Source organism: Pseudomonas sp. FBCC-B1667 (assembly GCF_059133255.1).
The window spans coordinates 6,214,165-6,329,507 of record NZ_CP101437.1 but is presented as its reverse complement, the minus strand read 5'-3'; the positions used below and the strand labels follow the sequence as shown (position 1 = coordinate 6,329,507).

Sequence of the window (115,343 nt, the reverse complement as noted above, 5' to 3'; positions counted from 1 at the left end):
GCCGGCAACATGGACTCGATGATCAACCGTTACACCGCCGACAAGAAAATCCGTTCCGATGACGCCTACACCCCCGGTGGCCTGGCGGGCAAACGGCCGGACCGTGCGAGCCTGGTTTACAGCCAGCGCTGCAAGGAAGCCTACAATCACGTGCCGATCGTGCTTGGTGGCATCGAAGCTTCCCTGCGCCGTATCGCTCACTATGATTACTGGCAGGACCGGGTGCGCAACTCGATCCTGATCGACGCCTGCGCCGACATCCTGCTCTACGGCAATGCCGAGCGTGCGATTGTCGAAGTCGCCCAGCGTCTGTCCTACGGTCACAAGATCGAAGACATCACCGACGTGCGCGGCACCGCATTCATCCGTCGTGACACGCCGAAAGACTGGTACGAAGTCGATTCCACGCGCATCGACCGTCCGGGCAAGGTCGACAAGATCATCAACCCGTACGTGAACACCCAGGACACCCAGGCCTGCGCCATCGAGCAGGAAAAAGGTCCGGTTGAAGATCCGGAAGAAGCCAAGGTCGTACAAATCCTCGCCAGCCCGAAGATGACTCGCGACAAAACCGTGATTCGTCTGCCGTCGGTTGAAAAGGTTCGGGGCGACGCTGTTCTTTACGCTCACGCCAACCGCGTGCTTCACCTTGAAACCAACCCGGGCAACGCCCGCGCCCTGGTGCAGAAGCACGGCGAAGTCGACGTCTGGTTCAACCCGCCGCCGATTCCGATGACCACTGAAGAAATGGACTACGTGTTCGGCATGCCGTATGCGCGCATTCCGCACCCGGCGTATGGCAAGGAAAAAATCCCGGCCTACGACATGATCCGTTTCTCGGTGAATATCATGCGTGGCTGCTTCGGCGGCTGCACCTTCTGTTCGATCACCGAGCACGAAGGCCGGATCATCCAGAACCGTTCCGAAGAGTCGATCATTCGCGAGATCGAAGAGATCCGCGACAAGGTCCCTGGCTTCACCGGCGTCATTTCCGACCTCGGCGGCCCGACCGCGAACATGTACCGCATCGCCTGCAAGAGCCCGGAAATCGAATCCGCGTGCCGCAAGCCTTCGTGCGTATTCCCCGGTATCTGCCCGAATCTGAACACCGACCATTCGTCGTTGATTCAGCTGTACCGCAGTGCTCGTGCCTTGCCGGGCGTGAAGAAGATTCTGATTGCTTCCGGCCTGCGCTATGACCTCGCGGTAGAGTCGCCGGAATACGTCAAGGAGCTGGTGACCCACCACGTCGGTGGTTACCTGAAGATCGCCCCGGAACACACCGAGGAAGGTCCGCTCAACCAGATGATGAAACCGGGCATCGGCAGCTATGACAAGTTCAAGCGCATGTTCGAGAAGTACTCCAAGGAAGCCGGGAAAGAGCAGTACCTGATTCCGTACTTCATCGCCGCCCACCCGGGCACCACCGACGAAGACATGATGAACCTGGCCCTGTGGCTCAAGGGCAACGGCTTCCGCGCCGATCAGGTGCAGGCGTTCTACCCGTCGCCGATGGCCACCGCCACCGCGATGTACCACTCGGGCAAAAACCCGCTGCGTAAGGTCACTTACAAGAGCGATGCCGTGACCATCGTCAAGAGCGAAGAGCAGCGTCGCCTGCACAAAGCGTTCTTGCGCTATCACGACCCGAAAGGCTGGCCGATGCTGCGTGAAGCGTTGACCCGCATGGGCCGCGCCGACCTGATCGGGCCGGGCAAGAACCAGTTGATCCCACTGCATCAGCCGGCGACTGACAGCTACCAAAGCGCCCGTCGCAAGAACTCGACACCGGCCGGCAGTCACAAGGTTGCAGGGGAAAAGACCACCAAGATCCTGACCCAGCACACCGGCCTGCCGCCGCGTGCCAGCGATGGCGGTAACCCGTGGGACAAGCGCGAACAGGCCAAGGCGGCGGCGTTCGCCCGCAACCAGCAGGCGGCCAAGGAACGTAAGGACGCGGCCAAAGGCAAAGGCCCTAAGCCTGCGCGCAAGCCGGTTGTACCGCGCTAAGCCTCGCTTGAGCTGAACAGAACGCCAACCTTCGGGTTGGCGTTTTGCGTTTCTGAGCCGGTGATCATGGGTGGCGAGGGAGCTTGCTCCCGTTCGGCTGCGCGTCAGTCGTCTGCTTTGAGGGCCGCTTCGCGCCCCAACGGGAGCAAGCTCCCTCGCCACAAAGACTGCGTACATCCGCTTCCTCGCAACATTTGCGTGCAACTGCCCCCAACCAATTTCCCGCATCGCCCGATTTTGGTGCTGTACTGCGTCAAGCAAATGGAGAAAGCGCCAGCGGTGCCGTGATGGCATAAGTCTTGCGCGCTTTCGAGAACGCTTAGGGCTCGCAGGAGGCACGCCGTGTCGATTCATGTCGCATTGCACCACGTCACGCATTACCGCTACGACCGCGCCGTCGAGCTCGGTCCGCAGATCGTTCGCCTGCGCCCGGCCGCCCACAGTCGCACGCGGATACTCTCCTATGCGCTGAAAGTCTCGCCCGAGCAGCATTTCATCAACTGGCAGCAGGACCCCCAGGGCAATTACCTGGCGCGGCTGGTGTTCCCGGAGAAAACCGATGAGCTGCGGATCGAGGTCGATCTGCTCGCGGAAATGGCCGTCTTCAATCCCTTCGACTTCTTCCTCGAGCCCTACGCGGAAAAAATCCCGTTTGCCTACGCCGCCGACGAGCGCAAAGAGTTGGCGCCGTACCTGGAAACCCTGCCCCTGACGCCGAAGTTCAAGGCCTATCTGGACGGCATCGACCGCACGCCGCTGCCCAGCGTGGATTTCCTCGTCGCGCTCAACCAGCGCTTGAGCGAAGACATCGGTTACCTGATCCGCATGGAACCGGGCGTGCAGACGCCCGAGCACACCCTCGAACACGCCTCCGGTTCCTGTCGCGACTCGGCCTGGTTGCTGGTGCAACTGCTGCGCAACCTCGGACTGGCCGCGCGCTTCGTCTCCGGTTACCTGATCCAGTTGACCGCCGACGTCAAAAGCCTCGACGGTCCATCCGGCACTGACGTGGATTTCACCGACCTGCATGCCTGGTGCGAAGTCTATTTGCCCGGTGCCGGCTGGATAGGCCTGGACGCGACCTCAGGGCTGTTTGCTGGCGAGGGCCACATTCCGTTGGCGTGCAGCCCCGATCCGGGCTCAGCGGCGCCGATCAGCGGCCTGGTGGAACCTTGCGAGTGCGAGTTCACCCACGAAATGTCCGTGGAACGGATTTGGGAGGCGCCTCGCGTCACCAAGCCCTACACCGACGATCAGTGGCAGGCGATCCAGGCGCTGGGCCGGCAGATCGATGCCGACCTGCTGGAAGAAGATGTGCGCCTGACCATGGGCGGCGAGCCGACTTTTGTTTCCATCGATGACCCGGACGGTGCCGAATGGAATACCGCAGCGCTTGGCCCGGACAAGCGTCGACTGTCCGCCGAGCTGTTCCAGCGTATGCGCAAACACTACGCGCCCAAGGGGCTGGTGCATTTCGGCCAGGGCAAGTGGTACCCCGGCGAGCAACTGCCGCGTTGGTCATTGAATTGCTACTGGCGTCGCGATGGCGTGCCGATCTGGCACAACAGCGCGCTGATCGCCGATGAGCAGGAAGCTTACGGCGCCGACGGCGCACTGGCTGGGCGTTTTCTGTCGAGTGTCGCCGAACGGCTGAAGATTCCCACACGCTTCGTGTTCCCGGCCTACGAAGACAATTTCTATTACCTCTGGCGCGAAGGCACATTGCCGCAAAACGTCAGCGCCGAAGACTCACGTCTGGAAGAACCGCTGGAGCGTGCGCGCCTGCGTAAAGTCTTCAGCCAGGGGCTGGATAAAGTCATCGGCCAGGTCCTGCCGCTGGCGCGCACCGCCAAGGGGGATCAATGGCAAAGCGGTCGCTGGTACCTGCGTGACGAGCATTGCCGGCTGGTGCCGGGGGATTCGCCGCTGGGTTATCGCCTGCCGCTCGGCTCGCAGCCTTGGGTGAAAGCGGCCGAGTATCCGTTCATTCATCCCAACGATCCGAATCAGGAATACCCCGCGCTTCCCGACACCATGGCGTTGAACAGTCCGGGCGTGCCGGCGGAAGCGGTTGAGCGCGAACCAAAAATCGACGAGTCTGCCGACTGGCTGACGCGTACCGCGTTCTGCGCCGAAGCCCGGGAAGGGCGGTTGTACCTGTTCATGCCGCCGCTGGAGCGGGTCGAGGACTATCTGGAACTGGTCACCGCCATCGAAGCCACTGCCGAAGAACTGCATTGCCCGGTGTTGCTGGAAGGCTATGAACCGCCTAGCGATCCACGCCTGAGCAACTTCCGAATTACCCCGGATCCAGGCGTAATCGAGGTTAACGTGCAACCGTCTGCGACGTGGGACGAGTTGGTCGAACGCACCGAGTTCCTGTACGAAGAAGCGCGCCAGACCCGACTGACCACCGAAAAATTCATGATCGACGGCCGGCACACCGGAACGGGCGGCGGAAACCATTTCGTGCTCGGTGGCGCGACCCCGGCCGACTCGCCGTTTCTGCGCCGTCCCGACCTGCTGCGCAGCCTGATCAGCTACTGGCATAACCACCCGTCGCTGTCCTACCTGTTTTCCGGATTGTTCATCGGCCCGACGTCCCAGGCGCCGCGAGTCGACGAAGCGCGCAATGATGCGTTGTATGAACTGGAAATCGCCTTCGCCCAAATGCCTGAACCGGGTGAGGAATGCGCGCCATGGCTGGTGGACCGGCTGCTGCGCAACTTGCTGATCGACGTGACCGGCAACACCCACCGCGCCGAATTCTGCATCGACAAACTGTATTCCCCTGACGGCGCTACCGGCCGCCTGGGCCTGCTCGAATTGCGTGCTTTTGAAATGCCACCCCATGCGCGCATGAGCCTGGCCCAGCAATTGTTGCTGCGGGCGCTGGTCGCGCGGTTCTGGCGCGAGCCTTATGCACCGCCGAAGCTGGCGCGATGGGGCACGGAGTTGCATGACCGCTTCCTGTTGCCGCACTTCATCGAGCAGGACTTCGCTGACGTCATTGTCGATCTCAACGCGGCCGGTTATCCGGTGCGGGCCGAGTGGTTCGCTGCGCATCTGGAGTTCCGTTTTCCCAAGGTCGGCGATTACGCGGTCAGCGGCATCGAGCTGCAATTGCGTCAGGCGCTGGAGCCGTGGCATGTGCTGGGCGAGGAGGGCGCGGTCGGCGGCACGGTGCGGTATGTGGATTCGTCGCTGGAGCGCTTGCAAGTCAAGCTCACGGGCCTGCCACCACAACGTTATCTGCTGACTTGCAATGGCATTCCGGTGCCGTTGCAACCCACCGGGCGGGTTGGCGAGTTTGTCGCTGGCGTGCGTTTTCGCGCCTGGCAACCGGCCAATTGTTTGCAACCGACCATCCCGGTCCACGCGCCGTTGGTGTTCGACCTGCTCGACACCTGGATGCAACGTTCGCTGGGAGGCTGCCAATACCACGTCGCCCATCCGGGTGGCCGCAACTACGACAGTTTGCCGGTGAACGCCAATGAGGCCGAGAGCCGGCGAATGGCGCGTTTTTTCCGCATCGGACACACGCCGGGAAAACTGCCTGTACCGGCTCTGGAAATCAACGACGAGCTGCCGATGACGCTCGATTTACGACGTTTCTAAGTCGTACGCGACGCTCGGATCTTTCGTCTATCCGGGCGTCATGAGCGTGCGTTAGTCTGACCGTTCTTTGCTGTCTGCCGAGCTTTCCATGCCTGACCTGCTTGACCGCTACCCGCTGACGGCGGGCACTTATCACGAACTGCTCGACGACAGCGGCGCCGTACGCCCGCACTGGCGCCGGCTGATCGACCAATTGCAACGCAGCACGCCTTCGCAATTGGTGCAGCGTCAGGCCTTGCTGACCCGGCAGATCCAGGAAAACGGCGTGACCTACAACGTCTACGCCGACCCCAAGGGCGCGGATCGGCCATGGGAACTGGACTTGTTGCCGCATGTGATTGCTGCGGATGAGTGGGCGCAGTTGTCAGCGGGGATCGCTCAACGGGCGCGCCTGTTGAATGCGGTGCTGGCGGACCTGTACGGCCCGCAACGCTTGATCGCCGAAGGCCTGCTGCCGGCAGAGCTGGTGTTCGGTCACAACAACTTCCTCTGGCCCTGTCAGGGCATTGCGCCGCCCGAAGGGGCTTTTCTGCATCTGTACGCCGTCGATCTGGCGCGCACGCCCGATGGCCGCTGGTGGGTCACCGCAGACCGGACTCAGGCGCCCTCCGGCGCCGGTTATGCCCTGGAAAACCGCACCATCGTCTCGCGAGCGTTTCCCGAGTTGTATCGCGATTTGAGGGTGCAGCATCTGGCCGGGTTCTTCCGCACGCTTCAGGAAACCCTGGCTCGGCAAGCCCCCCGCGATGACGAAGCGCCGCTGATCGTTTTGCTGACGCCCGGACGCTTCAACGAAAGCTATTTCGAACACCTGTATCTGGCGCGACAGCTCGGTTACCCGCTGGTGGAGGGCGGCGACCTCACGGTGCGCGATGCCACGGTCTACCTGAAAACCCTGAGCGGCTTGCGTCGGGTTCACGCGATCATGCGCCGGCTCGATGATGACTTCTGCGATCCGCTGGAACTGCGCACCGATTCCGCATTGGGTGTGCCGGGGTTGCTCGAAGCCGTGCGACAAGGGCGGGTGCTGGTGGCCAATGCTCTCGGCAGCGGCGTGCTTGAGTCGCCGGGGCTGCTGGGCTTTCTGCCGAAGATCAATCAGTTTCTGTTCGGCGAAGAACTTATCCTGCCGTCCATCGCGACCTGGTGGTGCGGCGAGGCGCCGGTGTTGGCTCAAGCGCTGGAAAAATTGCCGGAGTTGCTAATCAAACCGGCCTTCCCGTCGCAAAGCTTCGCGCCGGTGTTCGGTCGTGATCTGAGTGAAAAACAGCGTCAGGCCCTGTCCGAGCGCATGCAGGCGCGACCTTACGCCTATGTTGCGCAAGAAATGGCTCAGTTGTCGCAAGCGCCAATCTGGCAGGCCGAGGACGGTCAACTGCAACCGCGTGCCATCGGCATGCGCGTCTACGCCGTGGCCAGCCATGATGGCTACCGGGTTTTACCGGGCGGCCTGACTCGCGTTGCGGCCGAGGCAGACGCCGAAGTGGTGTCGATGCAGCGCGGCGGTGCAAGCAAGGACACATGGGTACTGGGGGATCGTCCGCCCAGTGGCGAGCAATGGAAAACCCAGCGCACGATCGGTGTGCATGACCTGGTTCGGCGCGACCCTTATTTGCCCTCGCGTGTGGTGGAAAACCTGTTCTGGTTCGGCCGCTATTGCGAGCGTTGTGATGACAGCGCACGACTGCTGCGAATCGTGCTGGCGCGCTACGTGGATGGCGATGATCCGCAAGCCTTGCAGGCGGCCGTCAACCTCGGGGAACGTCTGAACCTGTTACCTGATGAAGGCGAGTTGCCAGAGCGCTTGTTGGCCGCGTTACTCGGTGACGACTGGCCATTTAGCCTGCGTTCCAATCTGCAACGCTTGCAGTGGGCGGCCTCGCAAGTGCGCGGCAAGCTTTCGCGGGAAAACTGGCAGGCGCTGGTGGAGTTGCAGCGCGAAGCCATGGAACTGGAAACTGAAGAACCGGATTTCGGTGAGTTGCTGGATTTTCTCAACCGCCTGGTGATGTCGCTGGCGGCGTTGTCAGGTTTCGCCCTCGACGACATGACTCGCGACGAAGGCTGGCGTTTTCTGATGATCGGCCGACGGATCGAGCGCCTGCAATTTCTCAGCGCCAGCCTGGCGGCGTTTTTACGCGGGGCCGGGGCTTTCGATCAGGCCGGGCTGGAATGGCTGCTGGAATTGGGCAACAGCAGCATCACCTACCGCTCGCGGTATCTGGCGGTGGCGCAATTGCTGCCGGTGCTCGACTTGTTGCTGCTCGATGAGCAAAACCCCCACGCCGTGCTCTTCCAGTTGAAGCTGGTGACGCGAACGCTGAAGCGTTTGAATGATGACTTTGGCGTGCCACGGGAAGCCGGTTTGCCGCTGTTGGTGGAACGGCTGGCGCAGTTTGATCTGGGCTGCCTGGAAAACGCCTTGTTCGGTGAAGCCAGCGTTCGCGCAGCACTCGTTGGGCTGGCCGATTTGCTGCAAGAGATTGCCGACGCCAGTGGCCAAGTGTCGGATCGCCTGGCCCTGCGCCATTTCGCCCATGTCGATGATGTCAGCCAGCGTACGGTGTCCGTCTGATGAGTGCTCACTACCAGATTTTCCACGACACCCATTATCACTATGACAGCCCGGTGTCTTTGGCCCAGCAGCTCGCTCATCTCTGGCCGCGGCCCTGCGCCTGGCAACGCTGCACCGATCGACAATTGCAGATCAGTCCCGACCCGACCACGCGCCGGGATGAGCTGGATGTGTTTGGCAATCCGCTCACGCGCCTGGCCTTCGAGCGCCCGCACGATGAATTGCTGGTCAATGCCAGCCTGACCGTCGAGGTCCTGCCCCGGCCCGCGCTGGATTTCAATCACTCGCCGCCCTGGGAGGCCACCCGCAATGCGTTGACCTACAGCAGCCAGCCGCTGTCCCCGGACATTCTGGAAGCCTGTCGATATCGGTTCGAATCGCCTTACGTGCATTTGAAACGCAATTTTGTGCAGTTTTCCGAGAGCTGCTTTCCAGCGGGGCGACCGTTGTTGTGGGGCGTTCAGGCACTGATGGAGAAAATTTTCAGCGAATTCACTTTTGACGCCGAAGCGACCCAAGTGGCGACGCCGTTGGTGGAAGTGCTGGAGCGCCGACGCGGGGTCTGCCAGGACTTCGCCCACCTGATGCTCGCATGCGTACGTTCCCGTGGTCTGGCCGCGCGCTACATCAGCGGTTACCTGCTGACTCAGCCGCCGCCGGGCCAGCCGCGATTGATCGGCGCTGACGCTTCCCACGCCTGGGTCTCGGTGTTTTGCCCGGTGCTGGGCTGGGTCGATTTCGACCCGACCAACAACGTTCAGCCGGCACTCGAACACATCACCCTGGCCTGGGGCCGGGATTTCTCCGATGTCTCGCCGTTGCGTGGGGTGATTCTGGGGGGCGGCAATCACGACCCGGAGGTCCGCGTCACCGTGATGCCACTGGAGTAACGCAGATCCCCTGTAGGCGTGAGCCTGCTCGCGATAGCGGTGGCACATTCAACATTTATTTATCTGACACACCGCAATCGCGAGCAGGCTCACGCCTACACGGGACTGTGTGTGTTCTTTGGATTGGGGTATTTCAGAGGCGGGCTGTGAGGGTCAGCAAAAGAAACTGCTGACCCTGGACACAGATCCGGTGGGCCTGATCAGATCATCCGGCCCTGAGGGTCTCAGGCGTCGGGCGCCTGATCTTTCGGTGCTTCCGTTTCGTCTGTAGCCACTTCGCCTTCGGCATCCGGGTTCAGTGCTGCTGCTTCTTCTTCAGCTGTAGCTTTCTTGCGCTGAAGCTTTTCCTCTTTCTTCTGCTCCTTGGCCAAGTCTCTCTGACGTTTGGCGAAGGAATAATTAGGTTTAGCCATGGGCGATCCTCTGGGGTCGAAGGTGAGGTTGAGCGGCGCATATTCTGCCCTGTATCGGTGCCGAGCCGTTAGCTGGGTTTTTGATCGGTCCATTTTGGCAGGACCGACGGTTGCCAGGCGTCCAGGGCATCGAGCAGGGTTTGCGGTGATTCGCTCACTTGCAGCATGTCACGGTGCGGTGCGCGAACGAAGCCTTCGCCGACGATATGATCAAGAAAACCGGTCAATTTGCTGTAGAAACCGTTCACTTCCAGCAGGCCGAGCGGCTTGTGGTGATAGCCGAGCTGGCCCCAGGTCCAGACTTCGAACAGTTCTTCCAGCGTGCCGAGTCCACCGGGCAGCGCGATAAACGCGTCGCTGAGTTCGGCCATCCGCGCCTTGCGCGCATGCATGCCGTCGACCACTTCCAGGCGCGTCAGGCCGCTGTGGCCGATTTCCTTGTCCTTGAGGCTTTGCGGGATGATCCCGATCACTACACCGCCGGCCGCCAGTGCAGCATCAGCAACAACCCCCATCAGGCCGACGGCGCCACCGCCATAGACCAGGGTCAAGTTGCGTTTAGCCAAGGCTCGTCCCAAGGCAACCGCTGCTTCACGGTAGGCTGGGTGGGTGCCGGTGCTGGCGCCGCAAAAAACACAAACAGACTTCAAAGACATGCCTTGCTCCAGGGTCAGGATGACCACAGAGTAAAGGCAGCTCAGCTACGCTCCAAGGGTTAAACCTCGCGCTGAGGTGTTTCATAAGTGCCGCTGGCGCCACAGGCGTAAGCGGCAAGCAAACTGCACAACAGGCTATTCAAGGACATGACAGGCGCTCCCGGTAGAAGATGATGGCCCGATGATAGGGGCGTGCCAGACGCTTGGCTGGTAGATTGTTTCGATAGGTGTCATAGCGCTAAAGTTGTATACAATTTTTGATTCAGGTCATAGGAACTTGCTACGTTTTCAGGCAGTCTTCTGTCCATTCGCACTTTTCGTTAACCCTGCCTTGGAGATTCACCATGTTTGCCAAACTTGTTGCGGTATCCCTGCTGACGCTGGCCAGCAGTCAATTGATGGCTGCAGAGTGCAAGGTCACCGTCGACTCCACTGACCAGATGTCCTTCGACACCAAGGACATCACGATCGACAAGAGCTGCAAGACCTTCACCGTGGATCTGAAGCACTCCGGCAGCTTGCCGAAGAACGTCATGGGCCATAACTGGGTGCTCAGTAAAACAGCTGACATGCAGCCGATCGCCACCGACGGCATGGCGGCCGGCATTGAAAAGAACTATCTGAAAGAAGGTGATGCACGCATCATCGCTCACACCAAAGTCATCGGCGCTGGCGAAACGGATTCGGTGACCTTCGATGTGTCGAAGCTGGCGGCTGGCGAAAGCTACGGTTTCTTTTGCTCGTTCCCGGGCCACATCTCGATGATGAAAGGCACGGTTACCCTGAAGTAATCGAATCGAGCTCATAAAAAAAGCGTCCACTTGGGACGCTTTTTTTGTGCCTGACGTTTGATCGAGTCATCGTTCATCGCGGGCAAGCCACGCTCCCACAGGATTTGCGTCTTGCCCCTTACCGGCGTCCGACGTGAACCCTGTGGGAGCCTGGCTTGCCAGCGATGGCGTCCGTAAGAACGCCACGTGAATCAAGGCGCAAACGGCATCACCCGCTTGTGATGAGTTTTCTTGTAAGTCTCACAAATGATCTTGAACGCTTCCTCACGCACCGGCTCACCGTGCAGGAACGCATCAATCTCGGCATAGGTCACGCCGTGGGACGCTTCGTCCGGCTTACCCGGCGACAGGTCTTCCAGGTCGGCCGTCGGGATTTTCTCTACCAGAGATTCCGGCGCCCCGAAGCTGCGGGCAATGTTGCGAACCTGATTCTTCACCAGACCGCTCAACGGTGCCAGGTCGCAGGCGCCGTCACCGAACTTGGTGAAGAAACCCATCACCGCTTCCGCCGCGTGGTCAGTGCCGATCACCAGGCCCTGGGCCGCGCCAGCGATGGTGTACTGAGCGACCATGCGCATGCGCGCCTTGGTGTTGCCGAGAACGAAATCCACCGACACCGCGTGCTTGCCTTCAAAGGCAGCGACTTCATTGGCCAGGGATTTGACCGCCGGACCGATATTCACGGTGTGGCGCTCGTCCGGGGCGATGAAGTCCACCGAAGCCTGGGCGTCGTGTTCATCGAACTGAGTCTCGTACGGCAAACGCACCGCGATGAATTTGTAACTCTTGTCGCCGGTGCGCTGACGCAGTTCGCGCATCGCGCGTTGGGCCAGCAGGCCAGCGGTCAGGGAGTCGACGCCACCGCTGATGCCCAGCACCAGGGTCTTGAGCCCGGAATTGACCAGGCAATCCTGAATGAAACTCACCCGCCGGACGACTTCTGCCTCAAGGGCGGCCTCGTCGGCAAACGGTGGTTGAACCTTGAGCTGCTCAGCAATCTCACGCTGTACGGCTTGCATGAATTCACTCCTTGCTAGATGTGCTTGAAAGGGCGGCAGGTACTTGGAAAACGTGTCGCAAATAGGCGACGAAGTTCGGGTCTTTGCAGTGAGTCTTGCCAGGCTCATCAGAAATCTTTGCCACGGGCTGGCCGTCGCAGGCCGTCATTTTAAGCACGATGCTCATCGGTTCGACACCCGGAATATCACAGGTCAGGTGAGTGCCGATGCCAAAGCTGACATTGATCCGACCCCGCAGCGCGCGGAATATCTCCAGCGACTTGGGCAGGGTCAGGCTATCGGAGAATGTCAGCGTCTTGCTCATCGGGTCGATGCCGAGCTTGTGATAGTGGGCGATGGCTTTTTCCGCCCATACCACCGGATCACCCGAATCGTGGCGCAGACCGTCGAAAAGTTTGGCGAAAAACAGGTCGAAATCACCGAGGAAAGCATCCATGGTGATGCAGTCAGTCAGGGCGATCCCCAGCAGGCCACGGTACTCGCGCACCCAGCAGTCGAGCGCGGCGATTTGACTGTCGATCAGCCGCGGCCCCAGTTGCTGGTGGGCCATGATCCATTCGTGGGCCATGGTGCCCAATGGTTTCATGTCCAGCTCCCGGGACAGGTGCACATTGCTGGTGCCAACGAAGCGCCCGGGAAAGTCGTGCTTGAGCACGTTCACCACTTCTTCCTGCACACGGTATGAAAAGCGACGCCGCGTGCCGAAATCGGCGACCTGCAACTCGGACAATTCGTCGCTGCTGGCGTTGGCGGTCAGCCAGTCGAACTTGCGGTACAGCTGTTCGCGCGCCTGTTCCAGGACGATTTCCCGGTAGCGATAGCGGTTGCGCACTTCACTGACAATCGCCAGCAGTGGTACTTCGAACAGAATCACATGCAGCCACGGCCCGCGCAGACGGATGAACAGCTCGCCGTTTTCGATGCCGGTGTGGATGTAACGCAGGTTGAAGCGAAACAGTCCTAGAAATCGCAGGAAGTCCGGCTTCAGAAAACTGATGCGCTCCAGAAAACTCAACTGATCAGCGCTCAGGCTCAGCTCCGCCAGACGCTCGATCTGGAAACGGATCTCCGCCAGGTACGGGCGTAAATCCTCACTGTTGCGGCAACGAAACTCCCATTCGACTTCGACGTTAGGGTAGTTATGCAGCACCGCCTGCATCATCGTCAGTTTGTAGAAGTCGGTGTCGAGCAGGTTCTGCACGATGCGATCGCCAAACACGCTCTCGCTCATAACGGGGTTCTCCGCATTGAATGGGGATAGTGGCGCATATCACCGGTAAAGATTGCCAGTGATTTTTTGGACAACGCAGATCCCTGTAGGGGTGAGGTTTTAGATTTTCGGTGCATCCGGGCTATCTATCTGCTCCAGCATCCATTTCACAAAATCCCGCACCTTGGGCACTTCCGCCGAATGTTCGGGATACGCCAGGTAATAGGCATCCGTGCTCGGCATCGCGTGTTTCCAGGGGATGACCAGTTTGCCGTCGGCCAATTCCTCTTCCACCAAAAATCTGGGCAACAGCGCCACGCCGCAGCCGACCTGGGCGGCTCGGATGCACATGTAGAAGGTCTCAAAGCGTGGGCCGTGGTAGCTGTGCTCGGTATGGTAGCCCTGACTGTCGAACCAGTCGTGCCAGGCCTGCGGGCGGGATGCGTTTTGCAGCAGGACCAGATCGGTGAGTTGCGTCGGGTCGGTGAACGGCTTGTCGGGAAGGCTGCCCGGTGCGCAAACCGGCACCAGTTCCTCGCCAAACAGCTTCAGGCATTCGGTGCCGGGCCGTGAGCCCTGGCCGAAGTAGAACGCCAGGTCGCTGCGACCTTGCAATAAATCATCGGCTTCCTGCTCGCTGCACAGGTCCAGATGGATCGACGGATGGCGCAGGCGCCAGCCTTTCAGACGGGGTACGAGCCAGCGTGCGCCAAAAGTCGGGGGCGTCGAGACGCGCAAGACTTCGGTTTCACCGCCGTAGGAGCGCAAGTAATGGGTCGACATCTCGACCTGGGTGAGGATTTTTCTGACTTCGACCAGGTACAAATCACCGGCCGGGGTCATTTGCAGGCGTCGGCGCACGCGGCGGAACAACAAGTGCTGCAACAATTCTTCCAGTTGCGCGACCTGTTTACTGACCGCGCTCTGGGTCAGGTTCAGCTCTTCGGCGGCCCGGGTGAAGCTCAAATGCCGGGTCACGGCCTCGAAACACTGCAGTGCTGTGATCGATGGCAGGTAACGTTTATTCAGCATGGGTAGTCCTTTTTCTTGTTTCTTTCTTACCAGCAATTCGCAGCATGAATAAACGGAATGATATCTCTCTTAAAGGTCGTTTGTTGGGTAACCTCCGGGGAGCTAAAACTACAGGTCTGATCAGCCGTGATTTTTCCGGCTGCACCCTTTGTGTTTTTCGCTTGAGGAGTCACCCATGGTTGCCGCATTGCTTGATCGTCTTGGTGTAAACCCGGCCCTGTACCAGAACGGCAAAGTGCCGGTGCATTCGCCGATCGATGGCAGCCAGATTGCTGCCGTGAACTGGGAAGGCGCTGCTGAAGTCGAGCAGCACATCAGTCGTGCCGATCATGCGTTCGAATTGTGGCGCAAGGTCCCGGCGCCGCGCCGTGGCGAACTGGTGCGCCAACTGGGCGACATCCTGCGCGAATACAAGGCCGACCTCGGCGAGCTGGTCTCCTGGGAAGCCGGCAAGATTACTCAGGAAGGCCTGGGCGAAGTTCAGGAAATGATCGACATCTGCGATTTCGCCGTCGGCCTGTCCCGTCAGCTGTACGGTTTGACCATCGCTTCCGAGCGTCCTGGCCACCACATGCGCGAAACCTGGCACCCGCTGGGCGTTGTCGGCGTCATCAGTGCGTTCAACTTCCCGGTTGCGGTCTGGGCCTGGAACACCACGCTGGCGCTGGTTTGCGGCAACCCGGTGATCTGGAAACCGTCCGAGAAAACCCCGCTGACCGCGCTGGCCTGCCAGGCGCTGTTCGATCGAGTGCTGAAAAACTTCAGCGATGCACCGCCGCACCTGAGCCAAGTGATCATCGGCGGCCGCGACGCCGGCGAAGCACTGGTCGATGACCCGCGTGTCGCACTGATCAGCGCCACCGGCAGCACCCGCATGGGCCGCGAAGTGGCTCCGAAAATCGCCGCGCGTTTCGCTCGCAGCATTCTCGAACTGGGCGGCAATAACGCGATGATCCTCGGCCCAAGCGCCGACCTGGACATGGCCGTTCGCGCCATCCTGTTCAGCGCCGTCGGCACTGCCGGCCAGCGTTGCACCACCCTGCGTCGTCTGATTGCGCACGAATCGGTGAAGGAAGAAATCGTCACCCGCCTGAAAGCTGCGTACTCCAAAGTGCGCATCGGCCATCCGCTGGAAGGCAATCTGATCGGTCCACTGATCGACAAACAAAGTTTCGACAACATGCAGGACGCGCTGGAGCAGGCCTTGAGCGAAGGCGGCCGTGTATTCGGCGGCAAGCGCCAACTGGAAGACAAATTCCCTAACGCTTACTACGTCGCCCCGGCCATTGTTGAAATGCCGGAGCAAAGCGATGTGGTGTGCCACGAAACCTTCGCGCCGATTTTGTACGTAATCGGTTACAAGGATTTCGACGAAGCCCTGCGCCTGAACAACGCCGTGCCACAAGGCCTGTCGTCGTGCATCTTCACCACCGACGTGCGTGAAGCCGAGCAATTCATGTCGGCGGTCGGCAGCGACTGCGGCATCGCCAACGTCAACATTGGCCCGAGCGGTGCCGAAATCGGTGGCGCGTTTGGGGGCGAAAAAGAAACCGGCGGAGGTCGTGAATCGGGCTCCGATGCATGGCGCGGCTACATGCGTCGCCAGACCAACACCGTGAACTACTCGCTGGAATTGCCGTTGGCTCAAGGGATCACGTTCGATTAAACACAGTTCTTGAACCCAGGAGATCTAATGTGGGAGCGGGCTTGCTCGCGAAGGCGATCTTCCAGTGACATAGATGCTGGAAGTGCCGACGCCTTCGCGAGCAAGCCCGCTCCCACACTTGAATGGTGTGTTGGTTAGGTTTCTGTTGGAGTCTGGCAATGCCGTTACGCGAAGAGTGTCTGTGGGAAAAACTGACGCCGCAAAGGCCCGACAACGCGGCGCTCAAGGGTGAAGTGACAGTCGATGTCTGCGTCATCGGTGCCGGGTTCACCGGTTTGTCGGCGGCTGTTCATCTGCTGGAACAAGGTAAGTCGGTGTGTGTGCTGGAAGCTCATCGCGCGGGCCATGGCGGTTCGGGGCGCAATGTCGGCCTGGTCAACGCCGGCATGTGGATTCCACCGGACGACATCGAAGCCGGATTCGGCGAAGCGGTAGGCAGCCAGCTCAACCGCATGCTTGGCGCGGCACCGTCCCTGGTGTTCAGCCTTGTGGACAAATACAACATCGATTGCCAGTTACGCCGCGAAGGCACGCTGCACATGGCGCACAACGCCCGTGGCGAGGCGGATTTGCGCAGTCGTGAAGAACAGTGGAAACGTCGCGGCGCTCCGGTCGAGCTGTTGACCGGCCAGGCCTGCGAGGAAGCGACGGGCACCAGGAAAATCGCCGCTGCGTTGCTTGATCGTCGTGCCGGGACCCTCAATCCGATGGCCTATACCACCGGGCTGGCCAAAGCGGCCATCAGCCTCGGCGGTCAGCTGTTCGATCATTCCCCGGTTACCCGGCTCGAACGTCAGGGCCAGCGCTGGTCTGTGCAAACCGCTCAGGGCTCGGTCATGGCTGAGAAAGTCGTCATCGCCTCCAACGCTTACACCGAAGGCGACTGGACTGAGCTGCGGAAGAACTTCTTCCCCGGTTACTACTATCAGGTCGCTTCAGTCCCGCTGACCGAAGCCGCCGCGCAACAGATTTTGCCTGGCGGACAGGGTTCGTGGGACACCCGGCAGGTGCTCAGCAGTATTCGTCGCGACAAGGATGGGCGTCTGCTGCTAGGCAGTCTCGGTAATGGCAATCAGAAGCCGGCCTGGTTCCTGAAAGCATGGGCTGACCGTGTTCAACAGCATTATTTCCCCTACCTCAAACCGGTGGAGTGGGAATGCACCTGGACCGGGTGCATTGCGTTTACACCCGATCATTTGATGCGTCTGTTCGAGCCAGCGCCTGGGCTAGTGGCAGTGACTGGTTACAACGGCCGGGGCGTAACCACGGGGACAGTCGTCGGCAAAGCCTTTGCCGATTATTTGTGTAACGGAAATCCTCAAGCATTGCCGATTCCGTTCGCACCGATGCAGCCCCTGGCGGGAGTAGGGTTGCGCAGTCGCCTGTATGAAGCTGGTTTCTCGCTGTATCACGCAGGCCAGTGCTTGCGGATCGTTATCTGATGGTTGAAATTTGTTGCTGGAAGCGGCGCTTTTCAGCGCAGCGACTAGCCTGTAATGGTGCGGGTTGTAGCAGTCCCGCACCAGCAGTGTGCACTTCGGTGACGCACGTTGTTACAGGCTGGTTGCACGTCGTTTGATGCCGCGGTTGCAATGATGGCGCATGAGGGTTGCGCCTTTAAAAATAAACGGTTTCACCTTCCGCGGTTTAGACGGTTGCACGCCCAATGAAAATGGGATCGAAACAGTCGAAAAACAATAAGGCAGCGACTTTTTTCAGAATAAAAAACCGATGGCACGGCACTTGCTCTGAGCATTCAGAGAAGTCGAAGTGCCAACTAAAAAAAACCTTGGAGCACCACCTCATGTCCCAGACGTTTTACAAGAAAGGCTTTCTGGCCCTCGCAGTGGCTACTGCGTTGGGTGTTTCTGCGTTTGCTCAAGCTGATGTGAAAATCGGTGTAGCGGGTCCAATGACGGGCGCCAACGCGGCATTTGGCGAGCAGTACATGAAGGGTGCACAGGCTGCAGCCGACGCAATCAACGCATCGGGCGGCGTTAACGGGGAAAAAATCGTACTGGTGAAGGGCGATGACGCCTGCGAACCGAAACAGGCTGTGACGGTCGCCAAGGACCTGACCAACCAGAAAGTGGCTGGCGTGGTCGGTCACTTCTGCTCCTCGTCGACCATCCCGGCCTCCGAGATCTACGACGAAGCAGGCATTATCGTAATGACTCCAGGTTCCACCAACCCGGCCGTTACCGAGCGCGGTCTGAGCGCCATGTTCCGTATGTGCGGGCGTGACGACCAGCAAGGCATCGTGGCTGGCGACTACATCGTCGACGTGCTCAAGGGCAAGAAAGTTGCGGTCATCCACGACAAGGACACCTACGGCCAAGGCCTGGCTGACGCCACCAAGGCTCAGTTGATCAAGCGTGGCGTGACTCCGGTCATTTACGAAGGCCTGACCCGTGGCGAAAAAGACTTCAGCGCCCTGGTCACCAAAATTCGCGCTGCTGGCGCCGACGTCGTTTACTTCGGCGGTCTGCACCCGGAAGCCGGTCCATTGGTCAAACAACTGCGTACCGAAGGCCTGAAAGACGTGAAATTCATGTCTGATGACGGCATCGTGACCGACGAACTGGTGACCACCGCCGGTGGCGCACAATACGTTGACGGCGTGCTGATGACCTTTGGCGCCGACCCGCGCCTGCTGCCTGACAGCAAGACCGTGGTAGACGCTTTCCGCAAGGCCGGTACCGAGCCTGAAGGTTACACCCTCTACGCTTACGCAACAGTCCAGGCATTGGCTGCTGGCTTCAATGGCGCCAAGTCCAACAAGGGTGAAGAAGCCGCCAAATGGCTGAAAGCACACCCGGTCAAAACCGTAATGGGCGAGAAGACCTGGGACGCCAAGGGCGACCTGAAAGTCTCCGACTACGTGGTTTACGAGTGGGACAAGGACGGCAAATACCACCAACTGGAAAAACAGAAGTGATATGAATTGCTGATCTGCCCGGTGCCTGGTGCACCGGACAGATCAATCAACATGTCCGTGCAGTACCTGTCTTTTCTCGTAGAGCTGCACACAACCGTGTTGCGCCGGCGGCTGAACCCCGGTCCGTTGCAACCCGCTTCTGTGCAGTCTCTCAAATGCGTGAGATTGCGTTATGGATGGTATTTTCCTGCAGCAACTGGTCAACGGCCTGACCCTCGGGTCGGTCTATGGCCTGATCGCCATCGGCTACACAATGGTCTATGGCATCATCGGCATGATCAACTTCGCCCACGGCGAGGTTTACATGATTTCTGCTTACCTGGCGGCAATCAGTCTGGCTCTGCTGGCTTACTTCGGTATTGAATCCTTCCCTCTGCTGATGCTCGGCACACTGGTCTTCACCATCGTCGTCACGGCGGTGTATGGCTGGGTCATCGAGCGCGTTGCCTATAAACCGCTACGCAACTCCACTCGATTGGCACCGTTGATCAGTGCCATCGGTATTTCCCTGATTCTGCAAAACTATGCACAGATCGCCCAGGGTGCCCGTCAACAGGGCGTTCCGACGCTTTTGACCGGTGCATGGCGCGTTGAAGTCGGCAGCGGCTTCGTCCAGCTGACTTACACCAAGATATTCATTCTGGTCGCCGCGTTTGTCGGGATGGGCCTGCTGACCTATGTCATCAAGTACACCAAGCTCGGCCGCATGTGCCGCGCGACCCAGCAAGACCGAAAAATGGCCTCGATCCTGGGGATCAACACCGATCGGGTGATTTCCTACGTCTTCATCATCGGTGCAGCGATGGCGGCCCTGGCCGGCGTACTGATCACCATGAACTACGGCACGTTCGACTTCTACGCAGGTTTCGTCATCGGCATCAAAGCGTTCACTGCAGCGGTACTTGGCGGGATCGGCTCGCTGCCTGGCGCGATGCTCGGCGGGATCATTCTCGGGATCTCGGAGTCGCTGTTCTCTGGTCTGGTGAACTCGGACTACAAAGACGTTTTCAGCTTCTCGCTGCTCGTTCTCGTTCTGGTCTTTCGGCCTCAAGGCTTGCTCGGCCGTCCTCTTGTGTCGAAGGTGTAAGCGATGTCTTCAACCACTAAAAAAACCATTGATCTCAAAAGAAGCCTGGTTGACGCAATTCTTGCCGGCCTTGTCGCCCTGATTGTGTTCGGCCCGATTGTTGGCGTGGTCCTTGACGGCTATGGCTTCAATCTGGAACCGACCCGTGTGGCGTGGATTGTCGCCGTCGTCATGGCGGGCCGCTTTGCTTTGAGCCTGTTCCTGCAAACACCCAAGGGTTTGAAAATTCTCGAAGGGTTTGAAACCACCGGCTCCGGGGTTCATGTACTGCCGCCCGATTACAAATCCCGGTTGCGCTGGATCATCCCGCTGATGATCGTCATTGCCGTGGTGTTTCCGTTTTTCTCCAACTCCTACCTGCTGGGCGTGGTCATCCTTGGATTGATCTACGTGCTGCTCGGTCTGGGGCTGAACATCGTGGTCGGCCTGGCCGGCCTGCTCGACCTGGGTTACGTGGCGTTCTACGCCATCGGCGCCTATGGCCTGGCGCTCGGTTACCAGTACCTCGGCCTGGGTTTCTGGACAGTGCTGCCGCTGGCGGCAATCACTGCAGGGCTCGCCGGGTGCATCCTCGGCTTCCCGGTGTTGCGTCTGCACGGTGACTACCTGGCCATCGTGACCTTGGGTTTTGGCGAAATCATCCGTTTGATACTCAATAACTGGCTGTCGCTGACCGGTGGTCCGAACGGCATGCCGGCACCGCTTCCAACGTTCTTCGGCCTGGAGTTCGGCAAGCGGGCGAAAGACGGCGGCATACCGTTCCACGAGTTCTTCGGCATCGCCTACAACCCCGACGTTAAGTACTACTTCATTTACGCGGTGTTGTTCATGGTTGTGCTGGCGGTGTTGTACATCAAGCACCGCTTGACCCGTATGCCGGTCGGCCGCGCCTGGGAAGCCTTGCGTGAAGATGAAATCGCCTGCCGCTCCATGGGTTTGAACCACGTGCTGGTGAAGCTCTCTGCCTTCACCATCGGTGCGTCGACGGCCGGTTTGGCAGGCGTGTTCTTCGCCACCTATCAAGGCTTCGTCAACCCGACCTCGTTTACCTTCTTTGAATCGGCCCTGATCCTCGCCATCGTGGTACTTGGCGGCATGGGCTCGACCATCGGCGTGGTGATTGCAGCCTTCGTGCTGACTGTCGCCCCGGAGCTGCTGCGTGGCTTCGCGGAATACCGCGTGCTGCTGTTCGGCATCCTGATGGTGTTGATGATGATCTGGCGACCGCGCGGCCTGATTCGGATCAGCCGTACCGGTGTGACCCCGCGTAAAGGAGTAGCGCCATGAGCGAAGTCGTACTCTCGGTCGAGAAGCTGATGATGCACTTTGGCGGCATCAAGGCGTTGAATGATGTCAGCCTGCAGGTCAAGCGCAACTCGATCTTCGCCCTGATCGGCCCCAACGGCGCCGGCAAGACCACGGTGTTCAACTGCCTGACCGGGTTCTACAAGGCCTCCGGCGGCAAGATCGAACTCAACGTGCGTGGCGAGAAAACCAACGTCATCAAGCTGTTGGGCGAATCGTTCAAACCGACCGATTTTGTCTCGCCTAAATCCTTCGGCAGTCGGCTTTTCTACAAAGCGTTCGGCGGCACCCACTTGGTGAACCGTGCCGGCCTGGCGCGAACCTTCCAGAACATTCGCCTGTTCAAGGAAATGTCGGTGCTGGAAAACCTGCTGGTGGCCCAACACATGTGGGTCAACCGCAGCATGCTGGCCGGCATCTTTAATACCAAGGGCTACCGCAAGGCTGAAAGCGACGCGCTGGACCACGCCTTCTACTGGCTGGAAGTGGTGGACCTGGTGGATTGCGCCAACCGCCTCGCCGGCGAATTGTCCTACGGCCAACAACGCCGTCTGGAAATCGCCCGGGCCATGTGCACCCGTCCGCAGATCATCTGCCTCGACGAACCGGCTGCCGGCCTCAACCCGCAGGAAACCGAAGCGCTGAGCGCGATGATCCGGCTGCTGCGCGACGAGCACGATCTGACCGTGGTACTGATCGAACACGACATGGGCATGGTGATGAGTATTTCCGACCACATCGTTGTGCTGGACCACGGCATCGTCATCGCCGAGGGAGGCCCCGACGCGATCCGCAACGACCCGAAAGTGATTGCGGCCTACCTGGGCGCTGATGAAGAGGAAGTGGCGTTATGAGTCAACCGATCCTCGAACTCAAGGACCTGGATGTGTTCTACGGGCCGATTCAGGCTCTGAAGAAAGTCTCGTTACACATCAATGAAGGCGAAACGGTCAGCCTGATCGGCTCCAACGGTGCCGGCAAGTCGACCCTGTTGATGTCGATCTTCGGCCAGCCGCGTGCGGCGGATGGGCAGATCCTCTATCAGGGCGTGGACATCACTCACAAGTCGTCTCACTACATCGCCTCCAACGGCATCGCGCAATCGCCGGAAGGTCGGCGGGTGTTCCCCGACATGACCGTCGAGGAAAACCTGCTGATGGGCACCATCCCGATCGGTGACAAGTACGCCAAGGAGGACATGCAACGCATGTTCGAGCTGTTCCCGCGTCTTGAAGAGCGGCGCAATCAGCGGGCGATGACCATGTCCGGCGGCGAGCAGCAAATGCTCGCCATCGCCCGTGCGTTGATGAGCCGGCCGAAACTGCTGTTGCTCGACGAGCCGAGCCTCGGGCTGGCGCCGATTGTGGTGAAACAGATCTTCTCGACATTGCGGGAACTGGCGAAAACCGGCATGACCATCTTCCTGGTCGAGCAGAACGCCAACCACGCCCTGAAGCTGTCGGACCGTGCGTACGTAATGGTCAACGGCGAGATCCGCCTCACGGGCACCGGCAAGGAGCTGCTGGTGAACGAAGAAGTGCGTAACGCTTATCTCGGCGGTCATTGATTCTGCGTTGTTAACATAAGCCCCGGTGCGCAAGCTCCGGGGCTTTTTTATGGTGGAAAGATAAGTATTGATTGAGTTTAAAGTGCTCAGGCACTGGCCTGCGCCTATTTTATATCAGACGGTTAAATATAAATTGGCGTTGATTTAATGTTAAAAGTTCAATGTTGATTGCAGGGGCTATTGGTTGTTTGGGTGTCTATTGTCATGTTTTAAAAATAGACATTGACTCTGTGGGAAAGCGTCTATACTTACCCGGCGTGTGCTTGTAATACCGCTAAACTTAAGTTCTGTTTTTAGCGCAAATCAATGCATGATATGACCTCTTATCGATAGAGGTGTTATCCAAGTCTGTGGAGAAGCTTAAAATGACTTATAAGGTTTTGTGCAAATTGGCCCTGGCTAGCTTGATGCTCTCCTCCGTCAGCGGTGTTTATGCCGCGTCGGCTACACCCGATGATATGACGTGCAAGGAGTTCCTTGTAACGCCTCCGCTAACCCAGGCCACAATCGCACTTTGGTATTCAGTCGACGAGAATATCAATTCAAATGGGGGGTCTTTCACCAAGGAAAAACTCAAAGCAGAAATTCTTCCTGAATATGTAAAACGGTGCACGAAGAACCCAGAGAAAAAAGTTTCCAGTTTTGCAGAGGAAATGAAGAAGCTGTTCTGAATGTTGTCGTCATGAACCTGAGGCGCTTGTCGGAGTTTAAATGCCGGCGAGCGTTTATTAGTGCGTTGTGAGTCCCATTAGTTTGACGGACAGAGTGGCTTTAACTTTTCTGCTGGCCTGGTTCTCAAGAACCGATCGCTGGCCAACGAATATCCCCCCACAAGCCTTTGTCATCCCGGATGTAATCAGGATGGCGGATGTCAATCAGCTCCTGATCGATTCCCGATTCATCACCACTCCCTGTGGGCTCAAACCGACTCGCTCAGGGGGGGCGCCAAGTGCTTGCTCGAAATTGTGGAAAACAATATTCACAAGCTCTGAAAGCGCGACATAAAGCCGCTGCAAACAGTTGTTTTGTCACGCTTTTGACTTGTCCCCGTTTGCTGTGGAACTGGCTGTGAATAACATGGGAGTAGCTGGCTGAGCGCCTTTAAATCCGCGGGTTGTAGCGCTATGGTTGTTTTTTGATCGGGCATTTTTGCGAAGGCGAGAGCCGCACTTGTCAACCTTTTTATTGGAGGCAAAAGCGCGTTGAAACGGGCAGGGCGAGCCTGTGGATAAGTCTGTGATTAAACTCTGGAAAGACGCGGCTGAGGGCCGTAGTTACTGGCTTGGCGCCATCGCTGCTTTTCAGGATCAATCGTGCAAAATGCCCTGCGCTACACCGCGAGCATTCGAGGGTCAAGCTAAAAACTTTCAAAACGCCCCGCAAAGCCTTGTACGCAGCGGCTTTCAGCTTTTCCACTTGCCCCCGGAAACTGTGGACCGGCCTGTGGATAACGTGCGCGTACATGGCTGCAAGCCACGGTGCGTAAGGCGCTCACCGGTTTGGTCGTTTTTCGTACAGCGTTTGCGGTGGTTGCCGCTGTGAGCAAGGCCGGGCATGCTGCCAGCTGATTTTCTATTCCAAGGGCTGTCCGTCAGCCGAAGCAAGGAGAACACGATGTCCAACACCCTGTTTATTACCGGCGCGACCTCCGGTTTTGGTGAAGCCTGTGCCCGCCGTTTTGCCGAGGCTGGCTGGAAACTGGTGCTGACAGGCCGTCGTGAAGAGCGCCTGAATGCCCTGTGCGCCGAGCTGTCGAAGCAGACCGAGGTGCATGGCCTTGTGCTCGACGTGCGTGATCGCAAAGCCATGGAGGAAGCGATTGCCAACCTGCCGCCATCCTTCGCCAAACTGCGAGGGCTGATCAACAACGCCGGGCTGGCGCTTGGTGTGGACCCTGCACCCAAGTGCGATCTTGACGATTGGGACACCATGGTCGACACCAACATTAAAGGCTTGATGTACAGCACCCGGTTGCTGCTGCCGCGTCTGATTGCCCATGGTCGTGGTGCCGGCATCGTCAATCTTGGCTCCATCGCCGGCAACTATCCGTATCCGGGCAGCCACGTGTATGGCGCGAGCAAAGCGTTCGTCAAGCAGTTCTCGCTGAACCTGCGTTGCGACTTGCAAGGTACCGGTGTTCGGGTCAGCAACATTGAGCCGGGTCTGTGTGAGAGCGAGTTCTCGCTGGTGCGATTCGCCGGTGATCAGGAACGTTACAACGCAACGTACGCGGGTGCCGAGCCGATCCAGCCGCAGGATATTGCCGAGACTATTTTCTGGGTGATGAATGCGCCGGCGCACATCAACATCAATAGCCTGGAGCTGATGCCGGTGAGTCAGACTTGGGCTGGTTTCTCGATTGAGCGTAATGCCAAGGCTTAAGACCGAGTAACGGCCATCGCGGGCAAGCCACGCTCCCACAGGTACCGTGTGATCCCTGTGGGCGCGTGGCTTGCCCGCGATAGCGATCCGTCAGTCAGCGCAGATAGTCGACCAACCCGCGATAGCAGGTCGCCAAGTGATAAGGCGTCGTCGACGGCATGTCCTTGCGGCTCACTTCGCCTTGTTCATCGCGACACTCATACCAGCCGCCCGCATGCAGAAAACGCTGTTGCAGCGCCTGCAATTGGCGCTGCACCGAGGCCTCGCTGTTTGGCCGCAAGGTCAGGGCGCGCAGGTATTCAGCCTGGGCCCAGATGCGCTGGGTGGCATCCTTTGCAGAGCCCTGCAGATCGAGCATCGCCACCACGGCGCCCGTATGGGGATCAACACCCATCTGTTCGGTCACCGTGAATGCACGATCAAGCGAAGCGTGTAATGCGCAGCCCCGCAGCAACGGCGAAGACTCCAACAGGAAGTACCATTCGAACTGATGCCCCGGCTCAAACCAGTTATCCACAGCGCCCAGCGGTTGCTCCATCAACACGCTCTGTTGCGGGTCGATGAAGCGCTTCTGCATGCCTGTGCATAAGTCCACAAGCGCACGCTGTACAGCGGCGTCTTCGCGCACCGACAGGGTGGCGAGGAACGCTTCGGCCAAGTGCATCAGGGGATTTTGCAGCGGCCCGGCATTCAGCGAGGACCAGTCACGGTCGAGGCTGGCTTCGTACAAACCGTCGACTGTCGCGAAACGCTGAGCGATCACTTCCAGCGCTGCATTGAGTACCGACTCCACCAGCGGCTCGCGAACCTTGTCCCAGTAATGGGCGCAGGCGAACAGGATAAACGCGTGGGTGTAGAGGTCTTTGCGCTGGTCGAGTGGGGCGCCGTGCGGGCCGATGCTGTAGAACCAGCCGCCGTGTTCGGCATCGTGGAAGTGCTGCTGCAGGGAACGAAACAGCGCGGCGGAACGTTCTTCGGCGCCCGGCACCTGGCCGATCAGGCTGGAAAACAGATACAACTGCCGTGCGCAGGCCATGGCCCGGTAGCGTCGAGGCGGCAGTGGCTGATGCTGCGCATCCAGTGCTTCATACGGCAGCGCCATGTCGGCATTCCAGCCAGGGCCTTGCCAGAGCGGCACAATCACGTCCTGGAAGTGCTGTTGCACCGAGGTGAACAGCGCGGTCAATTCAGGCTGGGAGGCGGAGCGGGAAACAGGCGGCATTGGCTGGCGTCGTCACGGCAGGGTTGATTGCGCGACATGTTAGCAGGCCTGAGAGGTGCGGTGTCTGTCAGGCCGCCTTCGCGAGCAAGCCCGCTCCCACACTGGAACTGTGTACACAGAACAAATGTGGGAGCGGGCTTGCTCGCGAAGAGGCCGTTACTGGCGATAAAGAAATCAGTTCGCCAACAACCAGACCCCAGTCGCTGCAGACGCCGCGCCCGCCACTCGAACCAGCGGAGCCGCCGCTTGCGGCAACACGCGAACGAGCGCATAACCCGCTGCATGCAACGCCGCCGTCGCCACCGCAAATCCGGCCGCATACGCCCAAGGGCTCGACATCTGCGGCAACTCCAGCCCGTGCGCCACACCATGGAACAGCGCAAACAACGCCGTCGCCGCCACCGCTACGCTCAATGGTGGACGCACCGCCAATGCCACCGCCAGACCCAGCGCCAGCACCGACGCCGCAATCCCGCCTTCCAGTGCTGGCAGGTTCAGCCCTTCAATCCCCAACAACCCGCCAATCAGCATCGTGCCAACAAACGTACACGGCAGCGCCCAGCGTGCCGCGCCTTTTTGCTGAGCCGCCCACAAGCCTACGGCAACCATTGCCAGCAAGTGGTCGAGGCCGCCAATCGGGTGGCTGATGCCGGCGATCAAGCCGTTGTCACCATGTCCCGGATGGGCGAAGGCGATGGCCGGTGTCAGCAGCAGGGCCACGGCGCCCAGAATACGTTTCAGTGTCATGGATAAGCTTCCTTGTTGATAACTCGTGATCAGGCTGCAGTCAGCAGGCCTTGGCGTTCGATGAAGGCGATGATCTCTTCAAGGCCCAGACCGGTTTTCTGGTTGCTGAACACAAACGGTTTGCCGTTGCGCATGCGTTTGGTGTCGCTGTCCATCATTTCCAGCGATGCACCCACCAACGGCGCGAGGTCGACTTTGTTGATCACCAGCAGATCGGATTTGCAGATGCCGGGGCCGCCCTTGCGCGGCAACTTGTCACCGGCCGAAACGTCGATCACGTAGAGGGTCAGGTCGGACAGTTCGGGGCTGAACGTCGCAGACAGATTGTCGCCACCGGACTCCACCAGAATCAGGTCCAGTCCCGGAAAGCGGCGGTTCAGTTGGTCCACGGCTTCGAGGTTGATCGAGGCGTCTTCGCGGATCGCCGTGTGCGGGCAGCCGCCGGTTTCCACACCGATGATGCGCTCCGGCGCCAGGGCTTCGTTGCGCACCAGAAAGTCGGCGTCTTCGCGGGTGTAGATGTCATTGGTGACGACGGCGAGGTTGTAGCGCTCGCGCAGCGCCAGGCACAGGGCCAGGGTCAGGGCGGTTTTGCCGGAGCCGACGGGGCCGCCGATGCCGACGCGCAGGGGTTGTGTGTTCATGTGGTTCTCCAAGTTAAAAGGCCCTAGGAACGGAACAGGCGGCTGTACTGGCGCTCATGCGCCATGCAGGACAGGGACAGGCCAAACGCGGCGCTGCCAGAGTGTTCGGGGTCGATTTGGGTGGCGTCCTGCTGGGCTTGTTGCAGCATTGGCAACAGTTCACTGGTCAGGCGCTGCGCGGCTTGTTGGCCCAGCGGCAAGGTTTTCATCAGTACCGCCAATTGGTTTTCAAGCCAGCTCCAGAGCCACGCGGCCAGCGCATCCTGCGCACTGATGCCCCAAGCCCGGGCGGCCAGCGCCCAGCCGAGGGCCAGATGCGGCTCGGGGCGTTGTTCGAGAAAGGCGCGGGCAGGCGTGTCGAGTTCCGGCAAACCGGCGAGCAGTTGTTGCAAGGAATAGCCCATCTGCCGGCTCTCTTGATGCAATTCACGGGTTTCCCGACTGGCCCGGTGTTCTTCACAGCGCAGCAGCAATTCTGGCCAGTTATCCTCGGCCGCTGCCGTGCAATGAGCGAGCAGCAGCGGCGCTTCGAACCGTGCGAGGTTCAGCAGCAACTGATCGCTGATCCAGCGCCGCGCGCCGTCTGCATCGCTCACCCGACCGTTATCCACCGCCATTTCCAGACCTTGGGAATAGCTGTAGCCGCCAATCGGCAACTGCGGACTGGCCAGGCGCAGCAGCGCCCAGGCCGGGTTCATAAACGGACGCCGAACTGGTGCAGTTTTGGCGGGTAGTTGAAGTCTTCGTCGCCGTGTCGGGAGTGGTGATGACCGCCACCATAAGCCCCGTGTTCCGGCTGGAACGGGGCCTCGATATTTTCGACCTGGGCCTCCAGTTGTTCGAGCATGGCTTTAAGCACGTAATCGTCGAGCAGGCGCAGCCAGCCATCACCGATCTGCAGGGCGACATGGCGGTTGCCGAGGTGATAGGCGGCGCGGGTCAATTCGAAGGCATTGGCGCAGGTGACGTGCAGCAAGTGTTCGGGACGGGCGCAGACACGCACGATGCGCCCGTCTTCGGCTTGCAGGCACTCGCCGTCATTCAGGGGCGGCTGACCACGCTCCAAAAACAACCCGACGTCTTCACCTTCGGCACTGAAACAGCGCAAACGGCTTTTGCTCCGGGCTTCGAAAGTCAGGTGCAACTCTGCGGCCCAGACGGGTTGGGGGTCGATTCTGCGATGGATCACCAGCATCGGTAGGCTTCCGGCAATGGGCAATACTCAGGCTAGAGCAAGGGGCTTGCCAATCGGGCGATATGTAGGAAATACCTGTCGGAGTGGAGTGGGTGTTTCAGTATGTTGCAGAAAGTTGATTGAAATTGGTGCAGGAACGGGGTGTGGCGCACCAATTTGCAGCAATGCAATTCCCCTGTGGAGCCTGCTCGCGAAGGCGTCGGCACTGTCAGCACTTGAGGTGACTGACATTCCGCGTTCGCGAGCCGGCTCGCTCCCTCAGGGGCAGGGGAATTATTCGGTGCTGCCAAGGCCTTGCCAGTGTTTCAGGCCGATGAAGATGAAGCGCAGTTGCTGCGTGATCTTCGCTTGCGGCGTCAGGTGCTCGGGCAGTGCTTCGGCTGGTGGATCAATAATGTCGGGCAGTGTCGCGAACACGCTTTTTACAATCAGGTCCGCCATCACGCTCAACCCGTCAATGTCCAAATGCTGCAGTTTCGGCATCAACGACAAGTCAGCCGCCAGATCCGAGCTGATGTCTTCGCGCAACCGCCCGATCGCCAACCGCACGGGCAGCGATCCGCCGTATTGCTCACGGGCAAGAAACAGAAATTGCGAACGATTGGCGCTCACCACGTCTAGAAATATCCTGACCGAGGCATCAATGATGCCGCCCATGACGAATTCGTTATGGCGCACCAGGCGAATGGTTTCGCGAAAGGTCTGGCCGACTTCGCTGACCAGCACCAGGCCCAGTTCATCCATGTCGGCGAAATGCCGGTAAAAACCGGTGGGCACAATGCCGGCGGTTTTCGCCACTTCGCGCAAGCTGAGGCTGCCGAATCCTCGGCCACATTCCATCAGGTGACGAGCAGCGCCCATCAGGGCATTGCGGGTTTGTTGTTTCTGTTCGGCGCGGGGCAGCATCACAAGGGTGTTTTCTGGACAGGACAGCGGCGCACTCTAGCAAATCGGCTTCGCTGACGTCGAACGACTATCGGAGGGGGCAAGCGGGAAAGCGCGGCTTCTCTATAAGTCAAAAGCCCAATCCGGGGATTGGGCTTTTTTTCAGGGCGGCCATGAGGCTTAGCTCAGGGCGCTGTTGCGTTCGATTACACGGTCACCACCACCTTCAGCCAGGGTTTGACCTTGTGGGGTACGGTCGGAACCGCCTTCAGCGAGGGTTTGGCCTTGTGGAGTGCGCTCGGAACCGTCAGCAGCCAAGGTTTGGCCTTGTGGAGTGCGCTCGGAACCGTCGGCAGCCAAGGTTTGACCTTGTGGAGTGCGCTCGGAACCGTCGGCAGCCAGGGTCTGGCCTTGTGGGGTGCGATCCGAACCATCTTGAGTGATCAAGCCTTTTTCTTTCAGGCGATCGTTACCGCCTTCAGCCAGGGTCTGGCCTTGTGGAGTGCGGTCGGAACCATCAGCGGCGACGGTTTGGCTGAACACCGAGTGGCTGGCTTTGACTTGTGGAGTGGCCTGATCAGCGGCTGGCAGAGCGAAAGCAGTGCTGGCTAGCATCGAGAGGGTCAGGCTAAGCAGTAATTGGCGTTTCATGATGGGTTGCTCCTTGGGAGGGCGATAAAGTGGGTACGAGGGCAATGCTACTCTCGATAAGTCGATATGAAAGTTCATAAACGCAATGGTAATAATCAACAGAATTGATTGTTCTGCTGGAGCGCTCTAGAACGGGCCTTTCCGTCAGGTGTTTTTGCACTGGAGTGGGAAGTTTTGACTCACTCGTGCCGCACAAGAGTGCGGGTGGCGGTAACACCGTTTGGAGCGCGCAGAGTGATCGCGGCCGATTATTTGAACGTTAATAGGTTTTTCGGTTAAACCTGCGCGGCTTTTCCCAGTCCTAGCTGTCATGGCAGGCCGGTTCTGGCCTAACGTTTCACACGTGCGTCGTTGTCAGGGCGTGCAGTCGTATTCAGGAGTTTTGTGCAATGACGCGCACCCCCAAAATATTTGCCTGGGTCTTTGCCAGCCTGGTTGTTCTGCTGGCGATACTCGTGCTGATCATCGTGTTCTTCGATTGGAACCGGATCAAACCCACGATCAACACCAAAGTCTCCGAAGAGCTTCACCGAGCGTTTGCTATTAATGGCAACCTCGCGGTGGTCTGGCAGCGCGAGCCTGACGAGGATGGCTGGCGGGCCTGGGTGCCGTGGCCGCATGTGGTGGCGGAAGACCTCAGCCTAGGCAATCCGGACTGGTCGAAACAGCCGCAGATGGTCACCCTCAGGCGCGTTGAATTACGTATTTCGCCACTGGCTCTGCTGGCGCAGCGGGTGGTCATCCCGCGCATCGACCTGACCGAACCGAACGCCCAGCTCCAGCGATTGGCCGATGGCCGCGCTAACTGGACCTTCAACTTCGACCCGAAAGACCCCAGCGCCGAACCATCGAATTGGGTGGTTGACATCGGCGCCATCGGTTTCGACAAAGGCCATGTCACCCTTGATGACCAGAACCTGAAGACGCAGCTTGATGTGCTCATCGATCCGCTGGGCAAGCCAATCCCGTTCAGCGACATCGTCGGTGACAAAGCCGCGAAAACCGCGCTTGAGAAGGGGGCTTCGCCACAGGATTACGCCTTCGCCCTCAAGGTCAAAGGCCAATACCACGCGCAGAAACTCGAAGGCTCCGGCAAGATTGGCGGCTTGTTGGCCCTGCAGGATGCGGCCAAGCCGTTCCCGCTGCAGGCCCAAGTGAAGATTGCCGATACCAGCGTCGAACTGGCCGGCACCTTGACCGATCCCCTGAACCTCGGCGCGCTGAACTTGCGGCTGAAACTGGCCGGCACCAGCCTCGGCAATCTCTATCCGCTGACTGGCGTGACGCTACCGGACACGCCGCCATACGCCACCGACGGGCACTTGATCGCCAAGCTGCATGAGCCGGGTGGTGCGGTGTTCCGCTATGAAGAATTCAACGGCAAGATCGGCGAGAGTGACATTCATGGCAGCCTGGCGTACGTCGCCAGTCAGCCAAGGCCCAAACTCAGTGGCTCACTGCTTTCCAATCAACTGCTGTTCGCAGACTTGGCACCGCTGATTGGCGCCGATTCCAACGCCAAGCAAAAAGCCCGTGGCGGCGACAGCGAACAGCCGACGGACAAAGTGTTGCCGGTCGAAGCGTTCAAGACCGAACGCTGGCGTGACATGGATGCTGACGTCGAATTCACCGGCAAGCGCATCGTCCACAGTGAAAAACTGCCATTCACCGACCTCTATACACACCTGGTGTTGACCGACGGCCAGCTCAGCCTTGAACCCCTGCGTTTTGGCGTGGCGGGTGGCAATCTGGAAGCGCAGATTCGCTTGAATGGCCGGACTGAACCGCTGGAAGGGCAGGCCAAACTCACCGCGCGCAAGTTCAAGCTCAAGCAACTGTTCCCGACCTTCGAACCGATGAAAACCAGTTTCGGCGAACTCAATGGCGATGCCGACATCTCGGGGCGCGGTAACTCGGTGGCCACGTTGTTGGGCAGCGCCAACGGCAATCTGAAATTGCTGATCAATGACGGCGCGATCAGCCGCGAGCTGATGGAACTGGCCGGGCTCAATGTCGGTAACTACGTGGTTGGCAAAATCTTTGGCGACAAGGAAGTGAAGATCAACTGCGCGGCGGCCGACTTCGACATCAAGACCGGGCTGGCGACCACGCGCCTGTTCGTCTTCGATACCGAGAACGCGATTATCTACATTGATGGCACCGCGAACATGGCGACCGAACAACTGGACCTGACTATCACACCGGAGTCGAAAGGCTGGCGGTTGATTTCGCTGCGCTCGCCGCTGTACGTACGGGGCAAATTCATCAAGCCGGACGCGGGGGTGAAAGCGGTGCCACTGATGCTGCGCGGTGCGGGGATGGTGGCGTTGGGCGTGATTGCTGCGCCGGCTGCAGGATTGTTGGCACTGGTGGCGCCGAGCGGGGGTGAGCCGAACCAGTGTGCGCCGTTGCTGGAGCAGATGAAGGCGGGCAAGGCGCCTGTGACCGTCAAGCCAACAAAGTAATGGGTTGTTCATGATGGCCTCTTCGCGAGCAGGCTCGCTCCCGCAATGGTCCGGCGTTCACAGGTCCAATGTGGGCGCGAGCCTGCTCGCGAAGGCGGTGTAACAGGCGCTACAAATCTTTCAGAATGTCAGCCATGTCATCGGCATGCTCTTCTTCCTGAGCCAGGATGTCCTCAAAGATCCGCCGTGTAGTCGGGTCTTTCTCGCCGATGTACTGAATGATCTCGCGGTAGCTGTCGATGGCGATGCGCTCGGCAACCAGGTCTTCGTAGACCATCTCCTTGAGGTTGTTCCCCGCCACATACTGGGCATGAGAGTTTTTCGACAACAGATCAGGGTTGAATTCCGGTTCACCGCCCAGCTGCACAATGCGCTCGGCCAGGCGGTCGGCGTGTTCGGCTTCCTGGGTCGCGTGTTCGAGAAACTCATCGGCCGCGACATGGGCTTTCAAGCCGTTCGCCATGAAGTAGTGACGCTTATAGCGCAACACGCAGACCAGTTCCGTTGCCAGCGATGCGTTGAGCAGGCGCAGGACCTCTTCAAGGTCGGCGCTGTAGCTTTCAGTGACCGCGCCATTCTCGACATTCTGCCGAGCCCGTTCGCGAAGCGTGGTTACATCAGACAAATGCATGTCACTCATCTCATTCTCCTGGAGGCTAATCCGGTTGGCGTCACCTTCTAAAGAAGTGATCGCTACGAAAGTTGTGAGTCATGCATGCGGCGAAAAGTTTGATGTAATTTTGTAATCGGCGGCATCACGCCAGTGCGTGCCCGGACAGCAACGCCTCCTCGCGCAACCACGCAAAAAATGCCCGGACCGGCGGATGCCGCTCGCGTCCCGGCACGCACAGTGCGCTATACCCGGCGCCATCGACCTGAATCTCGCCGCGATACGCCACCAGCAACCCGCTGGCCACGCTTTCCGACACCAGAATATTGCTCGCCAGCACCAGGCCTTGCCCGGCAATCGCTGCTTGCAGGGCGTAATGCTCTTCGTCGTATTCACGGACAGCGGGGTTGCCGGACAGCCACGACTCGCCCGACTGCTCGCACCAGGCCTCCCAGCCATGGGCGTACAGCTTGGAGTTGTGCCAGTGCACGCTGATCAGTGTCGGCGTGCGAATGGCGGCCAACGCGACCTGCTCGGGCGAGCCGTAGACGCCGAAGGACTCATCGAACAAACACAACCCATAAAGGTTGGGGTAGGTGTCGAGGCTGTAGCGAAGCACCAGATCGACGCTGGCGTCCTGATGCAGATCGATCACTTCACAGTGGGTGCCCAGGCGCAGGCTGATGCCCGGATGGCGCGCATAAAAGCGCCCAAGGCGCGGCACCAGCCACAGGGCTGCGAAGGCTGCCGTGGTGGAGACCGTCAAGCTCGCGCCGTTGCGTTGGGGGCGCAAGGTGTCGACGCTTTGGGCAACATCCAGAAAGGCACCGTGCAGGCTGCGGAACAACCGTTCACCGCCATCGGTCAGGCGCACTTTCCGAGGCAGTCGCTCGAACAGCGGCACGCCGAGCCAGGTTTCCAATGAGCGAATCTGATGGGACACCGCGGTCGGCGTTACCGAGAGTTCTTCGGCGGCAGCCTTGAAACTCAGCAAGCGGGAAGCGGACTCAAAGGCGCGCAGGGCGGTCAGCGGCAACGAGGCAAACATTCAAGGCTCCAAGGATGAAATGGATTCATCCAGACTTATTTCTGCTCATTTGAAGCGGTTCGTTGTGGGCTACAAGCTGCAATCCACACGCCGTTCGAGTGTAATCCCAAGGAGATTCAGATGAGTAAAATTCTTGCTATTCACGCCAGCCCCCGTGGCGACCGATCTCACTCCCGCCGTTTGGCTGAAGTGTTTCTTTCAGCCTGGCAGGCGCGTCATCCGCACGCTCGGTTGACCCGTCGCGAAGTTGGCCGGGCGCTGATTCCACCAGTCAACGAAGCTTTTATAGCCGCCGCGTTTTACCCGGAACCGGCTGCGCGTCCGCTGGCCATGCAGGCTGATCTGGCCTTCAGCGACGAATTGGTGGGCGAACTGCTGGGCCACGATTTGCTGGTGATTTCCACGCCGATGCACAACTTCAGCCTACCCAGCGGCCTCAAGGCCTGGATCGACCAAATTGTTCGACTCGGCCTGACGTTCAACCACACCCTGGACAACGGCGTGGCCCAATACGAGCCGCTGGTACAGGGCAAAAAAGCCTTGATCGTCACCAGTCGCGGCGGCTTCGGTTTCGGTCCGGGCGGTGAGCTGGAAGCGATGAACCACGCTGATCCTTTGCTGCGCACGGCACTGGGGTTCATCGGCATCACCGACATCACCGTGGTCGCCGCCGAGGGCGAAGAGTCCGAAGAGCGCACCTTCCGGACCTCCGCCGCCGAAGCCGAGCAGCGCCTGTTGGCGCTGGCCAGGGAGTTCTAGATGGCCTGGCTGTTTCTGCTGATCGCCGCCGGGTTCGAAGTCACCTTCGCCATGGGCATGAAGTACGCCGAAGGCTTCACCCGGCTCTGGCCGTCGCTGATCACGGTAGTGGCCGCCGTGGGCGGGATTTACTTCCTGACCCTGGCCATGCGCGAATTGCCGGTGAGCATCGCGTATCCGATCTGGACCGCCGTCGGTTCACTGGGCACGGTATTCCTGGGGTTTGCATTGCTGGGTGAAAGCCTGACGGCGATCAAACTGCTGTCGGTCGGGCTCATCGTGGCGGGCGTAGTTGGGTTGAAGTAGCGCTCAAGTGGGGTGGTTGTCATAGACTGGTCGTCGAGTTGTCATCTTCGGTGACGATGCTTGGCTGACGTCTTGCATCGCTCCTTGCTTCATCTCATCGACCACACGGACGTTCGCCCATGTCACAAGGTTCCGCCACGCGTTACCCGTTAGTGCTGGTCCCGGGAATGCTCGGGTTCGTCCGGCTGGTGCTCTACCCCTACTGGTACGGCATCGTCTCGGCGTTGCGCCAGGGTGGGGCAATCGTGTTCGCGGTGCAGGTCTCGCCGCTCCATTCCAGTGAAGTGCGCGGTGAGCAACTGCTGGTGCGAATCGAGGAAATCCTGCGCGAGACCGGGGCCGGGAAGGTCAACCTGTTGGGTCACAGCCAGGGTTCGCTGACGGCCCGATACGCGGCGGCCAAACGCCCGGACCTCGTGGCATCGGTGACGTCGGTGGCCGGACCGAATCACGGTTCGGAACTGGCTGATTACCTGCACAAACACTACCCGCATGACAGCGCCAAGGGCCGGTTGCTGAGCTTGCTGTTACGGGTGATCGGCGCGTTGATGAGCCTGCTCGAAACCGGTTATCGCGGGCCGAAGCTGCCGGTGGACATCCATGCCTCCCATCACTCGCTCACGACCGCTGGCGTGGCGTTGTTCAATCAGCGTTATCCACAGGGCCTGCCCGAAACCTGGGGCGGGCACGGGCCGGAGGAGGTCAATGGCGTGCGTTATTACTCGTGGTCCGGGACGTTGCAGCCTGGCATTACAGATCGCGGGCGCAATCTGTTGGACGGGACTAATCGCAGTTGCCGGTTGTTTGCCAAAACCTTTGTGAACGAGGCCGGGCATTGCGACGGGATGGTCGGGCGTTACAGCTCGCACCTGGGGACGGTGATTGGCAACGAATATCCGCTGGATCACTTCGACATCGTCAATCAGTCGCTGGGGTTGGTGGGGAAGGGGGCCGAGCCGATTCGGTTGTTCGTCGAGCATGCCGCCCGACTTAAAGCGGCAGGCGTTTAGACCTGTGGCGAGGGGGCAAGCCCCCTCGCCACAGGGGATTATGTCCGGCCGATAACTGTGGTCCAGCGCTCCGAAAGCACCACCCCGCCCAGCGTCAACAATCCCCCCACCAAGTGATACAGCGCCAACTGCTCATGCAGCACCACCGCTGCAATCAACGCGGTAATCACCGGCAGCAAATTGAAAAACAGCGTGGTCCGGCTCGGTCCCAACCGCACCACCGCCTGCATCCACGCCAGCGGTGCCACCATCGAAGCCAGCAGGCAGGCGTATAGCACCAGCGGAATATTCTGCAGCGTCGGCCCGACCTTCGGTGAAATCACAAACAGTGGAAACAGCACCACCACCGCCACCCATACCTGCAAATACAACAACACCAGCGGTGGCAAGCGCAGCTGCCATTTTTTCAGCAAGGTGCTGTAGATCGCGTAGGCCAGCGTGGCGATCAACATCATCGCGTCGCCCAGGTTCACCCCGTGTTCCAGCAGCGCGCCGAGGCTGCCGGACGACACCACCACCAACACACCGGCAAACGACAGCACTGCACCGGCCAATGCGCCGACGGTCAGGCGTTGGCCGAGGCTGATAATTGCCATGGCCAGCGATATCAGCGGCATCAGCGACAGGATGATCCCCATGTTGGTGGCCGAGGTCAGCGCCGCGGCGAAGTAGGCCAGGCTCTGATAGACCGCCATGCCCAGCACACCGAGGACGAAAATCTTGCCCAGGTTCGGACGAATCTTCGGCCAATGCGCGATCACCGGTTTGAGCATGAACGGCGTGAACAGCATTCCGGCCAGCAGCCAGCGGTAGAAACCGATCTCGGCAGGGAAGATGGCCCCGGCCGACATTTTAGTGATCACGGTGTTGCCAGCCCAAATGAAAATGGCCAGCAGGGGATAAGCGTATTGCATCGGAAAAAACCAGAACGTTAATGAGGGGCAATTATCTGCCTGTCTGGATCAAAGCCTATACTTCGATCCAGACAATCGGCCCTTGATGACGGACAGCATGACCAGTAAACACATCGACCTTCTGGATTTTGCCGAACTGCCGGCCCCGATCTACTTCCGCTACGCCGACTTCAACACCCACGAATACGCCTCGGCTCACCGCCACCCTTGGGGCACGCTCGAGTATTCGGCCAATGGCGTGTTGCACATGGAAATCGGCGACAACCGCTTCATGTCGCCGCCGCAATACGCCGTGTGGGTACCGCCCGAGATCGAGCACAGCTTCTATAGCAATCAGCCGATCAACTATCGCGCGGTGTGCCTGGCGCCTTCGCTGTGCCGCGAGTTGCCGCAACAGGCCTGCACGCTGGCAATCAGCGACATTCTCAAAGCGATCCTCAAGGATTTCGCGGCGCGGGATGTGAAGATTCCCGAGCACGAGGCAGACATTCGTCTAGGCCAGGTGTTGGTGGATCAACTGCAACTGGCGCCAATGCATGAATGCTATCTGCCCTACGCCAGCAGTCCGGGGTTGCTCGGGATACTGGAAGCCTTGCACGCCGAACCGGGCGAAAACCGGCCCCTGGCCGATTGGGCTGCACAAATCCACGTCAGCGAACGCACACTCGCAAGGCAGTTCGTTCGCGAGCTGGGCATGAGTTTCGGCGAGTGGCGCCAACGCCTGCGCTTCCTCGCGGCGATCGAGGCGCTGGACGGCCAGCGCAGTGTTCAGGACATCGCCTTCGATATGGGTTACAGCACCGGCTCGGCTTTTATCGCGATGTTTCAACGCCAGGCCGGGTGTACGCCGGAGCAGTATCGACGCAGTCACTTGGAGAACAGGAAGGTGTAACAGGGGTTGTCTACACTCCAGCATGAGGCCGTGCCCCTCGGCGCGGCAACAAGGAGAAAACTCCATGAAGATGTTGCGTGCCCCTTTGTTGATGATCGGTTTGCTGCTCTGCTCCCAGGGCTTCGCGGCCACTGCACAGCAGGACAAGATGACGGCCTGCAATGCCGATGCGACGGCCAAAAGTCTCAAGGGCGATGAGCGCAATACGTTCATGAGTACCTGTCTCAAAGCTGCGCCGGCCGCGCCCGCCGCCGCTGACGCGAAAGCGATGACCCCGCAACAAGAGAAAATGAAAACCTGCAACGCCGAAGCCACCACCAAGGCGCTGAAAGGTGATGAGCGCAAAGCGTTCATGAGTAACTGCCTCAAAGCCACGCCGGCCGCCACTGACGTGAAAGCCATGACCCCTCAGCAGGAGAAGATGAAAGCCTGCAACGCCGATGCGGCGACCAAGGCGCTGAAGGGCGATCAGCGCAAGGCGTTCATGAGTGATTGCCTGAAGAAAAAATAAACCGGTTCAGACGATGTGGGGGCTGAGAGGGCTTCTCCGCGAGCAGGCTCGCTCCCACAATGGATTTATGTTCGCAAGACTAATGTGAGCAGCCTGCTCGCGAAGCGGCCAGTCGGGTTACTGCCAATATCCGCCCAAGCCCCGACTAAGGTCGACCTACACAATTCCTAGTGCTGCCACCGGAACGCTGGCAGACTGCCAATCCTTTTTACGCCGTTCGTTTTGAGGCTGTATGCCAACGTTTTCTCAACGCCACGTTTTGCTGCTGATCAGTTGGGTCATCATTTTTGGTGGTTTGCTGCTGGTGATCCCGCTGCGCTTGTTGCCTAGCCTGTTGGCCGGCCTGCTGGTGTTCGAGCTGGTGAATATGCTCACGCCGCAATTACAGCGGCTGATCGAAGGCCGGCGCGCGCGCTGGCTGGCGGTGGCGCTGCTCGGGACTCTGGTGGTGAGTGTGCTGGCGCTGATCTTTGCCGGCGCCTTCAGTTTTCTGCTGCACGAGGCGGAAAACCCCGGCGCATCCCTCGATAAATTCATGCACGTGGTTGAACGCGCGCGCGGGCAATTACCGCCGTTCATCGACGCCTATCTGCCCGCCAGTGCCGGTGAATTCCGCGTGGCCATCGGCGAATGGATCAGCAAGCACTTGAGCGATTTACAACTGGTCGGCAAGGATGCGGCGCACATGTTCGTGACGCTGCTGATCGGTATGGTGCTGGGGGCGATCATTGCCTTGCAGCGCGTGCCGGACCTGACCAAACGCAAGCCGCTGGCCGCTGCGCTGTTTGATCGTCTGCATTTGCTGGTCCAGGCATTTCGTAACATCGTGTTTGCACAGATCAAGATTTCCCTGCTCAACACCTTCTTCACCGGGATCTTCCTGGCGGTGATCCTGCCGATGTTCGGCATCAAGCTGCCGCTGACCAAAACCCTGATCGTGCTGACCTTCCTGCTCGGCTTGCTGCCGGTCATCGGCAACCTGATGTCGAACACGCTGATCACCATTGTCGGTTTGTCACTGTCGATCTGGGTCGCGGTGGCGGCGCTGGGATACCTGATTTTTATCCACAAGCTCGAGTACTTCCTCAACGCGCGGATCGTCGGCGGGCAGATCAGTGCCAAGTCGTGGGAGTTGCTGCTGGCAATGCTGGTGTTCGAAGCCGCGTTCGGCCTGCCTGGGGTGGTGGCGGGGCCGATTTATTACGCGTACCTGAAGAGCGAGTTGAGGCAGGTGGGGATGGTTTGATCCCAGAGATGTGTTGCATGTCCTGACGCCTTCGCGGGCAAGCCACGCTCCCACAGTCGACCGAGATCTAATGTGGGAGCGTGGCTTGCCCGCGATGGGTGCAATTCGGTTTCGGATCAGTCCATCGAGCCGTAACGCTTTGACGCTTCAATCGCCAACCCGCTACCAATGCTGCCGAAGATGTTCCCTTCCACATGCCGCGCCTTGGGCAACATCGCCGAGACACTGTTGCGCAGCGCCGGAATCCCGCTCGAACCGCCTGTGAAGAACACCGTATCCACCTGATCGACCCGCACATTCGCGTCGTTGAGCATCTGCGTCACGCTGTTGCGCACGCGCTCCAGCAACGCTTCGATGGCCGATTCGAACAGGGCGCGGCTCAGTTCCACACTCAGCCCCGGCTCGATCCGGTCCAGCGGCACATGGCGGCTGTCGGCGTGGGTCAGCTGGATCTTGGTTTCTTCCACTTCCATGGCCAGCCAGTGGCCGGCGCGCTGGTCGATCAGCTTGAACAGGCGATCAATGCCGCCGGTGTCTTCGATGTCGTAGCGCATGCTGCCCAGGGCCAGGGTCGACTTTTGCGAGTACACCGAGTTGATGGTGTGCCAGGTCGCCAGGTTCATGTGGTGGCTGGTCGGCATGTAGGCGCCGCTCTTCATGCGGCTGCCATAGCCGAACAGCGGCATCAGGCCTTGCAGGCTCAGCTGCTTGTCGAAATCGGTTCCGCCGATGTGTACGCCGCCGGTGGCGAGGATGTCGTCATGACGGTTGTCGTGGTTGCGGCGCTCAGGCGACAGGCGCACCAGCGAGAAGTCGGAGGTACCGCCGCCGATGTCGACGATCAGCACCAACTCTTCTTTTTCGATGGTCGACTCATAGTCGAACGCCGCCGCAATCGGTTCGTACTGGAACGAGACATCCTTGAAACCAATGGCGCGGGCCACGTCGACCAGGGTGTTTTCGGCTTCCTGGTCGGCCATTTCATCGTCATCGACGAAAAACACCGGACGGCCGAGCACCACTTCCTCGAACTCCCGACCAGCGGCAGTCTCGGCGCGCTTCTTCAGCTGGCCGATGAACAGCCCGAGCAGGTCCTTGAACGGCATTGCCGTGCCGAGAACGCTGGTGTCGTGCTTGATCAGCTTGGAGCCCAACAGGCTCTTGAGCGAACGCATCAAGCGGCCTTCGTAGCCTTCCAGATACTCGTGCAGCGCCAGACGGCCGTACACCGGGCGGCGTTCTTCCATGTTGAAGAAGACCACCGAGGGCAGGGTGATCTTGTCGTCCTCCAGCGCGATCAGCGTTTCCATGCCGGGGCGCAGCCAGCCGACGGTGGAGTTGGACGTGCCGAAGTCGATACCACAGGCACGGGCTGGAGATGCGTTTTTCATGTCTTTACAGGTTCCGGTTAAAAAACGGCCGCGCAGTGTATGTCAGTGCGACGAATATTCGAAGGCCGACTATCCGCTAATTCGCCGCCATTAGCGCTTGAAACACTCAGCTTTGCCCCAAACTTGCTGGCATGGGCCTGGTAGCCAACCGGCGGTCGCAAGAACCGCCGCCCGCTGCCGATAAACTTCTGACGCGCCGCCCGGTCACAAAGTTGAGATCGGTCAATCCAAATGCTGCAAACAGGAGCATGCTGTGCGTGGCTGCGCGAATTGATAACGGATGGTGATCCTTAGATGGACTTCAAAGACTATTACAAGATTCTCGGTGTGGAACCGACCGCTGACGACAAGGCAATCAAGGCTGCCTATCGCAAGCTGGCGCGTAAATACCACCCCGATGTCAGCAAAGAAAAGGACGCCGAGGCCAAGTTCAAGGACGCCTCGGAAGCCTATGAAGCGCTGAAAAGCGCCGACAAGCGCGCCGAATACGACGACTTGCGCAAATACGGCCAGCACGGCCAGCCGTTCCAGGGCCCGCCGGGTTGGCAGGGTCGTGGTGCCGGTGGTTTTGGTGGTGGTCAGGACACGGGCGACTTCTCGGACTTCTTCAGTTCGATCTTCGGTAACCGTGGACCTGGTTTTGGCGGTGGAGAGTCGCGTCGCAGTACCGGACGTCGAGGGCAAGACGTGGAAATGGAACTCGGGATTTTCCTGGAAGAAACCCTCTCGAACGAATCGAAGAAGGTCACCTTCCAGGTGCCGCAATACAACGCGGCCGGTCAGCACGTCAGCAACACCAGCAAAAGCCTGAACGTGAAAATACCGGCCGGCGTGACCGACGGAGAGCGCATCCGCCTCAAGGGCCAGGGCGCACCGGGCGTCGGCGGCGGCGCCAATGGCGACTTGTTCCTGATCATTCGCTTCGCGCCGCATCCGAAGTTTGATGTCGAAGGCGAGAACCTGATCATCACGTTGCCACTGGCTCCGTGGGAACTGGCACTGGGCACCGAAGTGGCCGTCCCGACCCTGACCGGCAAGATTAACCTCAAGGTCCCGGCCGGCAGCCAGAACGGCCAGCGCATGCGCGCCAAGGGTCACGGCCTGATGAACAAGGCGGGCGAGCGTGGCTTCCTGTTCGTGCAACTGAAAGCGGTCATGCCAAAAGCGTCGAGCGATGAGGTCAAGGCGTTGTGGCAGGAACTGGCGAAAAAAGCCGAGTTCAACCCAAGAGAAAACTTCTGAGCCAAGAGACGGAGTAGCCCATCATGAGCAACCCCCTGATCGTTCACCTGGACCTGGCAGAATTCTGTGAGGCGACCGACCTGTCGGACGTCTACGTGATCGAAATTGTCGAACACGGCATCCTCGAACCTCAGGGCAAGCAGCCTAAGGATTGGCGTTTCAATGATTACGAGCTGGTCCTGGCCAAGCGCGCCGCCAAGTTGCGGCGCGATCTGGAACTGGAATGGGAAGGCGTCGCCCTCGCACTGGAACTGCTTGAAGAGGTTCAGCAGTTGCGGGCTGAGAACCGGATGTTGAAGCAGCGGTTGGGGCGGTTTGTGGTCGAGTAGACCTTTTGTTGATTCCGGGTTGCCTGTCAGTCCGCTTTCGCGAGCAGGCTCGCTCCCACAGTGATCGCATTCCCCTGTGGGAGCGAGCCAGCTCACGAAGAACGATAACGCGATATCCCTGCCTATCCGTTCCGGGGCAACACCACCGTAAACAGCGTCCCGTCAGTTTCGTTAGAACTGACCTCTATCGTCCCGCCATGGGCACTCACCACTTCCTTGACGATAAACAACCCCAGGCCGAGGCTGGTCGTTGGCTGGCCGAGTTCTTCGTCGGCACTGCGCACCAGCGGGTCGAAGATGGTACCGATGGTCTCCTCGGGAATCGGCACGCCAAAGTTATGAACTGTCAGACGAACTGCGTCCGACTCGCCGCTCACGGTGACGTTGACATCCCGTTTGTTCAAGCCGTGCTGCAACGCATTGCCAATCAGGTTTTGTAGCAACTGATCAATTCGCCCGGCATCCCAGACGCCTCGGGTATCGCCCACCACGCTCACCGTGGGATCGCACTCCGGGTTGCCGGCGCAGGCTACGGCAATCGCCGCGTGCGCCGCGTCCGCCAAATCCATGGGCGCAGGCTCGATGGGCAGGTTCTTGCCCAAACGACTGCGCACCAGCTCCAGCAAATCGCTGACCATCACCGCCATGTGCCGGGCGCCTCGCTTTATGTTGTTGGCACAGGCAAGTGCGTCGCCCTCCAGCGTCACTTTTCGCATCAGCAACTCAGTGGACATGCTCACCGCCTGCAAGGGCGCGCGCAGGTCATGCCCGAGAATCGCCAGAAAGATGTCCCGTGAGTGATTGACCTGTTCGGCATAGGCGGCAGTGGACTCGGCGAGGGCTTCGTCGATGGCTTCGTTGAAGCGGATCATGTCCTGGAAGTAATTCAGGTCCGGTGATTCGAGGGTGTCGACCCACAAACGGATCACACAGGCGCGCAGATGGCGGAACTCCGAGGTCATCTGCACCAGGTCAAATCCCACGGTATGCCGCAGTTCGCCATGGCTGGCGCCGGCCTCGTCCAGGCTCGGGCTCTTCTCCGGGCCTTCACCCTTGGCCTTGGCGCGTTGTTCGCTGGCGGTTTGCGCTGTGGTCATGTCTCGCGCTGCCGCTAACAGGATCTCCCTGGCGTGATCGCGCAAGGCGACGCGATCCATGTTTTCGGCCGCGGGCGTGATGGTTTTGGCGAACTGCTCCCATTCATCGACGATACGGTCCACGTGTTGCCTGATGAATTCGGGTAAGCGCATGGCGGGTTTCCTGGCAGAATATCCGGGCAGCTTAGTCTTTTTCCAGGCCGCCCAATACTACCGTTCACGCGCGGGTTCAGATGATGCGTCGGCCAGGAGGGGCATGTCGTCGTTAAAACAGGAAATAGCGCTGCGCCATCGGCAACACCTCCGCCGGTTCACACCACAGCAACACACCGTCGGCCTTGACCTGATAGGTCTGCGGATCGACGTCGATGTTCGGCAGGTAGTCGTTGTGGATCAGGTCGGTTTTCTGCACTTCGCGGCATCCTTTCACGACGGCAATTTTTTTCTTCAAGCCCAGCGCTTCGGGTAGGCCCTCCTCCTGCGCCGCCTGGCTGATAAAGGTCAGGCTGGTGGCGTGCAGCGAACCGCCGTAGCTGGCGAACATAGGGCGGTAGTGAACCGGTTGCGGCGTCGGGATCGACGCATTGGCATCGCCCATCAGGCTCGCCGCAATGGCGCCGCCCTTGAGGATCAGCGTTGGCTTGACCCCGAAAAACGCCGGGCGCCACAGTACCAGATCGGCCCATTTACCCACTTCAATCGAACCGACTTCATGGCTGATGCCGTGGGTGATCGCCGGGTTGATCGTGTACTTGGCGATGTAGCGTTTGGCGCGGAAGTTGTCGTTGCCTTCGCCGTCACCGGGCAACGGACCGCGTTGTTTTTTCATCTTGTCGGCGGTTTGCCAGGTGCGCGTAATGACTTCGCCGACGCGGCCCATGGCCTGGCTGTCGGAGCTGATCATCGAGAACGCGCCGAGGTCGTGGAGGATGTCTTCGGCGGCAATCGTCTCGCGGCGGATGCGGCTTTCGGCGAAGGCCACGTCTTCGGCAATGCTCGGGTCCAGATGGTGGCAGACCATCAGCATGTCGAGGTGTTCGTCGATGGTGTTGCGGGTGAATGGGCGGGTCGGGTTGGTCGAGCTCGGCAGCACGTTGGCAAAGCCGCAGGCCTTGATGATGTCCGGGGCATGACCGCCGCCCGCGCCTTCGGTGTGGTAAGTGTGGATGGTGCGGCCCTTGAACGCGGCGAGGGTGGTTTCAACGAAACCGGACTCGTTGAGCGTGTCGGTGTGGATCGCCACCTGCACGTCGTACTGGTCAGCGACGCTCAGGCAGTTGTCGATACTCGCCGGCGTGGTGCCCCAGTCTTCGTGCAGCTTGAGGCCGATGGCGCCGGCCTTGACCTGCTCGATCAAAGGCTCCGGAAGGCTGGCGTTGCCCTTGCCGGTGAGGCCGATGTTCATCGGGAACGCGTCGGCGGCCTGAAGCATGCGCGCCAGGTGCCACGGCCCGGAAGTGCAGGTCGTCGCGTTGGTGCCCGTCGCCGGGCCGGTGCCGCCGCCGATCATGGTGGTGACGCCGCTCATCAGCGCTTCTTCGATCTGTTGCGGGCAGATGAAGTGGATGTGGGTGTCAATACCGCCGGCCGTGAGGATCATGCCTTCACCGGCGATGACTTCGGTGCTGGCGCCGATGGCGATGGTCACGTTCGGCTGCACGTCCGGATTGCCGGCCTTGCCGATGCCCGCGACGCGGCCGTCCTTGAGGCCGACATCCGCTTTGACGATGCCCCAGTGGTCGATGATCAGTGCGTTGGTAATCACGGTGTCGACGACTTCCGCGGCCAACAGTTGGCTCTGGCCCTGGCCGTCGCGGATAACTTTGCCGCCGCCGAATTTCACTTCTTCGCCGTAGGTGGTGAAGTCTTTTTCGACTTCGATCCACAGCTTGGTGTCGGCCAGGCGAACCTTGTCGCCGACGGTGGGGCCGAACATGTCGGCGTAGGCCTGACGGGAGATCTTCATGTGTACGCCTTGAGATTCAATTGAGTTTGAGACTGTTCGCTTCGCTCGCGAAGGGGCCAGTGCAGACACCGCATTAGTTACAGATCACCCATGATCCGCCCGGCAAACCCGAACACCCGGCGATGCCCGGCCAGATCGACCAGTTCGACCTCGCGACTTTGTCCCGGCTCAAAACGCACCGCGGTGCCCGCCGGGATGTTCAGGCGCATACCGCGGCTGGCGGCGCGGTCGAAGCTCAGGGCATCGTTGGTTTCGAAAAAGTGGTAATGCGAGCCGACCTGGATCGGCCGGTCGCCGCTGTTGGCCACTTTCAGGCTGACGGTGCGGCGGCCAACGTTGAGTTCGATATCGCCGGGCTGGATCTGGTATTCACCGGGAATCATCAATGGGCTCCTTGCAGAATCTTGTAGTAGAGCGCGGTCGGTTTGTAGCGCCCGCTCGGATCGCAGGCGTAGTCGGGGATTTCGCCTGCCCGGGTGTAACCCAGCGCCTTATAGAAGTCCTCGGCGGGCGAGCCGGCTTCGGTGTCGAGGTAGAGCATGCCGCGCTTGTGCTGGAGCGCGGCCTGTTCCAGCGCGCTCATCAACTGTTGGCCCAGACCGCGGCGACGGGCGTGTTCACGCACCAGCAGTTTTTGCACTTCGGCGCGGTTCAGGCCATTGGCTTTCTGGCACAGGGTCAGTTGCACACTGGCCTCCACCTGTTCGTCGCGAACCACCACCCACAGCAGCACGTTGCCCTTATTCAGGTTCTCCTGAACCTCATCGAAATAGGCGCGAGCCTGGGTCGCGTCCAGATTGGCCATGAAGCCGACGCTGGCGCCATAACCCACGGCGTCGAGTAGCAGGTCAATCAAACCCTGACGATAGTGCGCAAAGCTTTCAACATTGACGCGTCGCAGTTGGGCGGCGTTCATCGGGCGTTACTCCTTGCTGGCGACAGGCGGCTCCGCGCCGGGATTGAGGGTCAGTTGCATGAAGGTCAGGTCCAGCCAGCGGCCGAACTTGGTGCCCACCTGCGGCATTTGCCCGGTGGTGATGAAACCGGCACGTTCATGCAGGCGAATGGAAGCGGCATTGCCGCTTTCGATGGCGGCGACCATCACGTGCTTGTCGCAACCTTTGGCGCGTTCGATCAGCACCGTCATCAGTTGCGGGCCGAGGCCATTGCCGCGCTGGTCGCTGCGCACGTACACCGAGTGCTCGACGGTGTGGCGGAAACCGTCAAACGGCCGCCAGTCACCAAATGAAGCGTAGCCCAGCACGCTGTTGTCACCGTCGACGATCACCAGAATCGGATAACCCTGAGCTTGCCGGGCACTGAACCAGGCCTGGCGATTACCGAGATCGACGGCCTGTTCATTCCAGATCGCCGTGGTATTGAGCACCGCGTCGTTGTAGATGTCGCGGATCGCTGGCAGGTCGGCGTGCACTGCATCACGAATGTGATAAGTCATGGCGGCTCCTCAGGCGATAGGCTGGTGGACGGTGACCAGTTTGGTGCCGTCTGGGAACGTTGCTTCAACCTGGATCTCCGGGATCATTTCCGGGATGCCTTCCATGACTTGTTCGCGGGTCAGCAGCGTGGTGCCGAAGTGCATCAAGTCGGCCACGGTCTGGCCATCGCGTGCGCCTTCGAGCAGGGCGGCGGAGATGTAGGCCATGGCTTCCGGGTAATTGAGTTTCACGCCGCGCGCCAAACGCCGTTCGGCCACGAGGCCGGCGGTGAAGATCAGCAGCTTGTCTTTTTCGCGTGGTGTCAGGTCCATCGTTTGGAATCCATCTGGGCAGATAAAAAGTATTCGGATCTGTAAACACAAACCCCTTGTGGGAGCGGGCTTGCTCGCTCCCACATTTGAATCGTGTTTCAGGTGCTCCATATTCTTGGGGGGACCGCTTCCCGGCCAAGCAAGGCAGGCCTGAGCAATCGCCACAGATCAATCAGCCAGCCACGCGCCAGCAGCGCTTCACTGGCCAGGCACCGAGCCACCAACAGCCCTGGCAACTGGGTCAAATCCCCGCGTACGGCATTGGGCAACGACCGACAGGTTTCCAGCAACGCACTGTCGATCTCGCCGGTGACCAGCAACGTCGCAAAAACCGGTTGGCCGTCCAGCCCAATGGGTGAATCCAGCAACCCGTCATTCCCGACAATGCGCTGGCGTTCGTGCCAGAGCAACTGGCCGTCGCGGCGAATGTCCAGCCGTGCCTGAAAATGCCCGAGGTCAAAGCGCTCGCCACTGGCTGGCCGGCCCAGCGCCACAACGTCCCAGTAGAACAACCGCGCATCGCCTTCCAGCTCAATCAAGGTCCTCAGTTCAGCCTGCGCGTCGCTGAAGATAATCGTCTCTTGCGGCAACCATTCCAGCGTTCCGCCAGCCGCCACTTTCAAATCCAGTGTCTGATAGGCCGGGCCCGCCGCGCGATACCACTTGGCCGCGCCGGGGCTGGTGATTTGCGCCCAGGCACCCGCGCCGACATTGGCCGAAATGTCCAGCCGATCCCCGCCGACAATCCCGCCCGGCGGGTGCACGATGATGTGCTGGCAGACCTCGGGGCCTTCGGCATACAGGTGCTTTTGCACCCGCAGCGGGCCTTTGTGGCGGCGCTGGACCGGGCGGGTGCTGTCGCCGAATCGGGCGTAGCCCAGCTCCAGCTCGGCGTGCCAGCTCGGGGTAAACAGGACAGTTGGGGCAGGTAAATTCATGGTTTCTAATTATCGTTAGGACGCTACAGATTAGATCGTAGCCTTAAATCGTGACTAGCCCGCGCACACCTTCGGCTTCCATATTTTCCCCGCGACCCTGCTGCACGATCTCGCCCCGGGACATCACCAGGTATTGATCGGCCAGTTCGGCGGCGAAATCGTAGAACTGCTCCACCAGCAAAATCGCCATGTCGCCCCGGGCCGCGAGCTTCTTGATCACCGCGCCGATCTCCTTGATCACCGACGGCTGAATGCCTTCGGTGGGTTCATCGAGGATCAGCAGACGAGGACGACTGGCCAGCGCCCGGCCGATTGCCAGTTGCTGCTGTTGGCCGCCCGACAAGTCACCACCGCGCCGCTGCTTCATTTGCAGCAGCACCGGAAACAGCTCGTAGATGAACGCCGGGACTTCCTTGGCTTCGCTGCCGGGGAAACGTGACAGGCCCATCAGCAGGTTTTCTTCGACGGTCAGCCGGCCGAAGATTTCACGACCCTGCGGCACATAAGCGATCCCGGCATGCACGCGCTGGTGCGGCTTGAAGGTTGTAATCGGTTGGCCTTCCCAGTTCACCGCGCCTTCTTTGGCCGGGAGCAAACCCATCAGGCATTTGAGCAGGGTGGTTTTGCCGACGCCGTTGCGCCCGAGCAGGCAGGTGACTTCGCCGACCTTCACGTCAAACGTCAGGCCGCGCAGGATGTGGCTACCGCCGTAATATTGGTGCAGCTTGTCGACTTGCAGCATTTTCAAATTCTCCTCAGTGATCGTTCCCACGCTCTGCGTGGGAACGATCAAGGTGTTTGCAGCGCTAGCGACCGAGATACACCTCAATCACCCGCTCATTCTCTTGCACCTGCTCCAGCGACCCTTCCGCCAGCACGCTGCCCTGGTGCAACACGGTGACGTGGTCGGCAATCGAACCCACAAACCCCATGTCATGTTCCACCACCATCAACGAATGCTTGCCCGCCAGGCTCTTGAACAGTTCAGCGGTAAATTCGGTTTCAGCATCGGTCATGCCCGCCACCGGCTCGTCGAGCAGCAGCAGTTGCGGGTCTTGCATCAGCAGCATGCCGATCTCCAGAAACTGCTTCTGACCGTGGGACAGCAGCCCCGCCGGGCGATTGACCGACGTGGTCAGGCGAATGGTCTCCAGCACCTCAGTGATGCGATCCTTCTGTTCGCCACTCAAGCGCGCCCGCAGGCTGGCCCACACCGACTTGTCGGTTTTCTGCGCCAGTTCCAGGTTTTCAAACACGCTCAACGCTTCGAACACCGTCGGCTTCTGGAACTTGCGACCGATACCGGCCTGGGCGATCTGCACTTCGCTCATCTGCGTCAGGTCCAGGGTTTCACCGAACCAGGCCTTGCCATGACTCGGGCGGGTCTTGCCGGTGATCACGTCCATCAACGTGGTTTTGCCCGCGCCGTTCGGGCCAATGATGCAGCGCAATTCCCCGACGCCGATGTACAGGTTCAGATTGTTCAGCGCCTTGAAACCGTCGAAGCTGACGCTGATGTCTTCCAGGGTCAGGATCGTGCCGTGGCGGGTATCGAGACCGGGGCCGACGCGTTGGCCGTGACTGATGGCGTCGCGGCTGGTGCCGGCGTCCTTGTTTGGCTCTACGGGAAAAAAGGCGGGTTCGAGCATGAATTCCGCCGTGGGTGTGATTCTCATTGTTCGCCCCTTTTCTTCAGCAGACCGATCACGCCCTTCGGCAGATACAAGGTCACCACGATGAACAAGGCGCCGAGGAAAAACAGCCAGTATTCCGGAAACGCCACGGTGAACCAGCTCTTCATGCCGTTGACCACGCCAGCGCCCAGCAGCGGGCCGATCAAGGTACCGCGACCACCCAGAGCCACCCAGACCGCCGCTTCAATCGAGTTGGTCGGCGACATTTCACTCGGGTTGATGATCCCGACCTGCGGCACGTACAACGCGCCCGCCAAGCCGCACAACACCGCGCTCAACACCCAGACAAACAACTTGAAACCGCGCGGGTCGTAGCCGCAGAACATCAGGCGGTTTTCCGCATCGCGAAGGGCGGTCAGCACTCGACCGAACTTGCTCTGTGCCAGTCGCCAGCCGATGAACAAGCTGGCCACCAGCAACACCACCGTGGCGAAAAACAGCACGGCGCGGGTGCCGGGTTCGGTGATGCCGAAACCGAGAATGGTGCGGAAGTTGGTGAAGCCGTTGTTGCCGCCAAACCCGGTCTCGTTGCGGAAAAACAGCAGCATCCCGGCGAAGGTCAGGGCCTGGGTCATGATCGAGAAATACACGCCCTTGATCCGCGAACGGAAGGCGAAGAAACCGAACACCAACGCGAGCAACCCAGGTGCTAATACAACAAGACACATGGCCCAGAGGAAGCTGCTGGTGCCGGTCCAGTACCACGGCAATTCGGTCCACGACAGGAAGGTCATGAACGCCGGCAAGCCATCGCCCGAGGCCTGGCGCATCAAGTACATGCCCATCGCGTAACCGCCGAGGGCGAAGAACAGGCCGTGGCCGAGGGACAGTAAACCTGCATATCCCCAGACCAGATCCAGCGCGAGGGCGACGATGGCGTAGCAAAGAATCTTGCCCACCAGCGTCAGGGTGTAGGCCGAAACGTGAAACACACTGATCGGCGATAACAGCGACATCAGCGGCATCGCCAGCAGCAAAACAAGAATCACCGCGCCGACCGCGATGGTGACTTTGGGGCCGGCTTTTTGTGTAGCGGTAACGAGCAGGGGCTGGTTCATCAGTCGATCACCCGTCCTTTCAGTGCGAAGAGGCCTTGCGGACGCTTCTGGATGAACAGAATGATCAGCGCGAGGATCAGGATCTTGCCGAGCACGGCGCCGATCTGCGGTTCGAGAATCTTGTTGGCGATGCCCAGACCGAAGGCAGCGAGTACGCTACCGGCCAACTGGCCGACACCGCCGAGCACCACCACCAGGAACGAGTCGATGATGTAGCTCTGGCCGAGGTCCGGGCCGACGTTGCCGATCTGGCTCAGCGCCACGCCGCCGAGGCCGGCGATGCCCGAGCCGAGGCCGAAGGCGAGCATGTCCACGCGCCCGGTGGGCACGCCGCAGCACGCGGCCATGTTGCGATTCTGGGTGACGGCGCGCACGTTCAAACCCAGGCGCGTCTTGTTCAGCAGCAGCCAGGTCAGCACCACCACAAACAGCGCGAAGGCGATGATCACGATGCGGTTGTACGGCAGCACGAGGTTGGGCAGCACTTGAATCCCGCCCGACAGCCACGCCGGGTTGGCCACCTCAACGTTCTGTGCGCCGAACACCAGGCGCACCAGTTGAATCAACATCAGGCTGATGCCCCAGGTCGCGAGCAAGGTTTCCAATGGGCGGCCGTAGAGGTGACGAATCACCGTGCGCTCCAGCGCCATGCCGATGGCGGCGGTGACGAAAAACGCGACCGGCAACGCGATCAGCGGGTAGAACTCGATGGCTTGCGGGGCGTAGCGCTGGAACATCATCTGCACCACGTACGTCGAGTACGCGCCGAGCATCAGCATCTCGCCGTGGGCCATGTTGATCACGCCGAGCAGGCCGAAGGTGATCGCCAGTCCCAGAGCCGCGAGCAGCAGGATCGAGCCGAGGGACATGCCGCTGAACGCCTGGCCGAGGACCTCGCCGATCAGCAATTTGCGTTTGACTTGAGCCAGGCTGGTTTCGGCCGCGGTGCGCACGGCAACGTCGGCTTCGATGCCCGGCTCCAGCAAGGTTTCGAGGCGGGTGCGGGCCAGCGGGTCGCCGGTTTCACCGAGCAAACGCACCGCGGCGAGGCGTACGGCGGGGTCGGTGTCGACCAGTTGCAAATTGGCCAGGGCGAGGCTGAGGGCGGCGTGGACGCTTTCGTCTTGTTCGCCGGCCAGTTGCTGGTCGAGGAATTTCAGCTGCGCGGGTTTGGCGCTTTTCTGCAGTTGCTGCGCGGCGGCCAGACGGGTTTTCGGGTCGGCGGCGAGCAGTTGATGGCTGGCCAGTGCGGTGTCGATCAGACCGCGCAGGCGATTGTTCAGGCGCAGGGTTTTGGCTTGGCCGTCGACGGTCAGTTCGCCTTGTTGCAGGGCGTTGATCAGTTCGATACGGGCCGGCTCGGGCTGCGCGGCCCAGGCTTCCAGCAGTTTGGCTTGCTGCACGGGGTTCGCGGCGACGAAGTCTTCGGTGTCGCTGGCCTGTACGGCCATCGGCAGTAAAAGCACGAGTGCGAAGATAAAGCGGTAAAGGGCGATGGGCATATGTAAGGCCTTGCGCGGACTAAATGTGGGAGCGGGCTTGCTCGCGAATGCGGTGGGTCAGCCAACATCAATTTTGAATGACACACCGCATTCGCGAGCAAGCCCGCTCCCACAGGAATGGTGTCGGGCCGAAGAGCTATGTTCCGGCCCGACATCCAGTGGCTTAGTTGCTCTTCATCGCGTAATCCGGTTTCTTGTCATTGCCATCGATAAACGGGCTCCATGGCTGGGCGCGGATCGGCCCTTCGGTCTGCCACACCACGTTGAACTGACCATCGGCCTGGATCTCGCCGATCATCACCGGTTTGTGCAGGTGGTGGTTGGTCTTGTCCATGGTCAGGGTGTAGCCCGACGGCGCGGCAAACGTCTGGCCGGCCAGGGCTTCACGGACTTTGTCGACGTCGGTGGACTTGGCTTTTTCAGCCGCTTGCGCCCACATGTGAATGCCGACGTAGGTGGCTTCCATCGGGTCGTTGGTCACCGCTTTGTCGGCGCCCGGCAGGTTGTGTTTCTTGGCGTAGGCTTTCCAGTCCGCGACGAACTTCTTGTTCTGCGGGTTCTCGACCGATTCAAAGTAATTCCACGCCGCGAGGTTGCCCACCAGCGGTTTGGTGTCGATGCCGCGCAGTTCTTCTTCACCGACCGAGAACGCCACGACCGGTACGTCGGTAGCCTTCAGGCCCTGGTTGGCCAGCTCTTTATAGAACGGCACGTTGGAGTCGCCGTTGACGGTCGAGATGACGGCCGTTTTGCCGCCGGCCGAGAATTTTTTGATGTTGGCGACGATGGTCTGGTAATCGGCGTGGCCGAACGGGGTGTAGACCTCTTCGATGTCCTTGTCGGCCACGCCTTTGGAGTGCAGGAACGAGCGCAGAATCTTGTTGGTGGTGCGTGGGTAAACGTAGTCGGTGCCCAGCAGGAAGTAACGCTTGGCGCTGCCGCCTTCTTCGCTCATCAGGTATTCAACGGCGGGGATCGCCTGCTGGTTCGGCGCAGCGCCGGTGTAGAACACGTTCGGCGACATCTCTTCGCCTTCGTATTGCACCGGGTAGAACAGCAAACCGTTGAGTTCTTCGAACACCGGCAACACCGATTTACGCGACACCGAGGTCCAGCAGCCGAACACCACCGCAACCTTGTCCTGAGTCAGCAACTGCCGGCCCTTTTCCGCGAACAGCGGCCAGTTAGAGGCCGGGTCCACCACCACCGGTTCCAGCATCTTGCCGTTCACGCCGCCCTTGGCGTTGATCTCGTCGATGGTCATCAACGCCATGTCTTTGAGCGAGGTTTCGGAGATCGCCATGGTGCCGGACAACGAATGCAGAATACCGACCTTGATGGTCTCGGCGGCCTGGACCGTCCAGGTCATGCCCATCGCGGCAATGCTTGCCGTGAGTGTGAAAGCCTTGATCAAGCTACGACGCTTCATTGTGCGATCTCCATGAACTTATGAATTTTTTTTGGTGGGCAGATGCGGACTACTGAAGGGTGTTTTGCAAGGGCTGTGCCTGTTCTGAAAATGCAGGCAAATATTGAAATAGAGCCTTCGGTGAGCGGGATGACGCACCAGGCTGGGGCTTGATAAGGGCGCGGGTGCACCGGCGTGCGCAGCATTGGTGCTGGCTGTATCGAAAAGAAAAAAACGCAGGGCGATACCTATGTACCACCTGCTGCGCTCCGTGATCTTGATCATCGTGGCTTCTCAATCGAGCGAGCAGCGCATGAACGGCACCTCAATCAGCACACCTTCAACATCCCGAAGGGCGACAACGTTTCCTGCCCTGGGGCCGACATTCATCAGTGCGGACGACGCGGCCTACTGGGTTCACCGGCAGATCGGCGCGCGCCGCGACAAGGCTTACGGCGGTGTAATCGTGCAGCGTGGCGACGGAAAATTTCAGCCCACGTTGCCGGTGGCGGGGAGGGTGGGGCATTTCGATTTCGACTTCCTGCTGTCTACTGAAGCCCCTCGAGAGCTGTTTGCTCCACCGGGCTACAGTGGCGCGGCGTATTACCTGTCCCATTCGGCCAATCACGCTGAAGCCCTGCGTGTTCATCCGGGCTGGACGAGCGAGCAGATCACATTGAGCCTCGGATTTTTTTCCAGAGAACATATCCTGAGTCATATGCAGGACCCGGGTGCCTATGGCCGGCGTCATTATCTGTCGGGCCCGGATGGATCACTGATCAAGTACGAATCCACTCAGCCAGCAGAAGAGAAAAAACTCTTTGAGCAAGGGTTCAAGACTTTCGGGCCGTTCTCAGACGTTGAGCACCTTATACAAAAGGTCGCCCAGACCGGCACGCTCAGCGTACTGGTGGCTAATGCGCCGTGGGGTGGCGTAAGAGGAAACGTGCCGGCGAACTGGACGCTCGGTTCCGCGGCGGTGCGAAGTCCGACCCCGGTACAGCCGTTTTTTTGTGCGGTGTCCGGTCAAGTGGACAAGGCCATCGAAGCCGCCGCCGCGACAGTGACCCTGTCCACCGGCAACGTTTATCTTGGGTTTGTTTTGACCTCTGCCGACAGCTCGGAGTGCATGGCGACCTATCCGGAACTGTCCAGCGAGCCGGGAGCCGAACTGTTCAAGACTTTTCCGATGAAAGCTGATCGCACGCTGGAGCGTCTGCTCGATTTCGACCTGAATGGCGTTTACTTCGTGCCGCAAGGCGATGCAACTCAGAGCGCCAGTGAGCCCTGGCTTTATGAGCGGTTTTTTTCACCGGACGAATTGGCGGAGGGCATCAAATTTTCGCTATGGGATGTTCACCGGCAGGAATACCCGGACTACCTGAAGGTGTACGCCCTGACCCGCGACGGCGCCGTGTTGCAATACCGCCCCTCGGCGTACCTGCGTGAAGTTGCGCTGAAGGACGGCGCGGATTTCAATGTCCGACTGAAGGCAGGCACGCTCACGCCTGAGCAATACATCAGGGAGGTGATCGCCGCCGGCGAGCTGACGGTGTTGAAGGACAGCGCGTTGTGGGATGTGGTCGGGATCGTTGGCCCTGACTGGCAAGCCTACGCCAGGTCGCGGCGTTTGAGTCCGGAGTTTCTCATGGCGGACGATGCCGCACGTTTTGCCCATCAGTACATCGGCAGCCGGCGGGAACAGGGTTTCGTCGGGATGATTTTGCAGGATCGAAACAAACGCTTCGTCGCCACCGAGCCGGTGTTTGCCGAAAAACGGTTTGTACTGGACAGGCTTTGCCCCCTCGACGCTGCCGGCGCGCCGATCGTGCTGGTCGAGGGGCACTCGTTTCATGGGCTCTACGCCTCGCGCTGGCAAGCTGATGCCAGATCCATCGCACGGGCTGATTTGCAAGAGCAACTGACGCACGCACAGATGTTCACCGCTGAAGACATTCACACGATGCTCGAGAAGAGTGCGCTTGTGGTGGATTTCTACCTGTCCGGTTCGGCCGATAGCCTATTGGTTTACAGCGGCGATGCATCGAAAGTGACGGCACGCAACAACCTGCAACAACGCGTTACCGTGCTCGCCGATGGCCAGACTCTGATCGATCGGGAGCTGGCGGCCGGCACACTTGAGCCCAGCGCCGTGGTCGCCGAGTTGACCGGCACGGGCAAATTGCGTGTGGTGGTCGGCAACGACGTGTGGGGACCGCGTGGAGCGGTGCTGGGAGATGAATCAAATAACGAGGCTACCCACACCAACGTTTCCGCTCCGGCGCTGGGGGCGATTTTTTCCAGCGCCGAAGACGCGGTGCTGAACGCCCGTCATCGAGCCAGGCTCGACTACCGCGCAGCGGCGGGGGGGTGGGGGTTCATCCTCAAGCACACAGAGCGCGAGGAGTACGTGGCCACCGAAACGGTTACGACCGTGCGTCTTGGGGCGCTAAACCAGGCGAGTGACTTTGGCGCTCCCCTATTGATCGACGAGTTTCGGACCCTGGGGCTTTACTACGCGGCGAGCTGGATGCCTAAAGGGCCATCAACCACGGAGGCCTGGTTAGCCCGGCATTTTGCGCCCATCAGCGATCTGGCAGCAGCGATCTACGACGATAAGGGCACGCAACGTTTGACGCATTTTCAGGACCTGAGCATTTTCATCGCGACGCTGGACGGGGCATTGTTGCTTTATCAGTACTCGGCCTCCTCAACACAATTGCACAGTAAGAATGTTCACCAACTGACCTCAGAAATGGATAAGGGCGCGCCCCCTTATGCCCGCGTCATTCAGAGGATCGCCAAGGCCGGCGAACTGAAGGTATTGCGCACCAGTGAGCTGTGGGATGAGCCGGGCAGTGTCGGAACTGGCTGGAAACCTTTCGTGCAGCTCCAGCGGCGAGCCCTGAGTCCGGTTTTTCTGTCGCCAGACGATGCCGCGCGCCACGCGCTGACGCAATTGGGCACGCGGCGTGAGCGCGTCTACGGTGGCCTGGTGCTGCGTCGCGCCGATGGCTTGTTTGTCGCAACGTTGCCGGTGGCCGTCGAGGACGAGAATTTCCCTGCCGGCTGGATTCGTCTGGACGAATTGACTGAACAGGGCTTGTTTCTGGCGGGGAGTACGGTCGTTGCCCGATACCATTCCCAAATCCAGGTCGAACCGATTTTCGCGCTGTCGAACCGCGAACGGGACGTGTATCTCAATATGTTTTCCACCGACTTTCTGGCCGACATCCTGACCGGTTCCGGGCGCTCCCCGTCTCTGTCGCCCGGCAAGGAATACCTGCTGGGGCTCGATGGCAGCCTGATCAGCTACACCCTCAGTGCAAGCGCCAGTGAAAAGCAGCTCGCCCGGGCATTGGCGCCACCCAGCCAGTCGCAGCGCCGGCACACCCCGATAGAACTGCAAATGCGCAACGGCACGCTGACCCCAAGCGAATACGTCAATCAGGTTGCGAGGGCCGGCCGTTTGCAAGTGATTCAAGGGAGCCGACTGTGGGGCGAGGCCAGGCTGCTGGCGCACTGGAGTGCTTATCCCGGCATCATCTCGTCGCAAGTGAAGCGATTTGCCATTGCCGAGCCGGCGCTCAGCCCGGTCTTCACGCAGATGGACGATGCCATGCGTCATGTCCATCGCACGGTGGGCACCCGTGCCGACCTGATGTTCGGCTTTGTGCTCAAGGCGCTGAACGGTGAACGGTTCGTGACGACACTGCCGATTGAAGGGGGACAGGGGCGTCTCACGGTCGAACGGGTGTTTCCCGAAGGTTTATTACCGTTAGGTTACCGGGTCGAGGGCCTCTATTTGTGTCCATCGACACGTCCGGGACCCTTGCCCCTTGACGTGGCACACAGCTTCATCTCGCCTCGGGATCTGTCCTACGGGCTGGACGCTGTCGGTGTGCGCACGGCGCAAGGATCCACGTATCTCAACGTCTACTTGTCCTGCGCCGATGGCGCCTTGTTGCGTTACGCCCCCAGAAGCAAGGCCCCGCAATGGACCCTGTTTCATACCACGCAGGCCTACGAGAAAATTGTGCAATCAAGGCAGGAGTCGCTCTTGGAGTATCTGCGCAAAGTCGTCGCCAACGGTGAGTTGCAGGTCGTGGTGCGCAGCGCTTTCTGGTCGCCGCTCAGGGTTGATGTCCGGGGTGTCAAAACCGGCATCGGGTTGGTGAGGTGGGCGTCGGACAACCGCTTTGCTCTCGGCCCCGTATTCGCGCACGCCGATGATGCGGCTCGCTCGGCTCAAGGACAGATTGGCGAATACGTCGGCCAACAGTATCTGGGTGGCGTGCTGATACTGCCGGCGTCATCGTCGTTCGTGGCCGTCGAGCCACTTGAAGACGGCGCTGACAGTGGGGCTGCCAGTTCGCTGTTTTACTCAGGACGGGGTGGGCCCATTGCACAGGCCTCAGTGCCGGGCGCGCAGCCCTTGCCGTTGCCGGTTTTTCCGCAGGACTACAAATGGGCGGCTGTTCATCAGTTCTACAAGCGCTTCAATCTGTTTGTGCAGGACCCCAATACCGATGATCGACTACTGATGGACAACCTGGCTCTGGCCGACCTGTGGTTTTGCAGAGACGTCGTGAAAAAGAGCGGCGTCTCCGGGGGCAGCTGCTATTTCACCGGTCGAAGCGGGGCCTTGTTCAAATTCACCCCCAGCTTCTCGCCGCAGGAAACAGCCTTGTTCAACGAGGAGGCAACGGACGGGGTCGCGGCTTACCTCGCCGCGCTCGCCGGTGTCGGTCGGCTTGAGGTCTTGGACACAGATGCTTACTGGCAACGTCGCGGGCTATTGAAGGCAAACTGGAAACCTGGTGTGCAAGCGGACCCGAAGCCGCATCGTGACGAACTGTAAGGCACAACGTTCAGCGAATCAGAAACACCCGTTGAGCCGGGCGGTGAGGCTGGCCCGGCTCAACAGGCGCGGCATGGCGGCGTACCACGAAGGGACGAGGTCGGGGCGGTGGTGCGAAGGGATGCGTCATTGTGGTGCTGCCGCTTGGCGGCAGCGGTGAGGCAGAGGGGCTCAGTTGGGGCCGGGAAATGAGTCGACGTACTGGATCTTGAAATCGGGGAAGGAATCGACGATCTGGATTTTGTAATCCGGGAAGCTGTCGACGGTTTTCCACTTGCCTGGCGAGTCCGGGAAAGAGTCGACCTGCTGCACCTTCAGATCGGGAAAGGAATCCACCACCTGCACCTTGTAGTCCGGGAAGCTGTCGACAAACTGGATCTTGCCGTAAATCTTCGAGACATCGACGGTGGTATCGGCCCATGCGGGGCTGGCACTGAACACCAGCAACGACAGGAAAACAGATTTCAACATGAGGCTCATCCTGAGGGTCGTGAGATAGGCAGTGTAGGGAATGTTCAGCCCGGGTGGGAGCGAGCACGTTCAATATCGCAGTGACTGACTGACCGCTATCGCGAGCAGGCTCACTCCCACATCTGTCTAGGTGGGGACGACGTTGTCCACGGCGCGGTTCACGGCCAGTTCGGCGAGCATGATGATTTGCTGGATGGCCATCGCCTTGTGGCGCTGCGGGCCGATCAGGTCGGTGGCGAAATCGCTGGCCAGGACACTGACGCACGCCAGGGATTCACAGGCATGAACCAATAGGCTTTCGCTGTCGTTGTCCGGGGCAATCATGAACATGGTGCTGGGGCGGCGGGGTTTTTCGGTGAAGAGCTCCGGGGGATCGAGGTAGTAGTCGAGGGCGCGTTTGATGGCTTCGCGGTCTCGGAGCAGGTCGTCGTTGCGTGATGGTTCGGGTTCGGGAGTGGTGGTGTCGATGGGTGGATCTGGAACGATTTTCTTATTCATCTTGGGCCTACTCAATTGAGGCCACCACTCAATCGTTCTCACACGATGAAGGGGTGGCAGCTATGTGCGGAGTGAGAAACCGGTGACCCCAAATCCGGCCGGACCGAAGTCCGCCCGCACACAGCCGCCATAGACATTGCTGGCAGCGGATAAGCCGGCGGCAATTATGGTGGTACTGATGTTGGATTAACAGGGGCTACCGGGTTCTCACGCCCGATCACTGATGTGCAGTGACAGCCCCAGACTAGACAGCCCACGTCCGACGAACAACCTGAAAAACCCGTGGGAAACGTCCGGCATTTTTGCGTCCGTATAAACACACATAAACAAACCCAGAATCACACCCCTCCCGCGGGAGAAGGCTTTTGCGTCCATGCGTGGCCTTGACCACCCAGTTGCAATGCCCCTGAGCAGTCAATTGCATCGGTGCTGACCAATTGTTTGCATTCGACTTGACCAGCAAACGCCGTAGTGACGACCGGCAGAGAACGACCCGAAGCTGTCGCTCAGATGATTGGCTTCAAACATCCACACACCGCCCTGTGTAGAGGATGGCTGATGAGCCATTTGTTCGTAGTCATCATCACGTCACAACGCTAACACCGCGCAAACCATGGTGTTTCTGACCCATATCAATGATCACGACTGGCCAGCCGCGCAACCCATGGATTGGCACTCAAGCCATGTAATAACACGCTAAGTAAAACAGTACAGACTGCCGTAGCTACCACCGTACGACTTGCTTGTAGAGGGGAGGCCAATATCATCACCGCGAAGACAATGCTGGCCAGACCTCGCGGGCCGAACCAACCGATGAAGAGGCGGGTTTCGAAATCGAAGCGGGTTCCCACTAAGCTGATCAGTACGGGCACTATGCGGATCACCGTCAGGCTGAGCACCGAATAAAGCCAGATGTTCAGGGTGAGACTGCTCCAGGCCCAAGGGATTACCAGTGCGCCAAATATGACCCAGGTAATGACCGATAACAGGCTGGCAAACTCTTCGCTGGCCTTGAGGATCTGGTGCTTTTGCTCGGTAAACAGAAAACTTGCGAGCAACCCACCGACGAACGCGGCGATGAACCCGCTACCACCAAGTGATTGCGCTGTGGCAAAGCACAGAATGGCGAGACCGGGCAGCGTCAACTGTGACCACATCGGCGTTTGCCACTGGTGTTTTCCGGAGTAGCGCTGCAACTGCGAGGCAATGAACGTCAGGGTAATACCGGTGAATGCGCCGATGCCCAGTTCTTCGACCACTAACTCTAATGCCAGTGAGACGGGGGACTGCGTCGTTTGCTCTATCAGCAATGCCAAAAACGTAAGCAACACCGGAACGCAGATTCCATCATTCAACCCGCTTTCAACGTTTAACCCTTCACGCACGGCCGCGGGCACCTTGGGATTGCTCACAACAGCCTTACCGAGCGCTGCGTCGGTGGGCGCAAGCAGGGTTGCCAGTATTGCCATTTCCAATGGTGGGACCTGCGGGAACAGCCAGACGCCGACCAGCCAGCCACCCGCTATGGTCAGTGGTAGCCCGATCATCAGCAAGCGCAGCGGAAGTCCTTCATTGGCCCGCAAGACCTTCAGGTCGGCGTTGGCCGCATCACTGAACAGAACGATCGCCAGCGTCAGCTCAGCCAGGAACCTGAGGTCATCCCTGTCAATCCGGGGTTGCAGAATCCCCAGAAATGCCGGGCCGAGAACTAGACCGGCGAGCATAAACATGAGCGGGCCATTTAGCAGGCGTGACTCGAAGCGCCCCGCAAATATGCTGTAGGTAAGGAGGAAGGCGGCCAGCAACGCTAAGTTTTGATACATCGATGACCTGCCTGTTCAGGGGGGGCAACTGGAACACGCAGCCTAGAGGTAAGTAACTTGAAGGGGGCGGGCTTCCGGTATTGGAGATGACGCCTAATGAGGGTGTGCTAAGCATAGGTGGTGTCCTTTGGATGCGCATCGATCCTGCCTGCTCGATAACAGCCCCATCATGCTGTGTGATCCCCCTCCGGCCCATGAAGAGATTTTGCCGGAGGCCGGTCAGGGGGCTACTTTCTCAAGAGAATCGGCCGATTTCTGCCTGTCGCCACCGGCAACAATGCGCAGTTCTCAGCCGATCATGGTTACTAAGCGTGCTGGTTAAATCCGACGCAATCGAGGCTCAGCTCGAATGCAAATGCCGGGTCAAGTGCAATTCAAGCGAGCGGTCAGTACCGAGGCAATCAGGCAAGCCAGCTCCCACAGGTTCAGGGGTGTTCTTGCGAGCGTCAGCGGCGCCGCATCAGGCCGATGAAAAACAGCCCACCGATGGCCGCAGTGGCGACGCCAATGGGCAGGTCCTCCGGGGCAATCAGTGTGCGGGCGGCGACGTCGACCCAGACGAGGAAGAGACTGCCGAGCAGTACGCACACCGGCAGCAATCGCCGATGCTCTGCACCGACCAACCTCCGCGCAATGTGCGGCACCATCAGCCCGACAAAACCGATGGACCCGCTGATCGACACCAGCACCCCGGTCATCAGCGATGCAATCAAAAACACCCGCAACCGCACGCTGCGCGCATTCAGCCCAAGGGTCACAGCCGTCTGTTCTCCCGCCATCAACGCGTTCAACGGCCGGGCCATGCCCAGCAGCAACACCAGACCCAGCAACACGCTCACCGCTGGCACCGCGAGCAATTCCCAGCGCGCCAACCCAAGCCCGCCGAGCATCCAGAACATCACCGCCGAACTGGCGCGGTGATCGCCAAGAAACAGCAGCAAATTGGCCATCGCCATCATCACGAACGACACCGCCACCCCGCACAGCAGCAGCCGATCACTGTCCAGCCGCCCGTGACGATGGGCGATCGCCAACACGATCAACATGCTGACCAATGCACCGATAAACGCCGCCATCGGCAAGGTCAGCAACCCGACGATTTCACCGAGATGCAGCACTACAATCACTGCGCCCAAAGTTGCGCCGGAAGTGACCCCAAGCAGGTGCGGATCAGCCAACGGATTGCGCGTCACCGCTTGCAGCACCGCGCCGATCAACGCCAGCCCGGCGCCGACCAACGCACCAAGCAGCATGCGCGGCACACGAATCAGCCACACAATGTGTTCCTGCCCGGCGGTCCAGTCCACCTCGCCAAGCCCCAACACCTTGTGCAGCAAAATCCGCCCCACCACGTCCACCGGCACCTGCGCCGGGCCGAAACCCAGCGACACCACGCACGACACCAGCAACAACGCGCCGAGGGCCAGCAGCAAAAAGGCGTAACGATGATTGATCATTCGCCGTGGAAACTTTTGGCCAGGGTTTCAACCGCCAGCACGTTGTCGATGCCGGGCGTAGCCTGCACATACGGAATCACAATGAAGCGCTGGTTCTTGATTGCGTCCACCGATTGCAGTGCTTTGTTGTTCATCAGGAATTGCTCTTTCTGTTCGGCAGTGACTTCGCCGTAGTCGACGATCACGATCACCTGCGGGTTGCGCTCGACCACATTCTCCCAGTTGACCCGGGTCCAGCTCGCGTCGACGTCTTCGAGAATATTGCGCCCGCCTGCCGCATCGATCAGCGCTTGCGGCATGCCGAGGCGGCCGGAAGTCATGGCGCGGTCTTCACCGCTGTCGTAAAGGAACACGCGCGGTTTGTCCGCTGGCAGGTCCTGGCGCACCTTATCGACTTGCGCCTGCATCTGCGCGATCAAGGCGTTTGCACGGTCCTGCACGTCGAAGATTCTGCCGAGGGTGCGCAGGTCGTTGTAGGTGTCTTCGAGGCTGGCGGCTGGGCGCTTCATCACGAACGCGCAAGACTCGGTCAGCTCATAGACGTTGATGCCCAACGGTTGCAGGGTTTGCGGCGTCAGGTCTCCGCCCACGCGCATGCCGTAATCCCAACCGGCGAAGAAGAAATCGACGTTGGCGTCGAGCAGGGTTTCCACCGACGGGTACTTGGCGGCGAGCTCCGGCAAGCCGTCGAGGATGCTCTGCATTTCGGGTGTCACTGACTTCCAGCCGCTCACGCCGCTGTAGCCGGCCATGTTCGATTTGAGGCCGAGGGCGAGCATCATCTGAGTCATGTTGATGTCGTGACTGACCGCGTGTTTCGGCGCGTGCTTGAAGGTCACTTCGCGGTTGCAGCTCTGCACGGTCAGCGGGTAATGGGTGGCCTCGGCGAATGCCTGGGCACTGGCCAGCAGAAGGGCGGCGCACAGCAGGGGACGCAACGTCATGGTTGGGTTATCCAGGTAATTCGTGGGTAGCCGTGCAGGGGATGGTCGTCGATCAAGGCTTCGACGCCGAAAACGTTGTGCAGCAGCGGGGCGGTCAAGACTTCTTTGGGGGTGCCGCTGGCGACGATGCGACCGTGGTTGATCACGTACAGCCGATCACAGAAAGCAGCGGCGAGGTTGAGGTCGTGAATGCTGGCGAGGGTGCCGATCCGCAGGCGTTTCACCCGTTGCAGCAATTCCAGTTGATAGCGCGGGTCGAGGTGATTGGTCGGCTCGTCGAGGATCAGCAATTGCGGCTGTTGCGCCAGGGCGCGGGCGAGGATCACCCGTTGTTTTTCTCCACCGGAGAGGGTGGCGAAAGCATGGTCTTCGAAGCCGTTGAGGCCAACGGATTCCAGCGCTTGGGTCACGAGGTTTCGGTCGTCGACGGTGTCGCCATCGAACAGGCCTTTGTGCGGCGTGCGGCCCATGGCGACCACTTCTTCAACGGTCAGGCCGAAGGCGTCGGGGAATTCCTGCAAGACCACGGCGATGCGTTTTGCGCACCAGCGGGAGGATTGCTTCCAGACGTTGTGGTGATCGAGCTGGACCTCGCCGCTCTTGGGTTTGCTGAAGCGCCAGGCACAACGCAGCAAGCTGGTTTTGCCGCTGCCGTTGGGGCCGATCAACCCGACGAATTCGCCTGCGGCCACGTGCAAGGAGGCATCACGCAGCTGGAACTGGTGATGACAATGGCCGTGGTCCAGGGGTGTCCAGGCGAGGTGTTTGAGGTTCAGCGAGGTCATGCAGTTGCTCGGAGATTTTTGGTGGTGCTGATGGCCCCATCGCGAGCAAGCTCGCTCCCACATTTGATCTGTGTCGGTCACAAAATTTGTGTACCCAACAAAACTACTGTGGGAGCGAGCTTGCTCGCGATGCGGCCTTTGGATCAGAACAGTATTTTATGGTTATACAGTAACACTAATAATGATCGCGAGATAAGTGCGGGAAGTCTACAGGCCTCTCTAACCCGCGCATCTCGCCTGTTTCACGTTGAAGATGAGGCCGATTCAGTTTGTCGGGTGAAACGCGACAACAGCACGCGGTCCAGCACCCAGACCACCACCATCGAGGCCCCCACCAGCGGAAAGATCACGCCCAATGCGAGCATGATGACCGTCGCGGTTTTCCATTTCGGCAGGTCGTGGCGCAGTGGCGGTACACCGAACTTGCCTTGCGGACGACGCTTCCACCAGATCACCACACCACTGACGGAGCTGAGCAGGATCATCAGGCAAATCACCAGGACGATGATCTGGTTGACCCTGCCGAACATCTTGCCTTCATGCAGCATCACGCCGATTTCCGTAGCGCGGGCAACGGTGCCGTAGTGCTCGAAACGCACATCGGCGAGGACGTCGCCGGTGTATTGGTCGACGTGCAGCGTGGCGTCGTTGCGCGGGTCGTCGGCGAACACGGCAATGGTGAACACGCCCGTCGCGGTTTTCGGGAAGGTGATGCTGTAACCCGGCTCGACCTTGCGTTGCACGGCGATGTTCTGCACGTCTTGCAGGCTGATGGTCGGCGCGGCGGGGCCGGCCTGTGCACCGCCGTGGGCCATGTGTTCAGCGTGGTCGCCGCCGGACATCGGCATCGGCGTGTTTTCCATCGCCCAAGGCACGGTCTGTTGAGTGGCGGTGTTGAGGCTGCGCGCCTCGACATCGGACGTGGGCACGTTGTCCCACATGGCGGCCGGGAACACGTTCCAGACGCCGGCGTATTGCTGGCCCCAGAACCCGGTCCAGGTCATGCCGCTGAGCAGCATCACCAGCAGCAACGACGCGCCCCAGAACCCGGTGACCGCGTGCAGGTCACGCCACAACATACGACCGCGACTGCTCAGGCGTGGCCACAAAATGCCCGCCGCCTGGCCGCGCGGCCACCACAGGAACACCCCGGACACCACCAGCACGATGCCCCAACCGGCGGCCATTTCGATCAGTCGATCACCGACGGTGCCGATCATCAGCTCACCGTGAATGGCTCGCGCAATGGCCTGCAGGTTTTTCTTGGCGTCTTGCTCGCCGAGGATGTCGCCGTGGTACGGATCAATGAACACGTTGAGTTCGGTGCCGTCGTTGATCACGACGAACTGCGCGCTGCGTTCGGCGTTGACCGGGGGCAGGTACTGCTTGATCGTGGCTTGCGGATACGCCTCTTTCACCCGTTTGAGCAGGTCGTCGGCGGGGACCGTGTGATGGCCGGCCGGGACGTTCATCAGGCTGCCGTACATCAATGGGTCGAGTTGCGGTTTGAATAGGTAAATCGTGCCGGTCAGGGCCAGCATTACCATGAAAGGGGCCACGAACAGACCGGCATAGAAATGCCAGCGCCAGGCCAGGTTGTAGAAGTTCACTTTGGGCTGTTTCATCACGTGTGCTCCGCTTCGGCTTGGGTCTTTTGTTGTTGTCTGGTGACTGCTATGCAGTCATTCGCGAGCGGGCTCGCTCCCACAGGTTTCACTCTGTCCATGTGGGAGCGGGCTTGCCCGCGAAGCTTTTAGAAGCTCATGTCCACCTTGGTCCAGAGCGTTCGCCCCGGTTCTTTAATGGCCTGCGGGTCATTGGCCGGGTAGCCAAAACCGGCGTTGCCGGCCAGGTTCAAATGCTCGGCGTAGGCTTTGCCGAACAGGTTGTCGACGCCCGTACTGACCCTCCAGTGTTTGTCGATCCGGTAGGCACCGTTGAGTGAGAACACGCCGAACCCCGGGGTCTTGTCGAAGTCTTTGCCGACGACGTTGCCCTTGTTCTGGTCGATGCGATTTTGCGCTGCGACCACCCGCCACAAGGCGCCGGCGCTCCAGTTGTCTTCGCTGTAGGTCAGGCCGAAACGCGCATCCAGTGGCGGCATTTGCGGCAGTGCATTGCCGTCGCTGCTGTTCTTGCCCCAGGTGTAGGCCAGGGTCGCGTCGGCCTGCCAGTTGGAGGTCAGTTTGTAGGCCGCACCGAGCTCGCCGCCCATGATTCGCGCGTCGATGTTTTGTGCCTGCGAGAGGGTGCCCGTCGGGGTCGGGAGGTAGTTGAACAGGATGTAGTCGTGGACTTTGCCGACGTAACCCGAGGCCCAGGCGTCAAGGTCTTCGGTTTTGTATTGCAGGCCGAAGTCGAGCTGGGTGGTTTTTTCAGGCTTGATCGAATCGAAGGCATTCACGGAGCCGACAGGGCCGAGCTTGGGTGAAAACAGCTCCCAGTAATCCGGGAAACGTTCGGTGTGACCGAGGCCTGCGTAGAGGGTGGTCGGGCTGTCGGCCAGGTCATGCTCATAACGGACGAAGCCGCTTGGCAGGGTGTCGGCACGGGTGTCGTCGGCGGTCGGGTTGGGGCGTGTCGTCATCCCCGAACCGAGGGTTTGCCGGTAATCCTTGGCCGAGGCGCGGTCCAGGCGCGCACCGGTAATCAGCCGGTCACGGTCGGCGGCGTACCAGGTCAGCTCACTGAAAACACCGTAATTGTGGAAATCGGCGTCTTCGGTATAGGGCAGGTCTTTGTAGGTGTCGACGCCCATGCCGCCGCGCTGGCGGTGTTCGCTGGTTTGTGCATCGAGGCCGCTGATCAACTGCACATCGGCCCAACGCCAGGTGCCTTTGATCCGCGCACCGAGGGTTCGGCGGTCGACGTTCGAGGCCATCGGGCCAGACATCATCCCGGTGCCGGAGGGCGTGCGCAGGGTGTAGTTGTCCATCACGTGGTCGGCGTAGTTGTAGTAGATCTGCGCCTCGACCTTGTCCAGCACATCGCCGATGTTCGACTTCTCGAATCGCAGGCCCAGGCTTTCGCGCTTGAACTGCGAGCCGTCCATGCCGCGCCCGGCGTAACGCGCTTCGCCATCGCCCTTGCCGGCGGTCAGTTCCAGCAGGGTGTCGGCGTCCGGGGTCCAGCCGAGCATGACGTCGCCGTTCCACTTGTCGTAGCGCGAGGGCACGGTGTCGTTGTTGCCGTCGCGGTAGTCGTCGGAATGCGCGGTGTTGCCGATCACTCGCACGTAACCCAGCGGCCCGCCGGCGGCGGCGTCCAGCACTTTGTCGAAACGGCCGTTGGAGCCGCCCAGGACACTGGCGTTCACCCGCGTGCCGAGTTCGCCGAAGCTTTCCGGTTCACGGTCGAACAGGATGGTCCCGGCAGACGCGCCCGGCCCCCAAAGCACGGTTTGTGGACCTTTGATCACGGTGAGTTTGTCGTAGGTTTCCGGCGAGAGGTACGAGGTCGGCGCGTCCATCCGGCCGGGGCAGGCGCCCAGTAGCTGGCCGCCGTTGGTGAGGATGTTCATCCGCGAGCCAAACATGCCGCGCAGCACCGGGTCGCCGTTGGTGCCGCCGTTGCGCACGAGGGCGAAGCCGGGGATGGTTTTCAAATAGTCGGCACCGTCGCTGGCCGGAACCGGTTGGCGCGGGTCCTTGGGGTTGGTGACGATGGTCAGCGGCGAGCTGGGGGCGATCGCGGTGATCACCGTCGGGCTCAGTTCTTCGACATGGCCAGCGTGTTCATCGGCCAGCGCCATCGGGGTCAGTAAGGCGCCACAAAGGAATGCGGTGGCGTGCCTGAAACGAACACTGGCGTCGTTCAGGGCAAAAGAAGCTTGGGCAGTGCTCAAGCGTGAGTCAGCAGAAAACCTGGACATGACAATTTCCATCGAACGGCATAAACGACACGGCCGACAGCCGAGGCAGAGCCCCTGTGGGAGCGAGCTTTTGTGGTCAACCACAAAAGCCGTCTTCCACAGATTTGCCTGGCTGGCTTCTAAACCGTGTGAGATCAGAGGTGGGTGTTTACGCGACGATGGGCGGGGCGCGGGTTCGGGCGCCGGGGAAGACGGTTAGCCCGGCATGGCCCAGGCGGGGGGACGGGGTGGTGAAGGTGTTGGTGGGCGGGGTATCGAACGCTGTGAACGAAACACCGCCAGTCAGCGCCGGGCAGTTGAACAGCAGGCTGCAATAGCCGCATTTTTCCCAGATCGCATGGTGCGAGGTGGTGGGCGGGCAGTGTTCGGCAGCGGCTTGCGCACCGTGGTCGGCGTGCTCCGTCGCCGACATGTCCATGTTCATGTCCATCGACATGTCCATGGTCATTGCCGAGGCGCGTTGATCCATCGGCATCGACTGAGAAATCAGCGGACCGATAAAGATCATCAGCATGGCGAACAGGCTGATCCAGCTGCCGCGCGTCAGGCTCAAGGACTGACGGCGTGACGCGGATGACCTGGCGCTAGGCGGGCGCATGGCAGCGTCTGCTCAGCCGTTTACTGGGCGTGAGCGTGCATCTGCATGTCTTCTGGCGGCTTCTTCTGCACGGCGACTTCGACCGTCACGTCACCGGCCTTCTCGAAATGCATTGTCAGTGGGAAGCGTTTGCCGTCGCTCAACAGGCTACGGTCTTTCAGGTTGACCAGCATCACGTGGTAGGCCATCGGCGCAAACGTGACGTTGCCGCCCGCCGGAACATCGACGCTCGGCACCTGTTGCATCTTCATCAGATCGCCTTGCATCACGTGTTCGTGCAACTGGGCCTCGCCTGCGATGGGCGAGTCGACACTGACCAGCCGATCAGCGGTTTTGCCGCTGTTGTGAATCATGAAATAGGCGGCAACAGTCGGCGCGTTGGGCGGCAACTCCTGCGACCACGGGTGAGCGATTTCCAGCTCGCCGACGGCGTATTCGTGGGCATTGGCAAAGCAGGCAGGCAGCAGCAATGCGGCCAGAACGATGAGTTTGTTCAACATGGCAGTTCTCCAGAGCGATTCAAAACGCAGGTCAATTGCGAGAAGGAATCACACCAGAGGGGAGGCGCGGGGGTTGAGGCTCGGCCATTGCTGGCGCGGCGTGGGGATATCGAGTGTAGCGGCAGGCAGGCTTCGATTGGCCTCGAACTGCGCGAAGTACAGCTGCGGCTCATGCCCTGGCAGCGCCACGACAGGCGCTGCGCCCGAGCAACACCAGCAATGCTGCATGTTGGAATGATCGTCGCCTTGCGGCGCTTTCTGCCCGAGATCGCCCAGGGAAATCGCCACCATTTTCGTGCCGCTGGACGTGCAGAAACTGCCCCACAACAACTGGTCGGCAGGCGATTTCGCCGACTGCGCCATCGCATTGCTCATCGGCATGGCGAGCATGTTGAACAGCACTGCGAAGCAGGCGATCCAGGCAATTGCAAGCCGATGTCGGGACATGGGGAAATCCGTTTGAGAGGGCGATCAAGCGCGACTATTTAGCCTGATCAGGGCCGATAAGTAAAAAAGCGGCGTGCGGTGTGGTGTCGCAGTGCCATTGAACAGAAGTGTAGCGGCTTCGATTCAAAATGCTGGGGAATTGAGTTCAATTGAACCCTGTGGCGAGGGAGCTTGCTCCCGTTCGGCTGCGCAGCAGCCGTAAATCCTGCCAGCAGGGTGTGGCTGACCCTCGCCACAGGGGTTATTCGTCAACCAGGGCCGTCAAGACTTCGGTTACCGAAACAAACTCACGATCAACCTGTGGCAACACCGGCCGCTTCAACACAATCACCGGCACCCCACGCTCCCGGGCCACTTCCAGCTTCGGTTCCGTCGCAGTGCTGCCGCTGTTCTTGCTGATCAGCACATCAATCTGCCGACGTTCAAACAGCTCGCGTTCATCCTCGATCACAAACGGCCCCCGTGCGCCGATGACTTCGCAGCGGTCGTTGCCGGGGTAAACGTCCAGCGCGCGCAAGGTCCAGAATTGCTCCGGCGGGATTTCGTGCAAGTGCTGCAAGGGTTCGCGGCCGAGGGTGAACAAGGGGCGGTGGAAGGGTTTCAGGGCTTCGATCAGTTCGGCCCAGTTGCCGACTTCGCGCCAGTCGTCCCCGGCCTGAGGTTGCCAGGCTGGACGGCGCAGCGCCCAGCAGGGGATGCCGGTCAATTGCGCGGCCGTCGCGGCGTTGTGGCTGATGTGTGCGGCGTAGGGGTGGGTCGCGTCCAGCAGCAGGTCGATGCCCTCTTCGCGAATGAATTGCGCCAGACCTTCCGCGCCGCCGTAGCCGCCGACGCGCACCTGACAGGTCAGATCCGTTGGCACCCGACCCACCCCGGCCAGGCTGTAAATGTGTTCAGGCCCAAGGGTTCGAGCGATGGCCAGCGCTTCTGTCACGCCACCGAGCAGCAACATGCGCTTCATTGAAAAGCCCCCGCATGGCCGACAATCCCGCCCTGACGATCGATGGCAAACACTTCGACCTGGACCTGCGCCGGCACCACGCTGCGGGCAAACGCCAAGGCGTGCTGACACACCGCATCACCGAGGGCGATGCCCGCAGCGGCAGCCATCGCCAACGCCTGCTGGCTGGTATTGGCTTCGCGAATGGCCTGTTGCAGCGCTTGATCAGCACCGACCGCGGCTGCCCATTCCGCCAGTTGCGGCAAGTCGATGCTTGAATGGCGACTGTGCAAATCCATGTGCCCGGCCGCCAGTTTGCTGATCTTGCCGAAGCCGCCGCACAGGCTGAGTTTATCCACAGGCACTTTGCGCAGGTGTTTGAGCACGGCGCCGACGAAGTCGCCCATTTCGATCAGGGCGATTTCCGGCAAGCCGTAGACCCGGCGCATGGTGTCTTCGCTGGCGTTGCCGGTGCAGGCGGCGATGTGCAGGTAGCCGTTGGTTTTGGCGACGTCGATGCCTTGGTGGATCGAGGCGATATACGCCGCACAGGAGAACGGCCGGACGATGCCGCTGGTGCCGAGGATCGACAAACCGCCGAGAATCCCCAGACGCGGGTTCATGGTCTTCAGCGCCAGGGCCTCACCGCCCTCGACGTTGACGGTGACCTCAAAGCCGCCGCGGTAGCCGAGTTCTTCGGCCAGCAAGGTGAGGTGATCGGTGATCATTTTGCGTGGCACCGGGTTGATTGCGGGTTCGCCGACGGCCAGCACCAATCCGGGGCGCGTCACCGTGCCGACTCCACACCCTGCCTTGAAACGAATACCCGTTTCAGCGCTCAGGCGCACATGCGTGTACAGCAGGGCGCCATGGGTCACGTCTGGGTCGTCGCCCGCATCTTTGATGGTTCCGGCTTCGGCGCCGTCGTCGGTCAGGCGACAAAACTCCAGGCGCATCTGCACCTGCTTGCCCTTGGGCAACACGATCTCAACCGCGTCAGCACGTATGCCGGCCAACAACAGACGCGCTGCGGCCAGACTGGTCGCGGTGGCGCAGCTGCCGGTGGTCAGGCCGCTGCGCAACGGGGCGGGTTGTTCGGCGGTTTCGTCACGCATCGCGGGGCTTCGTCAGGTCCAGCAAGGTAATCGGCAGCGCCTGGCGCCAGGTGTCGAACTCACCCAGCGGCTGTGCCTGGGCAATGTGGATGCGGGTCAGCTCGCCGCCATGCTGTTCGCGCCAGGCCATCAGGGTCATTTCACTTTGCAGCGTGACCGCGTTGGCAATCAATCGACCGCCGGGTTTGAGTTGCGCCCAGCAGGTGTCGAGCACGCCTTCGCGGGTGACACCGCCACCAATGAAAATCGCGTCCGGACGTTCGAGGCCGGCCAAGGCCTGTGGCGCGTTGCCGCGAATCAATTGCAGGCCGGGAACGCCGAGGGCGTCGCGGTTGTGTTCGATCAGCAACTGCCGACCTTCATCGGCTTCAATGGCCAGCGCACGGCACGTCGAGTGGGCGCGCATCCATTCGATGCCGATCGAGCCGCTGCCGGCGCCGACGTCCCACAGCAGTTCACCCGGCACTGGCGCGAGACGAGCAAGGGTGATGGCGCGCACGTCGCGCTTGGTCAGTTGACCATCGTGTTTGAAAGCCGAGTCCGGCAGCCCGGCCAGTCGCGAAAGGCGCGGCGTGTCCGGCTCGGCGATGCATTCGATAGCGATCAGGTTCAGGTCGGCGATCAGCGGATCATTCCAGTCATTGGCCACGCCATCGATGCGCCGTTCGGCTGCACCGCCCAGATGTTCCAGCACGGTGAGGCGGCTCGGACCGAAACCGCGTTCGCGCAGCAGAGCGGCAATCGCAGCCGGGCTTTGACCGTCGTTGCTCAGCACCAGCAAGCGCACGCCGCTGAACACCTGCGCATTGAGGGCGGCGAGCGGCCGGGCAACCACCGAAAGCGTCACCACGTCCTGCAACGGCCAGCCCATTCGCGCAGCTGCCAGCGAGCATGAGGAGGGGACCGGCAGGATCTGCATGTCTTCAGCGGATACCTGGCGTGCAAGGCTGGCGCCGACGCCGAAGAACATCGGATCGCCGCTGGCCAGTACGCACACCGGCTCACCGCGACGGGCCAACAGCGGCTCAAGGGAAAAAGGACTCGGCCACAACTGCCGTTCGCCACGGATGCACACCGGCAGCAAATCCAGTTGTCGCTGACCGCCCATGATCCGCGAAGCGCGCAGCAGGGCATGCCGGGCGTTTCTGCCCAGGCCCTTGAAGCCGTCTTCACCGATTCCCACAACCGTCAGCCAGGGTGACATCTACCGTCCTCAAAAATAGTCCTCAACGGACTGTTCCGACGGGCAGGCTTTTCATGCCGCCCGACAAAGCAGGCATAATACCGCGCCTTCGCCCGCGAAGCGCCTTTCCCACACAGCCGGTCACCCCCTTGAACGAACGTCCGATGTCCACTGCCTTACGCCCCTCGGCCTGCCCGGGGTTGCTGCGTATTGTTCAGGCACTGGATGGCGGCATCTGCCGGATCAAGTTGAATGGCGGTTCGATCAGTGCCGATCAGGCCGACGCGGTGGCGAATGCTGCCGAACGCTATGCCGGGGGCGTGATCGAGGCGACCAACCGTGCCAACCTGCAAATACGCGGGATCGGCAGTGAACACGGTGCGTTGATCGAGAGCTTGCTGGCCGCCGGCCTGGGCCCGAGCAGCGCCGCTGGCGATGACGTGCGCAACCTGATGCTCAGCCCGAGCGCCGGGATCGACCGGCACCTGTTGATCGATACGCGTTCGTTGGCCGGGCAGATTCTTGCCACGCTGCAAAGCGATGCACGCTTGCACGACCTCAGCGCCAAATTTGCCGTGCAGCTGGATGGCGGCGAAGCCTTGGCGATGCTCGAACATCCCCATGACCTGTGGCTTTCTGCGATTGATCGTCACGGCGAACAACGCTGGGCCTTTGGTCTGGCCGGGTGCCCGACAGACGTGCCCGCCAGTTCGGTGGCGCTGGATCAGGGCCATGCGCTGGTCGTTGCGGTGCTGGAGCTGTTTCTGGAAGGGGCGCGTCCCGAGCAGACACGCATGCGCCATCTGCTCGCTGACTGTTCACTCGACGAGTTTCTCGCTCGACTGGCCGAGCGAGTGCCGCTGAAATCCATCGAAAGTTGGCAACGCAACGCAGGTCCTGACTTTTTGCACATCGGCGCTCATGCGCAGCGTGACGTCGAGCGTGTGTACATCGGCGCAGTGCCACCGCTGGGGCGGCTCGATCCCGCGATGCTGCGCGGTGTCGCACAACTGGCACGAGAACACGGCGATGCCAGCCTGCGTTTCACGCCGTGGCAAAGCCTCTTGCTGCCGGGGGTGCCTTTCGATAACGCAGCGCAAGTTATCCACACCCTCGAACAACTCGGCCTGCGCTGCTCGGCCGACGACGCCTTGGCTCAGCTGATCGCCTGCACCGGCTCGAGCGGTTGCGGCAAAGGCCAGGCCGACACCAAGGGCGATGCCCGGCAACTGGCCGCGCTGCTGCAACGTCAAGGGCGGGCGCTGAACGTTCACCTGTCGGGTTGCCCGCGTTCCTGTGCGGCTGCGCACATCGCGCCGATTACCTTGCTGGCGTTATCCGCCGGTCATTACGACCTTTATTTTCGCGATGCAGCACAGCCCGGCTTCGGCGCGCTGCACGCCCGCAATCTTACTATTGAAGCGGTCGCAGCCTTGCTCGACGACCGCTCACGGAGCCCCCTAGATGCTTGATTACATCCGCGACGGTCAGGAGATCTATCGCAACTCGTTCGCGATCATTCGCGCCGAGGCCAACCTCGACCGCATACCGGTCGACCTGGAGAAGCTCGCGGTACGCGTGATCCACGCCTGCGGCATGGTCGATGCCATCGACGGCCTGCAGTTTTCCGAAGGCGCGGGCAAGGCCGGGCGCGAAGCGCTGGCCGCCGGTGCGCCGATCCTGTGCGACGCGCGGATGGTCAGCGAAGGCGTCACACGCACGCGCTTGCCGGCGAACAACCAGGTCATTTGCACACTGCGCGACGACAGCGTTCCTGACCTGGCCCGCGAATTGGGCAACACCCGCTCCGCCGCCGCGCTGGAGCTGTGGCGTCCGCACCTGGCAGGCAGCGTGGTGGTGATCGGCAATGCGCCGACTGCGCTGTTTTACCTGCTGGAAATGCTCGACGCCGGTGCGCCGAAACCGGCCCTGATCCTCGGCTTCCCGGTGGGCTTCGTCGGCGCCGCTGAATCCAAGGCCGCGCTCGCCGCCGACAGTCGCGGTGTACCGTTTGTGATCATGCAAGGCCGACTGGGCGGTAGCGCCATGGCTGCCGCCGCCGTCAACGCCCTCGCCACGGAGATCGAATGATGCAGCAACCTGGACGCTTGATCGGCCTGGGCGTCGGCCCCGGTGATCCGGAACTGATTACCGTCAAAGCCCTGCGCCTGCTGCGCGAATCGCCGGTGGTGGCGTACTTCGTCGCCAAAGGCAAAAAGGGCAACGCCTTCGGCATCATCGAAGCCCATTTGCAGAATGCGCAAACGTTGCTGCCGCTGGTGTACCCGGTGACCACCGAAGCGCTGCCGGCACCGCTGTCGTACGAGCAAGTGATCAGCGATTTCTACGATGCGGCCGGTGAAGAGCTCGCCGCGCATCTGGACGCGGGCCGTGACGTGGCGGTGATCTGCGAGGGTGATCCGTTCTTCTACGGCTCCTACATGTACCTGCACGATCGTCTGGCGGAACGCTATGAAGCCGAAGTGGTGCCGGGCGTGTGCTCAATGCTCGGCGGCGCTTCGGTGCTGGGCGCGCCGTTGGTGTACCGCAATCAGAGTCTGTCGGTGCTGTCCGGCGTGCTACCTCACGACGACCTCAAGCGTCGGCTGGCCGATGCCGATGCGGCGGTGATCATGAAGCTGGGGCGCAATTTCCCCAAAGTCCGTCAGGTGCTCGAAGAACTCGGCCTGGCGGGGCGTGCGTTGTATGTCGAGCGCGCGACCATGGCCAACCAGAAGATCGTCCCGCTGGATCAGGTCGAGCCGATGTCCTCGCCGTACTTCTCGCTGATTATCGTTCCCGGCGAAAGGTGGCAAGGCTGATGGCCCGTCCCGTTCCGGCGATTGTCATTCTGGGCAACGGCAGCCTCGCGACCGCACGCAAGATCCAGCAGGTCTTCCCCGGCGCCTTGATTCATGGCCTGGCCGCACGGGTTGAAGGCGCGGACCGTGTTTATCACGAGTTCGGCGCGACCGTGCGCGAGTTCTATCTGCAGGACACACCGATCATTGCCTTGTGCGCGGCCGGGATTGTGATCCGAACCCTGGCGCCGTTGCTGCTGGAAAAGGGCGCCGAACCGCCAGTGCTGGCCGTGGCCGAAGACGGCAGCACCGTGGTGCCCCTGCTCGGCGGGCTGGGTGGCGTGAACGTCATGGCGCGAGAAATAGCGGCGGGGCTGGAGGTCGCTGCGGCGATTACCACCAGCGGTGAATTGCGCTTTGGCACTTGCCTGCTCAATCCACCCAGCGGTTATGCGCTCGGTGATCTGGAGCTGGGTAAACGCTTTGTCTCGGATTTGCTTGCCGGCCAGAGCGTGCGCATCGAAGGCGCGGCGCCGTGGCTGGCGCAGGCTCAATTACCGGAAAATCCCGAGGCGCAGTTGTCGATCCACGTCGGCAGTGCCGAACGCACACCGGCGACCAACGAATTGCTGATCTACCCGCGCAGCGTGCTGGTGGCGGTGAGCGCCGAGGTGGCGGACCTGCCGAACGCGATTCGTGCGGCGTTGCATGAGGCCAACATCGCCGTGCAATCGCTGGCGTGCCTGTTGGCCAGCGATCTGCACATGGCTAGCCCTGCGTTGCGCGAAGCGGCGCTTGAACTGGGCGTGCCGCTGCGGTTTGCGTCCGTCAACGGCGGCGTCAGCGAACTGGCCCGCCACACCGTGCCGAACGCTACCGTTGTGTCGGCGGATACCGACATCACCATCGCGGTGGCCAACGAGCCGCTGGAGCTTGCACAGATCGGGCGTGCACGTGGTCGTCTGGCCGTGATTGGCCTGGGTCCTGGCGCTGCCGAACTGATGGTGCCGGCGGTCAAGGCCGAACTGGCGCGCGCCGATGACGTGCTGGGGTATGAAACCTACGTGCGCATGGCCGGGCCATTTCGCGAAGATCAAGTGCTGCATTGCACCGACAACCGCGAGGAAATGCAGCGCGCTCGCCACGCCTTTGAACTGGCGGCCCAAGGACGGTCGGTGGTGGTGGTTTCGTCAGGGGATCCGGGCGTCTTCGCCATGGCAGCCGCCGTACTCGAAGCGCTGCACGCGTCGAGCGAGCCGGGCTGGCACAGCGTCGATCTGGAGATTCTTCCCGGCGTCTCCGCCTCCCTGGCAACGGCTGCTCAGGCCGGCGCACCATTGGGGCACGACTTCTGCGTGATGTCCCTGTCAGACAACCTCAAGCCTTGGGCAATCATCGAGAAACGCCTGGACCTGGCGTCTCAGGCCGACCTGGCGCTGGCGTTCTACAATCCGATTTCGCGCTCGCGCCCTTGGCAACTGGGTCGGGCACTGGAGATCGTCGCGCAGCACCGCACCGCTGAAACGCCGGTGGTGTTGGGTCGGGACATTGGTCGTCCGGGCCAGACGTTGCGCGTCACCACGCTGGGTGATCTGACCCCCGATCAGGTCGACATGCGCACCATGGTGCTGGTCGGTTCTTCCACCACCTGCGTGTTCCCGCGTGCCGAAGGTGGCCAGTGGGTGTATACGCCTCGTTGGTACGGCGACAAACCCGCTTCGTGAGTGCCGGCGGTCTCGTTCTGAAGCCGCCTTTATAATGGTCTGCCGTTAATGAACAGGAAGTCATGGCGGCGGGCTGTTCGAGGTTTTGATGTAAGTCGATGTTTTGTTCAAGTGTAAGAGGGCCGTCGACTTTGTTGATGATTGTCCTTTTTCTGGTCTGTTGCCTGTTGTTTTTGAATGCCTGAAGTTTCTGAATGTTGGGTTGGTCATTAATTGTTTGTTTTGTTCTTTGAGGCCAATAATTTGTTCGGTTAGTGTTGTTTTATAACGGGATGGGTTCTCCGTCCTGGTGGCTAAACCGCTTTTATTTTTACAGGGAAGTATCTTTATGGATGAGCAACCCGTTGGTCATGTAAACGGCTACGTCGATTTTATCGATCTATTCAAACTGTCTGATCTTGAACAGGCGTTACAGGAATATAAAGGCACAGATGAATACGACGCGGTATTTCGATATTACTTTGCGTGTCTCCCAGTGCTCGACTTTCCGAGAATGCTTGCGCCGCTGGGGTTGCTGCGCGAGGCCCTTGGGTCTTTTGTCGAGCCCAGGCGCCGACGTCGACGCGGATCAGGCGTGGAACAGCCCACTGCACAGCGGGGCGGCGCAGCGCCGTGGCTGACAGAGATCCGCGACAGGGTTGAAGGCTTCCACTCGCGCTTGTCCAACAGCGTTGAACAGTTGAGTACCGCAGCAACCGAAGTGCCTAAAAATCTGCACTTCGTCTGGCTTGGCGGCGGGTTGGGAATTATCCAGCGTGACTATATTAATGTCTGGCTAAATGTGTTGGCTGGGCAGGGTTATACCGTGAAACTCTGGTACGACAGCGATGCGTTATTGGCCTACGAGACTAACCGGATCATTGTCGAGGCCGCGAAGGCCGACGCGATGGTGAACGGCGGTCATGCCAGCGAATCGTATTATGATCTTGTTGATAAGTATGAGGAGCGGGCCATTGTTTTAAAGCAACAAATGTTTGCACATATCAACAAAGCAGTAGCGCGCGGTGGTAGTGCGGATGATGCGCGAATCGATCTGCTGGTTCGTGGATATGGCCAGGATGAAGCGAACTTGAATGCCTTGCGGGAAAAAAATAACCAGAGTCTCTCGGCCATGGCCGAGGGCGGTGTGGCGCTTCGTAATATGGCAGCGAATGAAACACCGATGCACTTGCAGGCCATTTATCAGAGGGAAATCAGTCTGCGAGGCAACTTTGCCGCAGCCTCCGATGTGGTGCGCATCGAGGCCTTGATGGCTGAAGGCGGAAGTTATGCGGATGTCGATAATCTGCCCCCTCTCCAGGAGATGCTCGGCGATGTGGACATTCGTCAATTCAGAAAGGATGAGTGCCTGGGCGTATTGCAGTTGTTGCTGGATCACAACCCGCAATGGATGCCGGGTCGTGAGGCATCAAGAAGCAAGTACGCAAGCTACTTTGAGCGCATCCCTGAAGAACATCGCCCGGCGCTGGAACGGTTCGCGCAAAGTCGTCCGGCGTTGAACGGCGTTTTTCGCGCGCCCGCAGAACGTCTCGTGCGGCCGGACGGACTGCGAGCGGTTGCCGAAGGGGGCAGCCTGAGTAATGCGTTTCTGATGGCTCATGCCGGGTCGGCGATGGTCAACGCCGTGATCAATCGCTTCAAACTCAACTATGAAGTCGTTGATGCCACAGCCCGCTTGGCCATGGAGAAGCGGGTCTCCAGCGATGTTGAGGCGGTAGGTCGTATTGCGTTGGAGGTCGTCGAAAAACGGTTTGGTACATTGCAAACCCTGCCGGAGGACGTCGAGCTCGCCCTGTATTTTCTGGCAAAAGCAGCAACGTTTTACTACAGCGACGGCATTCGCCCGCAAAGCGAAGAGACGATCTATCTGACCGGCCCCGCTGCGATGCGTGATGCGCTCGGGGATTACGCAAGCAGGCATTTCACCCCTCGCGCAGCGGGCGTCTGGCGAACGGATGTGGCGATTGACCCCACCGCAACGGTTAACCGGGCCACCGAAGAGGAGTTGGACCACTCCTGGAAAGAAAATGAAAGCAACACCGAGGAGTGGTTGAAGAACGAAAAACAACGGTGGGAAACCGGACAATTCAAGGCGCGTTACAAGGGCAAAGTGGACCAGTTACTGAAGAGTCAGACGCTCCCTTTCGACCATGGCTGGCCAGTCATCGAAGGTCGACATGTGTTGTCGACTGAACTGCTGCAATCCCTGGCGGAACAGCTTGGCGAACCGTTTATGCGTGCGATGAGTCAGCGAACCCGCGGTGAGGTAACTTTCGACAAACCATCGCAGCTGAGTTTTGACGAGCGTCAAGCCATCCTTGCGCAGGAGATCACGCCGCCGCCGTTGTTGGTCGGTGAGCCGGCCCCCGCAGAGTTGGCTCTGGATGAATTGCTTCACCGAATTGGCCGAGGGAGCTTGCAGATTGAGCAGCTTGACCCCCGGCAGCGGTTGCTGATCGGTTCGTTGCTGGGCGCGCGGGCCATGGATCAACGCAACTTTGATCTTGTCCGCTCGCGGCTGGAAAACCTTGCTAACAACGTGTCTGAATTGGGTGTGTCACACCGTTACGGGGCCATTGAACGGGAGCTGTTCAAAGAAAATAATCCGGCGTTCGTTGACGGTCTGGCCAGTGCCGCGACACCGCCCGTGGCGTTGTCCGAGACCAGCATTGAGCTGAAGAAACAGGCGTTGGAGCAGTCGCTGACCTTGCTGCAATGGGGGCGTCAGGTCGCTCGGATTCAACAGGTCGCCAAGCTCGAATTCCGTGATCGCATCAGCGAGCGCATGACCGATGTACTGGAAAGCTTCGATCAAGGCACCTTCAAACTGGTACCCCAGGATTTGTTGCTCCAGGGCGCCGGTGACCGGATCGCCGGGCGTTGCTATCCGTTGGCATTGGCCATGGCAGCGGCAATGAGCAAGGGGAGCGAAGCGGCCAACATCCTTCGCGAGCGGTTTTACCTGGCGGTCATTGAACCCGGTACCCGCGATTCGAATGCATTCGTGAGCGTCATCGAAGAGCTTCGGGACCTTGATGTCCATGACCTCGGCGGACCAGTAGCACGCTCCGATCTGGCAGAGGCAATTGCGACGCTTGAAGCAAACACCGGCAGCAGCACGTTGATGCTCAACTCGGATAACCACTCGATGCTGCTGGCCAAGACTATTCAGGGCGAGCGCAGTACTTATCATTTCTACGATCCGAACTTTGGTGTTTTCGAGTTCAATACCGCGCAGGCGCTCAGCGCAGCATTGACCCATTTTTTCGTCGACCAAGAGATGGCCGGGCCTTACGCCGCTTATGGGGAGCCCGGTCGTCCAGCCTTTGATTTGATTGAGCTGGACGCTGGCCGCCTTAATGCAAAGGTGTTGTCGTCGGGTGTCTTGGTGTCGAATCTTTCCGAGTCGGGCAGCCTGCCAGAACAGGCGCCGCGGGTAAGGCAGCGGCTGGCCAGCGTGCGAGGGCAGTCGCTGGTCAGCAATGGGGTGCTGGGCAGTTCGTTGCTGGAACTGGACGCCCACTGGTGGGGTAGTCAGATCGCCCAGGCGACCCGACAGTTGCAGGCGCAGCACGGGCTGTCGTCGGGCGCTGTTGCGTTGTTCGAGACGCTGGAGATCACCCCTGCAGGCGAGTACAAAATCAGTCTGGTCGATGCTGATCCGGCGCAGACCATAGTGCGACTCACCACCGATGATCCGCGATTCCTGAGAATCAAGAACTACCTATCGGACACCTTCCGTACGCTGGCGGCGCAGCCGCACGAGTCGGCCAGCGTGTCTGACCCCACGGAGGCGGGCAGCGTTCATACGCTCAATGCCGGTTTCACCGTGCAAGCCTTGATGAACGCGCTACGTCATCACGAGGGTGCGGCCAGCGGAGGTGACAAAGCACTGACCACCGCCATTCGTTTGCATGCCTATGTCAATTACGCCCAATTAGCCCACGGCAACGTGGTGGATGTGGTTGGCGTTGTGACGCTTGTGCGTCAGGCACTGGACGATGAAAAACTGATCGCCCGCACCAGCGCGCCGTTGGTGCAAAAGGCATTGGGGCATGTGGCCAATGAAGGCGTCGGCACCGTGTTGGGGATGGTGAATGTCGGGTTTGATATTTACCAGTTAAGCCGTGCCACCAATGACATTGAGAAGGCGCAATTCGGCACGCAGCTGGCGTTTGACTCAGCGAGCGCCGTGTTGGGCGCCGCCGGGCTGGGTGCGGCATTGGCCGGAGCGGGTACGGTAGCGGCAGTGCTGGGAGGTGCCGGGGTGATTCTGGGCGGGCTGGCGGTGGGCGTCGCCGCGCTGGCAGAAGGGTTTGCCACCATTGCCGAGGAAGCCAAGGAGGTTGCCCGGTTTTTTGAGGGGCTGGAAAAGGCTTATCGAGAGGGTGGCTATCATCTGGACAAGGCCTCGAATACCTGGATTGCGCACCCGTTGCCGGTATTTGCCGAGCTCGATTTGCACGCATCCTGCGTCCGTTTCGACAGCCCCAGACTGTTCCCGCTGCGGGACCATTTCGGGGTTCCCGATTTCGAAGTGGATTACGACCGCGCCACCGACATCCGCGTGGGCCTTGGGTTGCCCGACTCGGCGCCTTTCGCGCCGCAGCCCGGGCAGGCGATCGTTTTGCCCGGCACCCCCAAAACCTGGTACGGCTATGAGTACACGTTGCTGCCGTTTGTCACGTTTCGACATGCTGGCGGCTTCGATACGGCCCGTCGGCTGGAGAAAAAGAATGCACAGGGACAATGGCAGTTTCTGTTTTCGTTTTACTCGTTTCCCGGTGAGTACGTGGTCAGCCGGCTGAATCCGGTCTACAAGCCCACGGTGTTCAACGTGCGTCTCGACAACATCGAACGTTCGCTGGTGGTGCCAGCCCTGCCAAAAGCGTGGCACGGACTGGTTTCCTACCGGATCGAAGGCGCCGGCGCCCGATGTTCTGTACTGCTCAATCCCGGGGTGAGCCTTGTACTCGACGCGCCCGGTCACACGGCCATGCGCTGGCTGCTGCAGGCTCCCTGGTTGACGGAGGCAGACATCCGGATAGGCGCTGCGAGCAGGCTCGTTTCGGATACGCTGGGTGTGAAGTTCAGTGGCGGCGGCGTTCACGATGTGTTGCTCAAGCTGGCGGGCAACACAATCATGCGCGTTGATCTTGTTGCCCTGAAGTTGGAGGTGGTCGAGGAAGAGGCCGATCCGGCGCTCGGCGAACAAGCGCTGCTGGATCATTTCAAGTCATTGACCCGCGAACATCGACTGGCCATGCCTTACACCCTCGTTCACAACTTCGTGGTGCCGTTCGAAAAACCGGACGAACCGAGAACGGTGGCTGCGTATTACGACTCTGCGCAGGATCGTTTTCTGTATATTCGTGACCCGAATGTCCTGCTGGCCGACGAGGCGGTGCTGGGCGCCGTGGTCGAGGGCTCGGCCTATTTCTATCACCCTGAGAGTTTTGATGTCTGGCAGGTCGACGCGATCACCGGCACGTTGATTCAGCGCTATCGTTTGCTGGTCAAGGATGGCTTGACCCTTGTCCGCTGTGAGGCCGTTGCCAACGGCGGCATTCAGATCGTTCAGCAGTCCGTTCGCAAGGATGGCAAACACGTTGAAATGACCTTCCTGATCCATCGGCAAACGGTGGTACTCGGCTCGATCACCCTGGGTCAGGATCCAGCACTGCAGGCGGTTTTAGAGGCTGACACGCTGACGGACTGGAAGCGGATACTGGGCAATTATGTATTGCCGGGAGAGTCCGTCGATACCGTGGACTGGCGCCCCGGAGCGCTGGTTTCGATCTGTTGGCAGCGCGAAGACAAATCCCGTGATCTGGTCTGGATCCGCGATGTTGACGGGCTGGTCATCCGTGCACCTGCCCGGCGTCACCATGTGCGGGGCTGGGAGGACTCGATCAAGGCCTTGAATAGCCTTTTACTGATTGCCCCCGACGGTGCCGAGGGCGAGGCGTTCGTAACCTACGACAGGGGTATTCAAAGCCTCGTGCGCCAGCAAAGGTCGATGGTCGAGGGGCGTGTGCAATGGTCTTCTACAGAAATTGCCCCCACAGGGCTGAAAAATGTTGTCGCCGTTGAGCAGGGGCATCTCGCCCTGACCGACGCGGGCCTGTTTTTCACTATGACGCCGGACGGCTATCTGCGCTTGGGTGGCTTGAGCGAAACCTGGTTCAAGGATCGAGCCCGGTGGTGGTCCGAACTGCCGGCGATGTCGGCGCGGTATCCGGTGTCGAGTTTCGCCCTCATTGGGTTGAAAAACTTTACGGGGGACGCCGGTGTGTGCGCCTGGTACCTGGACGATCGGCTGTTGCTCGCGGACCTTGGTCACGGCAAAGAAGTGCGGTTGCTGAGTAGTGTTCCGGACAATCAGGCCGCTTGGTTGTTCGATCTTTCAACGGGCAAGATTTTCAGCCAGCGCTTTATCGAAACGACACACTTGAACGCTGCATTTGGCCAGGGAACCCGGCTTTTGCGCGCGCAGGCATTGCCTGCTCCAATGCAGGAATGGGCGCCCTGGATCTTTACCGACGTGAAAGTGGAGGGGGCGGGCCTGAAGGCAACAACGCTTGATGGCCTGGAGGTTGATTTACAGCACAACGAACCGGTCCGGATTACGGGCGTGGGCAGCCGCTGGGTTTCGGCACTGGAAGGGCCATTGAGTGAGGGGCTGGCAGCGTTGGCGAACACCTATCGCTGCGCCGATTTCCTGTCCGTCAAAGACCCCGACAGCCTTCAATGGTATGTGGTCCGCAGCGGACGATTGATCCGAATTCCGAGGGCCGCCGTTAATGCGCATTACACGCTGGTGGGCACCCGGGATCAAACCAGTGTGATGCTGCATGAACGCGAAGACGGTTTGTTGCGCACCTATCCGCAAAGAAGCACGGTCGGGCCACTCGACTATGTCCAGCGTAATGCCGAAGTGTTGGTGGTCGAGGGGCCGAAGACGGCCCATGACCTTCTGCCGTTGATTGCCGATGATGTCAGCATCCTGGTGCTCAAAATGGGTCAGGGAACCACGACAAGCCGACTGACCCGAGCGGCCTGGTTGAAACTTGAATCGGTCATCGTCGATTGTCGTTATCCGCTTGATCGGCCACCCTCGATTCCGGGGGAATTGATTCTGGACCCCTCAATCATGGATCAGTTATGGGTCAGCCTGGTCGATGAGCACTTGGTAATGAACGGCGTGGACAGCGGGCATAGCCTGATTTTTCGCGGTGTTTACTCCGCGGATGTGGCGTTGCGAGGTGACGTGTTCCTTTCGCTCAATGGCTATCGGTCATGTGCGGTTTCGCAAATAGTGACCGAGCTACTGAGGCTAAAAGGCGTTGCCGGCAGCGCCACGTTAGCGGAGCTGATGTCGAGTTCTCAGGTCGAGGTGGTCGCAGAACCGGCAACATCCTTGGCGTAGCGTTACCAGATTACGGCACCAGATAACCCTTCACACCCGTGAAGATAATCTGTGCCGCCAGTGCGCAGACGAACAATCCCATCAATCGGCTGACAATCTGCAAGCCCTGGTCGCCGAGAATGCGTTCGATGCGGTTGGACAAATAAAGCACCACGCCGACCGTGAAACTGGCCAGGGCAATGCTGAGAATGGCCGTGAGTTTGTCGTCCCAGTGCGGCTGGCTCACGCCCATCACCAACAAGGCACCGATGGTGCCGGGGCCGACCGTCAATGGAATCGTCAGCGGGACGATCGTCACGTCCTGCTGCACATTGTCGGTCTGCACCGCCGACTTGCCTTGGGCCATGCCGAGTGCCGAGATAAACAGCACGCTGCCGGCACCGATGCGGAACGCATCCACGGTAATGCCGAAGACACTGAAAATCACCCGTCCGAACAAGTACAGCAAGACGCTGGACACCAGCGTGGCGGTGGCCACTTTCCATGCCAGCCGACGCTGTTCCTTGCGTGAATAACCGCGAGTCAGGCTGATGAAGCAGGACAACACGAAGAACGGGCTGTAGAGCACCAGCATCTTCAGATAAACGCTGAATAACACGTGGAGCATGGTGGTCGCTCTCAGGTCAGGGAAGTCGAGGGGAGTCTATCAGGCGGTACGGGGGGCTGTCGGCTAACAGGCGGGGAGTTGTGAAACGTTTTTTCAATCGCAGGAGAAAATTCCGCGCAGCGTTAAATCAATCAATGGAATGTAAAAAGGAGCATCAAAATGGAATTTTCATCACAAGAAATTACTCGGGCTATTACGCAGCAAAATGGCGCTGCGGTTTTGCACAATAGTTTGCTGGGCTTAAGCGCTCAGCTGTCGAGTCAGGACAAGCAGTTCGTCAAAAACAGCGTTCGATATGCGAAAGCCCGGGCGGACCAAAAATACAACAGTGTCAAACAGGCGGCTGAGTGGTTCGAATACTACTCCGGGGTCATGTGGTCTATCGGCTGGGGACTTGATCAACCCTTGGTGGAGGTGATTGACAAGAAGTTCTCCGGAAGTGTGACGCGAGCATATCTGGACGTCATGGCCAGCAGGGTTGCACGCAGCAAGCTTGCAACGCTTGAAAGTGCCTTAAACATGTTGCAGAGCGATGAGGTGTTGCAAGGAACGTTCGCCGCCAGAGTGAGAGCCTCCGGTGAGTTTGAAATAGTGCCCGCCAACCGCGAGCCGGACGGCACCCTGGGGATATTTTTGAGCCATGTTCGTCTACTGAAACTGGATTGGTCGACGGGCTTTTGGAGCGCGGGACATTCGATGGCGCAGCTGGATATCCGTGTTCGACGATTTACCATTCGGCAGCGGCTCATTGAGCAAAATCGCGAGGAATTGCAGGACGCAATAACCGAGTGGGGGGATAAGGAGTTTATAGATTTACTGTCGCGTGGTTAACGTATGGTCAAACAAGTGAGTTGATCTTTAGTTTGGTTGTTTGTGTGCTGTTTTCTGTTGGTAATTATTTGTATGTGTTCCGGGTTGAGGTGTGATCTGGGGTTGAGGTAGTGTTGTCTCCGAGCTGGATTGGCTCTTATTAACAACAGGAAGTTGAATTGTGAATGAAGTAAAAATGCTAACTGAGTCGGAACACGCTGCGTTTATTTATGATTTGGTTAAAAGTTATCCTGCCTCAGAGGCTAAATTGCGGGTTGCAGGTTTTTATGCACGTTCGGGGTCGAGCATTATCAATCTCGACAATGTTCAAGCAGTTGTCGACGGCCCGAACGTCATCGGTATGTTTGACGGGATGAGTCGTCGTAACAAACGAATCGCACTAAATACTTATCGGTTTGCCGAAATCATGGCCACTAACAAGTACCCCGCCAAGCACCAGATCGAACAACGCTTTCAGTTTCTGATCAGTGTGCTGACAGCGATGAAGTGGACCAAAATCGTTCAAGTGTCCAAGGCGTATGAAAAGAAGACACAAAGTCTGACCATGGCCAATGTAGCGGTCGATATTATTAGTGGCGTCGTGAAGGGCGTCGCTGGAGGGATTGGAATCCCCTCGCTTGTCGCTGACACACTGGGATCACTCAAACAGGATGAAAAGGCGCTTAATCTTTTCAATCGCTCTGTAGAGAAAGATCAGGGGCGCCGCTTTGGTATGGCCTCCTGTGCACAGGATAAGGATGGTTCCGTCAACATGGCTGTCGCAGCAGTCAACTATTCCAAAGAGCCTGGTAAAGATGGCGGAGTGCTGTTCTTTGAGTGGAAAAGCTCCGAGGTGGAAGTTTACCAGGACACAGCATATTTGATCATTCATGAGGAAGACTACCCTGGTACAAGGGAGGCGACGGTGAATGCCTATCTGGATGAGCTTGATGAGCGCGCGTTTCAAGTCATTTTAGCCAGTAAGTAACAACAAGACCGGAGGCATTTGTCTCCGGTTTTTTAGTCCGGAAGTGAATCTTATGCTGGATTTTAATTACGCCGTTTATATTGATGGTGGGAGCGTTTTACTCCTGTCGCATGAGCTCAGTGCGCATGAGTGTACTGATGTGCTGGATTCAACGTTATTCATGCAGCTTACGGCGGCAGCAGAGCAGCCTGGCTTGGTCGAGTATGAGCGGTGGTGGGGGGTTTATCGCTCGCAGCTTAATAAATTTGGTTGGTCGCGTATTCAGGATTTCGAAGGCTCGTTCAGCTTTGATTCAGACCTTTTGTCCCAAACGGTCAGCCAGGTAATGGCATCCAAAGTCCGTCGTTTTCTTTCCGCTGAATATGTCGATGCTGTTGGTCGCGCATTTATCGAAGTGTCCAGACTTTCACCGCATCACTTAAGCCGTACGTTACTGCGATATTATTCGATAGCCGAGAATCCAGTCTCGAAACTGACCACGGTCCGGTTGCAGTTTGGAGTTGTCGTGGCTGGTGCTCGGCTAATCTATCTGACGGTAAGTTTCATTACCCGTGAAGCGCTTTCGAGTTCGATCATCGAGCAAAACTTTCAGACTGATGACATCGTCGGGGAAATCGAGTTTAAAGGGTGTGTCGCTGTGCTGGATTCAGCTGCTTATGACTCGTGGCGTGAACGGATTGCGATGGCTGTAACTCCTTTTCGTGAGGAGCAGCTACGGGCGGTGTCTTCGACAAATACCAAGCGGTAAGGCACGCTTACTGACAACGTTTCGTCGCTTTGGCACTCCTGAACTGTCGGATCAGGGCGTATTAACGGCTGCCCGGTTCTGTTGATCCCGCTGGGCCACCCAATGCTCGACCAAATCGCGCAACTGCGACAGCTCGACCGGTTTTGCCATGTGCCCGTCCATTCCGGCCTGGCGCGCACGCTCTTTGTGCTCGGCGAGAATGTGGGCAGTCAATGCTACCACCGGTGTGCGAGTCCGTTGATTGCCGACTTCCCAAGCGCGTAGTTGCTGAGTGGCAGAGAAGCCATCGAGGATCGGCATTTCGCAATCCATCAGCACCAGGTCGTAGTGTTGGGCTTTCATCGCCTGCAACGCTTCTTCGCCATTGCTGGCAGTGTCCGGTTGCAGGTTGAGCTTGCCGAGCATGCCGCGAATCACCTTGGTCGAGATCGTGTTGTCCTCGGCCACGAGGATGCGGAAGTCACTTGGGACCTTGACCGGAAGCGCCGGACCAGAAGGCAGATGGTGCGAAACGGTCGGGCCTTTGTTGCGCTGATTCAATTCGTCCGCGAGGGTGGTCTTGAGGGTGTAGCCAGCCACGGGTTTGGCGAGGATGCGTTTGACCCCTGAATTGCGTGCAATGATCTTGCTCGGTGCGTTGCTGATGCCCGTCAGCATGATCAGCAGAATGTCGTGATTGAGGCTCGGGTCTTCCTTGATCTTGGCGGCCAGTTGCATACCGGTCATGCCGGGCATGTTCTGGTCCAGCAAGACCACGTCGAAGTAGTCGCGCAAATGCGCCTTGGTACGCAGCAATGCCAGGGCTTCCTTGCCGGAGGGTACTGCACTGACGTTCAAGCCCCAGGCGCTGCACTGTTGCACCAGCACTTTGCGGCAGGTGTCGTTATCGTCCACTACCAGTACGCGCGCACCTTGCAGCGGACCATCGAGGTCTGAGGTCGGGTGTTCGAGCCGGTCCGGGTCCAGTGGCAGCGTCAGCCACAAGGTGCTGCCCTGGTTGGCGCCGGTCTTGATGCCGAACTCACCCTGCATCAGGCGGATCAGCTGACGGGCGATCACCAGCCCCAGATTGCCGCCCAGACTCGTCGCCGAGAGGAAGTGCTTGCTGTGCAGTTCGGCGTGCATCAGGGCATCGCGTTCTTCGGCCTCCATCGGCACACCGCTGTCCTGCACGGCGATGCGCAGCCGTGGTTTGGTATCGCGTTCATCAAGGGCGACGACGATCAGGATCTCGCCTTCTTCGGTTTTCTTCAGCGCGTTTTCCAGCAGGCTCAGCAGGGTCTGGCGCAGGCGTGTCGGGTCACCGCTGATGACGCGCGGCACTTGCGGCTGGATAAAGCTGATCAGTTCGACATTCTGCTGCTCGGCCTTGGCGCGGAAGATACTGAGGCAGTCTTCGATCAAGGCGTTGAGGTCGAACTGAACATCGTCCAGTTCGATCTGCCCTGACTCGAGCTTGGAGATGTCGAGTATCTCGTTAATCAGCGTCAGCAGTTCGTTGCCGGCGCTGTGGATGGTTTGCACATAGTCGCGTTGCTTGACCGACAGTGGTGTGCCCAACAGCAACTCGGTCATGCCCAGCACGCCGTTCATGGGGGTTCGGATTTCGTGGCTGATTTTTGCCAGGAATTCGGCCTTGGCGTTGATCTCTGCGTTGCTGGCCGCCAGGTCGCGACTGACGCTGAAGCGATCTTCAGTGATGCTGCGCTGACGTTCGCTCAGGGCAATGCTCATCAACAGGCCACTGATGCAGATGAACACCAGCAGCGTAGTGATCAGGCCTTGCGGCGCGACCTGAGTCAGTCCCAGCAGTGCGGGCAATATGATCAGGGTGCCAATGTTGAACACCACCATCGCCGCGACGAAAAAGCGCGCCGGCCGATAACCTTTTTGCCAGTGATAGGCGCTGACGAACAACATGCTCAGCCCTGCCAGAGCCACCAGGGCGTAGGTAATGATGTTCAGCGGCAGGGTGTTGACGAACAACAACAGCAGGCCGCAGACGACGATGAACAGAATGTCCGCCAGCAGCAGTTTGTTCAGCGGGTGAGGGCCGAGCGGGGCAAAAAAGCACCAGGCGAGCATCAAGCCGCTCGGCGCCGTCAGCAATAACGCGATGTAGGCGCCCGGCGTCTGGATAGCGTGCCAGTTCGGCAACCAGGGCCCTGCCAGGTTCAGCAGCAACAGCACGCTGAGCATCAACAGGCCTTCACACCAGGCCAGCCAAAGGCTGCTGCGCGAGCGGGTGTAGGCGTAGCGGACAAAGTTGTGCAGGATCAGCATGCCGAGGCAACCGAACAGCAGGCCGTAGATCAGTGTCTGGTTCTGGCTGGCCGCGGTCATGACCGCCGATTGCAGGGTGATATATGGCCGTAGCTGATGGTCGGAAACCAGTCGCAGGTAGACGTCGAGGGGCGTGTCACTTTGCGGCAGCGGCAACATGAACTCGCTGCTGGGCAGGGGGCGGTAAGCCTGGGGCTCCCCGGTGCCGGAGTGCAATTGATCGATCAGCTTGTCGCCGTCGAGGACATACAGTTTGAGCGACGACAGGTCGGGTGCGAACACCCGCAGCAATTGTTCATGCTTGCCGGGGGCCAGCCTGAAACGTAGCCATAACGCGCCATCGGGCTCGGCCGCGTTGAGGCGATCAAGTTCGATGGGGCTGAATTGATTGGTGTAGCGAGCGGATCGAATGTCGCTTAGTTGCAGGTCGCCCTGTTCATCGAGCAATACTGCCCAGCCACTGCCTTGGCCGGCCTGGGCCGGGAGCATGCAGAGCAAGGTCAGCAGAGTGACGGTAAGGCTTATGGCGATCCTGAGCCAGCGCACGGCGAAATCCCTTCGTAGGTTGATGCCAGATTATAACGATGCGCAGTGCCGGAACAGTGGGGCAAGGACCAGCGGCCCTCGCCCGGCCAAATGAATGGCCTTACTCCTGGCTTTCGCCACGTTCACGGGCAATGGCACGGTAGCCAATGTCCTTGCGGTAGAAACAGCCTTCCCAGTCAATCTTCGCCGCCAGTTTGTAAGCCTGCTGTTGCGCTGCATCGACGCTGGCGCCCATGGCAGTGGCGCAGAGCACCCGCCCACCCGCCGTAACCACTTGACCGTCCTTGAGTGCGGTACCGGCGTGGAAGACTTTGCCTTCCAGTACGGCGGCTGCGTCCAGACCGTTGATGGCCATGCCTTTGGTGTAGTCACCCGGATAACCGCCAGCGGCCAACACGATGCCGACGCTCGGACGTGGATCCCATTGTGCTTCGACCTTGTCCAGCGCTTGCGCCAGAGCAGCTTCGACCAGCAAGACCAGGCTCGACTGCAGACGCAGCATCACCGGTTGGGTCTCAGGATCGCCGAAACGGCAGTTGAATTCGATGACTTTTGGGTTACCAGCCTTGTCGATCATCAGGCCGGCGTACAGGAAGCCGGTGTAGACGTTGCCTTCCTCGGCCATGCCGCGAACGGTCGGCCAGATCACCAGGTCCATGACCCGCTGGTGCACTTGGGCTGTCACGACCGGGGCCGGGGAGTACGCGCCCATGCCGCCGGTGTTCGGGCCAGTGTCGCCGTCGCCGACGCGTTTGTGGTCCTGGCTGGTGGCCATCGGCAGCACGTTCTTGCCGTCGACCATGACGATGAAGCTGGCTTCTTCGCCATCAAGGAATTCCTCGATCACCACGCGCGAACCGGCATCGCCAAACGCGTTGCCCGCGAGCATGTCGCGCACGGCGTCTTCGGCTTCGGCCAGGGTCATGGCAACGATCACGCCTTTACCGGCGGCCAGGCCATCGGCCTTGATCACGATCGGTGCGCCTTTCTCACGCAAGTAAGCGAGGGCTGGCTCGATCTCGGTGAAGTTCTGGTAGTCGGCGGTCGGGATCTTGTGACGCGCGAGGAAGTCTTTGGTGAAAGCTTTGGAACCTTCCAGCTGGGCAGCGCCAGCGGTCGGACCGAAGCAGTCCAGGCCACGGGAGCGGAACAGATCGACGACGCCGGCAACCAGTGGCACTTCCGGGCCAACGATAGTCAGGGAAACGTTTTTCTCGGCAAAGTCTGCCAGCTGTTCGAGAGCCAGCACGTCGATGGCGACGTTCTCGCACTTGGCTTCGATGGCGGTGCCGGCGTTGCCAGGGGCCACGAATACTTTATGCACACGCGGATCCTGAGCCACTTTCCAGGCCAGTGCGTGTTCACGGCCACCGCTGCCAATGATCAAAACATTCATTTCAAAAACCTCGGATGACGCTAATTCTGGAGGCAGCACTGGAGCTGCTTTTCTGTGGGAGCGAGCCTGCTCGCGAAAGCAGTGTGTCAGTCACATCATTGCTGAATGTGCCACCGTCTTCGCGAGCAGGCTCGCTCCCACAGTTGATCTGTCGTATTAGTGACGGAAATGGCGCATGCCCGTAAAGACCATGGCGATGCCGGCTTCGTCAGCGGCAGCAATCACTTCGTTGTCACGCATCGAGCCACCTGGCTGGATCACCGCAGTGATGCCGACCTTGGCTGCGTTGTCCAGGCCGTCGCGGAACGGGAAGAACGCATCGGAAGCCATCACCGAACCGGCTACCTGCAAACCAGCGTGTTCAGCCTTGATCGCAGCAATACGGGCAGAGTTCACGCGGCTCATCTGGCCGGCACCGACACCGATGGTCTGGCGGTTCTTGGCGTAGACGATGGCGTTGGACTTGACGTACTTGGCGACTTTCCAAGCGAAGATCAGGTCGTTGATTTCCTGTTCGGTCGGGGCGCGCTTGGTCACGACTTTCAGGTCGTCGGCACCGATCATGCCGATGTCGCGGCTCTGTACCAGCAGGCCACCGTTGACACGTTTGTAATCCCAGGCAGCAGCACGATCAGCCGACCATTCGCCGCAGGCCAGCAGGCGCACGTTGGCTTTGGCAGCCACAATGGCGCGGGCTTCTGCGCTGACGCTTGGGGCGATGATCACTTCGACGAACTGACGCTCGACGATGGCTTTTGCCGTTTCAGCATCCAGCTCGCGGTTGAAGGCGATGATGCCGCCGAACGCCGATTCGGTGTCGGTGGCGTAGGCCAGTTCGTAGGCCTGGCGGATACCGCCTTCGGCGTCCGGGCTCACGGCCACGCCGCATGGGTTGGCGTGCTTGACGATCACGCAGGCTGGCTTGACGAAGCTCTTCACGCATTCCAGCGCGGCGTCGGTGTCGGCCACGTTGTTGTACGACAGCTCTTTGCCTTGCAGTTGGGTCGCGGTGGCGATGCCGACTTCGGCAGGCTTGGCTTCCACGTAGAACGCCGCGCTCTGGTGCGGGTTCTCGCCGTAGCGCATTTCCTGAGCCTTGACGAACTGGCTGTTGAAGGTGCGCGGGAATTCGCTGCGACCTTCGGTGCTGAGGGTGTCAGCGGCCTGGTTCACGGTGCCCATGTAGTTGGCGATCATGCCGTCGTAGGCCGCGGTGTGTTCGAACGCCTTGAGCATCAGGTCGAAACGCTGAGCGTAGGTCAGGCCGCCGGCCTTGAGGCCTTCAAGGACGCTGGCGTAATCGCTGGCATTCACCACGATGGCCACGTCTTTGTGGTTCTTGGCCGCGGAACGGACCATGGTCGGGCCGCCAATGTCGATGTTCTCGATCGCGGTCGGCAGGTCGCAGCCTGGCTTGTTGATGGTGGCTTCGAACGGGTACAGGTTGACCGCAACCAGATCGATCGGCTTGATGCCGTGCTCGTTCATGATCGCGTCGTCGATACCGCGACGACCGAGGATCCCGCCGTGGATTTTCGGGTGCAGGGTTTTCACCCGACCGTCCATCATTTCTGCGAAACCGGTGTAATCCGCGACTTCCACTGCGGCGACGCCGTTGTCACGCAGCAGCTTGAACGTCCCGCCGGTAGAGAGGATCTCGACGCCCAGGGCTTCAAGCTCTTTGGCGAATTCGAGGATCCCGGTCTTGTCGGAAACGCTGATCAAGGCGCGGCGGATCGGCAGGCGGGTAGTCTGGTCGGTCATTTCAATTTCCATCAAAAGCAAAGGAGTCAGCAAAAAAGGCGACCGTTTTTACGCGGGCGCCTTTCTGGTTTGATTGAATGCTTACAGCAAATCGTACTGCTTGAGTTTCTTGCGCAGCGTGCCCCGGTTGAGTCCGAGCAGCTCGCTGGCCTTCGTCTGGTTACCCTTGACGTAGTTCATCACGCACTCGAGCAGGGGAGCCTCGACTTCGGAGAGCACCAGGTTGTACACATCCGTGACGGCAGCGCCCTCAAGGTGGGCGAAATAATTGTGCAGCGCCTTCTCGACACTCCCGCGAAGGGTCTGACCTTCTTCGCTGGGCGTATTGAGGTGCTGTTTCAAATTCACGTTGTCGCTCACGGGTGTTGTTCCACTCACTAAAGTCTCGGTCATCATCGTCATGCGGCCACCCCTTCTCCGTCCCCTGTCAGGCTCTTATAACGTTCGGCGAAGAAGCCCTGAACGTTGGCGCATTGTGCTTCCGTATCTTCCAAACGATTGAAGTGGGCGCGGAACTCCCTGGCGCCCGGCAAGGTTGCGAGATACCAGCCCACATGCTTTCGAGCGATCCGCACACCCATGACATCGCCATAAAAGGCGTGCAGGGCAGCCAGATGCTCTAGCAGAATGCGTTCCACCTCGATCAATTCCAGCGCCGGGAGTTTCTCGCCGGTACGCAGGAAATGGTCGATCTCGCGAAAAATCCATGGCCGCCCCTGGGCAGCCCGGCCTACCAACAAGCCATCGGCACCGGTCGCGTCGAGCACGTAACGGGCCTTTTCTGGCGAATCGATATCGCCGTTGGCAAAGACCGGCATCGACACCGCCTGTTTGATCGCGGCAATGGTGTCGTACTCGGCTTCACCGGTGTAGAGGTCGGCACGGGTGCGGCCATGGACCGCCAACGCCGTAATGCCTGCCTGCTCGGCGATCTTCGCCACCGTCAAACCATTCTTGTTGTCCCGGTCCCAGCCGGTACGGATCTTCAGGGTCACCGGCACATCAACCGCAGCCACGACGGCCTGCAGGATCTCGGTGACCAATGCTTCATCCTTTAACAGCGCAGAACCGGCGGCCTTGTTGCAGACCTTCTTCGCCGGGCAGCCCATGTTGATATCAATAATCTGCGCACCCAGCTCGACGTTGGCCCGGGCCGCGTCCGCCAGCATCTGTGCATCACCGCCGGCGATCTGTACCGAGCGTGGCTCGGGATCACCTTCGTGGATCATGCGCATCCGTGACTTGCGGGTGTTCCACAAACTCATGTCGCTGGTGACCATTTCCGAGACCACCAGTCCCGCTCCCAATCGCTTGCACAGCTGACGAAAGGGTTGGTCGGTGACTCCCGCCATCGGGGCGAGAATCAAGCCGTTCTGCAATGTGTATGGACCGATGCGTACCGCCGACATAGGACTTCCCTGTTGTGGGGCCGGATCATTAGAGTTCGAAAAAGGGTTGGCATGATACCCGCTCTCGATGACTGGATAAAGGCCGAATTGAACAAAATCTGAACAGTTATTCTGTTATTGCCAGCAGTTTGGTTCGGACTGTCCCAGTCAGAAATCTGCCGCCTGGCCTGTAACGGTGAGGGGGGTCACTCGGGGGAGTGGAAGCTCAGGCTGTAGTTCACCGCTTTAGCGCCCGGGTCGAGAATGTCCAGCGCGATGTGGATCGGCGTTTGCGGTGGCATTTCCGCCATGCCTTCGAGGTCGCCGTTGAGGTATTCGCCGGGTTTGAAGCGACGGCTGGCGATCAAGTGGCCATTGAGGTCGGCAAAACGCAGTTCCAGCAGAGGGAAGGGCTGTGAGAACGGGGCGCGGTTATAGATGATCGCATCGACCACCAGTGCGCCACTGAACTCCGGATGGCTGCGGACCACCAGGTTGCTGCTTTTGATTTTCGCAATGTCGACTTTGGACGGCACCGTGCAGCCGAGTTGCGGGCACAGCTGCTGGAACCAGGGGCGGTATTGATCCTGGCGGGCCAGTTCGTCGAAATGGTACGCAATGTATTGGCCGGCCAGTGCAGCGGTGCCGAGCAAAACCAGCAGCAGCCAGAACATCCGTCGACCCCACGGCGAGCGACGCTTTTGCCAGTCCAGTTGCAGCGGATCGTCGGTCAGGTCCTGCAAGACCTCGGCGCGCACGCCCGGCTCGCTGCGCTCGCGACGTTTGCGCAACGGTTCGATCGACGGCAGGTCGTCGTCGAGCGCCTCGGTTGCCGTCAGGCGTTCGTGGTTGAGCGGGGCGTCGAGTGGGTCGTGCAGGCGCAGATGAGGCACCTGGGGTTCGTCATCGAGATCAACCGGTTCCAGCGAAAACGAAGGCTCGGTGCGTTCGTGGTTGTCCGGTTCTGCTTCTGTTTCCGGTTGTTCGGTCTCTACCGGTTGGGCGCGGTCGGCCGCCGATTCGCTGAAGAGGCTGTCGGACCACTGTTCTTCGTCGTGCTCGCTAGAGTCGCGCCGGGCGCTGAGGCCGTCTTCGCGGTGCCGGCCAAACTCCTTGGTCGGCTGGATCTCCCGCTGTTCGAGCCGGGCGAGTTCTTCGTCCAGGTCCAGGCTGTCCAGATCCAGTTCGGAGGCTGTCCACTGCTTTTGGCTGATCGCGCGTGGCGCTGGTGGCTCAACAATGGCCGGGGTTACCGGTTTGACGGCTTCCTTGTCGGCTCGTTGTTCAAGTAACTGCTTGGCTGCGTTGAACACTTGCAAGCACGAGCCGCAACGAACCACTCCACGGGCCACGCTCAATTGAGCATGGCTGACGCGGAAGCTGGTTTGGCAGTGCGGGCACTGGGTGACGAAGCTGTCGGTCATGCGGCGATCCGGTTTATGCAGGCGTTCATTCTAGCGCCGACGGCCGGTGATGCGCACCCAGCCATCGCGATTGGCAATCGGGTCCAGATCGAAGTCTTGGGCGTAGGCGGCGGCAACGTCTTCACCTTGTTCGGCAAGGATGCCGGACAGCGCCAGGCGACCCCCTGGCTTGACCAGGCTGGACAGCTGCGGTGCCAGGGAAACCAGTGGGCCAGCGAGGATGTTGGCGACCAGTACGTCGGCCTTCACTTGCGGCAAGTCTTCTGGCAGGTACAGCGGGAACAGCGCTTCGTCGATGTTGTTGCGTCCGGCGTTGTCGCGGGAGGCTTCCAGCGCCTGTACGTCGATGTCGGTGCCCACGGCTTCCTTGGCACCCAGCAGCAGGGCGGCAATCGCCAGAATCCCCGAGCCGCAGCCAAAGTCCAGCACGTTGCAATCTTTCAGATCCTGACCGTCGAGCCATTCCAGGCACAGCGCGGTGGTCGGGTGGGTGCCGGTGCCGAACGCCAGGCCCGGGTCCAGCAGCAGGTTCACGGCGTCAGGCTCGGGCGCGGCATGCCAGCTCGGGACGATCCACAGGCGCTGACCGAAACGCATTGGCTGGAAGCCGTCCATCCAGCTGCGTTCCCAATCCTGATCTTCGATCACTTCGCTGTGATGCTCGGGCAGCGGACTGCCGGTCAGCAGCTCAAGGTGGGCCAATACGCTGGCGGCTTCGGTGCCGCCTTCAAACAGGGCCAGCAGGTGCGTGTGGGACCACAGCGGCGTGGTGTTGAGTTCTGGTTCGAAGATCGGCTGATCTTCGGCGTCCATGAAGGTCACCGACACGGCGCCCACTTCAAGGAAAGCGTCTTCGTAGGTTTCGGCTTGTTCTGGGCTGATGGCGAGACGGACTTGCAGCCAAGGCATGGCGGGCACCTTTGAAAAATATTGATTGCAGCCTAGCGGGCTGCGAGAAGCGCGCAAGTTTACGCGAGCGCGCGGCAGAAGACGACCGGGTTGCTACGGATCAGAGGTGAACAAGCCCCCTCGCCACCGTGGGTGCAGTGTTCAGCAATGTCCAGAAACAACAAAGCCGCCCGAAGGCGGCTTTGTTGGTCGGGTCGTCGCTTAGTGCTTCTCGCCTGCCAGCTTGTGCTCGAGGTAGTGAATGTTCACGCCCCCTTTGCAGAAGCCTTCGTCACGGACCAGGTCGCGGTGCAGCGGGATGTTGGTCTTGATCCCGTCGACAACGATTTCGTCCAGCGCATTGCGCATGCGCGCCATGGCTTCGTCACGGGTCGCGCCGTAGGTGATCAGCTTGCCGATCAACGAATCGTAGTTCGGCGGAACGGCATAACCACTGTACAGGTGCGAATCGACGCGAACGCCGTTGCCGCCTGGTGCGTGGAAATGCTTGACCGTGCCAGGGCTCGGCATGAACGTTTTCGGGTCTTCGGCGTTGATTCGGCATTCCAGGGCGTGACCGCGGATGACCACATCGTCCTGGGTGTACGACAACTTGTTGCCAGCGGCGATGCTGAGCATCTCCTTGACGATGTCGATGCCGGTGACCATTTCCGAAACCGGGTGCTCTACCTGGACACGAGTGTTCATCTCGATGAAGTAGAAGTGGCCGTTCTCGTAAAGGAACTCGAAGGTGCCGGCGCCACGGTAGCCGATGTCGATGCACGCCTTGACGCAGCGAGCGAGGACTTCCTGGCGTGCTTTCTCGTCGATGCCCGGTGCCGGCGCTTCTTCGAGAACCTTCTGGTGACGACGTTGCAACGAGCAATCGCGGTCGCCCAGATGGATGGCGTGGCCCTGACCGTCGGAAAGCACCTGGACTTCCACGTGACGTGGGTTGGTCAGGAATTTTTCCAGATAGACCATCGGGTTGCCGAACGCCGCACCAGCTTCGGTGCGGGTCAGTTTGGCGAAGGAGATCAGGTCTTCTTCTTTATGCACGACGCGCATGCCGCGACCACCGCCGCCGCCAGCGGCCTTGATGATCACCGGGTAACCCACTTCACGACCGATGCGCAGAGCGGTTTCTTCGTCTTCAGGCAGAGGGCCGTCGGAACCCGGAACGGTTGGAACGCCCGCAGCGATCATGGCGTGCTTGGCCGATACCTTGTCGCCCATCAGGCGAATGGTGTCGGCTTTCGGGCCAATGAAGGCGAAGCCGGAGTTCTCGACCTGTTCAGCGAAATCAGCGTTTTCCGCAAGGAAACCGTAGCCTGGGTGGATGGCGGTAGCGCCGGTCACTTCAGCTGCGGCGATGATTGCCGGGATGTGCAGGTAAGAGTGCGCGGCCGAGGCCGGACCGATGCAGACGGATTCGTCTGCCAGGCCCAGGTGCATCAGCTCTTTGTCAGCCTTGGAGTAAACGGCGACAGTCTTGATGCCCATCTCTTTGCAGGCACGCAGGATCCGCAGGGCAATCTCACCGCGGTTGGCGATCAGAACTTTTTCCAACTTCGCAGTCATCAAAGTTTCTCCGCGGTTCAAACGATGGTGAACAGCGGTTGGTCGTACTCAACCGGCTGGCCGTCTTCGACGAGGATGGATTCGATCACACCGCTGGTTTCAGCTTCGATGTGGTTCATCATCTTCATGGCTTCGACGATGCACAGGGTGTCGCCTTTCTTCACGGTCTGGCCAACTTCAACGAACGAAGGCGAGGATGGCGAAGATTTGCGATAGAAGGTGCCGACCATCGGCGAACGGGCAACGGTACCGTTCAGGACGGGTGCGGACGGTGCAGCAGGTGCAGCGGCGGCAGCAGGAGCGGCGGCAACTGGCGCAGGTGCCGGAGCGTGCTGCATTGGAGCAGGTGCGTAGTATTGCTGAGCCGGCGTCTTGCTGTGACGGCTGATGCGAACGGACTCTTCGCCTTCCTTGATCTCGAGCTCGTCGATGCCGGACTCTTCCAGCAATTCGATCAGTTTCTTAACTTTACGGATATCCATGAATCATCAACTCCCAAGGGTCGGTCAGGGGCGTATAGCTTGTTGTTCAAGCTGCTCTAGTGCAGCCTCCAAGGCCAGTCGGTAACCGCTGGCGCCAAGGCCGCAGATCACTCCCACCGCTACGTCGGAGAAGTAAGAGTGATGGCGGAAAGGTTCGCGTTTGTGCACGTTAGACAAATGCACTTCGATGAATGGGATGCTCACCGCCAGCAGCGCGTCACGTAATGCGACGCTTGTGTGTGTAAAAGCTGCTGGATTGATCAGAATGAAGTCCACGCCCTCGCCACGAGCGGCGTGGATGCGGTCGATCAATTCGTACTCGGCGTTGCTTTGCAGGTGCAGCAGATGATGGCCGGCTTCACGGGCGCGGCGTTCCAGGTCCTGGTTGATCTGCGCCAGTGTCGTAGCGCCATAGGTACCCGGTTCACGGGTGCCGAGCAAGTTCAGGTTGGGGCCGTGCAGCACCAATAGGGTCGCCATCTGCTGTTCCTTGTTATCTGTGTGCAAGTGTCAGAACCCGGCGACTATGCCGCAAAGCCTTTGTGACTGTCCAGTTCTATGCAATAGCCAGCACGATAGCCGATGTTTGCGCGAAATATGTGACCGGCTTATTAAATCCGGTCATTTGCCTTCGCAACACGTTCGGCGAAGTCCTTGGCGTTGATCTCGCCGATCACTCGCATCTCGGCACGTTCAACGCCGTCCTTGCCGAAAAACATCAGGGCCGGAGGGCCGAACAGTTTGTAGCGGTCGAGCAGGGCGCGTTGTTCGGCATTGCTCGCGGTGATATCGAAACGAACCAGTCGATAGCCTTGCAGGCGTGCCATCACGCTGGCGTCGTTGAGCACTTCGTGTTCGATGACTTTGCAGCTGATGCACCAGTCGGCGTACCAGTCGAGCAGCAGCGGGGTGGCGGAGGATTGGGCGTCGGCGAGCACGCGATCCAGCTCTGCGGGCGTGTTGATGGTTTGCCAGGCACCGGTGTTTTGCGCAGAGGCGTTACCTGCAATCGCACGCGATTGGCCAATCGGATTGAGCGGGTCGGTCTGACCGCTGAATGCCCCGAACCAGCAGGCCAATGCGTAAAACAGCAGGAACATCCCGAGCAACTGGCCGAGGCGTTTTCGAGGGGGTTTGTAGACGAACTCCAGCGCGCCCATGAACAAGCCGACGCCACCGGCCAACAAACCGATCAGCAGCAAGGTGATCTGGCCCGGCAGTACGCGGCTGAGCAGGCCGATCGCCAATCCCAGCAACAACACACCAATCGCGTTCTTCACGTAGACCAGCCATGGCCCGCTTTTCGGCAGCCAGGCCGCGCCACCGGTGGCGACCAATAACAGCGGCGCACCCATGCCGAGGCCGAGCATGAACAGCTTCAAACCGCCGCCCAATGCATCGCCACTGGCGCTGATGTACAGCAACGCGCCGGCCAGCGGCGCCGAAACGCAGGGCGAAACCAACAGGCTGGAGACCACGCCCAGCACTGCAGCGCCCCACAGCGAACCGCCTTCCGTGCGCCCGGCAATGCGATCCAGGCGACTGCTGATGGCGTGCGGCAGCTTGAGTTCGAATACACCGAACATGGCCAGGGCAAACACCGCAAAAAACGTCGCGAACGGCACCAACACCCACGCCGATTGCAGGCGTGCCTGAAGATTGAGCTGTGCGCCGAACATCCCCATCAGTGCGCCGAGCAGGGCAAAGCAGGCGGCCATTGGCAACACGTAGGCCAGGGACAGGTTGAAGCCGCGCAGACCGCCGACCTGACCACGCAACACCACGCCGGACAGGATGGGCAGCATCGGCAGCACGCAAGGCGTGAAGGTCAGGCCTAGACCGGCGAGAAAAAACAGTGCGAGTTCGCGCCAGCCCAGGTTTTGCGCCGGGGCCGGAGCGCCGATGCCATCAATGCTCAGGCGTTCGGTTTCCGGCGGATAGCACAGGCCTTTGTCGGCGCAGCCCTGATAGGTCACAGCCAGCGTGAAGGCGCGTGGATCAGAGCGCGGTATGACCACGTCGAGAATGCCGTGATACACCTCGACATCGCCGAAATACTCGTCGTGTTTCTGCTCGCCCTTGGGCAATTGGGCGGCGCCCAGCGTTACCTCGGCCGGGTCAGCCCGAAACTGGAAACGATGGCGATAGAGGTAATACCCCTCGGTGGCGACGAAGCGCAGCTTGATCGATTGCGGTGTGCTGTCTACCAGGCTCAGTTGAAAAGCTTCGCGCACCGGCAGGAAGTCGGCGCTGTTGTTGATCGAGCCCAGGGTGGAGCTGGGCCGGGTGTCCAGCAACCCGGCGGCGGTCACCGGCAGGGCGAGCACTAAAAGCAGCAGGCAGAGCAAACGGCGCATGACAATCTCGCGTATCGGAATTGGGGGCATGATAGCGGACGGCGGGCGGGTGTGCAGGGCGGGAGTTTTGTGGTGGCGTTGCTGACGCCATCGCGAGCAAGCTCGCTCCCACAGGGGAATGCGTGCCCTTGTGGGAGCGGGCTTGCCCGCGATGGCGGTCTGTCAGACGCGGAAGGCTTGAACCGCTGTACGCAGGCGTCCACCCAGCACCAACAGGTTCTCCCCTTGTTCACGCCCTTCACCAATGCGCAGCAAGTTATCCCCACCCAATTGGTGAATGCGCTCACTGTGGTCACGAATCTCGCTGACCGCGCCACTCTGCTGGGCGGTGACATCAGCGATGCGCACGGCCGTGTCGGCAATGGTCTGGATCGCGCCGACGATTTTATCCAGTGCGCCATCCGCCGCCTGCGCCTGATTGGCCGTGGCTTCGGCGTGTTCGACCTGCGCGCGCATGCCTTCTACCGATTGACGCGCCGCGGTTTGCAGGCCGGCAATCAGCGTCTGGATTTCTGCCGTCGCGCCTGCGGTGCGTTGCGCCAGTGAGCGAACCTCTTCCGCCACCACCGCAAACCCTCGACCCATTTCGCCGGCACGGGCCGCTTCGATGGCGGCGTTCAGGGCCAGCAGGTTGGTCTGGTCGGCAATCGAGCGGATCACCGTCAGCACGCCCCCGATGGTCGCCGACTCTTCTGCCAGGTGCTCGATCATCTGCGCGTTGCCCTGCACTTCACCCACCAGCGCATGCAGGCCGGTCAGGCTGAGACCGATGACTTTCTGACCGTGCTCAACGGCCAGGCCGGCATGGCGACTGGCGTCCGCTGCCTGGCTGGCATCGCCGGCGACTTGTTGAATGGTCGCCTCCAGTTCGCCGAGGGAATCGCGGATCAGCGCCGTGTCGCCCGCTTGATGTTCGGCACCGCTGTGCAGGTCGTTGCTCAAATCGGCCAGGGTTCGGCTGCTGCCGGCGACCTGCTCGGCGTTGAGACGAATGGTCCCGACCAGATCCACCAGATAGGCGCGCAAGCGATTGAGCGACGCTTGTATGTCATGCAGTTCGCGATTGGTGTTGCCCAGCTCTATGTTGTGGCTGAAGTCGCCCTCGGCCCAAGTGGACAGGGCTGGCGCCAGGTTGGTCAGGGTTCGGGCCAGGCGTCGTTGCAAGGTATCGATGAGCAAGGCGATCAGCAGGATCAGCCCAATCATCACGCCTTGCATCAAGCGCACTTCGCTCTGGATCTGCCCGTGCTGGGCGCGGACCACTGGTTCGAGTCCGGCAATCGCTTGCTGCACAGCGGCGATTTTCAGGTGCGTAGCAGCACTGAGGTCGGTACGTTTCTGGATCTGATCACGGGTGCGCGACAGCTCGGCGGGGTAGCGCGCAAGCAGGCTGTTGAGTTCACGCTTGAGGCCAATACCGGCGTCTTCAGCCGTGGCTTTCTCGTTGTTCTCCAGCCCCATCATCGAGGCGAAATCATCGGTGCCGGATTCGGTCTTGGCGGCGACGCCGAGCAGTGGCAAGCCGCTCAACAGCTCTGCCTGACTACGGATGTTGGCCACTTCGCGCTCGACGTCGGCGGCCAATTCGCTGCGGCCGCTGCTGACCAGTTTGTCCCGGGCCAGCGTCAGTTTTCCCAGATGTTGAGACGCGGCGAGCAGCGGCGCCAGGTAGGTCGCGTCAGCGCTGGCGTACTGGCTGAGCTGGTCGAGGCTGGCACCGAGTTCGCGCTCGGCTTGCAGCAGCAGCGCCTGTGGGTCGCCCGCCAGTTTGCCGGCGGCCAGCAGATCGGTTTTGCTGAATTCATCCAGGGTCGACAGGCTCGGGCGCAAGGTGTCGGCCAGCGCCGGGGGCAACTCGCCCAAAGCCTTTTGCAGGGCATCGATGGCCTGGCTGGCACTGCTCAGGCGCAAGGCATCGCCACTGGCGAGGTAATCCTCGATATTGCGCGCGACTTCATTCTGAAACTGCTGGGACAGGCCCAGGTAACGCTCCATCAACAGATAGGGACGCTCCAGGGCCTTTTGCGACCACCACAGTGTGGCGCCAAGGGCCACGCACACGGCGACTAAAAGGAGGGTATTGAGATTGGTCAGCAACTTCAGGCGCATAGCGGATCTACCAACGGCAGAATGGTAAGCGCCTGAATTTATTGCGTTTGTGTTACAGGGTTATGACCGAATCGGTGAATTCCGATGAAATAGTGGCACTTTGCTTTGGTGTTCGCGCCGCCTGGACACGATTGCGCCCGGCGTCCTTGGCGCGGTACAGCGCCTCGTCTGCCTGACTGGCCATCATCAGGCTGTCGGAGTGCTCGCACAACTCCACCACGCCGGCACTGAACGTGCACCACAGGTCCTGTGGCTGGGCCGGGTAGTGAATTTCGGCAAAGCGCTGACGAATTTCATCCAGCACGGTGTAAGCCGAGGCGAGATCGGTGTCCGGCATCACGATCGCAAACTCTTCACCGCCATAGCGGCCGATGAAGTCGGTCTTGCGCAGGCGTTGCTTCAAGAACAGCGCCAGGCTCTTGATCACCCGGTCGCCCATGGGGTGGCCGTGGCTGTCGTTGACGCGCTTGAAGTGGTCGATGTCGAGCATCGCAAAGCTCAGCGGCTTGCCCTCGCGGCGGGAGCGGAAGCTGCAGTCTTCGAGCAATTGCAAAATGTGCGTGTGGTTGTACAAACCGGTCAGGCTGTCGCGGACCATTCGGGCTTTCAGGTTGCGTGCCCGTGCCGCGCGGTTGCGCACGGTGGTGATCAGGTGGCGCGGCTTGATCGGCTTGGTCAGGAAGTCGTCGCCGCCTTCGCTCATGGCGTCGAGCTGCTTGTCCAGATCGTCTTCGGCCGACAAGTAAATGATCGGGACACTGACGTAACGGTCGTTGTGGCGGATCACCTTGGCCAGTTCCGTACCGGTGCAGGTCGGCATGTACATGTCGAGAATGATCAGGTCTGGCTGAAAGTCAGACAGTTCGGCCATGGCCTGGATCGGATCGATCAGCGTGCGCGTGACGATCCCGGCGCTATTGAGCAGGCGTTCGGTGTGCAGGGCCTGGGCGCGGGAGTCGTCGATGATCAGCACTTTATAAGGTTCGTACTGGGCGACGCAGGTCAGGACTTCGATTTTCTCCAGCAGGCTCGAAGCCTCCAGGGTGCCGGTGAGGAACTCCTGGCCGCCGGCGCGCACGGCGGCGAGGCGGGTCGGGGTGTCGGTTTCGTGCAGGCTGAAGAACAACAGCGGCAGGCGATGATCGAGCCCTTCCTGGGCTTCGGCGGCCAGTTTCAGGCCGATACCGGCGCCACTGAAGTCCACGTCCATGACGATCGCCGCCGGCAAGCGCTCGACCATCGCGCAGCGGAAGGCGGCAACGCTGTCAAAGGATTGAGCGCTGAGCCCGAAGAATTCCAGTTGCTTGGCCAGGCGCTCGGCGCGGTCGTGATCCTGCAGCATCACGTAGATCGGCTTGCGCAACGGCGGCAGGAAGGTTTGTTCGTACTGATCGCCATGGCGCAGGCCGGTGCGCGACAGGCGCTGCATCAAGCGATTGAGGTCGGTGATCAGCCCGCTGCTCAGGCGTCCGCGATTGGCGTCGACAGCCTCAAGCGACTGGCCGATGTGACGCGCCAGTTGCGTATGTTCCGGTTGTTCGAAGCGCTCGGCAAACCGCAGCAGGCGCAGGTTGGCCTCGCTCAGTTCCGATAAGTCGGTGGCGGACCACTCACTGCGTTGCAGGCGCTGCCAGATCTCAAGAATTTGACGTGCCTGATGAATTACCCGCTGGGCAAAGTGGTGCTTGAGGCGCTCACGGCTGGGGTCTTCTGACTCGGTCATATCCTGACTACTAGTTAGGGTAAATGCTGAGGTCGACTGGTGGCTCTATGCTAGCACCTCTTTTCAATTGCATGAGTGTCGTACGGCAATTATCTGTAATGCGGCCTCATTCAGTTTATGACCGCTTGGTCGGATAGGCTCAAGGTGTGTGCTTCCTTTATAGTGGCGCCTCGACGATGCAATCCTTATTCACGGCAGCATGCCGATTAATACACGGCAAAACGAGGCACGATGGCGTAGGGTTGTGGTCGAACCGATGAACTCAAGTGATTGAAAGGATATCGCCATGCTGGACTGGAAGAACCGCGCGGGCAGCGCGCCCGAACGTGCCGCTGAACCGAAGTCGGCCACCCGCAGTTATATCGGCGGCCTGCTGTTCAGCCGGGCGCTGGCCACCTTGATCGGCCTTTACCTGCTGGTGGCGATTGCCCTGGGTTGGTATTGGAGCGAGGAGCCCGCGTTGTTCCCGGTCCAGCAAAATGCCCAGATCGCTGCCGAGAAAGAAGGCAAGCAGATGGTCGTCGGCTACACCACGGTGGAAACCCTCAAGACCGTCGCCGGTACCTTGCTGACCAAACCGGGTGGCTACATTTCCAACGACCGTTTCCCGCCGGGCCTGTGGATGGACAACATGCCGAGCTGGGAATATGGCGTGCTGGTCCAGGTTCGCGACCTGAGCCGCGCACTGCGTAAAGATTTCGCCCGCTCGCAGTCGCAATCGGCCGAAGACGCCGACCTGGCCAAGGCCGAGCCGCGTTTCAACTTTGACAACAAGAGCTGGGTGCTGCCTTCCAGTGAGTCCGAGTATCAGGAAGGCATCAATTCCCTGAGCCGTTATCAGGCGCGTTTGTCCGACCCGAACCAGAAAAGCGCGCTGTTCTATGCCCGTGCCGACAACCTGAACAACTGGCTCGGTGACGTGGGTACCCGCCTGGGTTCGTTGTCGCAACGCCTGTCGGCCAGCGTCGGTCGGGTCAAACTCAATACCTCGCTGAAAACCGAAGTCCTGGCGCCAGGGCAAGTGCCACAGGTGGACGAAGAAATCGTCGAGACGCCGTGGATGCAGATCGACAACGTGTTCTACGAAGCCCGTGGTCAGGCTTGGGCGCTCTCGCATTTGTTGCGTGCCATTGAGGTCGACTTCGCCGACGTATTGGCCAAGAAAAACGCCACGGTCAGCGTGCGCCAGATCATTCGTGAGCTGGAAGCTTCGCAAGAGCCGGTCTGGAGCCCGATGATCCTTAACGGCAGCGGCTTCGGTGTGCTGGCCAACCATTCGCTGGTCATGGCCAACTACATCTCCCGGGCCAACGCCGCAGTGATCGATCTGCGTCAATTGCTCAATCAAGGCTGAGTCATGGTTGATAACGCCAAAGAGGCCGCCCATCGCGCGGCCTCGGATGCCGAACAGATCGCCTGGGTCGACGAGCAGGACAACCTGCTTGGCGCCCTGGTCCGTTCCGATTTGCGCGAGCGCGGGCTGATCGGGCGCGGCACCTACATCATGCTGTTCAATTCGGCCGGTGAGCTCTGTGTGCATCGCCGGACCCTGAGCAAAGCCATTTATCCAGGGTACTGGGACGTGGCGGCGGGGGGCATGGTGCTGGCCAGCGAAACCTACGCCGAGTCAGCCGCCCGTGAGCTGGAGGAAGAGCTGGGCGTGAGCGGTGTGGAACTGACCGCCCACGATCACTTCTTCTTTGAAGACACCGGCAACCGGCTCTGGTGTTCGGCGTTTTCGGCGGTGTGGGACGGGCCACTGATTCTGCAGCCCGAAGAGGTGCTTGAAGCGCGCTTCATGCCCATCGATCAGGTCATGCTGGAAATCCAGCAAAAGCCTTATTGCCCGGACTCTCTGGCGGCGTTGAAGCGCTATCTGCGCGCGCAGCGGGATGGCGTCGCAAAAGAGCTATAAATTGGCGCCGATTGGCTCTTAGCAAGTCGGCTTTTTGCCGTTACACTGCGCGACCTTTTCAAGCTGAACCAGCAGGTCTGGTTCAGTAGCGCTGCCCCTGCCTGAGTGGGGCTTCGCGGTCGATGGCACCTGCCCAGGTTGCCGCGACCAGTCTTTGTCCTCCCAAGAGGATTGCCGGTGGCCAAAAAAGCCGCATCCTTCGCCGCCCTTGGTGGCCTGGTATTTTCCACCGACGCAGGTCGTCATTGCCCGGATTGCAGTAAGCCGGTGGACGCCTGTATCTGCAAACAGACCGTTATCCCGGCCGGCGACGGCATCGCTCGCGTGCGTCGTGAAAGCAAGGGGCGTGGCGGCAAGACGGTGACCACCATCACCGGCGTGCCGTTGGCCGAAGACGCGCTCAAGGAACTGGCCACCACGTTAAAGAAACGTTGTGGCACAGGCGGAGCATTGAAAGACGGGATCATTGAAATCCAGGGTGATCATGTCGAGCTACTCTTGGGCGAGCTGATCAAACTCGGTTTCAAAGCGAAGAAGTCCGGCGGCTAGCAGCCTCTGTGAAAACCACCCTCGGCTTGATCCAGTCCTGACAACGGGTCTGGCGTCGTCTACATGGTTTTCACAGAGCCTGTTCTGACCGGTTTCTAAACTCAAACCTGAATGTGCGGTCTATCGCCCTTGCATGCAGGCTAATCGTCATTTTCATTCTTTAGACTGCGCCGGCCTGAACCCAGGCGACGCTCTATGACTTCTTTATAGGGGACTTCAATGTCCGTACGACGCACACGCAAAGACGATGGCAGCCAATGGACAGTTGCGGACAGCCGCAGTGTTTACGGGATTCGCCATTGGGGGGCCGGGTATTTCGCGATCAATGACGCCGGTCGCGTCGAAGTTCGTCCGAACGGTCCGACCAGTTCGCCTATTGATCTGTTCGAGCAAGTCGACCAACTGCGCAAAAGCGGTTTGTCCTTGCCATTGCTGGTGCGTTTCCCGGATATCCTGCAAGACCGCGTGCGTCAGCTGACTGGCGCCTTCGATGCCAACATCGAGCGTCTGGAATACCAGAGCAAGTACACCGCGTTGTACCCGATCAAGGTGAACCAGCAAGAAGCGGTGATCGAAAACATCATCGCCACACAGGACGTGTCCATCGGCCTGGAAGCTGGCTCCAAGCCAGAGTTGCTCGCCGTGCTGGCGCTGGCGCCGAAGGGCGGCACCATCGTTTGCAACGGTTACAAGGACCGCGAGTTCATTCGTCTGGCGCTGATGGGCCAGAAGCTGGGCCACAACGTCTTTATCGTGATCGAGAAAGAATCCGAAGTCGGTCTGGTGATCGAAGAAGCGGCGTCGCTGAAGGTCAAGCCTCAGGTCGGTCTGCGCGTACGTCTGTCGTCCCTGGCCTCGTCCAAATGGGCGGACACCGGCGGCGAGAAATCCAAGTTCGGTCTGTCGGCTGCGCAGTTGCTGTCGGTGGTTGAGCGTTTCCGCGCGGCTGGCCTGGACCAGGGCATTCGCCTGCTGCACTTCCACATGGGCTCACAGATCGCCAACCTGGCGGACTACCAGCACGGTTTCAAGGAAGCGATTCGTTACTACGGTGAACTGCGCAACCTCGGCCTGCCGGTAGACCACATCGACGTGGGCGGCGGTCTGGGCGTGGACTACGACGGCACGCATTCGCGTAACGCCAGTTCGATCAACTACGACATGGACGATTACGCCGGTGTCGTGGTCGGAATGCTCAAGGAGTTCTGCGACGCGCAGAACCTGCCGCACCCGAACATCTTCTCCGAAAGCGGCCGCTCCCTGACTGCTCACCACGCCATGCTGGTGGTACAGGTCACCGACGTCGAGAAACACAACGACGACGTGCCGCAGATCGACAACAAGGAAGAATTGCCGGAAACCGTGCAGTGGCTGGTTGACCTGCTGGGCCCGACCGACATCGAAATGGTCACCGAAACGTACTGGCGCGCGACGCACTACATGAGCGACGTGGCCACCCAGTACGCCGATGGCAAGCTGACCCTGGCGCAAAAAGCCCTGGCCGAGCAGTGCTACTTCGCCGTGTGCCGTCGCCTGCACAACTCGTTGAAAGCCCGTCAACGTTCGCACCGTCAGGTGCTCGACGAACTCAACGATAAACTGGCCGACAAATACATCTGCAACTTCTCGGTGTTCCAGAGCCTTCCGGACACCTGGGCCATTGGCCAGGTCCTGCCGATCCTGCCGCTGCACCGTCTCGACGAAGAGCCGCTGCGCCGCGCCGTGCTGCAAGACCTGACCTGCGACTCCGACGGCAAGATCAAGCAATACGTCGACGAGCAGAGCATCGAAACCAGCCTGCCGGTGCACGCGCTTAACGAAGGTGAAGACTACCTGCTGGGAATCTTCCTGGTCGGCGCTTACCAGGAAATCCTCGGCGACATGCACAACCTGTTCGGTGACACCGATTCGGTGAACATTTACCAGAACGCCGATGGCAGCGTGTACCACGCCGGTATCGAAACCCACGACACTATCGAAGACATGCTGCGTTACGTGCACTTGTCGCCGGAAGAGTTGATGACCCACTACCGCGACAAGTGCGCCAGTGCCCGCATCACCGCAGCCGAGCGCACCCAGTTCCTCGACGCTCTGCGCCTGGGCCTGACCCGTTCGTCTTACCTGTCTTCGTAAGGTAAGGCTCCGCTCCCATCAGGTTGTCTGAAAATGTTCCGCACGCTGCGGAAATTTCAGATGACGTGGTGGGACGCGTCCTGGTTTCCCCGCGAAATGACCCACATCCACGTCTATTCCTGCGATGTGGTCTTCTTTTCGCGTAGGTCATTTCCTAAGTTGTATTTCGGCACTCTACTCGGCCAACTCTCTCGGAGAGAATCCCCAGCCGCCCCTCTTGTAGAGAATCGCCGATGTTCGATCCAGCCAACGAGCCGTCATTTCGTCTGGATGTAGAGGGTCTGCCTGATCCCTTTGTGGTCTTGGCCATTACCGGCAGTGAAGCGATCAGCGAACCTTTTGAGTTCAATATGGAGCTGCTGGTCGATGATCCGGCGCCGGACCTGGCAAGCCTGTTGTACCGGCCGGCCTATTTGCATGCAGGTCCACCGGGAAACGGTTTTCACGGACAGTTGCATGAACTGGTCCTGACCGGACAGGGCGTCACACCCAGGCGCTGTCGTGTGCGCCTGAGGCCGAAACTGGCCTGCCTGGCTCAACGGTTCAGCCAGCGCATTTTCAGCCACCGTTCGGTGCCGGACATCCTCACCCAGGTGCTCAAGGAGCATGGCATCGCCGGCAAGGATCGGCGTTTCGAATTGACCGGCGATTACCCGCCTCGGGATTTCTGCACGCAGTACCAGGAATCGGACTTGCAGTTTTTCCAGCGGCTGTGCGCGCAGGAACGTCTGAATTACCACTTCGAGCACCGCAGACAGGGGCATTGTCTGGTCATTGGTGACGGGCAGGTTCAGGACGGTGCAGCGTTGCCTTATGTGACGACGCGGTCGGCCATGGCTCCCAGGATGCACAGCCTGCAACGGGCCTGGGTGGTCGAGGTCGATGAGCCTCAACCCGATGTCGCCAGGCCCGTCGCCGTGCAATTTGATTGGCTCTATCAGGGCGAAGGCGCGGCCCCCAGCCACTGCTGGCTGTCGATGGCACCGGAACTGGGCGACCTGCACGCCATGCCATTGAGAGACGGTGTTGAGGTGTTGGTGAGCTTTATCGAAGGCGATCCCGATCAACCGGTGATCACCGGATTTCTTTCTGCGCCACCTGTCACCCAGGCGCCAGGCTCGGCCGGGCTTCAGCCTGACACGGTGTCAAATGACAATGGGTCGGTTGATGGAATGTTGCACCTGTTGCAATCCAGCGAGCCGTTGCTGTTGCTCTGTCTATTGCCCGGCGGGGGCAGTTTCACTCATTGTGCACAGACCCTTTGCACTTGCCGGGCCGCGATGCGGCTCGGCCAGAGTGGTGCCGCATGATTGCCGCCCCGGCTCCCGAAGCAAACTCGCAATGGCTGTTGCTCGATACACCGGGCGAGCCTCGGGCCGGTAGGGCACTGCGTCAGCAACTTGCTCATCTTCGGCAGTTCTGGCTGTTTGACGACACCGAATGGCAGCCGTTGAGGAAGGACGGGCCGGTGTTGGTTGACCTCAAGGAATGCCCTGAGCTGGTCGAACGGTGCCATCGTGAACCCCATCTCTGGAGCGGGTTGTGGCTGGTCAGTGAGGCGCCGCCGTCGCAGTTGCTCGAACATTTGCGCCGCATGCTCACCGTCACCGTTGGCCTGCATCACCGTGCCTTACTGAGTTACTACAATCCCCACACCGCCAGCTACTTTTTCGACGCGTGCGATGCCCGGGAACTGAGCCGCTGGCTTGGCCCGATCAGCCAGATACGCTGGTTCGGTGGAACCTGGGCTGATCGAGCCATTGGTTGTCAGGGCTGGCAGCAGTTGTTCAATCCGGGGCTTGCCGTCAAACCGCTCGGCATCGAGGAAGACCTCAGTGCGCGTCAGCGGGACGCGTTGCAATCCTGCATGCTGGAGCAGCATGCCTGTCGTTGGAGCCAATCCACCGGTCGCGACTACACCCGTCTATGGTCCCATCTGAGGGAAGGGCTGGCGCTGGGCTTCAGCGAGCGGCCGGTGCTCGATGGCTGGTTGTGGCTACGTTTGCAGCACCCCGGCACAAAGCCTGAGCTGCCGTTGTCGGGCGCCACCCAGCAGGCGCGTCTCGATAGCCTGCGCATTCTGTGGCAGAGCGATCAACCCAGCGAGGACCCTGACCCCATCATCCTGTGAACCAGCCGTCGTTCTTGCGCAAGTACCACGCGAACGCGCCGAGGCTGAGGCTGCGCAACACCATGAACAGCAGAAAGGTGATCCACAGTCCATGGTTGCCCAAGCCTTGCAGCAGCCAGGCGAAGGGCAGCAGCAGGACCACGGTCAGGAGCATGCCGTTGCGCATTTCCCGGGCGCGAGTGGCACCGATGAACAGCCCGTCGAGCAGGTAACTCCACACCGCAATCAGCGGCAGAGCGGCGAGGTAAGGCAAGTAAATGAACGCGGTGTCGCGCACGCTTTGGATGTTGGTCTGCATCTCGATAAACAGATGCCCGGCGAACGCAAACAGCACGGCAAAGCCCAGGCTCGCCAGCAATGACCAGCCACAGGCGACCACCAGTGAGCGCCGCAACGCTTCTCGATCACGGGCGCCAATGGCGTGCCCGCAGAGGGCTTCCACGGCATGCGCCAAACCGTCCAGTGCGTGGGCCGTCAGCAACAAGCCGTTAAGTAGCAGCGCGTTGGCGGCGACGGTGGCATCACCGAGTCGCGCGCCCTGCACGGTGATCAGGAAAAACACCGATTGCAGCGCCAGGCTACGAATGAATATGTCGCGATTGACCGCCAGCAATGGCCGCCAACTTTGCCACAGCGCCAACGCGGCCCAGACGATGTGACCGGGGTAGGCACGCAAGGCCTTGCGTGTCATCAGCAGGCCAAGCAGTGCGCCGGTCCATTCGGCAATCACCGAGGCGCGGGCTGCGCCGACCACGCCCCATTCCAGCCCGAGAACGAACCACAGGTTCAGCGCGATGTTTACCAGGTTGGTGCTCAGCAGAATCGCCAGCGGCGCCCGAGCGTTCTGGGTGCCGAGGAACCAGCCGACCAGTGCATAACTGGCCAGCGCCGCTGGCAGTCCGAACAGCCGGGTGTGGAAGAACTCGCGGGTCAGTTGATCCAGCCCCGCCGACGGTTGCATGAAGTGCAGCGCGACGCCGCTCAAGGGAACACCCATGGCGCCCAGGACAATCGCCAGGCCCATGGCCAGTAACAGGCCTTGCAGCAAAATCTGTCGCAACGCCGCGCCATCCCCGCGTCCGGCAGCCTGCGCCGCGAACCCGGTAGAGCCCATGCGCAAAAAGCCCATGGCCCACGCCAGGAAGGTATACAAACTGGCCCCGACCGCAACGGCGCCCAACTGATGGGCGTGGGGCAGGTGGCCGATGACCGTACTGTCGACCAGCGCCACCAGCGGTACGGAAATGTTCGACAGAATCATCGGCGCGGCCAGCGCCCAGACCCGGCGATGGGTCGGGCGGTCACGCCAGTCGGCAATCAGGTTGGACATGCAGGCTCCTTGGCGAAGCCGGCATTGTAGCGGTAGGCGCGCGCATAGCGAGTGTGGGAGCGAGCAGGCTCGCTCCTGCAGGGGTTT

General features: G+C 60.1%; 95 protein-coding genes (1 of these 95 running past the window's edge). 38 read left to right on the top strand and 57 right to left on the bottom strand.

Going from position 1 to position 115,343, the window contains the following annotated elements; translation table 11 throughout:
* The 4 genes from NL116_RS29270 to NL116_RS29255 form a co-directional block, all read left to right on the top strand.
* Nucleotides 1-2,010, top strand: the 3' portion of a protein-coding gene (locus NL116_RS29270) for a YgiQ family radical SAM protein (protein ID WP_494375096.1). The gene continues 294 nt to the left of window position 1, outside the view; 2,010 of the gene's 2,304 nt are visible here — the last part of the coding sequence; its start codon lies beyond the left edge, outside the window; its stop codon occupies nt 2,008-2,010.
* Between the two features lie 342 nt (nt 2,011-2,352).
* Nucleotides 2,353-5,628, top strand: coding sequence for a transglutaminase family protein (locus NL116_RS29265; RefSeq protein WP_494375095.1), 3,276 nt, complete (start codon nt 2,353-2,355; stop codon nt 5,626-5,628).
* Between the two features lie 88 nt (nt 5,629-5,716).
* Complete coding sequence (locus tag NL116_RS29260; RefSeq protein ID WP_494375094.1) at nt 5,717-8,203, top strand: circularly permuted type 2 ATP-grasp protein; 2,487 nt, start codon at nt 5,717-5,719, stop codon at nt 8,201-8,203.
* Nucleotides 8,203-9,093, top strand: coding sequence for a transglutaminase family protein (locus NL116_RS29255; protein WP_494375093.1), 891 nt, complete (start codon nt 8,203-8,205; stop codon nt 9,091-9,093). Before NL116_RS29260 ends, NL116_RS29255 begins: the two co-directional genes overlap by 1 nt.
* A gap of 224 nt (nt 9,094-9,317) precedes the next feature.
* On the opposite strand, the gene NL116_RS29250 is transcribed toward NL116_RS29255, so the two are convergent.
* Nucleotides 9,318-9,506, bottom strand: coding sequence for a hypothetical protein (locus tag NL116_RS29250; protein WP_007947526.1), 189 nt, complete (start codon nt 9,504-9,506; stop codon nt 9,318-9,320).
* A gap of 68 nt (nt 9,507-9,574) precedes the next feature.
* Nucleotides 9,575-10,162, bottom strand: a complete 588-nt coding sequence (locus tag NL116_RS29245) for a cytokinin riboside 5'-monophosphate phosphoribohydrolase (RefSeq protein ID WP_494375092.1) — start codon at nt 10,160-10,162, stop codon at nt 9,575-9,577.
* 344 nt (nt 10,163-10,506) lie between these two features.
* Here NL116_RS29245 and azu point away from each other — a divergent pair, with 344 nt between their 5' ends.
* Nucleotides 10,507-10,953: an azurin gene (azu, locus tag NL116_RS29240; protein WP_494375091.1), complete on the top strand. Its 447-nt coding sequence runs from the start codon at nt 10,507-10,509 to the stop codon at nt 10,951-10,953.
* Nucleotides 10,954-11,144: 191 nt separating this feature from the next.
* On the opposite strand, the gene nadE is transcribed toward azu, so the two are convergent.
* From nadE to NL116_RS29225, 3 genes are all read right to left on the bottom strand, one after another.
* Complete coding sequence (gene nadE / locus NL116_RS29235; protein ID WP_494375090.1) at nt 11,145-11,972, bottom strand: NAD(+) synthase; 828 nt, start codon at nt 11,970-11,972, stop codon at nt 11,145-11,147.
* Nucleotides 11,973-11,976: 4 nt separating this feature from the next.
* Entirely contained in the window at nt 11,977-13,203 is a 1,227-nt protein-coding gene (gene pncB, locus NL116_RS29230; protein ID WP_494375089.1) for a nicotinate phosphoribosyltransferase, read from the bottom strand.
* A 99-nt stretch (nt 13,204-13,302) separates the two neighbouring features.
* The gene (locus NL116_RS29225) at nt 13,303-14,214 is read right to left on the bottom strand and encodes a LysR family transcriptional regulator (protein WP_494375088.1); all 912 of its coding nucleotides are present in this window, start codon (nt 14,212-14,214) and stop codon (nt 13,303-13,305) included.
* 175 nt (nt 14,215-14,389) lie between these two features.
* Here NL116_RS29225 and amaB point away from each other — a divergent pair, with 175 nt between their 5' ends.
* From amaB to NL116_RS29180, 9 genes are all read left to right on the top strand, one after another.
* Nucleotides 14,390-15,880 (top strand): L-piperidine-6-carboxylate dehydrogenase, encoded by a 1,491-nt coding sequence (gene amaB / locus NL116_RS29220; protein WP_494375087.1) that lies wholly within the window; start codon nt 14,390-14,392, stop codon nt 15,878-15,880.
* Between the two features lie 158 nt (nt 15,881-16,038).
* The gene (gene amaA / locus NL116_RS29215) at nt 16,039-17,322 is read left to right on the top strand and encodes an L-pipecolate oxidase (protein ID WP_494375086.1); all 1,284 of its coding nucleotides are present in this window, start codon (nt 16,039-16,041) and stop codon (nt 17,320-17,322) included.
* Between the two features lie 362 nt (nt 17,323-17,684).
* Nucleotides 17,685-18,818 carry an ABC transporter substrate-binding protein gene (locus tag NL116_RS29210; protein WP_494375085.1) on the top strand — a complete coding sequence of 378 codons (1,134 nt, stop codon included), beginning with the start codon at nt 17,685-17,687 and terminating at the stop codon, nt 18,816-18,818.
* Nucleotides 18,819-18,990: 172 nt separating this feature from the next.
* Nucleotides 18,991-19,905 carry an ABC transporter permease subunit gene (locus tag NL116_RS29205; protein ID WP_105340454.1) on the top strand — a complete coding sequence of 305 codons (915 nt, stop codon included), beginning with the start codon at nt 18,991-18,993 and terminating at the stop codon, nt 19,903-19,905.
* A 3-nt stretch (nt 19,906-19,908) separates the two neighbouring features.
* On the top strand, nt 19,909-21,192 hold the full coding sequence (gene livM, locus NL116_RS29200; RefSeq protein WP_494375084.1) for a high-affinity branched-chain amino acid ABC transporter permease LivM: 1,284 nt from the start codon (nt 19,909-19,911) through the stop codon (nt 21,190-21,192).
* On the top strand, nt 21,189-22,064 hold the full coding sequence (locus NL116_RS29195; protein WP_494375083.1) for an ABC transporter ATP-binding protein: 876 nt from the start codon (nt 21,189-21,191) through the stop codon (nt 22,062-22,064). Before livM ends, NL116_RS29195 begins: the two co-directional genes overlap by 4 nt.
* Entirely contained in the window at nt 22,061-22,777 is a 717-nt protein-coding gene (locus tag NL116_RS29190; protein ID WP_494375082.1) for an ABC transporter ATP-binding protein, read from the top strand. Before NL116_RS29195 ends, NL116_RS29190 begins: the two co-directional genes overlap by 4 nt.
* A gap of 365 nt (nt 22,778-23,142) precedes the next feature.
* Nucleotides 23,143-23,448 carry an HdeA/HdeB family chaperone gene (locus tag NL116_RS29185; protein ID WP_494375081.1) on the top strand — a complete coding sequence of 102 codons (306 nt, stop codon included), beginning with the start codon at nt 23,143-23,145 and terminating at the stop codon, nt 23,446-23,448.
* Nucleotides 23,449-24,391: 943 nt separating this feature from the next.
* The gene (locus NL116_RS29180; RefSeq protein ID WP_027921957.1) at nt 24,392-25,159 is read left to right on the top strand and encodes an SDR family oxidoreductase; all 768 of its coding nucleotides are present in this window, start codon (nt 24,392-24,394) and stop codon (nt 25,157-25,159) included.
* Nucleotides 25,160-25,253: 94 nt separating this feature from the next.
* On the opposite strand, the gene NL116_RS29175 is transcribed toward NL116_RS29180, so the two are convergent.
* The 7 genes from NL116_RS29175 to NL116_RS29145 form a co-directional block, all read right to left on the bottom strand.
* The gene (locus tag NL116_RS29175; protein WP_494375080.1) at nt 25,254-26,381 is read right to left on the bottom strand and encodes an AGE family epimerase/isomerase; all 1,128 of its coding nucleotides are present in this window, start codon (nt 26,379-26,381) and stop codon (nt 25,254-25,256) included.
* 174 nt (nt 26,382-26,555) lie between these two features.
* Nucleotides 26,556-27,128, bottom strand: coding sequence for a HupE/UreJ family protein (locus tag NL116_RS29170; protein ID WP_494375079.1), 573 nt, complete (start codon nt 27,126-27,128; stop codon nt 26,556-26,558).
* A gap of 29 nt (nt 27,129-27,157) precedes the next feature.
* Nucleotides 27,158-27,772, bottom strand: coding sequence for an urease accessory protein UreG (gene ureG / locus NL116_RS29165; protein ID WP_494375078.1), 615 nt, complete (start codon nt 27,770-27,772; stop codon nt 27,158-27,160).
* Between the two features lie 23 nt (nt 27,773-27,795).
* Complete coding sequence (locus NL116_RS29160) at nt 27,796-28,470, bottom strand: urease accessory protein UreF (RefSeq protein ID WP_494375077.1); 675 nt, start codon at nt 28,468-28,470, stop codon at nt 27,796-27,798.
* Nucleotides 28,467-28,967, bottom strand: a complete 501-nt coding sequence (gene ureE / locus NL116_RS29155; protein WP_494375076.1) for an urease accessory protein UreE — start codon at nt 28,965-28,967, stop codon at nt 28,467-28,469. Before ureE ends, NL116_RS29160 begins: the two co-directional genes overlap by 4 nt.
* Before the next feature lie 273 nt (nt 28,968-29,240).
* The gene (locus NL116_RS29150; RefSeq protein WP_494378153.1) at nt 29,241-29,873 is read right to left on the bottom strand and encodes a TetR family transcriptional regulator; all 633 of its coding nucleotides are present in this window, start codon (nt 29,871-29,873) and stop codon (nt 29,241-29,243) included.
* A 159-nt stretch (nt 29,874-30,032) separates the two neighbouring features.
* Nucleotides 30,033-30,503: a hypothetical protein gene (locus NL116_RS29145; protein ID WP_494375075.1), complete on the bottom strand. Its 471-nt coding sequence runs from the start codon at nt 30,501-30,503 to the stop codon at nt 30,033-30,035.
* A 389-nt stretch (nt 30,504-30,892) separates the two neighbouring features.
* Between NL116_RS29145 and NL116_RS29140 the strand changes: the two genes are divergently transcribed.
* Nucleotides 30,893-32,968 (top strand): AsmA family protein, encoded by a 2,076-nt coding sequence (locus NL116_RS29140; protein WP_494375074.1) that lies wholly within the window; start codon nt 30,893-30,895, stop codon nt 32,966-32,968.
* A gap of 109 nt (nt 32,969-33,077) precedes the next feature.
* Here NL116_RS29140 and NL116_RS29135 read toward each other — a convergent pair whose 3' ends face one another.
* Complete coding sequence (locus NL116_RS29135; protein WP_494375073.1) at nt 33,078-33,608, bottom strand: ferritin-like domain-containing protein; 531 nt, start codon at nt 33,606-33,608, stop codon at nt 33,078-33,080.
* Between the two features lie 115 nt (nt 33,609-33,723).
* Nucleotides 33,724-34,626 (bottom strand): LysR substrate-binding domain-containing protein, encoded by a 903-nt coding sequence (locus tag NL116_RS29130; RefSeq protein ID WP_494375072.1) that lies wholly within the window; start codon nt 34,624-34,626, stop codon nt 33,724-33,726.
* A gap of 120 nt (nt 34,627-34,746) precedes the next feature.
* Between NL116_RS29130 and NL116_RS29125 the strand changes: the two genes are divergently transcribed.
* The 3 genes from NL116_RS29125 (at nt 34,747) to NL116_RS29115 (ending at nt 36,701) form a co-directional block, all read left to right on the top strand.
* On the top strand, nt 34,747-35,385 hold the full coding sequence (locus NL116_RS29125) for an FMN-dependent NADH-azoreductase (protein ID WP_494375071.1): 639 nt from the start codon (nt 34,747-34,749) through the stop codon (nt 35,383-35,385).
* Nucleotides 35,386-35,691, top strand: a complete 306-nt coding sequence (locus NL116_RS29120) for a DMT family transporter (RefSeq protein ID WP_494375070.1) — start codon at nt 35,386-35,388, stop codon at nt 35,689-35,691.
* Between the two features lie 119 nt (nt 35,692-35,810).
* Nucleotides 35,811-36,701: an esterase/lipase family protein gene (locus NL116_RS29115; protein ID WP_494375069.1), complete on the top strand. Its 891-nt coding sequence runs from the start codon at nt 35,811-35,813 to the stop codon at nt 36,699-36,701.
* Between the two features lie 38 nt (nt 36,702-36,739).
* Here the strand turns inward: NL116_RS29115 and NL116_RS29110 are convergent, their stop codons facing one another.
* Entirely contained in the window at nt 36,740-37,615 is an 876-nt protein-coding gene (locus tag NL116_RS29110; protein WP_494375068.1) for a DMT family transporter, read from the bottom strand.
* A 97-nt stretch (nt 37,616-37,712) separates the two neighbouring features.
* On the opposite strand from NL116_RS29110, the gene NL116_RS29105 reads away from it, so the two are divergent.
* The 3 genes from NL116_RS29105 (at nt 37,713) to NL116_RS29095 (ending at nt 40,264) form a co-directional block, all read left to right on the top strand.
* Nucleotides 37,713-38,507 (top strand): AraC family transcriptional regulator, encoded by a 795-nt coding sequence (locus NL116_RS29105; protein ID WP_494375067.1) that lies wholly within the window; start codon nt 37,713-37,715, stop codon nt 38,505-38,507.
* 64 nt (nt 38,508-38,571) lie between these two features.
* A complete protein-coding gene (locus tag NL116_RS29100; RefSeq protein ID WP_494375066.1) occupies nt 38,572-39,018 on the top strand; it encodes a PsiF family protein in 447 nt (148 codons plus the stop codon).
* 232 nt (nt 39,019-39,250) lie between these two features.
* Nucleotides 39,251-40,264: an AI-2E family transporter gene (locus tag NL116_RS29095; protein ID WP_027921942.1), complete on the top strand. Its 1,014-nt coding sequence runs from the start codon at nt 39,251-39,253 to the stop codon at nt 40,262-40,264.
* Between the two features lie 116 nt (nt 40,265-40,380).
* Here NL116_RS29095 and NL116_RS29090 read toward each other — a convergent pair whose 3' ends face one another.
* The gene (locus NL116_RS29090; RefSeq protein ID WP_140669671.1) at nt 40,381-41,655 is read right to left on the bottom strand and encodes an Hsp70 family protein; all 1,275 of its coding nucleotides are present in this window, start codon (nt 41,653-41,655) and stop codon (nt 40,381-40,383) included.
* A 294-nt stretch (nt 41,656-41,949) separates the two neighbouring features.
* Here NL116_RS29090 and NL116_RS29085 point away from each other — a divergent pair, with 294 nt between their 5' ends.
* Nucleotides 41,950-42,897, top strand: a complete 948-nt coding sequence (locus NL116_RS29085; protein ID WP_494375065.1) for a DnaJ C-terminal domain-containing protein — start codon at nt 41,950-41,952, stop codon at nt 42,895-42,897.
* A gap of 23 nt (nt 42,898-42,920) precedes the next feature.
* Complete coding sequence (locus tag NL116_RS29080) at nt 42,921-43,226, top strand: chaperone modulator CbpM (protein ID WP_494375064.1); 306 nt, start codon at nt 42,921-42,923, stop codon at nt 43,224-43,226.
* 122 nt (nt 43,227-43,348) lie between these two features.
* Here the strand turns inward: NL116_RS29080 and NL116_RS29075 are convergent, their stop codons facing one another.
* The 12 genes from NL116_RS29075 to urtA all read right to left on the bottom strand — a co-directional run bounded on the left by NL116_RS29075 (nt 43,349) and on the right by urtA (nt 54,678).
* Nucleotides 43,349-44,476: an ATP-binding protein gene (locus NL116_RS29075; RefSeq protein ID WP_494375063.1), complete on the bottom strand. Its 1,128-nt coding sequence runs from the start codon at nt 44,474-44,476 to the stop codon at nt 43,349-43,351.
* Between the two features lie 112 nt (nt 44,477-44,588).
* Nucleotides 44,589-46,289 carry an urease subunit alpha gene (ureC, locus tag NL116_RS29070; RefSeq protein ID WP_494375062.1) on the bottom strand — a complete coding sequence of 567 codons (1,701 nt, stop codon included), beginning with the start codon at nt 46,287-46,289 and terminating at the stop codon, nt 44,589-44,591.
* A 77-nt stretch (nt 46,290-46,366) separates the two neighbouring features.
* Nucleotides 46,367-46,672: an urease subunit beta gene (locus NL116_RS29065; protein ID WP_010464099.1), complete on the bottom strand. Its 306-nt coding sequence runs from the start codon at nt 46,670-46,672 to the stop codon at nt 46,367-46,369.
* Nucleotides 46,672-47,205 (bottom strand): GNAT family N-acetyltransferase, encoded by a 534-nt coding sequence (locus NL116_RS29060; RefSeq protein WP_494375061.1) that lies wholly within the window; start codon nt 47,203-47,205, stop codon nt 46,672-46,674. Before NL116_RS29060 ends, NL116_RS29065 begins: the two co-directional genes overlap by 1 nt.
* A gap of 6 nt (nt 47,206-47,211) precedes the next feature.
* A complete protein-coding gene (locus NL116_RS29055; protein WP_494375060.1) occupies nt 47,212-47,745 on the bottom strand; it encodes a GNAT family N-acetyltransferase in 534 nt (177 codons plus the stop codon).
* 9 nt (nt 47,746-47,754) lie between these two features.
* Nucleotides 47,755-48,057: an urease subunit gamma gene (locus NL116_RS29050; protein ID WP_007945249.1), complete on the bottom strand. Its 303-nt coding sequence runs from the start codon at nt 48,055-48,057 to the stop codon at nt 47,755-47,757.
* A 98-nt stretch (nt 48,058-48,155) separates the two neighbouring features.
* Nucleotides 48,156-48,995 carry an urease accessory protein UreD gene (locus tag NL116_RS29045; protein ID WP_494375059.1) on the bottom strand — a complete coding sequence of 280 codons (840 nt, stop codon included), beginning with the start codon at nt 48,993-48,995 and terminating at the stop codon, nt 48,156-48,158.
* 43 nt (nt 48,996-49,038) lie between these two features.
* Nucleotides 49,039-49,737 (bottom strand): urea ABC transporter ATP-binding subunit UrtE, encoded by a 699-nt coding sequence (urtE, locus tag NL116_RS29040; RefSeq protein WP_494375058.1) that lies wholly within the window; start codon nt 49,735-49,737, stop codon nt 49,039-49,041.
* A gap of 64 nt (nt 49,738-49,801) precedes the next feature.
* Nucleotides 49,802-50,671, bottom strand: a complete 870-nt coding sequence (urtD, locus tag NL116_RS29035) for an urea ABC transporter ATP-binding protein UrtD (RefSeq protein WP_494375057.1) — start codon at nt 50,669-50,671, stop codon at nt 49,802-49,804.
* Complete coding sequence (gene urtC, locus NL116_RS29030; protein WP_123435940.1) at nt 50,668-51,747, bottom strand: urea ABC transporter permease subunit UrtC; 1,080 nt, start codon at nt 51,745-51,747, stop codon at nt 50,668-50,670. Before urtC ends, urtD begins: the two co-directional genes overlap by 4 nt.
* The gene (gene urtB, locus NL116_RS29025) at nt 51,747-53,249 is read right to left on the bottom strand and encodes an urea ABC transporter permease subunit UrtB (RefSeq protein ID WP_494375056.1); all 1,503 of its coding nucleotides are present in this window, start codon (nt 53,247-53,249) and stop codon (nt 51,747-51,749) included. The genes urtC and urtB overlap by 1 nt, the downstream gene beginning before the upstream one ends.
* A 163-nt stretch (nt 53,250-53,412) precedes the next feature.
* A complete protein-coding gene (gene urtA, locus NL116_RS29020; protein ID WP_494375055.1) occupies nt 53,413-54,678 on the bottom strand; it encodes an urea ABC transporter substrate-binding protein in 1,266 nt (421 codons plus the stop codon).
* Nucleotides 54,679-54,907: 229 nt separating this feature from the next.
* Here urtA and NL116_RS29015 point away from each other — a divergent pair, with 229 nt between their 5' ends.
* Nucleotides 54,908-59,518: a hypothetical protein gene (locus NL116_RS29015; protein WP_494375054.1), complete on the top strand. Its 4,611-nt coding sequence runs from the start codon at nt 54,908-54,910 to the stop codon at nt 59,516-59,518.
* 171 nt (nt 59,519-59,689) lie between these two features.
* Here NL116_RS29015 and NL116_RS29010 read toward each other — a convergent pair whose 3' ends face one another.
* From NL116_RS29010 to cbiE, 14 genes are all read right to left on the bottom strand, one after another.
* A complete protein-coding gene (locus tag NL116_RS29010) occupies nt 59,690-59,989 on the bottom strand; it encodes a 7(1) septoil knot domain-containing protein (protein ID WP_494375053.1) in 300 nt (99 codons plus the stop codon).
* Between the two features lie 126 nt (nt 59,990-60,115).
* On the bottom strand, nt 60,116-60,487 hold the full coding sequence (locus tag NL116_RS29005; RefSeq protein ID WP_494375052.1) for a DUF6124 family protein: 372 nt from the start codon (nt 60,485-60,487) through the stop codon (nt 60,116-60,118).
* A gap of 632 nt (nt 60,488-61,119) precedes the next feature.
* The gene (locus tag NL116_RS29000; protein WP_494375051.1) at nt 61,120-62,310 is read right to left on the bottom strand and encodes a cation:proton antiporter; all 1,191 of its coding nucleotides are present in this window, start codon (nt 62,308-62,310) and stop codon (nt 61,120-61,122) included.
* Between the two features lie 446 nt (nt 62,311-62,756).
* Nucleotides 62,757-63,767 (bottom strand): FecCD family ABC transporter permease, encoded by a 1,011-nt coding sequence (locus NL116_RS28995; RefSeq protein WP_494375050.1) that lies wholly within the window; start codon nt 63,765-63,767, stop codon nt 62,757-62,759.
* Nucleotides 63,764-64,711: an ABC transporter substrate-binding protein gene (locus NL116_RS28990; RefSeq protein ID WP_494375049.1), complete on the bottom strand. Its 948-nt coding sequence runs from the start codon at nt 64,709-64,711 to the stop codon at nt 63,764-63,766. Before NL116_RS28990 ends, NL116_RS28995 begins: the two co-directional genes overlap by 4 nt.
* The gene (locus NL116_RS28985) at nt 64,708-65,496 is read right to left on the bottom strand and encodes an ABC transporter ATP-binding protein (RefSeq protein ID WP_494375048.1); all 789 of its coding nucleotides are present in this window, start codon (nt 65,494-65,496) and stop codon (nt 64,708-64,710) included. Before NL116_RS28985 ends, NL116_RS28990 begins: the two co-directional genes overlap by 4 nt.
* Nucleotides 65,497-65,738: 242 nt before the next feature.
* Nucleotides 65,739-67,121, bottom strand: a complete 1,383-nt coding sequence (locus NL116_RS28980; protein WP_494375047.1) for a PepSY-associated TM helix domain-containing protein — start codon at nt 67,119-67,121, stop codon at nt 65,739-65,741.
* Between the two features lie 128 nt (nt 67,122-67,249).
* Nucleotides 67,250-69,367 carry a TonB-dependent copper receptor gene (locus tag NL116_RS28975; RefSeq protein ID WP_494375046.1) on the bottom strand — a complete coding sequence of 706 codons (2,118 nt, stop codon included), beginning with the start codon at nt 69,365-69,367 and terminating at the stop codon, nt 67,250-67,252.
* Nucleotides 69,368-69,515: 148 nt separating this feature from the next.
* Complete coding sequence (locus NL116_RS28970; RefSeq protein ID WP_494375045.1) at nt 69,516-69,965, bottom strand: DUF2946 domain-containing protein; 450 nt, start codon at nt 69,963-69,965, stop codon at nt 69,516-69,518.
* A 20-nt stretch (nt 69,966-69,985) separates the two neighbouring features.
* The gene (locus NL116_RS28965) at nt 69,986-70,465 is read right to left on the bottom strand and encodes a copper chaperone PCu(A)C (protein WP_494375044.1); all 480 of its coding nucleotides are present in this window, start codon (nt 70,463-70,465) and stop codon (nt 69,986-69,988) included.
* A gap of 48 nt (nt 70,466-70,513) precedes the next feature.
* Nucleotides 70,514-70,912 (bottom strand): DUF2946 domain-containing protein, encoded by a 399-nt coding sequence (locus NL116_RS28960; RefSeq protein WP_494375043.1) that lies wholly within the window; start codon nt 70,910-70,912, stop codon nt 70,514-70,516.
* Nucleotides 70,913-71,153: 241 nt separating this feature from the next.
* Nucleotides 71,154-71,873, bottom strand: a complete 720-nt coding sequence (locus tag NL116_RS28955) for a cobalt-precorrin-6A reductase (RefSeq protein ID WP_494375042.1) — start codon at nt 71,871-71,873, stop codon at nt 71,154-71,156.
* Nucleotides 71,870-72,967, bottom strand: coding sequence for a cobalt-precorrin-5B (C(1))-methyltransferase (locus tag NL116_RS28950; RefSeq protein WP_494375041.1), 1,098 nt, complete (start codon nt 72,965-72,967; stop codon nt 71,870-71,872). The genes NL116_RS28955 and NL116_RS28950 overlap by 4 nt, the downstream gene beginning before the upstream one ends.
* Nucleotides 72,960-74,171, bottom strand: a complete 1,212-nt coding sequence (cbiE, locus tag NL116_RS28945; protein WP_494375040.1) for a precorrin-6y C5,15-methyltransferase (decarboxylating) subunit CbiE — start codon at nt 74,169-74,171, stop codon at nt 72,960-72,962. The genes NL116_RS28950 and cbiE overlap by 8 nt, the downstream gene beginning before the upstream one ends.
* 143 nt (nt 74,172-74,314) lie before the next feature.
* On the opposite strand from cbiE, the gene cobG reads away from it, so the two are divergent.
* The 5 genes from cobG to NL116_RS28920 all read left to right on the top strand — a co-directional run bounded on the left by cobG (nt 74,315) and on the right by NL116_RS28920 (nt 86,104).
* Nucleotides 74,315-75,622 carry a precorrin-3B synthase gene (gene cobG, locus NL116_RS28940; RefSeq protein WP_494375039.1) on the top strand — a complete coding sequence of 436 codons (1,308 nt, stop codon included), beginning with the start codon at nt 74,315-74,317 and terminating at the stop codon, nt 75,620-75,622.
* A complete protein-coding gene (locus tag NL116_RS28935) occupies nt 75,615-76,241 on the top strand; it encodes a precorrin-8X methylmutase (RefSeq protein WP_494375038.1) in 627 nt (208 codons plus the stop codon). The genes cobG and NL116_RS28935 overlap by 8 nt, the downstream gene beginning before the upstream one ends.
* Nucleotides 76,241-76,972 (top strand): precorrin-2 C(20)-methyltransferase, encoded by a 732-nt coding sequence (locus NL116_RS28930; protein WP_494378152.1) that lies wholly within the window; start codon nt 76,241-76,243, stop codon nt 76,970-76,972. The genes NL116_RS28935 and NL116_RS28930 overlap by 1 nt, the downstream gene beginning before the upstream one ends.
* On the top strand, nt 76,972-78,675 hold the full coding sequence (cobJ, locus tag NL116_RS28925) for a precorrin-3B C(17)-methyltransferase (protein WP_494375037.1): 1,704 nt from the start codon (nt 76,972-76,974) through the stop codon (nt 78,673-78,675). Before NL116_RS28930 ends, cobJ begins: the two co-directional genes overlap by 1 nt.
* A gap of 328 nt (nt 78,676-79,003) precedes the next feature.
* Complete coding sequence (locus NL116_RS28920; protein WP_494378151.1) at nt 79,004-86,104, top strand: TcdA/TcdB pore-forming domain-containing protein; 7,101 nt, start codon at nt 79,004-79,006, stop codon at nt 86,102-86,104.
* A gap of 10 nt (nt 86,105-86,114) precedes the next feature.
* Here the strand turns inward: NL116_RS28920 and NL116_RS28915 are convergent, their stop codons facing one another.
* Nucleotides 86,115-86,711 (bottom strand): MarC family protein, encoded by a 597-nt coding sequence (locus NL116_RS28915; protein ID WP_007937197.1) that lies wholly within the window; start codon nt 86,709-86,711, stop codon nt 86,115-86,117.
* A 159-nt stretch (nt 86,712-86,870) separates the two neighbouring features.
* Here NL116_RS28915 and NL116_RS28910 point away from each other — a divergent pair, with 159 nt between their 5' ends.
* The 3 genes from NL116_RS28910 to NL116_RS28900 all read left to right on the top strand — a co-directional run bounded on the left by NL116_RS28910 (nt 86,871) and on the right by NL116_RS28900 (nt 89,257).
* Entirely contained in the window at nt 86,871-87,542 is a 672-nt protein-coding gene (locus NL116_RS28910) for a hypothetical protein (RefSeq protein ID WP_494375036.1), read from the top strand.
* Between the two features lie 160 nt (nt 87,543-87,702).
* On the top strand, nt 87,703-88,509 hold the full coding sequence (locus NL116_RS28905) for a hypothetical protein (RefSeq protein WP_494375035.1): 807 nt from the start codon (nt 87,703-87,705) through the stop codon (nt 88,507-88,509).
* Between the two features lie 52 nt (nt 88,510-88,561).
* A complete protein-coding gene (locus tag NL116_RS28900; RefSeq protein ID WP_494375034.1) occupies nt 88,562-89,257 on the top strand; it encodes a hypothetical protein in 696 nt (231 codons plus the stop codon).
* A 51-nt stretch (nt 89,258-89,308) separates the two neighbouring features.
* On the opposite strand, the gene NL116_RS28895 is transcribed toward NL116_RS28900, so the two are convergent.
* The 13 genes from NL116_RS28895 to NL116_RS28835 all read right to left on the bottom strand — a co-directional run bounded on the left by NL116_RS28895 (nt 89,309) and on the right by NL116_RS28835 (nt 107,198).
* Nucleotides 89,309-92,086, bottom strand: a complete 2,778-nt coding sequence (locus NL116_RS28895) for a hybrid sensor histidine kinase/response regulator (protein ID WP_494375033.1) — start codon at nt 92,084-92,086, stop codon at nt 89,309-89,311.
* A 100-nt stretch (nt 92,087-92,186) separates the two neighbouring features.
* Nucleotides 92,187-93,482: a phosphoribosylamine--glycine ligase gene (gene purD, locus NL116_RS28890; RefSeq protein ID WP_494375032.1), complete on the bottom strand. Its 1,296-nt coding sequence runs from the start codon at nt 93,480-93,482 to the stop codon at nt 92,187-92,189.
* Nucleotides 93,483-93,638: 156 nt separating this feature from the next.
* Complete coding sequence (gene purH, locus NL116_RS28885; RefSeq protein ID WP_494375031.1) at nt 93,639-95,246, bottom strand: bifunctional phosphoribosylaminoimidazolecarboxamide formyltransferase/IMP cyclohydrolase; 1,608 nt, start codon at nt 95,244-95,246, stop codon at nt 93,639-93,641.
* An 81-nt stretch (nt 95,247-95,327) separates the two neighbouring features.
* Nucleotides 95,328-95,648 (bottom strand): DNA-binding transcriptional regulator Fis, encoded by a 321-nt coding sequence (fis, locus tag NL116_RS28880; protein ID WP_007907419.1) that lies wholly within the window; start codon nt 95,646-95,648, stop codon nt 95,328-95,330.
* Nucleotides 95,645-96,655, bottom strand: coding sequence for a tRNA dihydrouridine synthase DusB (gene dusB, locus NL116_RS28875; protein ID WP_494375030.1), 1,011 nt, complete (start codon nt 96,653-96,655; stop codon nt 95,645-95,647). The genes fis and dusB overlap by 4 nt, the downstream gene beginning before the upstream one ends.
* A gap of 185 nt (nt 96,656-96,840) precedes the next feature.
* On the bottom strand, nt 96,841-98,058 hold the full coding sequence (locus NL116_RS28870) for a DUF3426 domain-containing protein (protein ID WP_494375029.1): 1,218 nt from the start codon (nt 98,056-98,058) through the stop codon (nt 96,841-96,843).
* Nucleotides 98,059-98,088: 30 nt separating this feature from the next.
* On the bottom strand, nt 98,089-98,967 hold the full coding sequence (prmA, locus tag NL116_RS28865) for a 50S ribosomal protein L11 methyltransferase (RefSeq protein WP_027921900.1): 879 nt from the start codon (nt 98,965-98,967) through the stop codon (nt 98,089-98,091).
* Nucleotides 98,968-99,168: 201 nt separating this feature from the next.
* Complete coding sequence (gene accC / locus NL116_RS28860; RefSeq protein WP_027921899.1) at nt 99,169-100,527, bottom strand: acetyl-CoA carboxylase biotin carboxylase subunit; 1,359 nt, start codon at nt 100,525-100,527, stop codon at nt 99,169-99,171.
* Between the two features lie 17 nt (nt 100,528-100,544).
* Nucleotides 100,545-101,009 carry an acetyl-CoA carboxylase biotin carboxyl carrier protein gene (gene accB / locus NL116_RS28855; RefSeq protein WP_027921898.1) on the bottom strand — a complete coding sequence of 155 codons (465 nt, stop codon included), beginning with the start codon at nt 101,007-101,009 and terminating at the stop codon, nt 100,545-100,547.
* Nucleotides 101,010-101,033: 24 nt separating this feature from the next.
* Entirely contained in the window at nt 101,034-101,489 is a 456-nt protein-coding gene (gene aroQ, locus NL116_RS28850) for a type II 3-dehydroquinate dehydratase (protein ID WP_007947649.1), read from the bottom strand.
* Nucleotides 101,490-101,620: 131 nt separating this feature from the next.
* Complete coding sequence (locus NL116_RS28845) at nt 101,621-103,366, bottom strand: protein-disulfide reductase DsbD (protein WP_494375028.1); 1,746 nt, start codon at nt 103,364-103,366, stop codon at nt 101,621-101,623.
* A gap of 162 nt (nt 103,367-103,528) precedes the next feature.
* Nucleotides 103,529-104,572 carry a methyl-accepting chemotaxis protein gene (locus tag NL116_RS28840; RefSeq protein WP_494378150.1) on the bottom strand — a complete coding sequence of 348 codons (1,044 nt, stop codon included), beginning with the start codon at nt 104,570-104,572 and terminating at the stop codon, nt 103,529-103,531.
* 955 nt (nt 104,573-105,527) lie between these two features.
* The gene (locus tag NL116_RS28835; protein WP_494375027.1) at nt 105,528-107,198 is read right to left on the bottom strand and encodes a diguanylate cyclase; all 1,671 of its coding nucleotides are present in this window, start codon (nt 107,196-107,198) and stop codon (nt 105,528-105,530) included.
* Nucleotides 107,199-107,484: 286 nt separating this feature from the next.
* On the opposite strand from NL116_RS28835, the gene NL116_RS28830 reads away from it, so the two are divergent.
* From NL116_RS28830 to NL116_RS28805, 6 genes are all read left to right on the top strand, one after another.
* Nucleotides 107,485-108,552 (top strand): DUF2333 family protein, encoded by a 1,068-nt coding sequence (locus NL116_RS28830; protein ID WP_123435973.1) that lies wholly within the window; start codon nt 107,485-107,487, stop codon nt 108,550-108,552.
* Nucleotides 108,553-108,555: 3 nt separating this feature from the next.
* On the top strand, nt 108,556-109,113 hold the full coding sequence (locus tag NL116_RS28825; protein WP_494375026.1) for an NUDIX hydrolase: 558 nt from the start codon (nt 108,556-108,558) through the stop codon (nt 109,111-109,113).
* A 177-nt stretch (nt 109,114-109,290) separates the two neighbouring features.
* On the top strand, nt 109,291-109,662 hold the full coding sequence (locus NL116_RS28820; protein WP_027921891.1) for a translation initiation factor Sui1: 372 nt from the start codon (nt 109,291-109,293) through the stop codon (nt 109,660-109,662).
* Nucleotides 109,663-109,881: 219 nt separating this feature from the next.
* Nucleotides 109,882-111,795, top strand: a complete 1,914-nt coding sequence (gene speA / locus NL116_RS28815; protein WP_027921890.1) for an arginine decarboxylase — start codon at nt 109,882-109,884, stop codon at nt 111,793-111,795.
* 233 nt (nt 111,796-112,028) lie between these two features.
* Nucleotides 112,029-113,105, top strand: a complete 1,077-nt coding sequence (locus NL116_RS28810; RefSeq protein WP_494375025.1) for a contractile injection system protein, VgrG/Pvc8 family — start codon at nt 112,029-112,031, stop codon at nt 113,103-113,105.
* Nucleotides 113,102-113,926, top strand: coding sequence for a DUF4123 domain-containing protein (locus tag NL116_RS28805; protein WP_494375024.1), 825 nt, complete (start codon nt 113,102-113,104; stop codon nt 113,924-113,926). The genes NL116_RS28810 and NL116_RS28805 overlap by 4 nt, the downstream gene beginning before the upstream one ends.
* On the opposite strand, the gene NL116_RS28800 is transcribed toward NL116_RS28805, so the two are convergent.
* Nucleotides 113,916-115,256, bottom strand: coding sequence for an MATE family efflux transporter (locus tag NL116_RS28800; RefSeq protein ID WP_494375023.1), 1,341 nt, complete (start codon nt 115,254-115,256; stop codon nt 113,916-113,918). The two genes, NL116_RS28805 and NL116_RS28800, sit on opposite strands and share 11 nt — an antisense overlap.
* Between the last annotated feature and the right edge of the window lie 87 nt (nt 115,257-115,343).

Coding starts and splice junctions, on each gene's coding strand:
- NL116_RS29260 (WP_494375094.1), top strand. CDS start 5,717: ATGCCTGACCTGCTTGACCGCTACCCGCTGACGGCGGGCACTTATCAC.
- NL116_RS29255 (WP_494375093.1), top strand. CDS start 8,203: ATGAGTGCTCACTACCAGATTTTCCACGACACCCATTATCACTATGAC.
- NL116_RS29250 (WP_007947526.1), bottom strand. CDS start 9,506: ATGGCTAAACCTAATTATTCCTTCGCCAAACGTCAGAGAGACTTGGCC.
- NL116_RS29245 (WP_494375092.1), bottom strand. CDS start 10,162: ATGTCTTTGAAGTCTGTTTGTGTTTTTTGCGGCGCCAGCACCGGCACC.
- azu (WP_494375091.1), top strand. CDS start 10,507: ATGTTTGCCAAACTTGTTGCGGTATCCCTGCTGACGCTGGCCAGCAGT.
- nadE (WP_494375090.1), bottom strand. CDS start 11,972: ATGCAAGCCGTACAGCGTGAGATTGCTGAGCAGCTCAAGGTTCAACCA.
- pncB (WP_494375089.1), bottom strand. CDS start 13,203: ATGAGCGAGAGCGTGTTTGGCGATCGCATCGTGCAGAACCTGCTCGAC.
- NL116_RS29225 (WP_494375088.1), bottom strand. CDS start 14,214: ATGCTGAATAAACGTTACCTGCCATCGATCACAGCACTGCAGTGTTTC.
- amaB (WP_494375087.1), top strand. CDS start 14,390: ATGGTTGCCGCATTGCTTGATCGTCTTGGTGTAAACCCGGCCCTGTAC.
- amaA (WP_494375086.1), top strand. CDS start 16,039: ATGCCGTTACGCGAAGAGTGTCTGTGGGAAAAACTGACGCCGCAAAGG.
- NL116_RS29210 (WP_494375085.1), top strand. CDS start 17,685: ATGTCCCAGACGTTTTACAAGAAAGGCTTTCTGGCCCTCGCAGTGGCT.
- NL116_RS29205 (WP_105340454.1), top strand. CDS start 18,991: ATGGATGGTATTTTCCTGCAGCAACTGGTCAACGGCCTGACCCTCGGG.
- livM (WP_494375084.1), top strand. CDS start 19,909: ATGTCTTCAACCACTAAAAAAACCATTGATCTCAAAAGAAGCCTGGTT.
- NL116_RS29195 (WP_494375083.1), top strand. CDS start 21,189: ATGAGCGAAGTCGTACTCTCGGTCGAGAAGCTGATGATGCACTTTGGC.
- NL116_RS29190 (WP_494375082.1), top strand. CDS start 22,061: ATGAGTCAACCGATCCTCGAACTCAAGGACCTGGATGTGTTCTACGGG.
- NL116_RS29185 (WP_494375081.1), top strand. CDS start 23,143: ATGACTTATAAGGTTTTGTGCAAATTGGCCCTGGCTAGCTTGATGCTC.
- NL116_RS29180 (WP_027921957.1), top strand. CDS start 24,392: ATGTCCAACACCCTGTTTATTACCGGCGCGACCTCCGGTTTTGGTGAA.
- NL116_RS29175 (WP_494375080.1), bottom strand. CDS start 26,381: ATGCCGCCTGTTTCCCGCTCCGCCTCCCAGCCTGAATTGACCGCGCTG.
- NL116_RS29170 (WP_494375079.1), bottom strand. CDS start 27,128: ATGACACTGAAACGTATTCTGGGCGCCGTGGCCCTGCTGCTGACACCG.
- ureG (WP_494375078.1), bottom strand. CDS start 27,772: ATGAACACACAACCCCTGCGCGTCGGCATCGGCGGCCCCGTCGGCTCC.
- NL116_RS29160 (WP_494375077.1), bottom strand. CDS start 28,470: ATGAACCCGGCCTGGGCGCTGCTGCGCCTGGCCAGTCCGCAGTTGCCG.
- ureE (WP_494375076.1), bottom strand. CDS start 28,967: ATGCTGGTGATCCATCGCAGAATCGACCCCCAACCCGTCTGGGCCGCA.
- NL116_RS29150 (WP_494378153.1), bottom strand. CDS start 29,873: ATGCTGCCCCGCGCCGAACAGAAACAACAAACCCGCAATGCCCTGATG.
- NL116_RS29145 (WP_494375075.1), bottom strand. CDS start 30,503: ATGAAACGCCAATTACTGCTTAGCCTGACCCTCTCGATGCTAGCCAGC.
- NL116_RS29140 (WP_494375074.1), top strand. CDS start 30,893: ATGACGCGCACCCCCAAAATATTTGCCTGGGTCTTTGCCAGCCTGGTT.
- NL116_RS29135 (WP_494375073.1), bottom strand. CDS start 33,608: ATGAGTGACATGCATTTGTCTGATGTAACCACGCTTCGCGAACGGGCT.
- NL116_RS29130 (WP_494375072.1), bottom strand. CDS start 34,626: ATGTTTGCCTCGTTGCCGCTGACCGCCCTGCGCGCCTTTGAGTCCGCT.
- NL116_RS29125 (WP_494375071.1), top strand. CDS start 34,747: ATGAGTAAAATTCTTGCTATTCACGCCAGCCCCCGTGGCGACCGATCT.
- NL116_RS29120 (WP_494375070.1), top strand. CDS start 35,386: ATGGCCTGGCTGTTTCTGCTGATCGCCGCCGGGTTCGAAGTCACCTTC.
- NL116_RS29115 (WP_494375069.1), top strand. CDS start 35,811: ATGTCACAAGGTTCCGCCACGCGTTACCCGTTAGTGCTGGTCCCGGGA.
- NL116_RS29110 (WP_494375068.1), bottom strand. CDS start 37,615: ATGCAATACGCTTATCCCCTGCTGGCCATTTTCATTTGGGCTGGCAAC.
- NL116_RS29105 (WP_494375067.1), top strand. CDS start 37,713: ATGACCAGTAAACACATCGACCTTCTGGATTTTGCCGAACTGCCGGCC.
- NL116_RS29100 (WP_494375066.1), top strand. CDS start 38,572: ATGAAGATGTTGCGTGCCCCTTTGTTGATGATCGGTTTGCTGCTCTGC.
- NL116_RS29095 (WP_027921942.1), top strand. CDS start 39,251: ATGCCAACGTTTTCTCAACGCCACGTTTTGCTGCTGATCAGTTGGGTC.
- NL116_RS29090 (WP_140669671.1), bottom strand. CDS start 41,655: ATGAAAAACGCATCTCCAGCCCGTGCCTGTGGTATCGACTTCGGCACG.
- NL116_RS29085 (WP_494375065.1), top strand. CDS start 41,950: ATGGACTTCAAAGACTATTACAAGATTCTCGGTGTGGAACCGACCGCT.
- NL116_RS29080 (WP_494375064.1), top strand. CDS start 42,921: ATGAGCAACCCCCTGATCGTTCACCTGGACCTGGCAGAATTCTGTGAG.
- NL116_RS29075 (WP_494375063.1), bottom strand. CDS start 44,476: ATGCGCTTACCCGAATTCATCAGGCAACACGTGGACCGTATCGTCGAT.
- ureC (WP_494375062.1), bottom strand. CDS start 46,289: ATGAAGATCTCCCGTCAGGCCTACGCCGACATGTTCGGCCCCACCGTC.
- NL116_RS29065 (WP_010464099.1), bottom strand. CDS start 46,672: ATGATTCCCGGTGAATACCAGATCCAGCCCGGCGATATCGAACTCAAC.
- NL116_RS29060 (WP_494375061.1), bottom strand. CDS start 47,205: ATGAACGCCGCCCAACTGCGACGCGTCAATGTTGAAAGCTTTGCGCAC.
- NL116_RS29055 (WP_494375060.1), bottom strand. CDS start 47,745: ATGACTTATCACATTCGTGATGCAGTGCACGCCGACCTGCCAGCGATC.
- NL116_RS29050 (WP_007945249.1), bottom strand. CDS start 48,057: ATGGACCTGACACCACGCGAAAAAGACAAGCTGCTGATCTTCACCGCC.
- NL116_RS29045 (WP_494375059.1), bottom strand. CDS start 48,995: ATGAATTTACCTGCCCCAACTGTCCTGTTTACCCCGAGCTGGCACGCC.
- urtE (WP_494375058.1), bottom strand. CDS start 49,737: ATGCTGCAAGTCGACAAGCTGCACCAATATTACGGCGGTAGCCACATC.
- urtD (WP_494375057.1), bottom strand. CDS start 50,671: ATGAGAATCACACCCACGGCGGAATTCATGCTCGAACCCGCCTTTTTT.
- urtC (WP_123435940.1), bottom strand. CDS start 51,747: ATGAACCAGCCCCTGCTCGTTACCGCTACACAAAAAGCCGGCCCCAAA.
- urtB (WP_494375056.1), bottom strand. CDS start 53,249: ATGCCCATCGCCCTTTACCGCTTTATCTTCGCACTCGTGCTTTTACTG.
- urtA (WP_494375055.1), bottom strand. CDS start 54,678: ATGAAGCGTCGTAGCTTGATCAAGGCTTTCACACTCACGGCAAGCATT.
- NL116_RS29015 (WP_494375054.1), top strand. CDS start 54,908: ATGTACCACCTGCTGCGCTCCGTGATCTTGATCATCGTGGCTTCTCAA.
- NL116_RS29010 (WP_494375053.1), bottom strand. CDS start 59,989: ATGTTGAAATCTGTTTTCCTGTCGTTGCTGGTGTTCAGTGCCAGCCCC.
- NL116_RS29005 (WP_494375052.1), bottom strand. CDS start 60,487: ATGAATAAGAAAATCGTTCCAGATCCACCCATCGACACCACCACTCCC.
- NL116_RS29000 (WP_494375051.1), bottom strand. CDS start 62,310: ATGTATCAAAACTTAGCGTTGCTGGCCGCCTTCCTCCTTACCTACAGC.
- NL116_RS28995 (WP_494375050.1), bottom strand. CDS start 63,767: ATGATCAATCATCGTTACGCCTTTTTGCTGCTGGCCCTCGGCGCGTTG.
- NL116_RS28990 (WP_494375049.1), bottom strand. CDS start 64,711: ATGACGTTGCGTCCCCTGCTGTGCGCCGCCCTTCTGCTGGCCAGTGCC.
- NL116_RS28985 (WP_494375048.1), bottom strand. CDS start 65,496: ATGACCTCGCTGAACCTCAAACACCTCGCCTGGACACCCCTGGACCAC.
- NL116_RS28980 (WP_494375047.1), bottom strand. CDS start 67,121: ATGAAACAGCCCAAAGTGAACTTCTACAACCTGGCCTGGCGCTGGCAT.
- NL116_RS28975 (WP_494375046.1), bottom strand. CDS start 69,367: ATGTCCAGGTTTTCTGCTGACTCACGCTTGAGCACTGCCCAAGCTTCT.
- NL116_RS28970 (WP_494375045.1), bottom strand. CDS start 69,965: ATGCGCCCGCCTAGCGCCAGGTCATCCGCGTCACGCCGTCAGTCCTTG.
- NL116_RS28965 (WP_494375044.1), bottom strand. CDS start 70,465: ATGTTGAACAAACTCATCGTTCTGGCCGCATTGCTGCTGCCTGCCTGC.
- NL116_RS28960 (WP_494375043.1), bottom strand. CDS start 70,912: ATGTCCCGACATCGGCTTGCAATTGCCTGGATCGCCTGCTTCGCAGTG.
- NL116_RS28955 (WP_494375042.1), bottom strand. CDS start 71,873: ATGAAGCGCATGTTGCTGCTCGGTGGCGTGACAGAAGCGCTGGCCATC.
- NL116_RS28950 (WP_494375041.1), bottom strand. CDS start 72,967: ATGCGTGACGAAACCGCCGAACAACCCGCCCCGTTGCGCAGCGGCCTG.
- cbiE (WP_494375040.1), bottom strand. CDS start 74,171: ATGTCACCCTGGCTGACGGTTGTGGGAATCGGTGAAGACGGCTTCAAG.
- cobG (WP_494375039.1), top strand. CDS start 74,315: ATGTCCACTGCCTTACGCCCCTCGGCCTGCCCGGGGTTGCTGCGTATT.
- NL116_RS28935 (WP_494375038.1), top strand. CDS start 75,615: ATGCTTGATTACATCCGCGACGGTCAGGAGATCTATCGCAACTCGTTC.
- NL116_RS28930 (WP_494378152.1), top strand. CDS start 76,241: ATGCAGCAACCTGGACGCTTGATCGGCCTGGGCGTCGGCCCCGGTGAT.
- cobJ (WP_494375037.1), top strand. CDS start 76,972: ATGGCCCGTCCCGTTCCGGCGATTGTCATTCTGGGCAACGGCAGCCTC.
- NL116_RS28920 (WP_494378151.1), top strand. CDS start 79,004: ATGGATGAGCAACCCGTTGGTCATGTAAACGGCTACGTCGATTTTATC.
- NL116_RS28915 (WP_007937197.1), bottom strand. CDS start 86,711: ATGCTCCACGTGTTATTCAGCGTTTATCTGAAGATGCTGGTGCTCTAC.
- NL116_RS28910 (WP_494375036.1), top strand. CDS start 86,871: ATGGAATTTTCATCACAAGAAATTACTCGGGCTATTACGCAGCAAAAT.
- NL116_RS28900 (WP_494375034.1), top strand. CDS start 88,562: ATGCTGGATTTTAATTACGCCGTTTATATTGATGGTGGGAGCGTTTTA.
- purD (WP_494375032.1), bottom strand. CDS start 93,482: ATGAATGTTTTGATCATTGGCAGCGGTGGCCGTGAACACGCACTGGCC.
- purH (WP_494375031.1), bottom strand. CDS start 95,246: ATGACCGACCAGACTACCCGCCTGCCGATCCGCCGCGCCTTGATCAGC.
- fis (WP_007907419.1), bottom strand. CDS start 95,648: ATGACGATGATGACCGAGACTTTAGTGAGTGGAACAACACCCGTGAGC.
- dusB (WP_494375030.1), bottom strand. CDS start 96,655: ATGTCGGCGGTACGCATCGGTCCATACACATTGCAGAACGGCTTGATT.
- NL116_RS28870 (WP_494375029.1), bottom strand. CDS start 98,058: ATGACCGACAGCTTCGTCACCCAGTGCCCGCACTGCCAAACCAGCTTC.
- prmA (WP_027921900.1), bottom strand. CDS start 98,967: ATGCCTTGGCTGCAAGTCCGTCTCGCCATCAGCCCAGAACAAGCCGAA.
- accC (WP_027921899.1), bottom strand. CDS start 100,527: ATGACTGCGAAGTTGGAAAAAGTTCTGATCGCCAACCGCGGTGAGATT.
- accB (WP_027921898.1), bottom strand. CDS start 101,009: ATGGATATCCGTAAAGTTAAGAAACTGATCGAATTGCTGGAAGAGTCC.
- aroQ (WP_007947649.1), bottom strand. CDS start 101,489: ATGGCGACCCTATTGGTGCTGCACGGCCCCAACCTGAACTTGCTCGGC.
- NL116_RS28845 (WP_494375028.1), bottom strand. CDS start 103,366: ATGCGCCGTTTGCTCTGCCTGCTGCTTTTAGTGCTCGCCCTGCCGGTG.
- NL116_RS28840 (WP_494378150.1), bottom strand. CDS start 104,572: ATGATTGGGCTGATCCTGCTGATCGCCTTGCTCATCGATACCTTGCAA.
- NL116_RS28835 (WP_494375027.1), bottom strand. CDS start 107,198: ATGACCGAGTCAGAAGACCCCAGCCGTGAGCGCCTCAAGCACCACTTT.
- NL116_RS28830 (WP_123435973.1), top strand. CDS start 107,485: ATGCTGGACTGGAAGAACCGCGCGGGCAGCGCGCCCGAACGTGCCGCT.
- NL116_RS28825 (WP_494375026.1), top strand. CDS start 108,556: ATGGTTGATAACGCCAAAGAGGCCGCCCATCGCGCGGCCTCGGATGCC.
- speA (WP_027921890.1), top strand. CDS start 109,882: ATGTCCGTACGACGCACACGCAAAGACGATGGCAGCCAATGGACAGTT.
- NL116_RS28810 (WP_494375025.1), top strand. CDS start 112,029: ATGTTCGATCCAGCCAACGAGCCGTCATTTCGTCTGGATGTAGAGGGT.
- NL116_RS28805 (WP_494375024.1), top strand. CDS start 113,102: ATGATTGCCGCCCCGGCTCCCGAAGCAAACTCGCAATGGCTGTTGCTC.
- NL116_RS28800 (WP_494375023.1), bottom strand. CDS start 115,256: ATGTCCAACCTGATTGCCGACTGGCGTGACCGCCCGACCCATCGCCGG.